This window comes from Algoriphagus sp. PAP.12 (assembly GCF_026652115.1).
Taxonomy (GTDB): Bacteria; Bacteroidota; Bacteroidia; order Cytophagales; family Cyclobacteriaceae; genus Algoriphagus.
Genome location: NZ_JAPPSQ010000010.1, coordinates 115,343 through 197,533 on the forward strand (window position 1 = coordinate 115,343; position 82,191 = coordinate 197,533).

An 82,191-nucleotide genomic window follows, 5' to 3' on the forward strand; every position below is an offset into this window, starting at 1 on the left:
TCTCAAAATCTCCATCGGAGGTTGATTGATGATTCTTCTACCATTCAACCAACCCAGGACGATTGTCAATCCTGTGATTGCTAAGTAAAGAATCAAACCTGCCCCCCAAGCAGGACGGAATTCCATTTCAAATACAAAAGCACTAAGTAACCACGTCGCCAAGAATGACAACAAGATTCCAGAAAGTGATGCCAAGCTTCCCAGGAAGAAATATTCCAAGGTATTGATCTTGCTGACAGTTCCAGAATCCGCACCCAATGTTCTCAGCAAAATGCTTTCTCGCATCCTTTGGTATTTACTGATGATCAAAGAACTGATCAGAACCAAAATACCCGTAGCAATACTGAAGAAAGCCATAAACTGGATCACAAAGCTGATTTTTCCCAGAATATCTTCTAGGGTTTCCACGATGGTTCCTAAATTGATCACCGAGATATTTGGAAAAGCTCTCACCACTTCCGCCTGCACATCTGCTGCTTCCCGGTCATTTTTTGTCTTGGTAATCAGCACATGAAATTTCGGTGCCTGATCCAGCACTCCTCCGGGGAACAACACCAGAAAATTGGTAGAAACCTGATTAAATTTCACATCTCTCAAGCTACCGATGTAGGTTTTGATAGGCCGGCCTTGGACGTTGAATTCTACTTCATCTCCGATCTTTAAGCCATTTCCTTCCGCAAAGCCTTTTTCGAAGCTAACGAAAATGGAATCTCCTTTTGCACCGACAGGAATCAACTCTCCATCAGTCAAGGTCTCAGAAGAGATCAAGGTATCTCTATAGGTCACCCGGAACTCCCGATTATACAACCATCTCGAGTAATCTTCCTCTTCTGGCAATTCATCATTTTCCTTTTTATCTATCCCGTTGATTTCATTCAATTGCATGGTTACAATCGGAACTTCCTGCATGATTCTGAGATTTCTGTCCAACAACTTTCCTTTCACATCATCCAATTGGGCAGTCTGAATATCAAACATCAACATATTGGGCTGATCCTCTTTATCCGCAAATTTTGCCTCTGCCAGCAGCTGATTTTGAAGGAAAAATAAGGTCGAAATCATCGCCGTCCCCAATCCAATTGTCGCAATTAATGAGATGGTCTGGTTGTTTGGTCTATACAAATTTGCTAAAGCCTGTCTGACGGAATACCGTAGCGAAATAGGTAAAAACTTCCGTACAGCCCACATGATCAGCTGCCCTACTCCCCAGAGAATACCAAATGCAAAAACCACAAAGGCCGCAAAGCCCAAAGCCATCATCATGGAGCCTAAAAGGTAAAAACTGAAGCCCCAAACGAAGAGTAGAATCGCAACAATCACTAACCATCTCAATGGATCTTTGAGCAGAGTGGAATCTGCCGTTTCAGGCCTCAATGTGGCCATAGGAGAGACATTCCTAACCTTTAATAATGGCAGAAGGGCAAATAAAACTGAAACAAAAAGGCCTGTTAACACACCAAATCCGACAGACAACCAGGAAATCCCGACCGTCACCTCAACAGGCAAAAAATCTGCAAAAACAGCAGGTAGAATAAACTGAAGCAGGGTTCCCAAAGCTGCGCCCAAAATCGCCCCGACCAACCCCATGATTTTGATCTCTGTCAGATAGATAAACAGTACATCTCTTGAAGAAACACCCAAACATCTCAAGACTGCTACCGAAGCCAGTTTTTCTTTCACAAATACATTAACTGCGGAAGCCACTCCCACACAGCCCAGCAAAAGAGCGATGAAGGCTACCAAACTCAAGAAATTGGATAGGTTGCCAAAAGAGCGTCCTGTTGATCGTTTTCTATCCTCCACGGTATCGGCATCCACTCGATCGATTTCCCATTGATCTTGATAAGGCTCAATTAATTTCTCTACATCTGTACCATCTGCAAATTGGAAATAGCGATTGTATTCTACCCGGCTTCCATATTGTACCAAGCCGGTTTCTTCCAAATATGCCATAGGAATATAAACAGCTGGAGCCACAGTTGCTGTAATCCCAGTCTGTCCCGGTACTTTCTGAAGTTCACCAACAATCTCAAACTCTACCTCCCCTACCTTGATCTGATCTCCAACTTGAGCATTGAATTGAGCCATTAAGGTCTTTTCGACCAAGGCTTTCTTCCCTCCAGTTCTGAAATCAGATTCTCCATCCACAGGGATTGTCTCTAAAATCCCATAAAAAGGAAAGGCTCCTTCTAAAGCCCTTACCTGAGTCAATCTGCTTGCTCCTGTTTTTGGAAAAGCTACCATGCTGGCAAAATTGACTTCAGCAGCAGTTTGAGTAGCCAGAGAATCAATTGGCTGATCACCTATGGGGTTTCGATTTTCCAACACCAAATCCGCTCCCAAAAGCTCCTTTGCCTGATTGTCTATGTCTTTGGTCAAATTTTCACCAAAAGAACTGATCGCCACCAAAGCCGCGATTCCAACCACAATCGAGGAAACAAAAAGTAAGAGACGGGAGATGTTTTTCCGGAAATCCCGGAAAGCCATCTTTATAATCCAGTTAAAATCAGGCATGAGCTTCCTCCTGTATTTTTCCTCCTTTGATATGGATGATTCGCTGGGTTTTTGCAGCCAACTCCAAGTCATGAGTCACCAAAACCAAAGTTGTCCCTTCTTCTTTATTTAGGTCAAAAATCAATTTCTCAATCATTTCGCCTGTTTCAGTGTCCAAGTTTCCAGTTGGCTCGTCAGCAAAAAGAATTTTTGGCTCATTGGCAAAAGCTCTGGCAATAGAAACCCGCTGCTGCTCTCCACCAGAAAGCTGGGTTGGATAGTGGGTCGCACGGTCACCTAGCCCAACTTTCTCCAACAATTCCTGAGCTTTTTTCCGGGCATCCTTTCGCTTTTTCAATTCTAAAGGAACCATCACATTTTCCAAAGCAGTCAAAGTCGGCAGCAGCTGGAAATTCTGAAAAATAAAGCCAACATGCTGATTTCTGACCCTTGCTCTTTGGTCCTCATTGAGGTTTTGTAGGTTTTCACCGTTCAAAGTAACTGAACCTGTACTGGCAGAATCCAGTCCGGCACAAAGTCCCAACAGGGTAGTTTTTCCACTTCCTGATGGCCCAACAATTGAAATGGTTTCTCCTGAAGAAATATCAAAATTCACGGAATCAAGCACCGTTAATTTGCGACTTCCACTTTGATAGGTTTTACTGAGGTTTTGTATAGAAAGTATATTCATCTTTAAATTTTAGGCAAATAATATCCCTTTCAAACGAATTGGATCTGACAGGGTTAGAAGTCGAATTCAATTAGTTAAAATTGAAACAATTGAACCGAAAATAGGACGAAATCTTCATTTCCCCTTGCCCACTGATAAAAATTCAATTAATAGCATGATTTTGGGATTCAGCTCCTTTCCTTTGATTTCTGAAAGAATTCGAACTTTTTTACTTGAAATCCATTAAACTAGGAATAGAAATTTGAACTATGAATATTTCCAGACTTATACTTTCCATCGGCATCATATCATTGGGAATTGTTTCCTTTTCCTGTTCAGAACCCAAAAAGACAGAAGCAGAAAAAGCCGTTGAAATTGCACAAAATCAATCACCTCAACTAGAAAAAAAGACCATTCTCTTTTTCGGTAACAGTCTTACCGCCGGATATGGGATTGACCAAGATGATTCATTTTCCGGACTGGTTCAGGACAAAATTGATAGCCTTGGATTAAACTATCGAGTAATAAATGGTGGACTGAGTGGTGAAACTACAGCCGGAGGATTGAGTCGATTGGATTGGTTTCTGGAAGATCAACCGGAAGTCTTTGTTCTGGAATTAGGCGGAAATGATGGACTTCGAGGTATCCAATTGAGTGAAACCAAAAGCAATCTGGAGAAAATCATAGACAAAGTTCGAGCTAAATTTCCTGACACTAAAATCATCTTGGCGGGTATGCAAATCCCACCGAATATGGGGCAGGAATACACCGACGAGTTTAAAGAAATTTATCCTGTGGTGGCTCAAGAAAAAGACGTGACTTTAATTCCATTTCTATTGGAAGGAGTGGCTGGAGATCCCGAATTGAATCTGCCAGATGGTATACACCCCACAGAAGAAGGACATAAAATTGTCTATAAAACTGTTTGGCCTTTTATAGAGCAAAGTCTCTAAAAACAAGGGCCCAAGAAATTAAAAATGGGGATTTGATAAGGCAAAAGTCTTATTAAATCCCTTTTTCCCTTAGTTGCTAATTTTTAATCATTTTAAATTAGCTCTCCATGCTTCCCCACATCATCATTTTTTCCCTTTTGGCATAATTCGAATTTCAATACAGGTTTTTTTTATCTTAAATTTTCGACTTCATTAAAAATTTTTGGAAATGAGTTTTCAGATAAAAGAAACTCCTGACTCCTATGATGTCATCATCGTAGGTTCCGGAGCAGGCGGAGGGATGGCCTCCAAAATCCTTTCCGAAGCGGGCCTTTCTGTAGCTGTTGTTGAGGCGGGCGGAGACTTCGACCCAGCTAAGGACGAGGACAGAACGCAATTGAGACCACCATGGGAATCTCCTCGAAGAGGTGCCGGTACCAGAATCAGACCTTTCGGGGATTTTGATCAGGCGATCGGTGGCTGGGATATCGAAGGAGAACCATATACGCATAAAGACGGAACCAAATTTGACTGGTTCAGATCCAGAATGGTCGGTGGACGTACCAATCACTGGGGAAGAATTTCCCTTCGATTTGGACCAAATGACTTCAAAAGAGCAAGTATTGATGGTTTGGGTACTGATTGGCCTATTGGCTATGATGACCTAAAGCCATACTATGACAAAGTAGATAAGTTGATCGGGGTATTCGGTTCCAAAGAAGGAATCTACAATGAGCCGGACGGATTTTTCCTTCCTCCTCCAAAGCCTCGTCTGCACGAACTTTTCTTGAAAAAAGGAGCCGACAAAGCAGGTATGCCTATGATCCCTGGTCGTCTTTCTATGTTGACCAGACCGATCAACAATGAACGAGGAACTTGTTTCTTCTGTGCTCAATGTAACAGAGCCTGTCAGGCATATGCCGATTTCTCAGCGGGTACCTGCTTGGTTCACCCAGCGATGAAAAAGGGTAAAGTGGATCTTTACACTTATTCTATGGTGAGAAAAGTAATTACCGACGAGAAAGGTTTGGCTACTGGAGTTTCTTTTGTTTCCAAAATGGATATGAAAGAGTACAAATTGAGATCTAGAGTTGTGGTTTTGGGAGCTTCCGCTTGTGAGTCTGCCCGTATCATGATGAACTCTAAGTCTAAAACCCATCCAAATGGAATCGGTGGTGACTCAGGAGCTCTTGGTAGATACCTTCATGATTCTACTGGCGCTGACCGTATGGGTATCTTGCCTGATCTTTTCGAAAGAGAAAGATACAACGAGGATGGTGTAGGTGGTATGCACATGTACACTCCTTGGTGGTTGGACAATAAGAAATTGGATTTTGCCCGAGGATACCACATCGAATATTGGGGTGGTATGGGTCAGCCTTCTTATGGTGCCGGCGGAGGCATGGATACCATGAGAAAATATCTGAAAGATGAATTTGGCAACCCAAGTCCAAACGGAGGATATGGCGAAGGCTTGAAAAAAGACATCAAACGCGTTTACGGATCTACCCTAGGAATGTCTGGTAGAGGGGAAAGTGTTCCTCGCTACGAAAACTACTGTGAAATCGATCCAAACGGAACTGTAGATAAATATGGTATTCCTGTATTGAGATTCAACTACAATTGGACCGATCAGGAATTGAAGCAGGCGAAGCACATGCATGATACGTTTGAGGAGATCTTGACCAATGCTGGTGCAATCCTATTAGGTTCTAAGCCAGGACCTGAATCAGATTATGGTTTGCATGCACCGGGTAGAATCATTCACGAAGTAGGTACAACTCGTATGGGTAGCAGTCCAAAAGGATCCGTTTTGAACTCCAACTGTCAGGCTCATGACTGTAAGAACCTATTTGTTGTAGATGCTGGTTCTTTCGTTTCCCAAGCGGATAAAAACCCTACTTGGACGATCTTGGCCTTGTCCTGGAGAACTTCGGATTACATTGTGGAGCAATTGAAACAAAAAAACATCTAAGCCATGAACAGAAGAGAAAACCTCAAATTACTCTTTACAGGCTCAATTGGAGCGGGCTTGTTGATGACAGGATGTGAACCTGAGCAGACTACCTTGGCCCATGAGCCGGTACTTGCTACTGGAGGAACTCCTGGAAACAGAACTGAAGAAGAAAAAATCAGAGATGCGGAATTGCTTGCTGAGAAATTCTTCACAGAGGCAGAAAGAAAGAAACTGGATACGCTAGGGGATATTATTTGCCCGGCAGACAGTGAATCTCCAGCAGCTTCTGAACTGAAAGTAACGGACTTCATCGACTTTATGATGGTTGATCAGCCAGGAAACCAAACTCGTATGAGAGGTGGACTGATGTGGTTGGACTTTGAAGCTGATGAGAAGTTCGGCAAACTTTTCAACGACCTATCTAATGATCAGGTCATGGAAATCGTAGACTTGGTAGCATGGCCAGATAAAGCTACTCCTGAATATGAAGGAGCGGTAAAATGGTTCAACCTAGTTAGAAACATGGTTTGTTCCGGTTATTTCTCAACCCAAGCTGGATGGAAATACATCGACTACAAAGGAAACACGCCGAACGTATGGGATGGTGTTCCTCAGGAAGTTTTGGACAAGCATGGACTTTCCAATCCAGAGAAATACAAAGATTTATATCTGAAACCTGAAGATAGAGCTAATGTGGTCCAATGGGATGACGAAGGCAATATCATCGGATAAATACTAAAAACTCAGTCAAATCGGCTGAGTTTTTTTTATTGTACCAGCTTGTTTCCTATCTTTTGATAACCAACTGATATTTAACATTTAATGCGAAACTCTTTTTTTATTGCGGGCTTCCTTTCTTTAGTATTGTTTTCCTGCGGCACTTCCGAACAAAAAACTGAAACAAAGCCAGAGCTTTTATTGAATCTGGAATTAGCAGATTCCTTAGACCTTGACTTTTTAGGGTCACCAATATTGGCATCTTCAAATCCTGAGGGGAGCCGATTGGCATTCTTTGACTATCCCTCCCAAAAAATTATTATCACAGATGGTGCTGGTGAGATTTTGGACACACTATCCAAGCAAGGTGATACTCCAGATGCTTATGGATTTATGATTGACTTACCTGTGATTTATGGGAATGACAAGGTAATCCAGATTGGTATGAATGGTATTTTCATCTATACTCAAAGCGGTGAAATGCTCAAAAAAATCAAACACCCCGAAGACATGGGAGGCGCTGTCTTTTCTTCAAGAACAGGTAAGACTTCAAAAATTATTCGCCTCAACGGCACTCCATACCTCCTTATGAACTCCATACGTACCCGAGAGACCTATGCCGGAGCACAGGAATTTTACGACACCTACAAAGCCATTGAATTAGTCGATTTGGAGACTGGAGAAAGTCTGGATTTCGGTCCTTTTGAGGAAGGAAGTCTGTTTTTGAACGGGAAGGGTTTTATCCAAAGTGATTACTATCCAGCATTTGCTGAAAACAATGGAAAACTATACCTCTCCCATGGAGGAGAACCTAAAGTATGGATCTATGACTTTTCACCCTCCGAATCAAAATTGGACACAGCTCTTTCATTGGATATTCCGGGGCTATTCCCAATCGAAGGAATCGATAGAAATGAACTTTCAGAAGGCTCCTATTCATTTCATGGCGGTACAGCCGCAATCCGAAATATCTTTATTCAAAATGGATTAATTATTATTTCCTATTACCCCGGAATGGATCCTAAACAGATGGACCAAGCTCAAAAATTATTTTCCGAAGGAAAAGAGGATGAGGGACGTGCTATTTATAATAAACTAAATAGAGAAACTTCGCCGGGCATTTTTGTTTATGATGAAACCACATTGGAATTTCTGGGAAGATTAAGCTATCCAGAAATTGCAAACACCGGTGGTCTTTTGGCAAATGATGAGTTTATCTATTTCCAGAAAAAGCCTGACCCGAATGTGGAAGAGGACTTTTTAAGGGTTTATAAATACAAATTGATTACAGAATGAAAAACTATTATTTAGGCTTTTTTTTAGCCTCCTTGATTCTAATTTCTTGTGGGGAGTCAAAAGAGGAAAAACCTGCCACACCCCTTTCAGAGCAAAATCTCAAGTTTGAAATTTATGATTCCCTTATTATAGATCATATCGGCAACTTGGTTTTGATGGACATCAGTCCAAATGGCAATAATTACCTGCTGTCAGATCAAAATTCTGGAGACATCCTAATAACTGACTCTGAAGGGAGCATTCTCCATCAATACAACCGTACTGGGGATGGCCCCAATGACTATGTAGGCAATAAAAGCGGCAGGTTTTTATTTAGAGATAATTCCTCCTATTTAGTCCCTACAACTCAAGGCTTTTCTATTTATTCACTCGATGGAGAGAAAATTGAAAACTTCAAGCCTGAATTTTCTCCATTTGCCAATCTGGTGGTTTCATTTTCAACATCTATCCAACAAGCCGGCAATCAAGTGTTTCTCAAATTACAAGGAAGGTATGCCGATAATGGGAATTTGGACTCTGCAAGAAATTTGGAAAGAATAGATATTAATACTGGAGAGTACCACCCAATCATTCCTTTTCCAAAAGGCTCTAAATATTTAGACCCTGAAGCAAATTTTCAGGGTTTTGATTATCACCCTGTCTTCACAGTAAAAGGAGATTCACTCTATTTTCTATTTAGAAATGACCCTACGTTCTATGCATTTTCTCTTGATAATCTAGAAACACCCGCAAGGTCTTTCAAACTTCCAATTGGAGCATTCGAAGAAAGAGATATGTCCAAGGAAGTGGAGCCAGGAAGCTTTGATATGAGAGATTTCTTATTGGGATCCTTCAATAGTATCGATCCAATTGAAGATGGAGAAATCCTGATTTATTATTCTTCAGGATTGACCGATGAAAAAGCAAACGAGGTCATTTCCGAAGCCGGTACAGATTTCAATCAAATCTTTACTTTGGCAGAAAAATATAACACGGTTGGTTACAGAATCCTCAAAGGAGAATCATTAAGTCCGATTATTGAAAAGGATGAGATTCTGGCGAACATGGGCAAGGCTATTTCCAATGAAGAAATATGGTTTAATTTAGACTTTTCCCAAGTTGAGAATGACTATTCTGTCATCTACAAAACTCGGATTGTCCCTGCAAATTAACCACTCTTCTTATTCCAATTCCGCTAGGCGGGCAAGTCTATCCAGATTTGCCCGCTTTTGTTTATCTTCCCTAGTCATCACATCACAACTTGAATGAAAAAATCATCTACCTACCTGATTTTGGCCTCTGCAGGATTGCTTTCTATAGGAAGCCTTCAAGCCCAAAATATTAAAGCCACCTCTGAAAAAGAGTTGATGGAGTCAGTTGAAAAACACAAACAGCTCCTAAACTCAAGCCCTTTGAAAGAATTCAATGCCAAAAACATTGGTCCAACCAACATGTCTGGAAGAATTGTTGACATTGAGGTCGCACAAAACCCCAATACATTTTACATAGCTGCCGCCTCTGGTGGCGTATGGAAAACAGAAGACAATGGTCAATCCTTTTCTCCCATTTTTGACGGTCAAAGCGCTTTGGGAATCGGAGATATGGCTCTTTCCCCTTCCGACAACAATGTACTTTGGGTAGGAACTGGAGAAAACAACTCCAGCCGCTCTACTTATGCAGGTTCTGGCGTATACAAATCCACAGATGCTGGCAAGACCTGGGAATTCATGGGCCTTCCCTATTCTCACCATATTGGTCAGATTCAGATTCACCCAACCAATCCGGATATCGTATGGGTTGGTGCTATGGGAGGACTTTATTCCAAAAACAAGGAAAGAGGCCTATTCATGACTACTGACGGAGGCAAGTCCTGGGAAAAAGTCCTTTATGTCGACAACAATACTGGAGTAATCGACATTAAAATCCATCCAGAAAATCCAGACATCTTGGTAGCTGCGACTTGGGAAAGATACCGTCAAGCTCATGATTTCATCGGCAATGGAGAAGGCTCAGCGATCTGGAGATCTGAGGATGGCGGAAAAACCTGGAAAAAAGCTATAACAGGATTCCCTCAGGATGAATTTGTAGGAAGAATCGGTTTTGATTTTGCACAAAGTAACCCCAATATAGTCTATGCGCTTCATGATAGCCAGAAGCCGAGCGAAGGATCTTCTTCCGGATTTAGAAGAAGAGGCCCAGAGGAAGAAAACCCATTGAAGTTTGAGGATTTCAAAGATCTCACTGTTGAAGATGCAATGGGACTGGAAGATGATCGCTTGAATTCATTTTTGAGAAGAAATCAGTTTGCCAGCAAATACACCGCCGCCGAAATCAAAAGACAGCTCAAAACCGGTAAAATCAACACCAAGCAAATCGCCAATTACAATGGAGATTTGGAAAATGCCAATGAGGCACTTTACAATGGATCAGTAGTGGGAGCTGAAGTCTATCGATCGGAAGATGCCGGAAAATCTTGGTCAAAGGTTTCTGAATCAGATATCAGTAGACTTTACAATACCTATGGATACTATTTTGGAGAAATCAGAGTGAATACTCAGGATGAGGATGAGATTTTCGTTTTGGGTGTCCCATTATTGGTTTCTCGTGACGGAGGAAAGAATTTCTCGAGAACTGATTCAGTAGGTCGACCTCACTCCGATCACCAATCTATGTGGATCAATCCGAAGGATGGAAAACATATCCTTTTGGGGAACGATGGAGGGCTTTATAGAAGCTATGGTGGAGGTGCTATTTGGGATCATTTGAATACCCAAATGCCGATATCCCAGTTTTACTCAATTATCACGGATAATGCCGCTCCTTACAACATCTATGGAGGGATGCAGGACAATGGAGTTTGGTTTGGAAGTTCTACAAATGCGCCGGAGGATCCATGGGAGTCTTTGATGGGAGGAGATGGAATGGTTGTGGCGGTTGACACCAGAGACAACAACATAGTCTATACAGGCTTCCAGTTTGGATCATATTTCAGGATTGACAAGACAAGCGGAGATAGAAGAAGAATCACTCCTGGTCATGATATTGGCAATACTCCAAACCGCTGGAATTGGAGAACTCCTGCTCGATTGAGTCATCACAATCAGGATATCATTTACATGGGATCTCAATACGTTTACCAGAGTTTGGATCAAGGAAGTACATGGACCACCATTTCTCCTGATTTGACCAAAAATGAAAAAAGTGGAAATGTCCCATTCGCAACCTTATCAGTGGTCGAAGAATCTCCTTTTGAATTTGGGACACTATATGCAGGATCCGATGATGGTAATGTATGGATCACTCGCAACAATGGAGGAAACTGGGAATCTTTGAATACTGGGCTTCCAGAAGATCGTTGGGTGAGTTCTATAGCTCCTTCTAAACATGTGGAAGGTGTGGTTTATATTACCCTAAATGGGTATCGATATGACGAGTTCAAGACCTATGTTTTCAAAAGCTCAGATTATGGAAAAACATGGACTTCCATCAGCGGCAATCTACCTGAGGAATCCACTAATATCATCTTGGAAGATCATACCAATCCAAACATCCTCTATTTAGGGACTGATCATGGACTATACTTGACGATCGATGGTGGAAGCAACTGGAATCTCTTCCAAGGAGAAATTCCGAATGTGGCCATTTATGACATGGTAATTCAAGAGAGAGAAAACGACCTCGTAATTGGTACCCATGGAAGAAGCGTCTATGTAGTGGAGCTGGAACAAATCCATGATTTTGCAAAACCAGAACAAAAAGTAATGAACTAATAAAAAAAGAAAGGCTGTCAAGATTGATCAGCCTTTCTCTCTTTTAAACGTTTCCATTTAGAATATTCTGAATCCAAGAGATAATACCCACTGGTTCATTCTATTGTCCGTATCATAGGAACCTACATTTTCGGTCAGTTTACTAAGGCCTCCTTCATATTTACCTTCAATGGATAAATTTCCAATATCTACACCCAGTCCGGCCTGATAGCCAAAAGTGGCTCCACTAAAGTCCGCATCACCTACGGTGTCCGGTGCTTCATCCAATTTGGAATTGATATTCACACTTGCAATCGGTCCTGCCATTAGTCTGACAACCTTCAAAAGTCGAAAACCAACCATGACCGGAACGTCCAGTCTATTGAAGGTTGCCTTATAATCTTCAGGAGCAGATCCCCCGGAGACTCCACCTGGAACATAGGCAAATTCACCTTTGGTCTGGGTAAATAATAGCTCAGGCTGCACAAAGAACCCTGCAGCACCAAAGCGTCCAAAAAGCCCTACGTGATAGCCAGTTTGAGCATCGGCAGGAACAAAGTTTTCATTTTTGAAATCAAGCTTAGAACTGCTTAAACCTGCTTTGATTCCAATCCCATTTTGGGAGAAAACAGGAATGCTCAGGCAAAGGGCGAGAATAATCAGTGAAAGTTTTTTCATGGAAATTATAGTTGGTTAGAAATAAGTAACGAAAACCTTTCCAAAAAATTGGCAAATCCCTTGCCACCAACTCAAATTTCAATTCAAAAGAGCAATTGCTTTCTTTTTAGCCAGGTCATGCAAATCCCAAAAATCCATCGGTTTCGGTACTAATGAATCAAAAGGAACTTGAGACTTTTTGCGAAAATACTCTACATCACCAGCGGTAAATCCAATGACAGGAATCCCCATTGTTTTTAGATTGGATTTCACTTTGCCCAACAACTCTACCCCATCCATTTCTGGCATCATGATATCTGTCAATATAACATGAAAACCAGGATCCTTTTCCAACTCTTGTAAAGCTTCTTTTCCATTATGGGCAACCACAACTGTATCTTCCGATTTTTCAAAAATCTTTCTCAAGATCAGCAAGTGTACCGCATCATCATCAACAACAAGTATCCTCATACAAAGAAAAATATGCCTTAATATATGGAGTTTATCCAATTTTTAATGCTTTTCATATGATTTTCATAAAAAAAGGGAATCATAAGATTCCCCTTTCATTGTATGAGTTGGTGATTTTTTGAATTATGCAGCTTGAGGAGCTCCAAATACCCCAATCATATTCAAAATCAACAAGATGATTACGATCGGGCAAACCCACTTGATAAAGAACATCCAAGCGGTTTTGTAAGGCCCTTTAAATCCAGGAGCCCCATAACTCAATTCTGTAGCATAATCGGAAATCTTCTGTGCCCAGCCTGTGTAAAGAGATAACATCAAACAGATCACGATCACCGCGAATGTTCCAAATATAAAGTCCATTGCTCCAAAGAACCCTTGAACTGGATTGCTTAGGAAAGTAAACTCAATATTTGCAAAGAAATTGCCTTCGATATTAGAAAGTGCAGAAGGAACGGATAAGATCATTGCTGCAATTCCCACTACCCAAGTAGCTTTCTTTCTGTTCCACTTTCTATCATCGATCAAGTACGATACAGGAACTTCCAACATGGAAATAGTAGAAGTCAATGCTGCTACCATCAATAAAAGGAAAAATAAGGCCCCGATAATATGACCACCTGGCATTTCAGCAAATACTTTAGGAAGTACATTGAAAACCAAGCTAGGTCCGTCTGTCAGATACTCTGGAGATAGGAGAGCAAACAAAGCCGGAAAGACCATCAAACCACCCAAAAGGGCTACCATGGTATCCATCCCTGCAATCCATCCCGCCGACTGAATAATATTAGATTCCTTAGGCAAATAGGATCCAAAAGTAATCATCAAACCCCATCCAACTGACATGGAGAAAAATGCCTGACCTAATGCTTGTAGTACTACTGTACCGTTGATTTTGGAGAAATCCGGATTCAAATAGTATTGGATTCCAGCCTCAGCACCTTCTAAGGTTACTGATCTTCCAGCGATGAAAATAATGATCAAGAAAAGAACTGGCATCAAAAATTTAGCTGCCTTTTCAATACCTCCAGATACACCTCCCAAAACGATCAAAATCGTGAACAAGATGAAAAGGAAAGTCAATGGAATCACATACAATGGAGTCTGAACAAATTCAGAGAAGTCAACAGGAATATTGATAATCTCTGTTACAATATATCCTACTGTCCATCCTGCAATCACCGAATAGTAGCTAAAAACAAAAAAGCAGACCAATACACAAAGTACGCCTGCTAACTGCCAAAATTTATTACCTCCTGTTTCTCTAACTGCACCAATTGGGTTTTTTCTTGACCTTCTACCCAAAGCAATTTCATTTAGCAAAAGTGGAAGTGCGATAAACAATACGCAAATCAAATAAACAAAAACGAAAGCTCCCCCTCCATTTTCAGCGGTCAAATAAGGAAATCTCCAAATGTTACCTAGTCCTACTGCGGAGCCTGCCGCGGCCATGATAAAACCTAGACTAGAACCGAACTGTCCTCTCTCTTCGGTGTTTGCATTTACTGCCATAAATTGATGCTAAAGTTAAATTAAAGGGTATAAACTGGTTTTCAAGAACGGGCTAAGATAATTTGTTTTGATAAAATACCAATCGCCGTTCGGAAAGTTTTCGGCTCAAATCCAAGCTCTTTTCGGGCTTTTTCGATAATAAACCCGGTTTTTAGGGGTCTTTTTGCAGGCTGAGTGAACTTAGTAGAGTCTGTTCTTTTGATCAGATCTTTATTTAGGTCAAAATAATCTGCCACCTCTAAAGCCATCTGATAGGGAGTCATCAATTCATCTCCTGAAATATGATAAATTCCGGTCGCTCCTTTTTTAGCGATGAGAATACATCCAGCAGCCAAATCCTCTGCAAGAGTTGGAGTTCTATATTGATCATCTACAACCTGAATTTCTTTTCCCGCTTCCAAACTTCCCTTGACCCACAATACAATATTGGATCGACTCAAGTCATGTGCTATTCCAAAAACCAATACTGTTCGCGCAATAGCCCATGGAGTCTTCAGGTTCATTACTAGCTTCTCTGCTTCCTCTTTTGTTTCACCATAATAATTCACTGGTGCCGGAATCGCATCTTCGGCGAGAGGACCTTCTTCACCCGAGAAAATAAAATCTGTTGAAACGAAGATAAAATGAGCATCTATCGCTTCTGCGGCCTTCGCCAAAGTTTCAGTGGCTACCACATTTGCCTGATAGCATGCGTCCTGATTCAACTCACATTGATCCACATGAGTCATCGCTGCTCCATGGATTATTATATCTGGAGAAAGTTCCTGAATCCTATCTTTTACTTCATTCGCATCTTCCAAATCCAATGAGATATACGTAAAACCACCTTCTGGCAATCTACACTCACCTCTTCCAGATGCAAAAACTTCAAATTCACCTGCCTCAACCAACTGAGAAACCAACTTTTGACCTAAGAGTCCATTGGCTCCTGTTAGGAATAACTTCTTTTTATTTCTCATTGGGATATTTGTATCCAAACTCCTTTTCTATTTTGTTCTTGGCCATTTTCTCTACAGTCACTGTCATGTAGATCGGCTGAACAGGCTTATCTCTAGGTCCTGTTTGTACTTCTGAAATTTTCTCAGCGACATCCAAACCCGAAATCACCTCACCGAATACTGTGTATTCACCATCCAAATGTGGTGTGCCTCCGATGGTCGTATAAGCTTCTTTCTCTTCATCTGAAATCTCCTTGGTCAAATTCGTTTTCAAAGCATCTTCGATTTCCACTCTTTTGGAATACATCAAGGAAGTCAAGGAGTCGTATTCACCGGCATTGTAAAGCCTGATATATTCATTTTTAAGAGCCTCCTGGCTTTTCAATTGAACATATTGCATAAAAGCTTCCTGAAGCCTTTCCATTTCTGTCACCAGCATTTCTTCAGTATATACCTCTCCCAAGACTATATAGAACTGAGAGCCACTGGATCTCTTTTCAGGATTGATCCCATTTCCTTGTCTGGCAGCTGCAATCGCACCTTTTTTATGGAAATGATTCGGAAGGATTTCGGCTGGTAATGTCGGCCATTCTTCAGCTGGCATCGCCTCTTTAGTAAATACATCCCCTCCCTGAACCATAAAATCACGGATCACACGATGGAATTCAGTACTGTCAAACCTTCCTTCCTCCGCTAACTCGATGAAATTTGATTTATGCGCAGGAGTATCATCAAAAAGGATTGCTACAATTTCTCCATAACTGGTGTCTATTCTGACAATTTGATCTTTTTGACCTGCGCAGGACACCAATAATAACATGCCCAGCATTGCTGATACCAAATTCCCTATTTTCATGGGTTCAATGTGGATTTAATCTGATCTAAAATTACTTTTCCTCCTGCACCAAAGACCTTATCAGCCAACTCTTGCCCTACAGCTTCCGGGTTAGAAGCATTTCCTTTTACCTCAATTGAAATTCTTTCGCTTCCATCCAGGGAAACGATCCCACCTCTCAAGGTAATCTCATCATTTTCCAAAGATGCCAAGGCAAAAACCGGAATGCTACAGCCTCCTTCCAAAACTCGGAGATAGGCTCTTTCTGCCCTCAACTTCAAAGAAGTCGGCAAATCATTGCAAGCAGAAATCAGCTTGTTTTTGATAGTCTGATCCAATGTGGACGATACTTCAATCGCTACCGACCCTTGTCCAACAGCCGGAGTAAACTCATCTAATGAAAGCTTTTCTACGATTTGATCATCATAGCCCATTCGATGGACTCCCGCATAGGCTAAAAGCAAAGCATCGCAAAGACCTTCCTCCATTTTGCGAATTCTGGTTTGAAGATTTCCTCTTACCTCAACCGTTCTCACATGAGGATAAAAATGCTTCAAAGTCGCTACTCTACGGGTAGAAGAAGTTCCTAAAACCAAAGGCTTAGAAGCATCAGCAATAGAAATATCGGTTTTGGATGAGAGCAAAACATCATTTTCTTTCTCTCTTTCAGTAAAGGCAATAATCTCAAAACCTTCAGGCAGATTGGACTGCATATCCTTGGCCGAATGAACAGCGATATCGATCCTTCCATCTGTCAATTGATCCTCCAACTCCTGGGTAAACACCCCTTTGCTTCCAATTTTTGAAATGGAAACATCCAATATTTGATCCCCTTTGGTATCGATAATGACGATTTCGGATTCCAAACCCGCTCTTTTCAAAAGATCTTCGACATGGTAAGCCTGCCATAAAGCCAACTTACTACCTCGGGTTCCTATTTTGATTTTTCTCATTGTTCCTTTACTCTCTTAGAAGGGCCTTTTTTTGCCTTTTCTTCGATGAATTTGATGATTTCTCCCGCAATATTTACACCTGTTGCTTTTTCGATCCCCTCTAATCCCGGAGAACTATTTACTTCCAAAATCAATGGTCCACGCTCAGACTGAAGCATATCCACCCCAGCGATATCCAAGCCAAGAGCTTTGGCTGCACCTAAAGCGGCCTGCCTCTCTGCCCGGCTGAGTTTGATTACTGTCGCTTTTCCTCCACGGTGAAGATTGGAACGAAATTCTCCTTCTGCTCCCTGCCTTTTCATGGCCCCCACAACTTTTCCATTGACTACGAAAGCTCGGATATCAGCCCCTTTCGCCTCTTTGATAAATTCCTGAACAATAATTCTGGCTTTCAAACCATGAAAAGCTTCGATTACAGATTGTCCTGCCTTTTTTGTCTCCGCCAAAACAACTCCCAAGCCTTGAGTGCCTTCCAATAGCTTGATGATCAAAGGAGCTCCTCCCACATGTTCTATTAGTTGCTTTTCACCACCTTTTGAAAAATTGGTAAATGCAGTCTTGGGCATTCCCAAACCGGCCTTGGAAAGGATCTGTAAGCTTCTCAGCTTATCTCTACTTCTGACGATAGCTTGAGAATTGACCGCAGGAAAAGCACCCATCAACTCAAATTGACGAACCACTGCTGTTCCATAAAATGTCACAGAAGCACCAATTCGGGGAATAATCGCATCCACACCGGTCACTTTCTGACCTTTATAAATAATAGAAGGGCCCTCCTGCTCTATGATCAAATCACAGATACTATGGTCCACAATCATAGCTTCATGACCGGCTTCCTGAATGGCTTGATAAAGCCTTTTTGTTGAATATAATTGAGGGTTCCTCGAAAGGATTGCAATTTTCATAACACTTATTTTCTGTAGGCTTTTGCTAGATTCATTCCAGACACATCCACTAAAAACCGTTTTCTGAGGATTTTTCTACCTAAAAGAATCGCATTTTTCATACTTGACCGATCAGACAAAGTGATTTCCGCATCAAACTTTTCACCAGCCAATTCCATTTGAGTTTCAATCAAATACCTAGATTCTCCCTGTCCAAAGGAGTTTTTCACCTTCTTTTCCCTGAACTGCTCAAACACCAACTCCTCTCCAGTATAGCTTTTATGTCCTGGCAAAAGAGCCTGAAAAACCAAAACTTCTTTTCCGTTTCTGTTTTCGGTGCGGATATTTTCAGCATGAATTGAACTGGTGTAGGCTCCCGTATCCACTTTGGCCCAAACCAATTTCAATCCCAATTCAGGGAGACTGATTTTTTCTTTTCTACCTATGACTTTCATTTCAATCTTAGTCGATTTTCGCCATCAATAGTACAACTTCCATGGAAAGATCTGTGAAAATCAATTTGGCGTTCCCATTTCTTTCCAAATGATAATGCGCCTTATTGAATAGCTCATACAGACCCGGAATGTGATCTTCCTTAAGGACATTCCCGCTGATCTTATTGATAAATTCCCGATCATCTCCTTTCGTCCTAAGCAATGAATCAACCGAAGCATTCTTTAATAAAATCTCCCTCAGTACATTCATCCCTGTCTGTAAAATGGATTTTTGAGCTTCTTTGTCAAACTTGTGGAAGGAATCCGACAGTGCAAATATATCCTTCAATTGCTTGCCATGACACAATCTGAACCAATTCCTGATCCAAGAGACTTGCTGATCTTCCACCTGATTCACCAAGCGCATGGCTTCCCGGAGATTTCCATCGGCAATCATAGAAATCTGCATGGCTGTTTGATCATCACAAAGTCCGGAAGAAACCAAATATTCATGAATTTCCTCATCAGTAAATCCCCGAACCATCACTTTTTGAGTTCTGGAAAGGATCGTAGTCAGCAATTGCTCTGGCTGAGTAGTGATCAACATGAAAATGGTTTTCTGCTGTGGCTCTTCCAAAATCTTCAACAAGGCATTTGCTGCCTGGGGATTTAAAAATTCCACGCCCCAAATCATCATGATTTTATATCCACCTTCAAATGAAACCAAAGAAAGTGTCTGAATGATCTGTCTTGCTGCTCCAACGGATATGTTCAATTGCTTTTTCTCAAAACCATTGAAGTAGATATAATCATGGACATTCCCATAAGGCTGTTCCAGCACAAACTTTCTCCAGTTTGCCAACATGTCCACTTTTTGATCATTGTCCTTATCCGTCTCCTTGGCTTTCGCAATAACAGGAAATGCAAAATTCAAATCCGGCATCACCAACTTTGCCATCCGCTGGCAAGCAGGGCAAGTTCCGCAGGAGTCTGTTTCTGTAGGATTTTGGCAATATAAATAGGTCGCCAATGCCAATGGCATCGTCAAATTTGCAGATCCTTCTGGACCATAGAAAAGAAGCGCATGTGCCAAATGGTTATTTTTAACAGCATTGAGCAAATGTGCCTTGGTCTCTGGAAGTCCTGGTATTTCAGAAAATTGCATGGTCTAAGATCAGGAGTTTTTTTCCCAAATTCGGTAGTTCTTGGACATTTCAAACAACTTCAACAGCATTTCCTCCTCAACTTCTGTCCATTCAATCTTCCTGCGGTTCATGACCGCAATAGCTGTTTCTTTGAATTTGGGAAACTGAAAGGTAGAAAATCCAGCTGCTCCACCCCAAGCAAATGAGGCAATAAAATTTCTCGGATAGCCATCTCCAAAAATATTGGCACCTACTCCTACGACCGTTCCGGTATTGAACATGGTGTTGATCCCACACTTGGAATGGTCTCCCATCATCAAGCCGCAAAACTGAAGTCCTGTATTGGTGAATCCTCCTTTCACATAGTCCCAGACTTTGACAGGAGCGTAGTTATTTTTCAAATTTGACGTATTGGTATCAGCACCTAAGTTGCACCATTCACCCAATACAGAATTCCCTAGGAATCCTTCGTGTCCTTTATTGCTGTATCCAAAAATTACGGAGTTGGAAATCTCACCACCTACTTTGGAATGTGGGCCAACCGTGTTGTCTCCACGTAGTTTGGCTCCCATATTCACAGTAGAACCTTCGCAAAGAGCAAAAGGTCCACGTATCAAAGCTCCTTCTTGGATTTCGGTATTCTTGCCGATATAAATCGGTCCATTCTCAGCACTCAAAACTGCCGCCTTAACTACCGCTCCTTCTTCAATGAAAATATTCTCAGGAGCATAAACCTGGGTATATGGATCTTTCAGTTTTTCTGATTTCCGCCCTTTGGTAATCAGTTCAAAGTCTTTTCTGATCTCCGCACCATTGAATTGGAAGATATTCCAAGTCTTGAGAAGCATATCCGGCTCAGTTTCAATCTGCACAATTTCCTTTTCAGCTGCTAAACTCAGATTTTTTTCAGTCTCACCGATGTAAGAAGCCAAAAGCGTCTTTCCGGAGTAGAGTGACTGGTTTTCCCCCAAATTTTGGAGAATTTCAATAGAATTAGAATCTGGCAACCAAGCTCCGTTTACTGCCAACAGGCCACCATCGGCTCTGGGAAATTTCTTTTGAAGGTAATCCTGAGTAAGATACGAAACGGTTTTCCCGCTGTACTTCTCCCATTTCTCAGAGATCTTTAATATCCCAATTCGGATATCTGCCACAGGTCTGGTAAAAGTAAAAGGGAGTAATGACCCACGAATCGAAGGATCATCGAACAAAAGAATATTTTCCATGTGGCAAAAATAAAAAAGTCTCCCGGAATCCATGCTCCGCGAGACTTTTTAGCTGAATACGCTTTGGAATTACTTCTTCGCGTATCTTCTGTTGAATTTCTCAACTCGACCAGCAGTATCGAGCAACATTTTCTTACCAGTGTAGAATGGGTGAGACTGAGAGCTCACTTCAATTTTGTACACAGGATATTCTTGTCCATCTTCCCAAGTGATTGTCTCTTCGGTTTCGATGGTAGATTTAGTCAAGAATTTAAACTCAGAAGAAGTGTCATAAAACACAACGTCTCTGTAGTTTGGATGAATATCAGCTTTCATATCACTAAGTATTTTTGGAGTAGCTTTTTCAAATGAGGCACAAAGTTATCCTTTTTCGCAAAAATCACCAAATCTTTCTAGAAAATTCTGTGAGTTTGGATTTCTCTCACCACTTGCCACAAAGGTAAGGTTTTCAAGAAATTAATTTTCCTTTGACTACAATATCATGGGTCATATAGGGAAATTCGGTCTGACCTGCTATTTTCAAATCAGTTTTCAATACTCCAAAGCATGAGGCAACCCTTACTTTCACTCCCAAAACTTTTCTTTTTAGTCAGCTTTTTGATTTTCACACAAAGCCTTGCCCAAGCACAAGGAAGTTATATTCCCTTTGATCGGGATTACTATCATCGTTTTGAACGCTATGAGATTCTTCAGGGAAAGAACAATCCCTTTTTCCAAACTGCCTATAAACCTCAAAGGAGAGATCTTCTAGCCAAATATTTGGATTCCTTGGCAAATGACCCTGTGATTTCTACCGCATCCGATAGGTTCAATTTAGCATATTTGGCTCAAGACAATTGGGAATTTGTATCTCAGGAAACCCCAGACTCGAATAAGCCTTTCCTCAAAAAGCTTTATCGAAAACCTGGAGACTTTGCTCATTATTATAGTGAGGATTTTGACATCCATTTGAGTCCTGTGATTTATTTGGCAGGAGGCACAGAAACAGATAATGATCAAAATCCTGCCCACCTTTCCAGAGGAATCGTTGTGAGAGGAGCCATTGATAAAAAGGTGAGTTTCTTTACTTATATGACCACCACTGAGTTATTCTTTCCTTCTTGGGTAAAAAATTATGCAGAATACAACGGCGCAGTACCAGGTGAAGGCTTTTGGAAAGAATATAATACCGATGGCTACAATTATTTCTCGGCCAGAGGTCATGTGAATTTCAATTTGACCAAAAGTATTCAAGCTCAAGTGGGACATGACCGAAACTTTATAGGAGAAGGATATCGCTCCTTTTTGCTTTCAGATTTTTCCAATCCTTACATGTTTGTCAAGCTGAACACCAAAGTCTGGAAGTTTCAATTGACCAATCTCTGGACTCAGATGACCGCCGACGTCTTTTATGACAGAGGCAGACCGACCGATGGAAGGTATCCTCAGAAATACTTTTCCATGCACCGTTTGGGATTCAACATTGGCAAAAACATCAACCTAGGTTTCTTTGAATCAGTGATGACTGACAAGGTCAATTTCAACTACTTCAATCCAATCGTATTTTTCCGCTGGGTGGAGCAGCAATTGGGAACCCCAGACAAAGTGATGTTAGGTTTTGACGGAAAGTGGAATTTTTATCCCGGGATGCAGTTTTATGGACAATTTGCTTTGGATGAGTTTGTGTTCAATGAGTTTTTCGGAATTGACGGTAAAGGCTCAAAAAGAAATAAGTTCGGGGCACAGGCCGGCTACAAATACATCAATGCATTCGGACTTTCAAATTTGGACCTCCAGCTTGAGTTCAACGCTGCAAGACCATATACTTTCCAGGAGAAATTTGATGATCAATCCTACAGCAACTGGAGAACTCCACTCACCCATCCACGAGGTGCAAACTTCAGGGAGTTCATTAGCATCATTCGTTATCAGCCAATTCCAAAGTTGAATCTGAGCCTTTTGGGAATGTATCAATTGTACGGCTCAGATCCGGATGCTGAAACCAATTACGGCGGAGATGTTTTAAAAAACCGATTGGAAGGAAGTCCGACAGGACTATTTGGAAATTACATCGGTCAAGGAATCGAAAACAAGGTTATTCAGACCAATTTGGTGGCTAGCTATATGCTCAAGCATAATTTCTTTATCGATGCAAATCACACTTTTAGAAGGAGAACTGCACAGGATCTAGATTCTCCAGAAAGAAAGCAATTCATCCAATTAGGGATCAGATGGAACTTTATTAGACCTGATTACAATTTCTAGGCATAACGCAATTTTGCGTAAAAGCCCACTGGAATTCCGATATTTGCAGCATGAAGACCTATTTGCGGATCCTTTCCTATGCCAAACCTTTTGGCAGATTCGTCCCAACATACATTATCTACACCCTCTTTTCCATCATTTTTGGCTTGGTAAATTTCACTTTACTCAAGCCTCTTTTTGATGTGATTTTTGAGCAGGTAGATCCACAAAGCCTTGAAAAATACAGAGCACTTCCTGAGTTCTCTTTGAGTATTGAATATTTTACTGGCCTTTTCAACCACTATTTTCTTCAAGTAACAGATGATTATGGTAAAGTCGGCACTCTGATTTTCGTCTGTATCATCATTGTCATTTCTGTTTTCCTTTCCAACCTTTTCACCTACTTATCCGGTGTGGTTTTGGCAAAAGTAAGAGCAGTTGTCATCAAGAAAATGAGAGCTGACATTTTCGGAAAAGTCACTCGTTTTCACATTGGTTATTTTTCCAATGAGCGAAAAGGAGACCTGATGTCAAAAATGACCAATGACGTTCAGGAGGTAGAAAACACCATTGTTCAGTCCCTGAGAGTCGTATTTAGAGAACCTGCGACTATCATTCTTTATTTCGCAGTCCTTTTCTTTATGTCGGTTAAGCTGACCCTATTCACGATCCTGATCATTCCAATTTCAGGAGCAATCATCGGTGGCATTACTAGAAGACTAAAAAAGAAAGCAGTCCAAAGCCAGGAATCTTTAGGTCGAATTGTGAATATTCTTGATGAGACTTTGGGAGGAATGCGTGTCATTAAAGCATTCAATGCCGAGAAATTTATGTTCGGGAAATTTGATCAGGAAACCGATCACTACGCTGCTGTCAATGTGAATATGGCCCGAAAAAATGAACTGGCCTCTCCTATTTCTCAATTCTTAGGAGTGAGTGTTGTCGCAGGAATCTTGGTTTATGGAGGCAGCTTGGTTTTGAGTGGGAACTCCAACTTGAGCGCTTCGGATTTCATTACTTATATCATCATTTTCACTCAGGTTTTGAACCCAGCCAAGGAAATCTCCAGAGCTGTCAGTAGTATCCAGCGTGGGATTGCATCTGCCGAGCGGGTTTTCGAAGTAGTAGATACTCCAACTCAAGTCAAAAGCCCAGAAAATCCGATTGTACCTAAAGCATTTTTAAACTCAATTGAGTTTAAAAATGTAAGCTTTGCTTACCAGGATAAAAAGGTTTTAAAGGATATCAACTTCTCTTTAGGTAGAGGAAAAACCATTGCTCTCGTCGGACCATCCGGAGGAGGAAAATCAACATTGGCTGACCTGGTACCAAGATTTTACGATCCTACAGAAGGAGAAGTTCTTTTGGATGGAAATGATCTGAGATTTTTTGAAGTTGGAAGCCTGAGAAAGCTAATGGGAATTGTAACTCAGGAATCCATTCTTTTCAATGATACAGTTTTCAATAACATCGCTTTTGGATTAGAAAATATAACAGAAGAACAGGTCATTGAGGCAGCTAAAATCGCCAATGCTCATGAGTTCATTTCCAAAATGGGTAATGGCTACCAAAGTAGCATTGGAGAAAGAGGCTCTCTGCTTTCCGGTGGACAAAGACAGCGATTGAGTATTGCAAGAGCCGTATTGAAAAACCCTCCGATTTTGATTTTGGATGAAGCTACATCCGCTTTGGATTCTGAATCAGAATTATTGGTTCAGGAAGCTTTGACCAAACTGATGGCCAACCGGACCACTCTGGTCATTGCCCATAGGTTGAGTACCATTCAGCATGCTGATGAAATCCTAGTCATTGAGCAAGGAAAAATCGTTCAAAGAGGTACTCACAAAGAACTAATCTTAACAGAAGGGCTCTATCAAAAGCTTTCCAGTATCCAGTCGGTTTAGTATATTTAAAAAAATAAGAGATTAAAATAATGAAAAAGTTTCATCAAATCATGCAGATAGTTCTACTGGTATATTTTGTCGCCTATCTGATATTTTTCATCACTTTTGACACATTGGGTAGCCTTTTTGGAATGGATGAGGTTACCTCTCAATCGATGGTGACTATTTTCTTGATAGGGCTAGGAATATTCTTGGTGGCTTGGCTGACTGGAAAGGGAGCAATCTCATCGCTAAATTCAAAAATCACCAAAATGGACAATGAGATGAATAGACTCAAAGCAAAGATTTATGACTTTGAGCATCCTCATACACCGGAGCCTACTAAACCAAGTACTCCAAAACCTGTTCCAACAAAAGCACCGGAAAGTGATAGCGGAAACATTCCACCTCGTCAAAATTATACTGATTAACCAGTAATAGACTCGAACACATCATTGAAAGGAAGCCGCTGGCTTCCTTTCTTCGTTTTTAAACGCCTCATTCTAAACCCATTCCCCACCTATAAAAATCAAATCGTGAAATAATAAGGATTGGTTTAACTTCAGTTTTCATTCCTATCCTTTTGCATCTACCAATCATGATTACAGTCAAGAATTCAAACGGACTTCTTATTATTCTTCTCTTTTTAGGTCTCTTTTCTTGTGAAAAAGCTCCCCAATCCACGATTGAAAAAGCACCAAATATCATATTAATCCTTGCAGACGATTTAGGATATTCCGATTTGGGAGCTTTTGGTGGAGAAATCGATACTCCGAATCTCAATTGGCTGGCAAGTCAAGGAATCAAATTCACGCAGTTCTTTAATACATCTAGATGCTGTCCGACCAGAGCATCTCTCTTAACTGGATTATATAATCATCAAGCGGGAATCGGTCAAATGACCACTGATACAGGCCTCGATGCTTACCGAGGACACATCACCACCTCTGCAGTTACATTGGCTGAAGTATTGAAAAACTCGGGATATCACACTGGAATGGTTGGAAAATGGCATGTTTCCAATACCGTTGTTCAAGAATCACCAGATGCCCAATTAGCTTGGCTCAATCATCAAGAAGAACACCCTCTGTTTTCTCCAATTGAGCAATATCCAACCAATAGAGGCTTTGAAAAATACTTTGGAAATATCTGGGGCGTCGTGGATTTCTTCGACCCTTTTAGTTTGGTCAATGGCACGGAACCGGTTACAGAAGTTCCCGAAAACTATTATCACACTGATGCTATCAATGATACAGCTTCGGTTTACATCCGAGAATTTGTCAAAGATGACAAGCCTTTCTTCCTTTATGTCGCACACACCGCTCCTCACTGGCCATTACACGCACTTCCGGAAGACATAGAGAAATATAAAGACACTTATAAAGTTGGTTGGGATTCTATTAGAATTCAGCGCTATAATCGACTAGTAAAACTAGGCATGATTGATCCAAATGTCGCTCCACTTTCAGAAAGATGGGATAGTGAAGTGTCATGGGAAGAAAATGAAGATAAAGATTGGGATGCTCATGCCATGGCAGTACATGCAGCTATGGTAGACCGAATGGATCAAGGAATTGGAAGGATCATCGAAACTCTCCGAGAATTGGAAGAGCTTGACAATACGCTTATAGTTTTCCTAAGTGACAATGGAGCCAGTTCTGAGAATGCTATGAGATATGGACCAGGCTTTGACCGGCCTAGCCATACGAGGTCTGGTGAAAAGATTCATTATCCTGTGGAAAAAGATGTGCTTCCGGGTCCACAGACTACTTTCACATCCATTGGGATTCGATGGGCCAATGTGGCTAACACCCCATTTCAATATTGGAAAATGGAATCATTCGAAGGAGGAATCCATACCCCGATGATTGCTTTTTGGCCAAACAGAATAAAGGAATCTGCAGGCACCATCTCCAATCAAGTTGGCCATGTGATGGATTTCATGGCAACTTTTGCCGATGTCGCAAAGGCAGAATATCCACAAAGCTGGAATGGAATCCCAATCACTCCTTTGGCAGGAAAAAGCCTTCTTCCCATCTTTGAGGGAAAGAAACGAGAAGGACATCCTATCCTCTTCAATGAACATGAAGGAGGCAGGTATGTCAGAACTTCTGAATGGAAACTGGTTACGTTGGATGCCAAACAACCTTGGCAATTATTCCGGATTAATGAGGACCAAACTGAATCTAATGATTTAGCTGACAGGTATCCGGGAATCGTTCATGAATTGGATAGCCTATGGCAAAATTGGGCTATCAAAAACAATGTACTTCCAAAACCCTAAGAACGAATTAACTTAAAAAATAATTTAAATTAACAGTTTAATCTTACTAAAAACTTATATCAAGGAAACCAACAAGGTTTCCTTTTTTACACTATGGTAGCAAAAACTTTTGGAAGCGCTGTCTCAGGCGTAGATGCAAATTTGATAACAATCGAAGTGAATGTAGGGCAAGGCACTAGCTTTTTCATGGTGGGACTTCCCGATTCGGCGGTAAAAGAATCCCAGCAGCGTGTAGAATCTGCACTCAAATATTTCAACTATAGAATGCCCCGGCAAAAAGTGGTCATCAATCTAGCTCCGGCAGATATTCGAAAAGAAGGTTCTGCTTATGATTTGCCTATTGCGATGGGGATATTACAAGCTTCAGAGCAGGTGGATTTTCCTGAATTAGGCAGGTATGTTATCATGGGAGAGCTAGCCCTGGATGGCAATCTTCGCCCTATCAAAGGAGTACTACCCATTGCCATAGAAGCTAGGAAACAAGGTCTCAAAGGTTTTATCCTTCCAAAAGAAAATGCTAAAGAAGCCTCTATCGTCAATAACTTGGATATCATCCCCGTAGAGACTCTACAGGAAGCTTCTCAGTTTCTGATGGGAGAATTGGATATCGAACCATTAGTCACTGATACCCGTGAAATTTTCTACCATTCATTAGATGACATTGAGTTTGATTTTGCGGACGTTCAGGGTCAAGAAAACATCAAACGCGCTATGGAAATCGCTGCTGCAGGTGGCCATAATGTCATAATGGTAGGTCCTCCTGGAGCAGGTAAAACGATGTTGGCAAAAAGACTTCCTTCCATCCTCCCACCTCTTTCTCTTCAAGAAGCTTTGGAGGCAACAAAAATTCATTCCGTGGCAGGAAAACTAGGAAAAAACGCCTCCTTGCTGGCAAGCCGGCCATTCAGAAGTCCACATCATACGATTTCGGATGTCGCATTAGTAGGAGGAGGAGGCAATCCTCAACCTGGGGAGATATCATTAGCACATAACGGGGTTTTATTTCTGGATGAATTACCCGAATTCAAAAGAACGGTCCTAGAAGTAATGCAGCAGCCTCTGGAGGAGCGAAAAGTCAGGATTTCGAGAGCTAAGGTTTCGGTAGACTACCCTGCCAATTTTATGTTGATTGCCAGTATGAATCCATGTCCCTGTGGATATTACAATCATCCCGAAAAAGAATGCGTTTGCGGGCCTGGAATCGTTCAGAGATATCTGAATAAAGTCAGCGGTCCACTTTTGGACCGGATAGATCTTCATGTGGAAGTCACTCCGGTGAAATTTGACGAAATGACCTCCACCCGAAAAAGCGAATCCAGTAAAGCTATCCGAGATCGAGTCATTTTAGGGAGAGACAAACAAAAGGAACGCTTCAAAGACAATCCCGAAGTCTATTGCAATGCCATGATGCCTTCTCATATGGTCAAGGAAATATGCCAAATCAATGATGGAGGTAAAATCTTATTAAAAACTGCCATGGAAAGATTAGGGCTTTCAGCTCGTGCTTACGATAGAATCCTAAAAGTCGCTCGGACCATTGCAGATATAGCCGGTTCAGATGAAATCAAAGTAGAACATCTGGCAGAAGCCATTCAATATAGAAGCCTGGATCGAGAAGATTGGGCCGGTTGAGAAGACTTGAGATTTAAACATTCACCTCTCACATCAGTTAACTTGCTGTTTTCAAATTCTTTGAAGAAATTAAGCAAAGCATAATCTTTACACCCTATGAAAAACTTTCTTACTCTTTTATTTATTGCTTTTTCCATTTCAGGGCAGGCACAGGACATGATCAAAACCGATGATGGAGATGTGAAAATCACACCGATTCTGCATGGCACCGTCGCTCTGGACTATAAAGACATAACCATTTATGTGGATCCCTATGGTGGTGCGGATGTATTCAGGGGACAAAACAGCCCTGATTTAGTATTGATCACAGACATCCATGGAGACCATCATAATCAGGAAACCTTAGACGGATTGGATCTTTCTCAGACTGTCATTGTCGCTCCAAAAGAAGTAGCTGACAAACTTCCCGCAGAAAAGTATAAAAGCATCATTGTCCTGGGAAATGGAGATGTAGAGAACATTTTAGGTTCTCGAATTGAGGCTATCCCAATGTATAATCTTCCAGAAACCGATGACAGCAGACATCCGAAAGGCCGCGGAAATGGATACATCGTAGAATTGGGAGGTAAAAGCTTTTACTTTTCTGGAGACACTGAAGACATCCCAGAAATGAGAGCCTTGGAAGGAATTGATGTAGCTTTTGTCTGCATGAATCTACCTTATACCATGGATGTGGATCAAGCTGCCTCAGCGGTATCTGAATTCAAACCAACCATCGTTTATCCTTATCACTATAGAGGTACAGAAGGATTGAGTGATGTTGAAAAATTCAAGACTTTAGTTAATGCAAGTGCACCAGGAATTGAGGTGAGATTGAAGAATTGGTATCCAAATTAAAACTCGTAGACTTGGCCCTCTTTGCACATTTCTATTTCGAAGTCAAAATCCTTTCCTTCAATATTCCGTCTTAGGATCTCATCAAGTTGCTCATCAGTATTAGTTGGCTCATGGTGGAAAATTGATAGTCTTTTCACCTGTGCCAACCTTGCAAACTGAAGCGTATCTCTCACTGCACTGTGTCCCCAACCCACTTTCTTTTCATATTCCGCAAAAGAATAAGCTCCATCGTGAAATAACACATCCGCCTTTTTCGCTATTTCAAAACCAGAAGTCCATTCAGGATTATTTGGAAAATCTGAAGACCCCAATCTCAATTCATGATCAGGCATATATGCAATCACATGCTCTCCATGCTGAATCCTATAGCCTAAAGTAGGCCCGGGATGGCAGATATATTCAGATTTGATCTTAAAATTTCCAATTTCAAACTCACTTTCATCCAATTCATGAATGACTGGGTGATTAGGCAAGTCTCCCAATCTTACCGGAAAAAGTGGTGCCGAAAAATACTTTCGGATCCGACTCAACAAAGAATCATTACTGGCTGATGGCCCCCACAAATGAACTTCTACATCCGGATGATAAAGAGGCTTGAAGAAACCCAACCCCATCGTATGATCAATATGCAAATGTGTCAAAAGGATGTGAATCACCTTTACTTCAGGCCCCATAAATCTCCCCAATCTCTGAATTCCTGAGCCAGCATCTAAAATCAGAAAAGTCTCACCATCGCTCACCTCTATGCAGGAAGTATTTCCACCGTAAACAATATTCTCCGGCCCCGGTGATGGTAACGAGCCCCTGCATCCCCAGATTTTTGCGATCATATTATTTCACTTTTCCAAAACATAGCCATTGCTCCCAAGTATCGATCGGGCTTTCCTATTATTGGGAAAGCACTTACTGAAATAGGTATTCTCTCTCCATTAAGGTTATTGATAAACATTGACCCATTAGCAGGAATCTGAGTGGTCAAAGTTTTTACCAATGGCAAATCTTCAGGTTTTAATGGATTCCCTTTTCCGTCCATCGGGGTAAAAATTGTCGCCCATTCCTCCACCCTCATACCGCCAGTTTCACCAAACCTTAACCCGAAAATTTCTTCTGCTGGCTCATTATAAAAAAGCAAATTGCCTTGGGTATCTACCAAAAAAGCAGGAATGCTCAAAGTATCCACAAACTGTCTACCTAAAATTAATTCAAGTGGCTGTGCAGGCATATTTCAGGGTCTTAAATGAAAAAACTTAAGAAATTTACAAAATATCCCTCAATAATTAAGTTTTGACCTAAAAACCATAACTAAATCTCTAAATAAAACGCAATATTATAAGCATTCTTATTCAATAGACCTGTTCGATTTTGTAGTGCTGCTTGTTGAATTCAAACTCATCTCCGGTTTTTTTGCCCTTCATCTGAATGAAAATTGGTGCTTGTGTAGAAACCCCAAAAATGGATTGATCATTTACCTCAACTTCTTCAGTTGATACAGCCACAAAAAAAGTCCTTTTATCAGTCATTACTACAGATCCTACGTCCACAACATTGTGGATCTTATTTGGATCAATACTTTCAAGTTTTGCCAATTCTGTTTTTAAAAACTCCAATTCTGACTCGTATCTAGCAAGAAGTTCTTGTTTGTCAGTGGTGCCTCCTCCATCTTGACTAGGAATGACATCATGATCATATATCTCAGACTTTAATTCTTTGATTTCCTTTTCAAAATCTTGAATCTGCATCTCTTGCTTGATCAAACAGCCTTTTAGAATTGCTTTTTTATCCATTAATTTCATAGTATCATGGGTTTTATGTCATCAATTCTACTTTAAAATTCACTAATAATTTATGACAAACGTCAGCTATTCGTTTGATTAATAACTACATTTCTAATGTAGCATAAGTCACCTACTGGCATTAGAATATTGGCTAATTTTGATCATGATGAAAAAACTGACCCTTTTCTTTCTACTAATTGGAGGCATGTATGCCTGTGGACCCAAATCAAACTCTGATCAAAGTCAAGCGACTACTGAAACACCAGCTGGAAAAGTAACTTCTCTTTCTGCGTCAGATTTTAAGGACAAGACTGACCAAAATAAAGGAATCATTTTAGATGTTCGTACCCCTCAGGAAGTCAGCCAAGGTAAGATAGCAGGTGCTGAAGTTTTGGATTTCTATCAACCAGACTTTCTTAATAAGGTTTTAGAATTGCCTAAGGATAAAGAAATTTATATCTATTGCAGCGCAGGGGTAAGAAGTGCGCAAGCAGCAGAAATGCTAATTCAAAACGGTTACACTAAGGTTTATCAACTCCAAGGAGGATTGGGGCCTTGGGTGAATCAAGGCTATCCTCTTTCTAAAGATTAAAGTACCGCAAAGGCTTGATCCAAATCTTCCAATAAGTCATCGGTATGCTCTAATCCAACGGAAACACGGATTAAGTTCGGAGGAGTTAAAGTATCAGGACCTTCTACCGCAGCTCTTCTTTCGATAATGCTCTCAACTCCTCCCAAACTGGTAGCATTCGCAAATAATTTAAGGTTTTGAATCAAAAGGTCAGCTTCAGCAGCTCCACCTTTAACCTCAAAAGAAACCACACCGCCAAATCCAGTCATTTGACTTGCAGCAATCTCATGCCCGGGATGTGATTTCAACCCTGGATAGTGAACCTTTCCTACCTTAGGGTGTGCAGAAAGATATTCGGCCAAAATCATAGCATGCTCAGCATGCCCCTTCATTCTGTAGGCCAAAGTTCTCATGCTTCGAGTCAACCAATAACAGTCCATTGCAGAAGGAACAGCCCCTCCTACTTTCTGCACAAGTTTGACTTTTTCCCAAAAATCATTTTTCTTTTTGGTCACTAAAGCTCCTCCCAAAATATCGCTATGTCCACCAAAATATTTTGTTGAACTATGCATTACAATATCAGCTCCCAAAAGCAAAGGGTATTGAAACACAGGCGTTGCAAAAGTATTATCACAAACTAGTATTGCATTGACCTTCCTTGCTATTTCAGCCACTTTTCGGACATCAGTCACTTTCAAGAGAGGATTACTCGGAGTTTCGACCCAAATTAATTTTGTATTGGGCTTGATCGCAGTTTTCACCTTTTCCAAATCACTCATATCCACAAAAGTCACTTCATGAATTCTTTTGAATAACATGGTCATTGAGTTATGCAGTCCATGGTACATATCATTGGGAGCAATGATGTGGGAACCTGCTTCCAAAGCTTGAAAAACAGCAGTTCCTGCTGCATTTCCGGACGAGAAAGCCGCGGCATCTTCTCCCCTCTCCAAAACTGCGATCAATTCTTCCAAAGAAGTACGATTGGGATTGGCAGCCCGTGTATAGAGAGCACCAGTTTCATTCCCATGAATAAAAGTTGTACTCAATGTGATGGGCTGGACAACCGGCTGATTTTGATCCGTGACCTGATTTCCTTTGTGAATTGCTAGCGTTTCGAATTTCATAGCTTTCAAGATTTTTGGGAAATTAAGAAAGTAAAAGCAAAGTGAGAAAGAGAAAGATCACTTAAACTTTTTAAAAAAATTCGCATGTCCATTCCAACCTTTTTAGCTTGAGCTGACTCTTTATACAAGAAAGACAATTACATGAACCAAATCCAACTAGACAGTGAATTGATAGAGCAGGTCATTGCTCAGGATCGAAAAGCCCAGTTTCAGCTTTTCGAATTGACCAAGCGAATGGTTTATTCACTGGCTTTTCGAATGTTGGATGATGAAGACATGGCCCATGATGTACTGCAGGACACTTATGTGCAGGTCTTTCAACAGATCCGAAACTTGAAGCACCCGGAAGCTTTGACATCTTGGATGCGGACGATTGCAGCTCGGAATGCTATTAAAAAGGGTAAAAGACAATTTCAATTTGAAAAACTGGATCAAATCCAAGAAGCCAGTGAAGATCAATTTGAAGCATGGTTTGACGGAGAACTTTTGGATCAGGCAATCAGAAGTCTTCCCCCTGGCGCAAGGGCGGTATTCATGTTGGTGGCTGTGGAAGGCTACCCACATCAAGAAGCAGCCAAACTATTGGGAGTAAGCGAAAGCACTTCAAAGTCTCAGCTGAACTACGCAAAGAAATTACTGAAAACAAGAATCAAAACTCTGCTTCAGGCATGAAAAATCTTCCTCAACATACCCCAAAAAGCACTAGCTGGGAAAAGATTTTGCAGCAGCAAGACTTCGAGGCTCAATTAGAAAAAGTAAGTCTGGATTTACCAAACTATGCTCCGAAAGCAAATGCCTGGGAAGGAATAGCCTCACAGCTGGATACGGAAAAACCAATTTTCTCAATTTGGCAAAAACTGGCAGCAGCAATGGTTTTTCTGGTAGTTTCATTATTTACTTGGGTCCTATTAAATCAAAACACGGAATCCGCACCTGAGCCTAATTTGATAACTCAAACTCAAGAGATTTCCATCCCTATAAGCATTGAAAAACCAATTTCGGAGGGAAAAGAAAGCTCTAAAGAGAATGTCAAACCAACCATTCTTGAAAAAGAAAACAAACGAACAAAACTGAACAAGACATTGACAGAGGTAGAAACTCCATTCATTGCTTTACCAACGATCGTAACACCTCAAAAGAATATTGATCCAACTTATAATCCGAAACAATTTACAGCCTCATCAGAAAACAAAAGTCTTCATGAAGTGGATATTTCCTGGGGAAAAGGCCGCTCAAAAGTAAAAGTTAAAACTGCTTTTGGGAAACCTGTCGAGGAATTACAACCCAATCAAAAGTCCCAAATGGCTTCTTCCAAAGCCATTCAAATCAGATTTAAAAACTAATTACATCACATTTTAAATATTATAAGAATGAAAAGATATTTTCTTCTCACAGGAATTGCTATGCTCTTTTCTATCACACTTTTCGCACAGGAGGTAGAAAATCAACTAGGCAAATTCAATCAGAACTTAATTAATGAGAAATCGCCCATTACTGATACTTTGGTATTCAATCTCCCTAATGAGGGGACTTTCCTACTCTATTTCAACAATCAGGAACACAGTGTGGAATCGATACAAGAGGAATTTCAGCCAATTTTAGAGAATGCTACCAAATTCCCGGAGTTTGAAACGAAAGGCTATCGAATTGCTGAAAGTTTTTCAACCACCAAACTAGAGGCTGTAAAATATGAAGTCGAGAATAAATACGTTCAGCACTTAGACAGCCTGGAATTCACTTTTCCTGTCGGTTTGGATTATACAGGAGGTGATTTCACTCCGGTAGCTGGCTTCCGAACTCATTTAAATCTCCGAAATTTCAGTTTTGGAGGATCAATCACCAATCATATTTATTTCCCACCGAGGGTTGAGAAAAACATTAAGGTAAATAGCAGCTGGTTTGTCAATGCAGAATTCTCTTGGGAAAAATACTCTAGAGAAAACAAGAAAAACACAGTTGGAATAGGACTCCTGATGAATGACACCAAAAGTGATTTATTTTCAGGGACAACCGTTAGAGCCTTCTACAAGCATCAACTCAATAAAAATATTGCTATCGAAGTGGGAGTCGTAGGAACTGAAAACCTCAAGACTTTTTATCCGACAATCGGAGTAAGATTCTGGTAAAAAAAAGCCCTCAAGCGAATTGGATCACTTGAGGGCTTACTTATTTTTTATGCTTTTCTTATCTGATTCTATCTACGGATCTTACCAAAGCTTCATCTTTTTTGATAAATCTATTGGCTAGCATATTACAAACCATAGCTACCAGAATCGTCCAAAAACCCAATTGATAGGCTCCAGACTCTGTCGCTCCAATTTCTGTATTGATACCATTTGTAGTTAAGAAAACAGCGACAACTGTTCCTACCATCACCAAGCTATTCACCATATTCAACATCATCTGCTTTGCTCGATTTCTATATTGAAAGATGGAGATTAAGGCCAAAAGACCTGCAAATGAAGCCAAGGCTGCAATATACCATTTGGAAGAAGATTGAACCACTTCCCCTGAGGCATCCAGATTACTCATCATAAAAGCTGACAACTCCCAAGAATCCCCTGCCTGAGTTGGACCTTGAACCCAAAGTGTGGTTCCGATGGTTACTCCCATACAGATTACGACTAATAGGAGAAATATTGTTTGTACTCGCTGAATCATTTTTCCTTAAATTTTGTGCAAAGAAACGCCCATTTGACGGCTTTCACAAGGAAAGACAAAAACTCTCGAAAGGAATCAGTAGGGAATTGTATCTTTGCGCGATATGAGCGGATTTCAGCGATATTTTATGGAGTTGAGCTATGAGGGAAGTGCCTTCCACGGATGGCAGATCCAAAACAACTCACACACGGTTCAAGAATCCATAGAATCTGCACTTTCTACTTATTTCAAATCACCCATTTCTATCATGGGAAGTGGACGTACCGATACCGGAGTTCATGCTTCCATGCAGGTTTGTCATTTTGATTATCTTGAAGAGTTTGATAGCGAAAAACTACTCCGAGGATTAAATGGGATTTTACCCAAGCAGATAGCCATTCATTCCATCAGAAAGGTAGTACCTGATGCTCATGCAAGATTTGATGCAGAGGAAAGATCCTACGTTTATCGGATGTTGTTCAGAAAAAATCCATTTATCGACCATTTGGCATGGACCAGTTATGTCAGGCCAGATATTGATTTAATGAACCAAGCTGCCTCTGCATTGTTAAGACATGAGGATTTTGAAAGTTTCAGCAAAGTAAAAACCGAAGTCAATAATTTCCGATGTCAAATAAAAAAGGCCGGGTGGGAACAAAATGGAGAAGAATTACTATTTCATATAACCGCCAACCGTTTTTTACGTGGAATGGTACGGGCGATTGTTGGTACTTTGGTGGAAATCGGAATGGAAAGAAGACCTGTGGAGGACATGGACTCGATCATTGAATCAAGAGACCGAAAAAAAGCAGGGAAATCTGCACCTGCCCAAGGTTTGTTTCTATCGAAAATCGTTTATCCGGAAAAAATTTATCTAGATTAGTAGACTTTGAGTTTAGCAAAAGAAAAAGAATCATCTGGCGAAATCGTCGACACCAAGGTTCTGAAGCAATTGTATCGCTATGTCCAGCCTTATAAGTTTCAGTTCTATTTCTTGGTCTTTCTGACCATTTCTTTAGCCATTTTAGCGCCTACTCGACCGTATTTTATTCAGGTCGCCATAGATGACTATGTTTCTGTAGGAGACAGTCAAGGGCTGCTGAAGATGGTCTATATCCTAGTTGGATTGATGATCTTACAGGCAATAGTTCAATGGGCGCATACCTTTTATTCTGGTTGGATCGGCCAAGTAATCATCCGTGACCTTCGAATCAAACTCTTTGATCACCTTCTCAAATTGAAACTGAAATTCTTTGACAATACCCCGATTGGAAGATTGGTGACCCGAAACGTTTCAGATATTGAGACTCTGGCTGATGTATTTAGCGAAGGCCTTGCCGCCATCATAGGTGATTTGCTTCAGTTGGTGACCATTCTGGGAGTCATGTTCTACATAGATTGGAAATTGACCCTAGTCAGTTTATGTACGCTGCCTTTGATGATTATTTCTACCTACATCTTCAAGGAAAAAATCAAAGTCACCTTCAATGATGTTCGTAATGCGGTATCCAACCTAAATGCATTTCTTCAGGAACACATTACAGGGATGAATATTGTCCAAATTTTCAATCGTGAAGATCGGGAGTTTGATAAATTCAAAGAGATTAACAGAGAACACAGAACGGCCCATATCAAATCTGTTCTCTATTACTCTATCTATTTCCCGGTTGCAGAAATCATTCAGGCCATAGGGATTGGTTTAGTAGTATGGTACGGCGCTGTAGGTGTTTTAGGGATGGATATTCAGGTAGGTGTATTGATTTCATTCATCATGTATCTGCAGCTTTTCTTCCGCCCTATCCGAATGATCGCTGATAGATTCAATACCCTTCAAATGGGTGTGGTCAGCTCGTCCAGAATTTTCAAATTATTGGATAGCACAGAGCACATAGCCAACGAAGGCGATTTCAAACCGGAAAAAGTGAATGGTCATATCGAGGTCAAAGACCTCTGGTTTGCTTATGTCGATGAGGATTATGTTCTCAAAAACATCAATTTCGAAGTAAAACCAGGCCAAACAGTAGCATTGGTAGGAGCTACTGGGGCTGGAAAATCCTCTACGATCAACCTGCTTTCTAGATTTTATGAAATCAATAAAGGATCTATTTCCATTGATGGAACAGACATCCGTGATTTCGAACTAAGTACTCTTAGAAAACATATCGGAGTGGTACTTCAGGATGTATTTCTTTTCTCCAATTCCATCTATTACAATATCACCCTTGGAAACCCTAACATAAGCCGGGAGCAGGTACTAGAAGCTGCTGAAATGGTTGGGGCCAGAAAATTCATCGAAAGACTTCCTGGAGGGCTGGACTATAATGTGATGGAAAGAGGTGCAACTCTCTCTGTTGGTCAGAGGCAGTTGATTTCATTTGTCAGAGCGATGGTTTACAACCCTGAAATTATCATCTTGGATGAAGCAACCTCATCTGTCGACACCGAAACCGAAGAATTGATCCAGGAATCCATCGAGAAAATGATGAAAGGAAGAACCTCCATTGTTATTGCTCACAGATTATCTACCATTCAAAAGGCAGATCAAATTATTGTCCTTCACAAAGGGGAAATAGTGGAAACAGGAACCCATGAGACTCTTTTGGAAATGGGAGGATATTACACTCAATTGCATCAAATGCAACTCAAGACTATGGCAATCTAGCCTAGATTTTGCTTGATCATATTAAAAAACAATTTATCGTGAAATACAGATTACTAGTACTTCTATTGGCATTTCCATTCTTTTCAATGGCCCAGGAAAGAGGAGTTGGAGTTCGAATTGGTGAGCCTTTTTCTATTACCTATAAAGATTTCTTCGACGATTACTTTTCCTATGAATTGATGGTAGGAACAGGCAGTCCAAATGGTGGTACTTATTATCAAAAGGACTTTGACAACAACCCTCCAAGCTCCAACTCATTTTATGTCAATCATAATACGCAAAAAGGCATATCTCTTCATGGCCGAGTTGCCCTTCATGATGACTTCACAGATATGTTTGATATCACGGAAGGCTATTTATTGGGCTATTTAGGAGCAGGAGTGCAATTGAGAACAACCAATGTGACATATACCTATACGGAAGGCCAGGTAGGGGGATCAGTTCCTCTGACTGAAAAACGAAACAATATTGATTTTGGACCTGAGGCATTTGGTGGCGGAGAATACTATTTTGACGAGATTCCAATTTCGGTATTTGCAGAAGTCGGTATTTTCCTTGAATTATTGGACCGTGTCGGCCACATAAAAGGACAAGGAGGAATTGGAGTCAGATACTTGTTCTAAATCATGAATAATAAACTAGGCATTGCTATGTTAGTCGCAGTGGTGATCATCACTGGTAGCTACATCCTTTTCAATAAACTTGGGGGAGATAACCCGGTAGAAATTTCTTTAATAAAAAAAAATCCTGAATCCTTAACTGGGATCTATTACATCGGAACGCCTCAGGATGAAAAATTAAAAAAGGCTTTCGAAGAAGTTGAAACACAGAAAAGCCTCCATCCTGGCACATATCTTCATACTATATATGAAGTAGAGCCAGCGGGAAAATTGGATACAATGAGAGTATTTATAGGCTTGAATCAGGCGCTTTCGGGAGAAAATTTCGAATCTAGAATTTTCCAGGAAAAGCAATATTTATTAGCAAAAATCCAATCCAGTAGTTGGGTGATGCCTGGACCAGAAAAAGTAAAAGAGCAGTTATTGAGCTTTGCAGATTCTGCCAAGTTAACTTTATCCGGAGTCTTTATCGACAAGATAATCACTGACAATGAGGTACATGTCATTGCTCCAGTAAAGGATTAAAATCCAATTTAGATTTTTTAACCAACCCTTAAAGTCTTTTTAACGTGTAAGAAATTACTCATTCACCAAATATTATTTTATGAAAAGATTTACCGCAATACTTAGTCTGATTGCATTATTGGCATTTCAGGCATGTGAAGGACCTGTAGGTCCCCAAGGACCAATGGGGCCTCAAGGTGAGGATGGATTATATGTAGTTGGCCAGACATTTGAAGTTGAAATCACTTTCAATGAAGGTAATGATTACGGGGAAGTATTTGAATTCACAAACGAACCTCTTGTTGACGGAGATGCATTATTAGTGTATATGTTGGAGGCATCTCCATTGGATAATACACAGTTTGCATGGAGGTTATTACCGCAGACGTTCTATCTTGATCAGGGAATCCTAGTATATAACTTTGACTACACAGTCAATGATTTTAGCATTTTCTTGGACAATTCTCCTATTGACTTCGCTACTCTGGATCCATATTACACAGACAATGTGCTATTCCGCGTAGTTGTAGTTCCATCCGATTTAACATCAAGAATTGACTATACAAACTATGACGCTGTTACCGAAATGCTGGGAATTACAGATGATGACTTCGTCAGAATACCCGCTAAGTCCGGTAAATAAGATATACTAAACCAACTTCTACTACGACAGGATTGAGGCTTTGCAGCGGTCCTGTTTTTTTATGTCTAAATTTTTCGAGGCCAAATATTATTTGCTTCCTATCTTTGCATCATGCAAATCCAAAACGATCTGCTGCTTAGAGCAGCCAAAGGCGAAAAAGTTGAAAGAACACCAGTATGGTTGATGCGTCAAGCTGGACGAATTCTCCCTGAATATAGGGCAGTAAGAGAATCTGTTTCAGGGTTTATTGAATTGGCACAAACACCAGAGCTAGCGTCTGAAGTAACAATTCAGCCTGTTGACCTTTTGGGTGTGGATGCAGCGATTATCTTCTCAGATATTCTGGTAATCCCAGAAGCGATGGGGCTACCATACGAAATGGTAGAGAAAAGGGGGCCTTGGTTTCCTGAAACTGTCAGCTCTGAATCCGATTTGAAAAAGCTGAAAATCGCAGATGGTGCCAATGACCTGAGCTATGTGATTAAAGCCATTGAAATTACCAAAAAAGAATTAGCGGGTAGAGTTCCTTTGATCGGATTTGCTGGAGCGCCTTGGACCATTTTTGCATACATGGTAGAGGGAAGCGGAAGCAAAACCTTCTCCAAAGCGAGGGCTATGTTGTATACTGAGCCGAAGCTTTCTCACCAGCTTTTGCAGATGATCACCGATAGTACGATCAACTATCTAAAAGCTCAGATTGTGGCAGGTGCCGATTTAATTCAGCTATTTGACAGCTGGGCAGGGATATTGGGACCTGATCAATACGAAGAATACTCTCTCAAATACATTTCCCAGATCTGTGATGCAATCAATGAAGTACCAAAAACGGTTTTTGCAAAAGGAGCATTTTTCGCAAGAGAAGCCATGAGCCAATTGAATTGTGAAACTATCGGTTTGGACTGGAATATGGGAATCGCAGAATCCAGAAAAATGATTGGGGATGGCAAAACACTTCAAGGGAATTTGGATCCTGCCGCTTTATATGGCACTCCAGAACAAGTTGCTGCTGCTACCAAAAAAATGATGGATCAATTCAAAGGCGGAAGACATATCGCCAACTTGGGACATGGGGTTTATCCGGACATTGATCCAGAAAAGGTTAAAGTCTTTATTGAAACCGTGAAAAACTACAAATAAAATAAGGAGCCTAGCGCTCCTTTTTTAATGTATTGTGACTTTATCCCCCACCTTCACCTCACCTAAATTCAATGCTACGACATTTTGTCCAAAGAGAATTTTATGTCCCTGCTGGCGATAGGTTGCCAGTGTTTTTAGTGGCTCTTTCCCTTTTTCGCCAGACTCCTGATCAATCGTTGTCATCACACAGCGAGCACAAAGCTTGACCCCCTGAAAATCAACTTCCCCTACTTTCATTTTCACAAATTGGTCTTCCTGATATGGTTTCATCCCAGAAAACACCAGGTTTGGACGAAATCGATTCATCGGAATAGGCTCCGACAATCTGGAATTCAAATCGTCCAAAGAAGCCTGACTTATCAATAAATAAGGCATTCCATCTGCGAAACTGACCGACTCGGAATTGACTGCATATTTTGGATCTACTTTTCTTTTTGTGGATTCAGGCATTTTCACCAATCTCACCGAAAAGCCTAAGAAATCAGAAAACCATTTGTCTGCCTCTTTCGATACTGATCTAGCTGTCATTTCATCATCCCAAACCCTTACTACAAGTTCATCTGAGCCTTCAGTATCAAAAGGGATTTCTAATTGATTTCGGAGTTGTTTGCTATCAAAAACTAATATCGCATCCTCTCTAAGCTCTACTTTGAGAAAAGCTAAACGTGGATATTTTCTCTGAGATAAAAATTGTCCATTTTCATCTGTCAGCATCCACCTTCTGTCATATTTGAAACCCTTTTCCTCCACCACCCAAGAATCTAGACGGATGCCTCCCAAGGATTTGATGGGATAAATAAAAATATCCTGCAATTTGATTTCTTGACTCATTGGGGTTTTTCGTTTTTTTGAAAAGAGGAGTCAAAATACTGAGTTAAGCGATTAAATATGTCAGATTTGGAATAAAAGCTTTGAAAACCGACCAAAAAGATGGGATAAATTCAAATTGCTGATCACCCAAAATCAGTAATTCTCCGACGAGTAGTACAAAAAGCCATCTGAGCTTCTCCTTTTTGTTTCCATGAAAAAATAACCCTTTCATACCTATTAGATGACTGAAAAGGCAGAAAGGTTGCAATGCCTTTGAAATTTTAACAAATATGTCAGGAATTCAGCCCAATTACAGAGCTATTGTGTCAAAAAAAGAAAAGTTTAAGAAAACAGAAAGGCTCATTCTGACAATGTGACACAAAAACTCTCAAAAATAGAGATGGCATAAGCCTTGAAGAATGGGAGTAGTATCAATTAAGCAACTAATTTAAAATTTATAATCATGGGAAAAATTATAGGCATTGACTTAGGAACCACCAACTCCTGCGTAGCCGTAATGGAGGGGAATGAGCCTGTGGTCATCCAAAATAGTGAAGGTAGAAGAACTACTCCTTCTATCGTTGCATTTCTGGACAATGGAAACGGAGAGCGCAAAGTAGGTGATCCTGCAAAACGTCAGGCAATCACTAACCCTGCCAATACTATTTCTTCTGTCAAAAGATTTATGGGTAAGAAATTCTCTGAGGTTTCTGCAGAGAAAAAACATGCTTCCTATAAAGTAGAACAAGGACCAAATGACACCGTAGCTATCAAAATCGGTGACAGATCTTATACACCTCAAGAGATTTCTGCAATGATTCTTCAGAAAATGAAGAGCACTGCTGAGGATTTCCTGGGACAAGAAGTAACTGAAGCTGTAATCACAGTTCCTGCATACTTCAACGATGCTGAGCGTCAAGCTACCAAAGAGGCTGGTCAAATTGCCGGTTTGGAAGTGAAGCGTATCATCAACGAGCCTACCGCAGCTGCTTTGGCTTACGGTATGGACAAGAAAAACCAAGACATGAAAATCGCTGTGTATGACCTTGGTGGTGGTACATTCGATATCTCGATCCTAGAACTAGGTGATGGTGTATTTGAAGTAAAATCTACCAATGGTGACGTACACTTAGGTGGTGACGACTTTGACCAAGTGATCATCAACTGGCTTGCTGAGGAATTCCAAGCTGAAGAGCAAATTGACTTGAGACAAGATCCAATGGCTCTTCAAAGATTGAAAGAAGCGGCTGAGAAGGCAAAAATTGAATTGTCAAGCTCCTCTTCTACCGAAATCAACTTGCCATACATCACTGCAACTCAGACAGGTCCTAAGCACTTGGTGAGAAACTTGAGCAGATCCAAATTCGAGCAACTTTCTGAAGATTTGGTAAGAAGATCTATGGAGCCTTGCAAGAAGGCTTTGGCAGATGCAGGAATGAATGCTTCTGAAATCGATGAAGTTATCTTGGTGGGTGGTTCTACTAGAATCCCTAAAATCCAGGAAGAGGTGGAGAAATTCTTTGGTAAGAAACCTTCCAAAGGTGTAAACCCTGATGAAGTGGTAGCGATCGGTGCTGCTATCCAAGGAGGTGTATTGACAGGTGAGGTGAAAGACGTTCTTTTGCTAGACGTAACTCCACTTTCTTTGGGTATCGAAACAATGGGCGGCGTATTCACCAAATTGATTGAATCCAACACGACCATTCCTACTAAGAAATCTGAAGTATTCTCTACTGCTGCTGACAACCAGCCTGCTGTTGATATCCATGTTCTCCAAGGCGAAAGATCCATGGCCAAAGACAACAAGACTATCGGTAGATTCCAACTTTCAGACATTCCTCCTGCACAGAGAGGTGTACCTCAAATCGAAGTAACATTTGACATCGATGCGAATGGTATCTTAAATGTTTCTGCAAAGGATAAAGGAACAGGTAAAGAGCAAAAGATTAAGATTGAAGCTTCCTCTGGACTTTCTCAAGAAGAAATCGACAGAATGAAGAAAGAAGCAGAGGCAAACGCAGCTGCTGATAAGGCTGAAAAAGAGAAAATCGAGAAATTGAACCAAGCTGACAGCTTAGTATTCCAGACTGAAAAGCAGTTGAAAGAATACGGCGACAAGCTATCTGACGGCAACAAAACTGCTATCAGCAGTGCTCTTGAAACTTTGAAAGCTGCTCATCAAGCTCAGGATATTGCTGGTGTGGAAGCAGGAATGGAAAGCTTGAACAAGGCGTGGGAAGCTGCTTCTCAAGAAATGTACAATGCAACTCAGGGCGCAGGTGCTCAGCCAGGTGCTGAAGCTGGTCCAGAGGCAGGAGCTGATGCTTCAGGAGACGGTGTATCTGATGTAGATTACGAAGAAGTCAACGAAGACAAAAAATAAGTTATATCAGTATTTCAAAATGGCATCTGAAATTAATCAGATGCCATTTTATTCTAAAGCCAAGAATCAAGATACCAATCTAGAATCTTGGCTTTTGTTTCTTGATTCAATTTTCAAAAAACATGCAACTAACTTCAGACAATAAGTTGAAAAATTTAATCGTAGTGGGAGACCGCGTATTGATTAGATTGAAAAAGCCAAACGAACGTACCAGCACAGGCCTCTACCTTCCTCCAGGTGTACAGGAAAAGGAAAAAGTTCAGCAAGGCTATATTATTAAGATTGGCCCAGGCTATCCAATCCCAGTTGCTAGTGAAGACCATGAGCCCTGGATGGACCAGGAAGAAAAAGTAAAATATATCCCCCTACAAGCGAGAGAAGGTGACTTAGCTATTTTCTTACTCTCTGGAGCACATGAAGTTATCTACGAAGGCGAAAAACTTTACATTGTTTCTCAAAGCGCCATTTTAATGCTTGAAAGAGAACAAGAACTTTAAAACACACAAGAGAAAACCTATCGCAGATTCTGATATTTAATTAAGGATAAAAAGAAAGGCTCGAAAAATATTTCGAGCCTTTTTACATGAATATAAATCTGGGCTTAATGCCACCAGAACTTTCTTTTCTTCAAGGTTTTTGGAACTACATAGGAAGCATTTGAATTCACTTTCAAAGTACTTTCTTCCCAAACCTTACGATTTTTAGCTTCCAACCCTTTAGGATTATTAATCTCTCTTCGGGTCTGAATTCTAAGCTTCGAAGATTCTGAATTCCATGTTTTAAATTGCTTTGCATCAGCTCCTGAGATAGTCTCAGGGTTACTTTGATACATCACTGGAAGGGTTTTCTTATTACTGTTCCAGACTTTTGCATTTTTGGCTTTAGGCCCTTTTGGAAGGTCCTGCGCTTCAGTTATTCCCAGCACTAAAAAGGCTGAAAGGACTAGAAGTGACTTTTTCATATCTCTATACTTGGGTTATACAAAGATATACAGATACAAGAGCAAAAGGTTTTGAAAATCAGACTTTAATGATTGTTTTTTGACATTTGGTAAAATATAAATTTATCAAACCCAAATATGTATTCATTTTATTCGGATTGAAAAGCATCGTGTTTTCACAAAAATCAGCTTAAAAGCACTTAGATTCGGTTCGATTTAAAATGGAAATTTGGCTAAAAAACAAAAAAATAAAAAAACCGAGGTGAAAATCACCCCGGCTTTCCTACAACAATAGACCCTGTTTATTTTCTTTAGAAGGCAAAAACTGCTGCCAATAAAAATGATGAAAGGTTTTTGGTTGCCGCCAAATCCTTATTCATAAAGTAGTCATTCCCCATAGTATCTAATCTAATTTCGGGAATTAATGTCAAATTATTACCAATTTTCGCATTTCCGGATAGTGTTAGAGCAAATACATTTCCATCACCATCCCCATCAAGCCCTACAACTCCATCTAATCCGCCGTTGAAGACATTAAAATACTCACCTCTTAAACCTAATGCAAATGTTTCAGAAGTAGAAGCCTGTAAATATCCTGCAAATCCGTAAAACCCATATCCATCTCCCTCCACATCCTGAACGTCAGATCCGCTAAACATCTCACCAGAAGAAGTAGTGTTATAGGTTGTATTTACTCCCAAATAAAGAGCATCTGTCAAATTGAATCCTGTTGTCAAATCAACTTGAAAAGTATTCCCGCCTGACATTTGTCCTGGAGTCAAAGTTCCATCATCAGAAAGTTTCCCATCCTGATCACCATATACAAAGTTCAAATACGTGCTTCCTGCATCAGTAGAATACCCCAATTGAGCCCCCAAGGTATAGGTACCATTCAGGTTGAATTCAGTCATATCCGTTGGGTTCATCACAGCTGCCATGAAAGAGAACTTATCAGAAAGTGCGATATCAGCCTTCAAACCAGTATGTGAGAACGGACCATAAGAGAACATATAAGAAGTTGAGTAATTGAAATTCCCTGTTGGAGAAATCACTTCATAGCCAAGGAAAGTATTGAAGTTACCCATCGTAAATGTCACTTTATCACTGGCATTCCAATACACATACAACTGGTTGACGATTTGGGAACTTCCTGCCATTCCACCAGCATATAGTGGGGAGCCAAATACAGCATCTTCTCCTCTTGGTCCAAATACCAAATCAACTACAGCCCCCACCTTTTGACCTTCATAAGTTGCGATAATATTGGCCATACCAAGAGAGAACCCCGGCAAATTCCCAAAAGAGGTAGCTGGTGCCATAGCATTTTCACCTTTATTTGGACCATTCAAGTTTGTTCTAAAATAAGCATCAACAGATCCTGAAAGTGTTAATGCGGATGTTTTTTCCTCCTCTTCCTGTGCAAATCCTTTATTGATAAATACCACAGATAGACATATGATTAGTAGATATATTTTCTTCATCTTATTTTTGAGTGTTGGTTTTGTAAATTTTTGCCAATAGAATCCTAGCCCCCTTGAATTAGAGTCGCGTTTATTTCATTATGGGGCTAGGATCAATTTTTTGTTATTCGTCGTAGACGATGGTATACCCACGGATTCCGTGTTCGTGAGAATCAAGTCCGGTACGTTCGTGCTCTTCAGAAACTCTAATACCTACAGTTGATTTCAGAACAAAGAAGATTACGAAAGCTGACACAAAGGCGGTAGCACCGCAGATGGCCACACCAATTAGTTGCGTAAAGAAGGAATGATCAGGGTTAGTAGAAAAAATCCCCACAGCTAGAGTTCCCCAAACTCCACAAGTCAAGTGTACAGAAACCGCACCCACAACATCATCGAGCTTTAATTTATCTAATAAGATGGCTGAGATCACTACAAGGATACCTCCAATGAAACCTACTAAAATCGCTGCAGCAGGATTTATCACATCTGCACCAGCCGTGATAGACACCAAGCCTGCCAAAATACCATTTAGAACCATCCCCAAGTCCAATCTCTTGAAGGCAAAATAAGCTGCCAAGAAACCTCCCAATCCTCCAGCGCATGCTGCCAAGGAAGTAGTCACTAGAACAAAAGAAACCAAACCTGGATCAGCAGAAAGCACTGAGCCACCATTAAATCCGAACCATCCTAACCAAAGAAGGAACACACCGATAACTGCCAAAGGCACACTTGAACCTGGTTTTTCAACTGTTTTACCATTTACATACTTACCAATTCTAGGGCCTACTAGGATAACTCCAGCTAAAGCACCCCATCCACCTACAGAATGAACAAGCGTACTACCAGCAAAATCATAGAATCCCATATCATCTAGAGCTCCTCCACCCCATTTCCAGCTACCAATTAATGGATAAACAATTCCTACAAAGAACAATGTAAAGATCAGATAGGCACCTAGTTTAACACGTTCTGCGATTGCTCCAGAAACAATAGTTGCTGCCGTTGCGGCAAACATGGCTTGGAAAAGAAAGTCGGTCCAATAAGTATAGCCCCCATCAGCATACCCAAATGTTACATCTGCATCACCAGGAGAAAACCAGAACATACTCCAGCCAGCCCCATCGAAACCAAACCATCCAGGGACATCAAATCCTGGATACATTAAAAAGAAACCGATCACAGCATAGGACATAATCCCAATGATTGGTGTAATGGTATTCTTGAATAGAATATTCACGGTGTTCTTTGCCTGGCCAAAGCCAGCCTCTACCCCCGCAAATCCCAAGTGCATGATAAACACTAAGGCGGTAGACAACATCATCCAGACATTATTTGCCGTGAGGAGGTTGTTTGAGATCTCAACCGAGAGATCCGTTGCGGCCATTTGATTGACCAACAGGGCGTCAAAATACTTCATAGGTTTTTGTTTAAAATTTGAACTTTTTTCAAAATTTTGTGTAGGTCTGAAAGAAAATTTCTTAAAGCAATGTAGTTCAAAAGAAAGTTAAAAAACAAATCAGATTTTTAACAAAAACCATTTCTACCACTCTTTTTAGCTGTTTTACAATCCATTTTTTACATTATTTTCAAAATATTGGGCAAATCAGGGTGTTTTTAAACCATTATATTAAAAAGAATATTATTTGGAAATGTTATATGATATTTTCCGAAACCGTTTTCGAAATAATTGAATCAGAACAAAAGGAATAAAAATCAATGTTCATTAAAATAATATTCCAAAAAACTGATTTTTTTTGAATTTTATACCGATGGACTAAAATTACGAAAAATATAAAAATTCAATTTTGGTCATTTTTTTTTCACCTAACTTCAGCATTATGTACACAATTCTTTAATGAACAGGGTAAAATTTAGCCCTACTAAACAAAAAAAGCTCGAATTTCTTCGAGCTTATACATAAAATAAAGACCTCTTTTATGATTTTAGAATCGCAAACTCTTTTGCAAAGTATGTCAGAATAATCTTTGCTCCAGATCGCTTAATACTAGTCAGCATTTCAACCATTGCTCGATCATTTTCTAACCATCCTTTTTGAGCCGAAGCTTTCAACATTGAATACTCTCCCGACACATTGTAAGCTGCAATTGGCAAGGGGTAATTATCATGCAAGAGCTTAATGATATCAAGATAAGCCAATGCTGGTTTCACCATTAAAAAGTCAGCACCTTCTTCCATATCCAAATCCGCCTCAATCAACGCCTCTTGAACATTAGCGGGATTCATCTGATAGGTCTTTTTGTCTCCAAACTTTGGAGCCGAATCCAAGGCATCTCTAAATGGGCCATAAAAAGCACTTGCATATTTGGCAGTATAGGACATAATAGAGGTGTCAGTAAATCCATACTCGTCCAATGCTTCACGGATAAAACCTACCCTCCCATCCATCATGTCTGATGGACCTATAATATCAACTCCGGCATCAGCCTGGGCTAGAGACATTCTACTCAAAACCTCGAGAGTTTCATCATTCAAAATCTTACCGTCTTTTACGATTCCGTCATGACCATCACTACTATAAGGATCCATGGCCACATCAGACATCAAACAGAGCTCAGGAAAATTCTTTTTTATCTCTCTCAATCCCTTTAAGTAAAAAGTTTCTGAGTTATAAGATTCTGAAGCCATCGCATCCTTAAGACTTTCTGGATAAGCTGGAAAAACATCAAAAGACATAACCCCAAGCTTCATACAGGATTCAATTTCCGAAAGCATGGTATCTATTGAAAAACGATAAATCCCCGGCATAGAGTCAACCTCTATTTTTTTACCCTGTCCTTCCACCAGAAACATTGGGAAAATTAAATCATTCACAGATAGAGAGGTCTCCTCTATTAAATTTCGAACAGCCTCTGATTTTCTATTTCTTCTTGGTCGTCTAAGCATCGTTTAAGAATTTACCCAGACAAAGGTACGAACGAGAATTTCCCCCTTAAAGCAATTGGACACTAAACCTCTCCAAAGATGGAAAATTGAGTTACCATTTTTTATCTTAGAGAAATGACTTTTTCAATGAATCAAAAAAAATACATTCATCGCATTTTTGAATTTCTAGATCAATATCATTGCATTGATGTCAGAGCTAGGGAGAAGCAAACCAGCAGCCCCATCCCTTTTGCATCTCAAATCCACCTTCTAAATGAAAGTGAATTAAACCAACTTAAAAGAAGAGGTTTCTCTAATGAATTAGGAAAATCATTGATGGATAAAATTGAAATTCATTCAAATGAAATCCTATCCACAAAACCTACTTTAATATTTGACGATTCTCCTGAAATTATAGCAAAGGCAATTTGGCAACACTACAGGCCTAAAACGGATCTTTATATTTATTCTGGAGGACTGAAATCTCTTCTTGAAGAAGCAAATCAAATCTTCAAGAAACCATATAAACTCTTCACACTATATGGAGAAACAGGAGTAGGAAAAACGGATTTATTAATACTACTAACTAACGAAGGCCAACAAACCCTGAACCTTGAGGAAATAGCCAATCACAATGGTTCCACATTTGGAAACCTCCAAAACAATACCCAGCCTAGCCAAGAAACTTTCACAATCAGATTAGCCGAAACTTTAGCAAGATTTTCAGTAGATAAGCCAGTTTTTGTGGAATCAGAAAAAGTAGGACTTGGAAAAAACATGATCCCGCTTTTACTATCTGAGGCTCTTGATACTTCAAAGAAAATTCGGATTTCTCTCTCTAAAGAAGAAAGAATAGAACGACTAGTAAAAGAATATGCCAATATCAACGATTTGAAGCTCAAGGAGGGAATAGAAAAACTCAAATTTAGAATTGGCCAACATGAAGCAAATGAAATTTTAAAGCTTCTTGAAAAAAAAGATTATCACAAAGTTGCCAGGCATCTGATAGAATACTTTGACCGCTCGGAATCTTATCAATCGATTGATGGAAATGAATTTGAGCTCACTACCGATAACAGCTCCCCTCGCGACTGCGCCAATCAAATCCTTGAAAATTTGACATAAAAAAAACGTCTCCCGTAGAAGACGCCACTGTGCCTACAGAGTGCCAATGCATTGCTCTTCGCTTTTGCTTTTATCTAGTTCCAATTTCCAGTTTGTCTCTCTTGCTTGCTCAGATTCCTAACACCGAAGTGCATTTATCTTAAATATTATTATGTCATTTTTGATATCTTAATTTAGGTATTTACTCCTTATTTTCCAACACTAAATCAAATCTCAAACCACTACTTCCTTCACCTCTTCCTGTTCGTTTTCTTCGGCCATACCAAGAAACAATTTTACCGTTATACCACCGGGTACGCTGGTAAGTCCCTGTCAATTTTGCGCCCGCTCTTGGAATCTCTTCTTCATTAATATAAAGTGGTGTTAATTGATTATCCAATTCATTGATCCCCTCACGGAGCAGTTGGGTTCTTGGTCTAACTGCATGAGGTTCGAATAATTCATTGATTCTTGGCATAGATGCTCTCTGAAAATGAATTTCCCGATTGGAGCCATTTTGATGGACCGCAATGAATGGAATCCAATTTTCACCCACTGTATTTCCTAATTGATATTTCAGCTGTGGTTTGTACGTATTGGCTTTATTTTCCTGCGAATTCAAATTCACCTCAGGAAGTACCAACTCCTCCGGGACTTCATCTTCCTGAATCATTCTTTCAAATTCCGCTTTTAGATTATTTGCAGCTTCATACCCATCCATTCCGCCACCAAGACCATCTGGGATTCTGGATTCTATTCCCCATACCATATTGGCCATTTCATCTCTAATGAATTTGATTTCTTCAATTGATTCGCTTTCTAAAGTCTTAGCAGAAGATGCAGGAAGAAGAATCCTCTTATCAAATTCAGGTATTTTAAATTCACCGGTATCTACCGACAAAGAATACATATTCCATTCATTCCAGCTCTCTCCATCTTTGTGTGCAGCCTCTACCAAATAATTTTGTCCGAAAGTATCCCTCACTAAAACGCCTTCCACTTCAACAAAACTTCCTGTCGCTATTTCATAAGGTATCGCCAACCAGTCATTGCTATATTGTAGTGCATATTGAGTCACCAAAATCTTGGCAATATCCGTATCGGAAGCCTTCAAATTTCCTAAGTCAATAGAGCCGTCTTCCATTTCCCACCATCGGGAATTAGGCATTCCGGCAAAACTCGCCTCGGAAGGAATCACTGTCAACACCTCTCTTTTCCGAATAGTATCATCGAATACTTTCACACCGCCATTCATCTGCTTAGACACATCAAAGGAGTACCAGTCCAAATGGCCTTGAAAATATTCATCTGATTTCAAATCAGTTTCACTTCCATTCCCCTCATCTACACTTGTTTTAAAACTGTATTCCAATCTCTCTTTAAACCAAGAGTCATCCTCATCATCTTTTGGAAGATTTAATTCCTCTTTTACAAAAGCGATCCATTTTTTGGCAGCTTCCTGAAAAATTGTTTGATGCTTTGAATTAATGAATTTGGGGCCTGACGGAAGCTGATTGGAAGGTAAAACCCAGGCATTCACTCCTGTGAAAACACCTCCCAATTCAATCCAAAGCCCACGACCATTGATAGCTCGTCCTGCCATCGCCCTTAAAAAAGAAGAGGCTTGTTGAAGACTCAATGTTCTTGCTTTTGCAGCAGCTTCCTGCGCAGTATCACTTTCATTTATCACAGGGACTTCAAATGGAAATCTTTTATTTAAAAGATCTTTATACATTCCAGAGGAATATCCAGCTGACGCAGGTGCACTACCTCCTTCTATTTCTAAAAAGGCATAAAATTTCTTACCCAACTTCGCAGCTAACTTCAAGTCGATATCCGGAATCAATCTTTCCACTTGAGTTTCCAATGGAATCACTTCTGAATAGGGGACCTTTTGACCATTTCCGCCGGTAAATGAAGTCATTCGAACAGTGTTGATTGCTGCTTTTGCAAAAATGGCAGAACCAGCATCCTCTCCCTTCAGTTCTCCAAACTGAAACTGCCTAGCAAGCATCCAAAGAGGATCATTGATTTTGGCTGCCAAAGCATCATCTAACTCTTCTTCTCTCGGTCTTCCTTCTATTCTATTATAGGCCCGAAAGGGTTCGCATGGGTTATATAAATCTATGGCCATGATTAAAGATTTTCAGGTTCATATCCTTCATTTACACTAGTATAATCGATGAAATAGCCAAGACTTTCTTCATCTTCAGGCTGAGGATCATTCTCAGGAATATCATCAACCGAAGCTAATTCTTGAGCAAACTTGTCATCTCCAAAAGACAAGGTTGCCGTCGCAGGTAGAAGTTGTGCAAACATCGATTCATCGATCTGGTCAGGTTCTACAGATCTCAATTTTGCCAAATTGAAAGCCTCCTCGACACAAAGTCCCAATTCCTCAAAATCCCAAAGGCCAGTTTTCTCAGGAGTCACTGCCAACAATAAATTTTGTGGGGCTCTAGAATCTGGTTGATTAAAATGGAAGGCAATACCGGTGGTTTCTTTTTCATCTGGAATCACCTCCATCCATTCATCAAGCATTAAGGCACAACTGGTCTCTTGAAGATTTTCTGTTCCAAAAAGTAACAAAGACAACCTATCTCCATCAGGCTTATAGGTGTCCGGATATGCTGCCCCTAACCAAAAATCTCGCTCAGCAACAGGAGGCAGGGCATTCATATCAAACGGTAACTGAGCTGGTTTGAAACTTATTGTATCCTCATTTAAAACTTCTCCCAATATAGAAATCGTCTCTAGGTAATTAAGTCTATTTCTGACGAGAGAAATTCCAGACCACCAGTCTTGAGGATAACCTTCAGGATGATGTCTTAATGGACTTTCTGTTAATGCCATATTCAGTTGTGAATTGAGATCGGTTTCATTGGAGATGGTGACTTTTGGAATCATTTTAAATCCGCTTCCAAAAAATTTGGAACAAAATTCACCTAAGAAACCGACCCATTTACCTTGATCGACCTCCAACTCCAATTCCGCTAATTTTGCCTGAGCAAATGCGATATTTTCAGCCATTTTGCTTTTCGCAGAAATAATTCTTTGAGCCAAGGACAACACGTCCTCATTTTTATCACTTGGATAAAAACCAGGGAAACCGAATACCGTCAGGGATTTCAATGATTCGATCGCTAATTCATGTTGAGGTTGAGTATAGCTGGTTTTTGATGCTTCAAATGGAACTAAAGAATCAAACAAGTCTGAATATTCTGTAAAAGCTGCTTTCATTCTAGTCATTAGATCATCGGTATCAATTCCCGGTGCCACTGGCCCAAAATTGGAATCATCCTCAGCAATCCTATAGTCTCTGGCATCAGCTCCTCTGGAAGCTCCAACCACCTTACCTAGATGCTGAATCAGGGAAATTATTTCCCCAAAGCTCAACTTATCAGAGGCTGAGGCCTCATTGAATTTGATCTCAATATCATCATCCTCGCTTGCCCCATTTTGCAATACAAAATCGACACATCTGGCTTTCAACTCATTTTGACTTTCTTCCCCTCCTGTAGTGATTAGCATCACCAAATCAATAGGTTGCATTCCAAGATCAAGCAAATTCATAGAGGATTCAGTTTCTCCAAAAATTAAATTCCAAGAAACCCGTTCAGGATCACCAATTTTTCCTGCAATCCAATTATTCAATGATGGATCCGCTTTACTTCTTGGACTTACGGAAACTCCAACCCAAGGAGAATTTGTATTCCCTATTACTGGAATTTGTAGAATCGCTCTCTGAGTAACCATCACTCCCTCTCTCATACTTCTGATAATTTCAGGATCCAAAGGCACTCTTCCTTCTGATATAGAATTTAGAACTGCACTTGCCCGGGTATGATTTCCTCGAACTAATTGATAGACTCCTTCAGCTGTCACCAGATCACCCAATGAGTCTATTGCGTCCGCCATATTATCCAATTCATGAATAATCGCTCGCATCTTCTTTCTTTCCAGATCACTAGTCAAAGTCGGCAACTGGCTACCCAAACCCCACGGATACCCCTTAAAACTGATTGGAGTAGCCCCTGAGTTGATCAAATTATCTACAAAAGTCTTGTTACCATCCCACTTGCCTTGGTCTTCCATATTTTTTTCAATGTGATCCAAAAGCGCCAAACCATCTAGGACATTTGCTGCTTTTATCGATTCAGACTGACTGGTGTCTGTCGGATCAACTGAAGAATCTGAATAAGTAGGAAACTTCCTTCTTAGACGATAGATGTAGACGTCCATCTCCAATGGATTATTGGCACCGTCCTTATATTTTTCATGTAAAGCTCTTTCAAACATATAGCCTAAAAGGGCTCCTGTTTCCTGTCCATTGCCAACCCCTTCCAATAAATTCAAAGCCATTCTGACTCTTTTGGAGGTCAAATTGATCGCCAAAGCATTATTGTTATCACCTTTTGCTTTGATGGAGTTATAACCTGCCCTTAAGACTGCCGCCGTAACAGCATGATTTTGACTTGGACCATGAATGAATCCTTGACTATCTGGCAATATTTTTACAGACTGACCATTTGAGGATTCTAATCCCTTTGGCAAATTGGGGGCTACGACTTGTGGACCTGGTGTTTTTTTCAAATCATGCACAAATCCATAAGCGCCTAAATAAGTTCCGGTAGAATTGGCTTTGCGAAGCTCACGAAGTCTATAATCTGACAAACCAGTCAACCAGGCATCCAATCGATAACTCACCAAATCGATGTGAGATGAAGTCAATCTTTCCAGTGTTTTCACATCCAAGTCCTTCAATTTCTCAACCGCTCTCCTGGCATAGCTGGATCGATCATAGATCCAGGCCCCTCGAAGCATCGCCATCAACACCGTATATTGGACTTTATTTTCTCCATCAATTTCAGCTTTTGGGAAATCAGAAAGCTTCATTTGGATCAACTCCGCCAAGTTATTCTTACTCAAAAGCCATTCAATATAGTTCATGCCTTTATCAGTGACGGCAAGACTTTCTGAACCCAATTCTGGGTCTTGGACTAGATTTCCTAAGACAAAGTTTCCTTCAGTAAATCTGTTTTTGTAAATATTAGCCTTTGAAATAGCTTTTTCTTGAGTCCCTTTGGTGGTGTGCCCTAAGCCTTTCAGCAGCAAATTGTAATTATCCGCCACTTTGAAAGGAGCGTAGGTATCTGTCACATGATCCCAATTGACATTGAAACCAGAACCTTCCTCATCAGGCTCTTGCCATCTGTTTGCAGCATTAACTCCAAACCTGAAAAAGAATTCCTTGGACAAAGGCTCCAAACCTAAAATTTTCAAAAACTCAGCTTGAGGATCAGCCCCATATTGAGCACTATTAATATTTAACGGATTCGAGTTGAAAGCATCAAATGCAGCTTTGGTCTGTTTTAAAAACAAAGTCAGATTCTTAATATAATTTGCCTCTGTCCCCTTTTGGGTAGTCCCTTGGGCTTTGAATAATTTCACCGGGCTTATTGGCAATACCCCATAGGGTTGATTATCTGCTCTGAAGATTGGCAAGGTGCCCAAAGCGGAAACGTGATGGAGCATAAACAGCATGGTTTGATTGATATCAAAATCCTCCAACAGATTATTTGCCATCACTCTGAAAAAGTATTTCAAAGTCGAATTAAATAAAGCTCTGTTCATGGCTTTCCCATCACAGATATCTCTTTTTCCGTGATTTCGAATGAAATCTGCAATCTCATTCGGAAGCCCCAGAGCCTCTTTAAAATATTGACCATCAGTTACATCTAGCTCGTTATCATCATCATAGCTATTGACATATTGCGGGGATTCTTCAGCAAAAAACAAATCAAAAGCTCCATCAAAATCATTATCCAAAGCCCTATAAGGTGATTTTACATCTTCGGTATTGTTCGTGGCTGTTCCTGTTGGTAAGTATTCCAGACCACCATCACTAAACAAGTGATTTGTAAAAAGCTTATCTATTTGATCCTGACTTTCTTGGGCACTTTTATCCTGCACTCCATAGGCCATCACCAATTCAAAACCATTGTCCCAATCATCTTTATCCAATGGAATTTTGACTCCCATCCCTGCATCTACTGCAGCATCAAAATCAAACATCCAGCTAAGCTCTTCTGGAACTTCTAAATCTCCATTAGGAAGATGCTTGAATCTCTCTGCCTGATCTCCACTTGGATCCAAGCTTACCGGCAATGGTTTTTGGACAGTTTTACCTGTAACGATATGCTGATACTGACCTCCACGTTTAGTGACAATAACAAAACGATCCGGTAAAGCTTCTGTAAAACCTGCTCTATCCCAACTTTTGGTCTTTTTTTCAACTTCTGAAAAAGTCAAAGTGGGTTTAAATGGCTCATTTAATTCTACCAAATGCTCTTTGTAATAGGAATAGACAATTTTCCCACATTCATTGATCAAAGATGCCAATTCTTCAATTTGAGCTTTCTGTTCGGCAGAGGTTCTGTTGGTAACCCAACTACCCAACAAATCAATTAGCTGTCTGAAGTAATTAATCGCTAAATCCAAAGAAGACTTAGTCTCCAAACATGGGGTGAATTTCTTTTCTGAAAGAAGTTTCTTTAGTTGAGTTGGAGCGGTTTTAAAACCTGCCAAGAGCTTTTCAATCCTTGCCTCATTCTTGGTCCTTACAATCCTTTTTCTTTCATAACCCAAATTCCTAATTAAATAGGCTTCAATTGAGTCTTCAATCTGAGGAACCTTCCCGGTTTTTGCCTCTTTCGGTTCTACTGCTCTGATAGCATAAGCAGCTCTTCTTACGCCAAGACTAGCTGCAGCTGCCCTCCAAGCACCTAGTTTAGCTGCTTGCCTTTCACTTTCCGGCTTACTGAATATTTCCTTGTAGTAATCCTGAGCAATTTGTTCTTCTTGATCCGTTAATCTTTCATCATGATTATCTATTGCTATGTCATCCGGAAAAATCCTTACCCACAATTCTTGAACAACTACTGTTTCCACTCTAAAAATCACCTTATCCCTATAGGCTTCATAGAAACGGTCCCTTGGATCATTAATATCAACCAATTGATCTAAAAGTTGATTCTCAATGGAGACTAGCATCTTATCTGTTTCGACCCTCGTATCATTGGCTTCTGGAAGCGGGTTGGCGTCCAACACATTATTCACTTGATCTTTGAGACTGAAATAGGCGCTCTTCAATTGGTTATAATCTCCTCTAGGAAGTAAAATTGTACTTGAAGCAGTTGCCTTTATTTTCTTTTGAAGATCAGAAAGTTGAGTTTTTAAAATCGCAAGATTTTGCTGAGGAGTCTTGATGGTACTACTAACCCTGATAGTTTCCCTTGCATTCAAAATACTAGTCCGAGAAGCAACAGATGAAAGAGTACTCGTTTTGATTTTGTTTTCTGCAAGGATTTGATTTTCCACTTTTTTGAAACCAGGCTCCAGCTCCTGCAAATCCTTCATAAACGTAGTCAACTGGGTATTTAACCTTGTAATCGCAGCTTTTTCAATCCTAGTTTTTGGAGTTACTTTTTGGGATACCCTCTGAAAAATTAGAAGTTGCCTTTTCAGGTTAGCATAGTTCGTCTTTAACTGCTTGATATCGTTCAAATCACCATCTAATGGCAATAGCGCATTTTTCTGAATGGATTTTAGCTGGGTTGTGAGTTCCTTGTAAACAACAGATAAGGTTCTGAAATCTTTTATCCCAACTCTATTTTTTGCAGCTAAAAAGAAGTTTGCTTTTACAATCTGAGCATTGAGCTGCTTGATTGGGAAAGTTTTGATGGTCTCTCTAAACCGAACTACAGGTACTGTTTCTTTATCAATCTTTTCCTTCAGAGCATTGATCTTCTTTCGAAGCTCATACTCCTCCTTTTTCAAGTCTTTTTGTCCGGTATACCCGATTTTAAAATTGGTCAAGCGAACATTCCCGCTTTTATGCTGTCTCTTGATGTAAGATATCTTACTTTGGATCTTTTGGATCATATCCTCTGTAGCCCGGAAATCCGGAGAATCCGCAATTTCATCCATCTGTGCCAGCTGAGTTTCTATATTCTTCAACTCTTTATCCAAACTGGCAGCATTGATTTTATTTGAAACGAAAATAGAATCGATGCTTTTCTCCAACTTCACTAGAGCATCTAAGTAAAGCTTCCCCTTTTCGTAAATAATCTTGGATGGAGTTTTAATTCGTTCCACCGCATTGATCAATTCACCGACCTCCTTATTTAATTCTACTTTAGATTTGGAAATGGAAGAAGCTACACTAATGGATTGCATCAAAGACATCAAGTCCCCGGCGGCATCACGAAGCACCACTTTGTCCACCCTTGGAGTTTCTTCAATTTTGTTGACGCTTGCAGCAATTTTTTCTACTTCACTCTTAAAAACAGAAAGTTTCCTTCCAATCTCAGGGGCTTTTGTTTTTTCCTCTTCCACTTTTTGGAAGTAAACCTGGATATCATAAATCAGCTTATAAGTACTCTGAACGGCGATATTGGTAATGCCTTTTGAAGGGCTCACGGGTTTCACCACCCTCGAGTACTCCATAAACTTGGTCTCCAGTCGTACCGGAAGCAATAAAACAGGAAAATCATCACTTCTCTGATTAAAAGAAGTTTTGATTTGATGAAAAATCGGATCGTTATATTTTCCTACTAATTGAGGGATAGACATAGCGCTTAATCGGTTAGCATGGTTGAAGCATGACGTGCAAAAAGAATTGGGGATTGATAAAGAATATAGGCCATATCACTGCTGCTTCCACCCCATTGGGCAGCACGCGGGCCTGTTCCGCCAGGGCTCAGATTGATCGTCACCCCATTGATTTTCAAATACGGTGGAGTCGTTGTCGGATCTCCTGTGATATTCGACCAAGTGACTTGATTCCAATTATCTGGAGTGGTATCCAATTGACCTTCTCCCAAATCATCCAATCCAAAACTGACTTGACCCGGTCTTTCTCTCAAGACAAAAAACCAACCCGGATTATTCGTGCGATTTCCATTAGCTTCCTCTTGAGACAGCTCAAATCCAAAGAAATAAACATCAGGTTCAATAGTCCCAGTAATTACAGGCCACATAACGTTACCTGGAGTATCATAATCAGTCAACTCTCGCTGTAATGCAGGATTTCCGTTTTTATATTTTGCCTTTTGGGCATAAACCAATGTATTTGGGTATTTTCTTAGCAAATCCCCTTTAATCAACAATACCAAATCAGGACCTGGTTTCTCCTCATTTTGCCCCAAAGGTTTATTCCATTTATGAATCTCCTTGATGTCAGCTCTAGCATTTTGATTGGCAAGCATTGCATCCACGTAGGCATCATAGTCTTCTCCTAATTCAACATCATTCATTGGGTCATTGTCGTATTCCCAGAAGTGGCGGAAGTAGCTCCCCCGCATATCTGTTGGGAATTCTCTCCAAAGCAATTCTCTGGAGAACTCATGATTCATTCCCATCATGAATGATTCAATAAACTCTCTATTGGTTTCCATCAAAGTGATGGTATTGGGTTCTATTTCTGAAATATTAGGAATGATATAATCTGGAGATATCTCTTTCAAATAATCATAAACCGGAATCGGGAATCTCGGATATGCCATGATTGGCTTATTATTATTGGCATATCGGGCCATGAAAAAGGAAGACAATTTCCGATCAAAATTGAATACTGGGTTCAGTTTGACCTTGATCTGATCTAAAAAATTAACTGCTAAAACTGGCTTGACAGGCTTTTTGAAAACCTTAACCAAATTCACATTATTTACCTTGGATATGAACTTGGTCTGAAAGCTTGAAAGATAGTCTTGTCTGCTTTTGACGATTTCGCTATGAACGAATTGAAGTGGTTCAGGGACAGGAGGTGAATCTTTGATAAACCATACTTGATCGGAAGGCCCATAAAGCCCTTGCTGAAAATTCTCGCTTATTCTTTCATCAAAGACTTTAGGATCAACTTTAAGCATCCTATTAATCCCATCCATGCTTTTTTGCTTGATTCCATTCAATATAGCTGTAGCTCTTTCAACCTCATCCGCTTCAAAGTCTCCCGGAAGATGAGGCAATACTTGGATTGTGGTAAAAGCGACATTTGGGAATTTTAGAATTGCATTGGCAAGATGCTCCATAAATGAAACGGGAGGATCTAACACCACACTATTGATCGCCTCAAAAGCATTCAAAGTAGGCAAAACAATTTTCGGCTCTGATTTACTTGGAGCTGCTGATATCTTGCCCGCATTACCCTCTTTTACGTTCAGTTTTTGAAAGAAAGTAGGATTCAGGATTTCCAGAGCACCATCTACACCATTGTTCATTAATGCTGTAGGCGTAAAATTATTGGCAACTTTTAGAAAGGTCCCTGACCTAATAGCAGTCGGAACAGTTGATTTTTTGATCTCCTTTTTAATAGTTGCATTAGCATCAAACTTCATCATTTCAAATGCCTTTCCTGCGGCATTGATCAGATCCATACTTTGAAGTTTGAACACTTTTTTTGCAGCTAAAGCCTTGGTGGCTCTTTTCATCAACTCACTCTCGCGAATCTTCTGATTGGCCTCATTGATTTCACCAATCTGTTCCCAAGCCATTTCCATAAATTTGTCCTGATGTTTTTGGACTACCTGAACTCCTAAACCTGCCGCAGATCTGTAACTCGGATGGAGGTTAATTTTATGAATCCAATCATTACTATTTGCTTGAAGCTTCAGGATTCCTTTGTGCATTTTCCCGTAAATCGGCGGAGTGATAATCGGGTCCTCTTCAACAATCGGAGAATAAAAAAATGAAGGATTCACCAATGGGACTGTGTCTTGAAGATCCATCGAGAGATTCAAAACATCCAGCAATTGCTTTTTCAAATCCATATTACTCAATGGCCATGGAGCCGTCTGGTAATTGGGATGTCTCATAGCACCTTCCACAAATCCTAAAGCATCATCTCCAATAGGTTTGATTCCAAATCCCAACTCCTTCATCTCCATTTCTCGCTTGCCAATGTTTTCTGGAAGCTCACGAGCCTCAAGTAGCTCAGCAAGGCTTTCAAAATCCCCTCCTTCATCCACTTTAAAAGACCAAGTGAAATAATAAGGATAACTGGATGGATTTGTTCCTCCTGAAATCGCGGATCTTGTCCAAGAAGTTTTTTGTGCAGGAATCCCTTCAGTGTCCAAACCCAAACCTGCCAATCTGCCCGTTTCAAAAGCCGGAATTAAAAAAGCATGGTACACATTGGGATCAAAGTCCAAACTTGGATTGGGACCTGTATACTCCAGCTTTCTCGGACACAGCACCCTAGAAAGTGCCAAATCAGGATTTTTGGCCAGTTTCCCGGCTAATTGACTTGCCGCATTTGCAGGATTATCTCCTAAATCTTCCAATACATGCACATGTGCCAAAGCAAAAGTGTCTTTTTCATTACAAAAGGCTTTTGACAAAGCATCGTTGGTAATATTTATAAAAGGTGTCGGAGTTCCTCCAGTGCTTTTCTCAAATTCATTTTCCTTCAAAACGATCAAAGCCAACCAAGGCCTAAGCTTATTGCCAACAGCCTTAGCCGGTGTAAATCTCCAAGGAAGATCTTCCTCGTAGAACTCAACATAACAAAGGTTGTTGGTTTCAAAATTGGCCACCCCTCTTTTGGGATGAACCCGAATTATCGATTTGGAATTTACTCCCAAAACATCTCCTGGGCCTTGAACTTTGACCACTTTTTGGACTGGTGCAGGTATATGCTCCAGCTCACCTTTTGTGGCTTTCAAGTTGACCGAAACAGTAATTTCAGGTCTCTCCACAGCGGCATTGTTGGGAATAGCATTTCCCAAAAAATCGGCTTCAATGATTTCATTTCCTAAGCCTTTGCGCACCCATGGCAAAAAAGAATAACTAGCTAAAACAGAATCTGGCATAATTTATAAGGCTAAAACATCACTTGCTACTACTTGTACACTCTGAGTTCCGGAACTCGACTTTTTGGCGATTTGAACGGCTTCCATGTAGGACAATTTTTGAGCTCCTTGGACAACTTTCAAATCATCGGTTCCCACTACTGCAAAACCTGGTTTTTTAAGTTCAACTTTTTTCGAATTGACCACTCTGGATTGATAGGCTGAAAGAGCAGACCTGCCTACAGCCCCTGTTCTACTGAAGAAAGTGGTCTCTTGCTTACTGAATCCAGTTAGGGCCGAAAGTCTATTTACAGCAAACAGGTTATTTTCTTCATCCATAATCAGCTGCTCATATTCTACATCTCTATCCAAAACAGCTCCCGTCTTGAGCGTATCCGTTGATTTGAGTTTGACTCCTGAGTTTTGATCTTGGAAGGATGGCAAAGCAAGCTTTTCATTATCCTTGATATCCAAGAAATTCGCAGGTGCAAATGATTCAGTGATATAGGTAGGGTTTGAGTCCGTAGAAGAACCAATCTGAATACTTACCACCTCGAATTGGGTATAATCCGACGGCTTAAATTGACCAAACTTGGATATTTCTACTTCTAGAGGTACTACTTTCTGACTGATCTCTATTGATCCATTTGGAGTCAAAATCAACTCTTCTTCTGAAGCCAATCCTTTCATGCGCAATCCGGCAGAGTTTGGATTGGAAAGTATGCTTCTCCAGTTTTGGATATCATCCATTGCTTCGAGCAACAGAGGCAATACCTCGATATCAGGTAATGTGGTATCTTTTTTATCTCCCCAGGTAACGTCAAACTTAACTTTGACAGAGAAGAACAATATTTTGAATTTGGCGGTACCTTTTGCTCTCCATGGAGTCGGTCCTTCCAAAGTAAATTCGAGAGAGAGGCTGAGCAAAGTGGCGCTTCCGGCTTTGACAGCCAATCTTGCCCTTGCATCAGCAATAAATCTGAATGGAGAGAATTGGAACAAAACATCGAAACCGAACTCACCAACGACTTTGAAGCCTGCAACACCGAAATAAAAGTCTATTCCCGCTCCAAATTGAACTGTATTGGAAGTAACTGCGAAATAGCATGTTAGAGTCAATCGAGGATTTCCAGAAAGAATCTTCAAAGTCAACCTCTTCATTGGTGGGATACCCAAGTGGGTTGGTGGAGTAAATCTCGGGTGGAAACCACCTACTGAAAGGACAAAGTCAGGTTTTTCTCCCCAACCAATTCTAAGAACCATATCTCCTTCCAATCCAAAAGTCAAAACCTTCGAATCAAAAAGACTGGCATCAAAGCTCAACATGCCTTTTTCGAAATCAATCATCCCCAAGAAGGCAACTTGGATTTTGATTAATGCGGCATTTTCATCAGGAAGTATTACTCTCAGTACACCTAGGATTCCGAATTTGGTTGGACTCGCAAACTCAATTACAACTCCCAAATCCACTCTGAGGATGGTCGGTACACCCCAAGTGATCGCGGCCATCGGGCCAATCACAAACTGATCTCTTTTGACAGGGAAGACTTCTTTGATATCAGTAAGAATCTTATTGATATTGGCAATGATGTTTTTAGGGAAGAGAATATTCTGGATGGTTCCAGTTCTTACCCCATCACGTAACCTTTCTACTTGTATAGTCCTGTGAATTCCCAGAATCCCTCCCAATCCAGAAAGGAAGAACCCAAAGCCAAGGGCAATTCCAGTTCCGAATTCTACAGAGACAATAAATAAAACTGAGGTCCCTGGCTTGCCATCTGGCATTTTACTATTGATGATCCCGATTGCAGAAACCGCAAAAAGATTCATAAAGGAAAGCTCTACAGCTCCGGCATACTCGCCTTTATCTTTATCGAAGAATAAATAACCTCCTCCAGAGAAAACAGGGGTATCCAAGGAAACACCCAATCCTGTTGGTGGCTTAAATCGAATATCAATATTGACAATACCAAAATTGGAATCTCCCTGTGGTGAACCATTGGCAAAAGTCGCTTTTGTAAGTGTCGCTTCTATTCCCAACCCTTCGACAGATGCCGCTACCGGGCCTAATGTGATGCTTGCTCCAGAGAAAGCCACTCCCAGATCCACTCCTGCTCCTCCATTATCTTTGTAGGTAATCTTGATGGCGTCCAGGCTTACGGCATTTCCAAACTTCCCATTAACAGGAATCAAGGCTTCACTTTGTGCTCCTCCAAATGAAACACTCAAGCCAGATGGCCAACGAATGTCTAAGTCTATATCAAAGGAATTCCCAAATTGAAGATCTTTTAAATTGATCTCACTTGGAAGAAGGTTATCCATTCCAGGAATGACAATTTGATTTTGGATCAATCCACCCAAAATAAAATCCCACTCGTTTGCGGCCGTTCTGCTTAATCCAATTTTGTTCAGATAAATCCTGACCACACTAGGAATATCCAGTACTTTAAGTGCATTTGTACTTGGAGTTACTTCTCCCAACACATGGAATGCACCCTGATTATCAATTTCTATATCAACAGCAATAGTGGTTGATTCTCCTCCCAATCCACTGAATCCTTCCAATTCAAGTTGACCTTTCAAAGAGACTGTTATTTCATCTCCATTTTTGACTACAGAAATCTCTGTCACTGTAATCTTTACCGAACCAATATTGAATACTGCAGAACTGCCAATGGAAGCAGAGAAATTACCAGCTGAAGGCACATTGAACGTAACCTCAATTTTTGCCGGTTGATCCGAATCATCTTTTAAGCCCGGAATTTCCAATTCTCCTACAAAAGAGAAAGGATACTCAAGGCTATCTGGAGTAAAGGTGAGTTCAAGCTCTTTTAAAGTGAATGCAAATCCGCCGATTTTGATTTTCTGATCTTGGGAAAGAGAAATCCCATATTCGTTATCCTCTTTATCGTAGCTGAAGCCAATTCCGATTTCGGCAGGTCCAGAGCCATCCTCTTGCTCAAAACCTGAGAATCCTAAACCTGCTTCAGCAGAAATGCTTTCCAAGTCTCCATTCAGGATTCTTAAATCAAACTCATCTATAAAAAGGCTGACATCTCCAAGCTTCAGCTCAGTTCTACCTCCTCCAGGATTTGCTTGAATTGTGTAATCATTGCCATTTGTTACTTCAAAATTAAATCCGAGTTTATCATTAGGTGCGTCGCAAGCAGGAATGGTCAATTCTCCTGCAAAAACAGCATCAGTCAGGTTTCCATTTTGGATCGAGAATCCAAATTCAGAAAAATCAAATGTCAGCCCTCCAATTGAAAAAGATGGCAGAGGACTAGCAGAAAAACTTAGCTTATTTTGAGGTGAATCATAGGCAATCGAAACGTCCACAAAATCATCTCCACCGGGCAATTTGAATTTGGAGGATCCCGAAATAGACTGCATTGAGCCATTGTTCACCACCAATTCCAAATCAATATCTTTTACTTCTAGACCATTCCCCTCTAGAGTTCCGGTCGATGTGATCTCAATGGTATAGCTATTTCCTCCATTGCTTACTTCAAAAGTGAAATTCAGTCCTCCTCCATTGGTAAAAAATGGCATGGTCATCGAACCTGTCAGATCTCCTGATTCGAAGGAGCCGTTTCTGATCAAGAAGGCGAGAGAAGCGATATTTAAAGTGAAAATCGCTAAATCGGCAGGAGGTAGATTCGTCGCATTTAATGAAAAATCCTCATTGCCATTCTTAGAATAATTGACATCAACTGTAAATGGAGTATCTGGCTGCGTCAATTCAGGAATATGGAACCCTGCCGAACCACTTGCATTTTGGACAGCACCATTATCGACCTGAATACTAAAAGCCACATTACTCAAAACAAACATCCCGAAATTGGCAGTCTGTCCAGTTCCGTCAATAGCAATGGTGTAATTGTTTGTCCTTGCAATTGCGATATCGAAAGCAATCGGACTACCATCAAATACTGGCAGTGTAATATCCCCGTTGACTGCAGCTGAAAACTGCTGACTTTCCTGACTTTCAATTCTAATTTGATCAAAATGCAGGTTGAAGCTTTCCAAATCCGCTGTGACATCAGTCAATTCGATAATATAGATTGGATCTGCACCGGAAGTATCAACCGAAATATTAAAGTTGAAAGGTTGGCTCAATCCAGGAAGTTGCAACGCTCCTGCCCCAGTCACGGATTGCAGATTTCCATTTTGAACAGTTAGGCTAAAGCTTTGAAAATGAAGAACAACAGGACCAAACTCCACAGTATTTTGATCAGGAGTCCCAGTCAATTCTATAGTATAGTCATTCCCGGTATTGCCGATTGTCAGTTCAAATTGGATCCCTGCGCCACCCGTTGAATCTGGGAGGTTAAAAGTTCCGGATGCTAAGCCACTAAAGAAGCTTCCATTTCTTATTTCAAAATCCAGAGAATCCATATGAAGTGATCCTCCAAAGAGATCCAAATCGACTGGATTATCCAATTCAATCAAATATCTGTCTTGAATTTGGATGAATTCCAAGGAAACCGCACTCTCTGAATTGAATCCTGGAATCTGCAATCCAGCACTTCCACTGAAGTCCTGAATCACCCCAGTTTGAACATTCAATTCAATCTGAACTTGGTTAAGTTTGAAATCTCCAAATTCCACAAATTGAGTTCCGCTGTTTACAGCTATGTGATAATTATTATCTCTATCAAATGAAACAGCAAAATCCAATGCTCCTCCATCTTCAAAAACCGGCAAAGTCAAACTTCCCACAGCGCTAGCAGAGAATTGCTGACCTCCTTGACTGGATAAATTTATCTGGGTAAAGCTTAGATTAAACCCTCCAATCTCAGCAGCGATGTCATTGATTTGAATTGCATAAGTGGTAGTTGGACCATTGATCGTCACATCAAAAGTAAATGCAAATGCCTGGCTTAATCCCGGCAATTGCATAGAACCAGCCCCATTTACACTTTGAACCAAAGAATTGACAACCTCCAATTCAAAAGAACTTACCTCCAATTGAACAGGCCCGAAATTCAAGACGCTGTCCTGAGGGCTTCCAGTTAATTGAATTGTATAGTCATTGCCTTGATTGGCTATTTCCAAATCAAATAGAATCCCTGCCCCATCTGTTACATCAGGTAATTTGAGATGACCATTGATTGCACTACTTGAAAAGGCTCCATTTAGGAAAACGAATTGAATCTGAGCAAAATCAATTTGGCAACCAGCTATTTCTGGGGTTCCGAAATTAGTCGCTGCTATCTCAAGTCTATTTGTTGCTTTTGTAAAGGATAATTCAACCTGAATGGGAGTTCCGGAGGTAATTTCAGGGATTGTTAATTCTCCTTCTCCGGAAACATCTTGAAGCTCACCATTTTCGAATAACATTTGATAGGTCTGCAGATCCAATACAAACCCTCCATGCTGAATGGGCTGGCCACCAGAGATCTCGATTTTCAGACGATCAGTCTGAGCATCCTCAAATTGAATGTTAAAATCCAGTTGACCATTTGAAAATAATGGAAGTTCGAGATCACCTTCCCAAGTACTCTGAACAAGATTTCCATCTTTGTGAATTCTTAGAAAAACAGTTTCGAAAGTTGCAGTTCCAAATCCTAATGGGATTGGGGTGAAATTAGTCCCTGTAAACTCAAAATGAGGGTCAGCATAGGAGAAATCAAAATTGGTCTTGGCCGGCTCTTGAGTACTTGAATCTTCCACTCCCGGAAGTTCCGCCCATCCATTTATTGCCACATCGGCAGCAGCTGCCGGATGGGTTGTTATTTCTATATGCTCAAAGAAAATCGAAACACTACCTTTCTTCAGTTCTTGCCCCTCTGGATTTTGAGCCTGATACCTGACATCTCCATTATTAAGGAGCTCTACTTCAAAATCTATTTTTCCAGGACCATTTTGTCCATCATCCAAAAAATCAAAAACCAGCTCTCCGCTAATCTGAGTTCCAGCTTGAAATTCACCATTTTGAATGACAAGTGTTAGCTCATCTATTGTCGCCCGAAAACCTTGAAGTCTCGCTGCAGGAACATTGGCTGCAGTACCTGTGAAGATTCCCGTTCCAAACTCAATACTCAAAGTTACTTGGTGTGGACCGGAGCCATCTTCATTTTGAATTCCTGGTAAAAATGCCTCAATAGATAGCTCCAGAGCAGTCAATGTGGAAGAGGTAAAAGCCAAAGAGGAAGAAATAACATTGACTTCAACTCCTTGTATTTTTGCCTCAATCGGCCCTGTCTGATTGATGAAAAATTCATTAGTTCCACCTGCATCCCTAATCTCTATGCTGTAGGGAATTTTCGATAGCTCATCAGTCACACGATCCCTGAGTGATTGCAACTGAGTCTCCCCTTGCATCAAAATCTCATCTACTTGAGTTGCTGCATCATTCAGTTTGATTCTGAATTGCTTTAAAACAGACTCCAACTCATGAAGGAAAAACTCTTGATTATTGGCTATTAAATCTTCGGCGGCCTCGATGATATATTGATCAGCAGGCTTTGAAATGACAACCGGTAAATTGATTGGAGAATCTACCTGATCTTTCAAATGCTCAAACACCATTTCTGCAGTATCCGAGGGGTTTGCAATCAATTGATCCAATTGATCTTTAAGTTGTCCCAGACCGATATCAGTGAGTAAAGACTCAAAAGGCAAATTAACAGTAGCCATAAAAAATTGATTTCTAAAAATTAAACAAAATCACAATCTGCTGAATTTAACCAGTTTGCGGGAGAAATAAAAAAATATACTCCTCTATTATTCTAAAAAATTATATTTCAACCCAAGCCTATTAAAGCAAAAATAATATCGTACAATTTCATAAATGCAAAATTCAAAAAATCTTGTTTTAGTTATAAAATATTTTTAATCCACCTAAATTGTGTTTCTTACAAGATCTTGAAAGCCAGTCCCAAGCAATAAAAAAAGAGCAAGTTTTAAAGCTTGCTCTTTTGAATCCTATTTTTCTTAAAATTCGAATTTTACAAAAGTTGAATTTTTAAATTGCAAGTAAGCTCTTGACTTTATCCTGTGTAATCTCTCTATAGTCATTGATATAAAAATGACTTTCTGGTAGCTCGGCCTTTGTATGTGAGGATAAAACCGCAACTACTTTCATTCCAGCATTGAGTCCGGCTGTAATTCCCGAAAATGAATCCTCAAACACCAAACAGTTTTCTGGATCTACCTGAAGGTTTGCTGCAGATTTCAAATAAACTTCCGGATCAGGCTTATGTTTAGTGACATTTTCACTAGCCAAAGCAGAACCAAAATGAGGGAACAAATCTAGTTTACCCGCAATCAAATCAAGATTTGCTTGTGGGGCTGAAGTTGCTACACCAGTTTTAAACCCATTCTCTTTCAAGCCATGGAAAAACTCCAAAAAACCAGTGATTGGATCAACGTGATGCTGGTAAATTTCACGAAACAGGCTTTCCTTTTCATCTTCCAAATCCAACAATTCCTGACCTTCGATTTTTCTCCCAAAAAAATGGCTCATTATATAAGAGTTACTTTTCCCATACATATGAGAAGCAAACTCCTCTTCTGTTGGATGCAAATCTCGCTTTGCAAAAAACTCCTTGAATGCTAATGAATGAAATGGATTGGTATGACAAATCACACCATCCATATCGAATATTACTGCTTGACTCATACTATTTATAAATAAAAAGATCGCTTTCCGCACACAACAGAAAGCGACCTAAAATCAGTTCAATAGATTTTACTTTTTATCAAACTCCGCAATCACTTTCTCAATGATATCACAGCATTCATGAATTTGCTCTTCAGTCATTACCAAAGGTGGAGCAAAGCGGATAATGTTTCCATGAGTTGGCTTCGCCAAAAGACCGTAATCTGCAAGTCTCACACAAATATCCCAAGCAGTCGAGCTATCTTCAGAATCATTAATCACTACCGCATTCAATAATCCTTTTCCTCTCACCAATTTGGCTATTGGATATTTCTCTACCACTTTTTGCATGCGAGTTCTGAATATCTGACCTAAGTACTCTGCATTTTCAGCCAACTTTTCATCTTTGATCACATCCAAAGCAGCCATGGCCACCTTTGCACCTAATGGATTTCCACCAAAAGTAGATCCGTGCTGACCAGGCTTAATCACATCCATCACCTCATTATCTGCCAAAACTGCAGAAACTGGATAGAAACCTCCAGATATCGCTTTGCCCAAAATCAACATATCTGGCTTGACATTTTCATGATCTACGGCCAATAGCTTTCCTGTTCGAGCAATCCCCGTCTGAATCTCATCAGCGATAAACAAGACCTGATGATCCTTACACATTTGATTTGCCTTGCTCAAATAACCTTCATCTGGAACGTAAACCCCTGCTTCACCTTGGATAGGCTCAACTAAAAAGCCAACAACTCCCGGTTCCTTCAAAGCTTCCGCCAATGCCTCTGTATCATTATATGGTACCTTGATAAATCCATTTGTATAAGGTCCGAAATTCTTTCTTGCTACCGGATCATTGGAGAATGAAATGATCGTGGTAGTTCTACCGTGGAAATTATTTTCAGCAACGATGATTTTAGCTTCATTTTCAGCGACACCTTTTCTTTCATATCCCCATTTTCTGGCAATCTTGATCGCTGTTTCTACTCCTTCTGCTCCCGTATTCATAGGTAGCACCTTGTCAAAACCGAAATATTCAGTCACGTATTTTTCAAAAGGTCCCAATACATCATTGTAAAAAGCTCTCGAAGTCAAAGTTAAAGTGCCTGCCTGTTCAACAAGAGCATTTTTAATCCTAGGATGGCAATGGCCTTGGTTCACCGCTGAATAAGCAGATAGGAAGTCGTAATACTTTTTCCCTTCCACATCCCACAAGAACACTCCCTCTCCTCGAGTCAATACCACGGGTAGTGGGTGGTAGTTATGAGCTCCGTATTTGTCCTCGAGGGCAATTGCCTGCTTGCTAGAAGTGATGGTCTCCATGTTTTTTTGTATTTTTGGTTTCTAAAATGATTCCTTAGTCACAAATATAGTGATTGCGCTAGCGCTAAAAGAATGAAACAGGGAAAGAAGAGGCAATTACCGACTTTGGAAGCAGAAGACTATTATATGAATGAGCAAGGGCTCATGGTCTTCACTGCAAAATATCATTTAAAAAGAGGCTATTGCTGCGGAAATGGGTGTAAACACTGCCCTTATGGCAAAGAATAAAAAAGTATCTTGAATATTTTTAAATCCCTTTGTTGTTAATTCCCAAAAAGTTCCGATATTTGCAGACTCATTACAGAAACGCATTCAAATTACGATAAAGAATCATGGCAAAAGTTTGTGACATTACCGGAAAAAGACCTCGAGTAGGTAACAACGTGTCCCATGCAAACAACAAGACCAAGCGTAGATTTTACCCAAATCTTCACAAGAAGACTTTCTACGTTCCTGAAGAAGACGCATGGATCACTTTGAAAGTGTGCTCTAAAGCATTGAAGACGATCAACAAAAAAGGTATCACTGCAGTATTGAAAGATGCTCAGGATAAAGGAATGATTGTAATCAGATAATCAAAGTCACGACGATATAAACGAATAGAAAGATGGCTAAGAAAGGAAATAGAGTACAAGTGATTTTGGAATGCACAGAGCACAAGACCTCTGGCATGCCTGGTACTTCAAGATACATCACTACCAAGAACAGAAAGAATACCACTGAAAGATTGGAGTTGAAAAAATTCAACCCTATCTTGAAGAAGGTGACTGTTCATAAAGAAATTAAGTAATTTATCACGGAGTTGACTCCGATAAACTAACAAAGACATGGCTAAGAAAGTAGTAGCAACCCTTAAGAAAGAAGGTGGCATATCTTACTCCAAAGTAATTAGAGCCGTTAAGTCTGACAAGACTGGTGCATACACCTTCAAAGAAGAAATGGTTCCTTCCACTGCGGTACAGGACACCTTGAAAAAATAATTTGCCAAGAGCATCGTAATGATTTTCAGTCCCTCTGTCCATCGGTCAGCAGGGACTTTTTCATTATATTCCACTTTTAAAAAAATCTTGTATGGGAATTTTCGGTTTTTTCTCAAAAGACAAAAAGGAAAGTCTTGACCAAGGACTTCAAAAGTCTAACGAAAATATATTTTCCAAACTAAGCAAAGCTGTAGTCGGAAAATCCAAGGTAGACGAAGAAGTTCTGGATGAATTGGAAGAAATTCTGATCACTTCTGATGTAGGTGTGGATACTACTATCAAGGTGATTCAGCGAATTGAAGAAAGAGTAGCAAGGGATAAATACCTGAACACTGAAGAACTAGACATAATCCTTAAAGAGGAAATTGCAGCTCTTTTGGAAGAGAACAATTCTCAGGACCTCTTGGATTTCGATATTCCTGAAGGCAAGAAACCTTATGTCATCATGGTGGTAGGAGTTAATGGCGTAGGTAAAACAACCACCATTGGCAAGCTTGCCAACATGTTTAAGAATGCCGGCAAGAATGTAATCTTGGGAGCTGCCGATACTTTTAGAGCTGCTGCGGTTGATCAATTGATCCTGTGGGGAGACAGAGTCGGAGTACCTGTGATTTCTCATGGAATGAATACTGATCCAGCTTCGGTTGCTTTTGACGCCGTCAAGCAAGGAGTCGAGCAAAATGCAGATGTGGTTATAGTGGACACAGCTGGAAGGCTGCATACCAAAGTAAACCTGATGAATGAACTGGGAAAGATCAAGCGAGTGATGCAAAAATTCATTCCTGATGCCCCACATGAGATCATGCTTGTCTTGGATGGATCCACAGGACAGAACGCTTTTATCCAAGCAAAAGAATTTACCAAAGTTACTGAAATCACTTCTCTTGCGATCACCAAGCTGGACGGAACAGCCAAAGGCGGAGTTGTTATAGGAATCAGTGATCAATTTAAAATTCCTGTCAAATACATCGGAGTAGGCGAAAAGATGACTGATCTTCAAATATTTAACAGAAAAGAATTTGTCGACTCTTTATTTACTAAGAAGTCATAAAAGCAACATAAATCATTGTGAGCCCCGAACTATTCGGGGCTTTTTTTTGCATTTTTTTGAACCTTTGAATTTTTTTATCGTAATTCATAATGATATCATTTTAACATCATATTGAAATGGAAAAAATAACAAAACCCACATCCGGCTATGTCATGATTTTGACAATCTTAGCCGCAATAGCCATTGGAATTTTTATGATCCTAAATGTGAATCCAATCTTTGGAGCACCTTTATTGATCTTAGCTTTCTTTTGTATTCCAGGTTTCTTTATCGTCGAACCGAACAAGGCAATGGTTCTTTTGCTTTTTGGTGATTATAAAGGAACAGTAAAAGCAAACGGTTTCTTTTGGGTGAATCCCTTTATGACCAAAAAGAAGATTTCTCTCCGAGTGAGAAATTTTGAAAACAAGCCATTGAAGGTGAATGATAAGATCGGTAACCCAGTAATGGTAGGTACGATTGTAGTTTGGCAAGTCGAAGACACTTTCAAAGCAACCTTTGATGTAGATGACTATGAGAATTTTGTTCACTTGCAATCAGATGCTGCAGTTCGTAAGATGGCCGGCTCCTATCCTTATGACAATTTTGAGGATGAAGAAGCTGAAGTCACTTTGAGATCTGGGGTGGAAGAAGTGAATCATTCCTTGGAAGCTGAGATTGTCGACAGATTAAATCATGCTGGAATCAAGGTAATCGAAGCTAGAATTTCTCACTTGGCTTATGCGTCTGAAATCGCATCAGCTATGCTTCAGAGACAACAGGCTACAGCGATCGTAGCAGCTAGGCAAAAGATTGTAGAAGGGGCTGTAGGAATGGTTGAAATGGCCTTGGAGGACTTGAAAGTAAAAGACATCATTGAGTTTGATGAGGAGAAAAAAGCAACCATGGTTTCAAACCTAATGGTAGTACTTTGCTCCGATAAAAGTGCAAGTCCTGTACTTAACGTAGGAACTCTACATCAATAAAATGAGCAACCAGGTTTTTAACGAAACCCAAAACTACAGGGGAACTTGGGTCATGTATTTAATACTCATGACCGAGCTCCCCAGTTTGGTGTTAGTTACTGTTATTCTGTTTAATTCAAAATCAGAAAGTCAAGACATCATCTTTCATTTAGGACTGGTTTTCTTGATAATGGCGGCAGCCTTCTTTTTATTGATGAGTATTCAACTACAAACAAGAATTGACCATAAAGGTATTCAGTATCGTTTTAAACCATTTTTGAACAAATGGAGAGTAATCCCAATCGACACAATCAAATCTGCAGAGGTTATTTCCTATAGTCCAATTTCGGACTTTGGAGGCTGGGGAATGAAAGGCAACAAAACCACAAAGGCCTATAGTATCCTAGGCGATGAAGGAGTCTTAATTGATTTTGGAGATAAGAAAAAGGTCATGTTGGGAACCAAGAAAGCAAAGGATTTAAAAGCTTTTTTGGAAAATTGGAGGGAGGATTAAATTATGCCAAGTAAAAAAGCATTTGCACTTAGAATTGACGAAAATACCATGAAAGCCATTGAAAAATGGGCTGCTGATGAATTTCGTAGTACCAATGGACAATTGGAATGGATCATCAGAGAGGCTTTGAAAAAATCTGGAAGACTCCCAAAAAAAGGAGATTAAAAAAGGCTGAATAGGTTCAAGAAACAGCCCTGATTAACTTTTATTTATATCTCTGGATTATATAATAACTCGTCATTTTCAAAATCATACAAGGTCAAAGCTCTAAGCTCATAATATGCCAACCAAAAATCCTGTAAGGCATTGTAATAAGCTCTTTTATTAGTATCCTTTTCCCCTTGGGCAATATTCAAATCAGTAATAGTCACATTTCCTGTCTGGTATCTTCTCAACGCGATTTCATACCTTCTTTGAGCTACATCATCTGAAGTTTTCGTTACTTCAAGGCGATCTCTGATCATCAGAAAATTCTTCACTTTGGTGAAAATCTCCTGTTCAAAAGTGATCAAGTCCTGCTGAATCGTATACTCTTCCAATTGCTGATTTGCCTCAGCCAATGACATTCTGGCCTTATTCCTTCCCCAATCCAAAATTGGAACTGAAATCCCCAAATTCACAATTGCTGAAGAATTTGGATTGGTATAGATATCACCCCAAGTCAACGCGGCATTATTGTACCCATAACTCGCATTAAGCTGCATTTGCATCCGTTGTCCTTTTGCTTCAGCTACTTGTGCCTCAGCTTGTAGTTTTCTACGATCAAATTCCAATGCTTCTGATCTATTTTGAAAAGCCAACTCAATAGCTTCATCCACATTCACTTCGAAATCAGGAAGAATTTCTGGTGCCAATAAATGGATATCCGTAGAAGGGTCTAATCCAATATAGGAGTTGACCATCAGAGCAGAACTTTCCAAATCCAATTTGGCTTGAGCCAGATCTTGCTGAGCTTGTAGCACCTGCAATTCCACTTGAAGCAATTTATCTTCAAAAGTTGTCCCTAATTCATATCGCTTCTGTTCTACTTCAAAAACATCTTCGTAATTATCTAAATTCTGGGTAGCGATATCCAAATTCACCTGAGCAATGAGGTACTGAAAATAGAGTTGAGTCACATTAAATGAGACTTCTTCCATTTCTTGGACATAAACCCTTTTACTTTCTTCAAAAAGTAGAGGCTCTATTTTCTTATTCCACTTATAGGCATTGAACGCAAATATGGGTTGAGCCAATCGCACATTGACCGGAATCCCTGACCATTGAGTTTTGATATCATCTGGGCCGGCTAAATAATTATCAAATCTATTGGTGGAAGTATTTACTGAAACTGTCCCTCCAGTGCCTGAAATCACTTGTTCAAGTCCAAGTCCAAGGTTTACATTATTTTGCTGGACACCTCGGTAATCAATAGATCCATCTGGCTGCAAAACCCCAGTGATAGATCTCGTGTAACCAGGAATAGTCCCAATCAATCGCAATTGGGGATTGTAATCGGATTTGAACAAACGATATTGCCAATAGCTATTTTCTCGTCTGGTAGAGGCTCTTAATGCGGCTGGAGAACGGTCCTTTGCTTGTTGAACCATTTGATCCAGACTATATGTAACGGAGTTTTGAGAATGGGCCGTAAAAGAGATAAACACAAGACAAAAAAGAATCGAGATAAAAGTGCTGTCGATTTTCATTGAGGTTTTTATTGGTATAAAAAGGAATCGATCTAAAATAATGATAGTTAATGCAAATCCCAATGCTTAAAAATCCCTCGAGTCTTAAATTTCCTAAAATTTTCAGATTGATTTTCCCCTGCCCTTCCCAATTGGATTCCTTATCTTGCGGCCTGAAATCCCTATGAAAAAACTAATCAGTTTCGTCATCCGATACATCCCAAGGCCATTTCTTCAAAGAGTAAGTCCTTTGGCTATGAAAGTTCTGGCATTGAGTAATCAAGGTACTGGAGTCCAGTGTCCAGTATGCCAAAAGGAATACAAGAAGTTCTTACCCTATGGTAGAATTGCCAGAGAAAATGCACTTTGTCCCAATTGTCTCTCTCTTGAACGTCACCGCTTAATGTGGTTATTTCTAAAAGAGAAGACAGATTTTTTCTCAGCTCCTTTGAAAGTTTTACATGTAGCACCAGAGCACTGCTTTATCGAAAGGTTTGAAGCGTTGCCTAACTTGGAATACATCACTGCAGATATAGAGTCTCCATTGGCAAAGGTGAAAATGGATGTTCATGATATTCCATTTCCTGAAAACTCTTTTGACGTCGTTTTTTGCAACCATGTCTTGGAACATGTAGACAGTGATATCAAGGCTTGTCAGGAATTCAATCGGGTTTTGAAGCCAAACGGGTGGGGAATCCTTCAATCTCCCGTCTACAACCTCCCTGAGACATTGGAAGACAATACCATCACTGACCCAGCCGAGCGGGAAAGGATTTTTGGTCAAAGAGATCATGTGAGAAAATATGGAAATGATTATGCTAAAAGGCTAAGAAAATCAGGGATCCAAATTGAAGAAAACAAGTTTGTGAAAGAGCTTCCTCAGGAAATAGTCGCGAAATACGCATTGCCTTCTGAAGAGATTATTTTTGTCTGCAGGAAAGGAAACTAACCTTTGAAAAGCTTTACTAGAAGCTCGTAAATCAATCCCAAGCCATAACTTGACAATTGGACTACAGAGCAAACTAAGGAAAGTAGACCTACCCAAATTGATCTAGTTTGTCCAGTGGCAGATATCAAAATCATCCCTGCCCAAAAACCCAGAAGAAATCTCTGTAGAATCATCGTGTCCGGCAAGACTCCGGCAAGTGTTGCAATTAAAAACAGTAAAAAAAGACTGGGAAATAAATGGACCAACTTAATGGCTCCAGGATGGAATCGGGAAACATTCACCCTGTTTTGACCGAAGGAAAAGGCCTGCTTTGCAAAACTTCCAAGCGTATTTTTCCTTTTGTGGTAGACAAAAGCCCCCTCGACCAATTCCAGCTTATATCCTGCTTTTTTTATCCGAAGGCTCCATTCGATATCCTCTCCTCTATTTGGATCTACAAATCCTCCCAAATCCTCAAAAACAGCACGAGACACCCCCATGTTAAAACCTCTAGCTTGGTATTTACTTGGATCCTTCATCTTCCCTCTTATTCCACCAGTAGTCCAAAAGGAAGTCATCGCAAAATCCATCGCTTTTTGAAGGGAAGAAAAATCATCCTTTGCTGCATCAGGCCCGCCAAATGCATCCAGTCCCCAAGTTTGGATGGCATTTTCAAGTTTTTCCAAATAATCCGAAGGAAGAATAACATCAGAATCCAAAATCACAAAAAAGTCACCTTTGGCAAGTTTCATTCCATGATTTCTGGCAAAGCCTTGTCCGGTATTTTCTTGGAAAATATATTGGATTTCTAGGTCCTTTTGAAAAGAATCAATAATGGTGTCTGAAGGATTGCTCGAGCCATCTTCCACAACCACTACTTCAAAATTTCGGATGGTCTGCTCCCTTAAACTAGTTAATAGCTCGGTCAGCTCATCGGGTCGGTTGTAAACCGGTATGATTACCGAAAACAACATCAAAAATCAAAATTCAGCTCTTCGTCGATTTTATACTCGGTTTCTTTTGATTGATTAGATGTCATCAATTCAGCAATAAAACCAGTAACAAAAAGTTGTACTCCGATGATCAAAGCAACTAGTGCAAGGAAAAACAAAGGCTGGTCTACAATTTCTCTCACTTTCAAACCTTTGCTTAAGCCATAGACTTTTTCAAAAATCAACCAACAGGTGATCACAAATCCGGTCAAAAATGATAAAGTCCCTAAAAGACCGAAGAAGTGCATCGGCTTTTTCTTATATCGATGAACAAAGGAAACCGAAATCAGATCCAAAAACCCATTTAGAAATCTTTCGATTCCAAACTTGGAATACCCGTATTTCCTGGCTTGGTGTTGAACTACCTTTTCACCGATTTTTGGGAAACCATTCCACTTGGCCAACAATGGGATATAGCGGTGCATCTCTCCATAAATTTGGATATTCTTGACCACTTTCAATTTGTAAGCTTTCAGACCACAGTTGAAATCATGGAGTTTGATCCCGGAAATCCATCGAGTCACTGCATTAAAAAATTTGGAAGGAACAGTCTTTGTAATCGGATCGTGTCTTTCTTTTTTCCAACCGGAAACAACATCGAGGCCATCCTCGGTGACCATTTTATATAGACCAGGAATTTCATCCGGACTGTCTTGAAGGTCTGCATCCAAAGTAATTACAACCTTGCCCTGAGCCTTTTTAAAGCCTGCATCCAAGGCAGCGGACTTTCCATAGTTTCTAGTAAAATTTATGGCTTTTACATTGCCATTAGTAGATGCTAATTTTTGAATCTCGTCCCAGGAACCATCCGTACTCCCATCATTAATAAAGATAATTTCATAAGAAAAGCCGTTGTCATTCATGACACGGCTAATCCATTGAGTTAATTCTGGCAATGACTCTTCCTCGTTGAAAACGGGAATAACGGTGGAGATTTGAATCATTTTAATAATCTAGAGACTTATCTCTCTTCTTAATAATAGCTGCTACGATTAGGGAAATGATAGCGTAAATGATCAATCCAAATCCAAAGTTCTTGATTTGACCCAAAATTGTAAAGTTGTTTTGAGTGTTTTCTCTGATTTCATCCAATTGCTCAGCTGGTAGATCATCAGGGTTTGCACCAAAGTTTTCCATCATTTCTAAAGTGGTCTTCAAAGTCTCATCAGCCAAAACACCAGGTAATGCTGGGTCAACAACATGAAACAGTAAAATCTGTCCTATCAAGCTTACAAGACCAGAAATAATGATAGTAATGAAACTAAAATTGAATGCGGTGCCAAATGACATGAATCCGCCAATTTCAGTTCTGTACTGCTTACCAAAATAAATGATCAGAGCAAAGAATACGACCAAAGCAACTAAGCCAAACCACCCTGAAGCCAGGAGAGATGAATTAATAAAATATGCCAAATACGTTATTGCGACAGAAACAAGTCCGATTGTTAAACCGGGTTTAAGTGCTGCTTGAAAAGGAGATTGTTGCTCTTCCATAAAATAATTAATTAGGGTTTTTCCTTAAAATAATAGAAATAATGATGCTAAAAAAAAGACCGGGAATGATTTTCCAAATACTGTCATTCAGTGCGATATCAAATGGAACCATTGCTTTCACACTTGTGAGTGTACTTTGAAAAGATTCCTCACCTACCTGACCAATGATAGTTTCCTTACTTGAGTCCAAAACCTCCAACTTAGAAGCTTTGATACTTTCGAAGAAATCGGGGAAAACCAATAAAATAATCCAAATCCCCAATCCGGAAATCAATCCAATAATTAGATAAGTAACAAAGCCAACAGACATACCTTCCGAAAAGGAAATATACCCATTATTGGAGTAGTCTTTAAAATACTTTAATGCAAGAAATATAGAAACTGGGGTTATTACATACCCGAAGATCAAGCTGAGATTAGTAGGGTCGGTTTGCAACCATGACATCACTCCAAACGCAACTAAACTCAGGATCCCTCCAAGAGTCCCAAATTGATAGGCCGATCCAAAATACTTGCTCATAGTTGAGTCAACTTCCCTTTTTGGATAACATACTTAACCTTTCCGGTCAACTCCTGACTAAACCAGGGATGATTAGAAGCTAATGATTTATTGGATTTTCGATCATAAACCCACTTTTCAAATGGATCAAAAATTGTCCAAGATTTATTTTCTTCTAAACCTAGTACTTTCTGAGGGCCATTTGTGACTTTATCCAAAAGCAGTTCCCAGCCCAATTGTTCAATAAGTGAATTCATTGCTGGAAGGAATGTTTGCAAGCCAGCCATTCCGAAAGCTGCCAAATCAAATTCCATAAATTTAGAATCAAAGTCCTGGGGCTGATGATTGGAAACAATGGCATCAATAGTACCATCTTTCAAACCTTCAATCAAAGCATGCTTATCAGATTCACTCCTAAAAGGAGGCTTAACCTTATAATTGGAATCAAAATCTTCCAAATTAGAATCAGTAAACAACAATTGATAAATAGAAACATCCGCAGTAACGGACAAACCATCCTTTTTAGCCTGACGAATCAATTCTACTCCTTTAGCAGTACTTAAAGTTTGAAAATGAACACGCCCCCCTGCATAGCGAATCAACTCCAAATTTTTGTGAATTGCCACTTCTTCAGCAAGGCTAGGTATGCCTTTCATTCCTAAATGAGTAGAAACTTCCCCTTCATGCATTTGACCGAAAATTGCCAATAGAGGATCATAAGAATGATCAAACAAAATCCCATTGAATTTCTGAAGGTATTGAATCACTTTCAAAAAGCGATCGCTATTGGAAAGAGTAGTAGTACCCTCTCCAAATAAAGTAACACCGGATTGATAATGCATATCTAAGATCTCTGTAAGATCTTCTCCTGACACATTTTTGGTAACCGCACCTTGCACTAACAGCTCTGGTCCAAAAGTAGCCGATTTTGATTTTACAAAATCAACATCATTTTTGGATTGAATGGTAGGTTCAGTATTAGGCATTAAAACCGCCATAGAAAAACCACTTACCTGAAGAGATTCACATAAAGATTCAATTGTCTCTTTATATTCTAATCCAGGCTCACCACAAAGCGTTCTAAGATCAATCCAACCTTGACTCCCTAATAAATTGGAAGCGTCAATTTCTTGTTCAATATCTCCAGAAAAGGAAGAGGAGAAAGGTTCTAAAGAACCTTGATCAAAAATAAAATCCCCTTTTGAGAATTTTCCTGAAGTGTAAAGGTTGAGACCTTTGAAGAGTACAGCCATTATTCTTGATTTGATGCAAAACTGCAACAATATTCTAAAAATGAAAAGCAAACTACGATCTAGAATTCATTTGGAGTCAAAAAAATAACAAAGACCAAAGAGGCTATAGGTTTTGAAAA

Annotated in this window: 69 protein-coding genes (1 of these 69 running past the window's edge); 34 read left to right on the top strand and 35 right to left on the bottom strand. The window is 40.1% G+C overall.

Annotated elements, in window-relative coordinates; all coding sequences use genetic code 11:
* Together O0V13_RS13275 and O0V13_RS13280 are read right to left on the bottom strand one after the other, a co-directional pair.
* Positions 1–2,514, bottom strand: the 5' portion of a protein-coding gene (locus O0V13_RS13275; protein ID WP_268035453.1) for an ABC transporter permease. 12 nt of this gene lie to the left of the window's left edge; 2,514 of the gene's 2,526 nt are visible here — the first part of the coding sequence; its start codon is at positions 2,512–2,514; the stop codon falls past the left edge of the window.
* Positions 2,507–3,184, bottom strand: a complete 678-nt coding sequence (locus O0V13_RS13280) for an ABC transporter ATP-binding protein (protein WP_268035454.1) — start codon at positions 3,182–3,184, stop codon at positions 2,507–2,509. Before O0V13_RS13280 ends, O0V13_RS13275 begins: the two co-directional genes overlap by 8 nt.
* Before the next feature lie 248 nt (positions 3,185–3,432).
* Here O0V13_RS13280 and O0V13_RS13285 point away from each other — a divergent pair, with 248 nt between their 5' ends.
* From O0V13_RS13285 to O0V13_RS13310, 6 genes are all read left to right on the top strand, one after another.
* Entirely contained in the window at positions 3,433–4,116 is a 684-nt protein-coding gene (locus O0V13_RS13285) for an arylesterase (protein WP_268035455.1), read from the top strand.
* A 208-nt stretch (positions 4,117–4,324) separates the two neighbouring features.
* Positions 4,325–6,070, top strand: a complete 1,746-nt coding sequence (locus O0V13_RS13290) for a GMC family oxidoreductase (RefSeq protein ID WP_268035456.1) — start codon at positions 4,325–4,327, stop codon at positions 6,068–6,070.
* Between the two features lie 3 nt (positions 6,071–6,073).
* Positions 6,074–6,784, top strand: coding sequence for a gluconate 2-dehydrogenase subunit 3 family protein (locus O0V13_RS13295; RefSeq protein ID WP_268035457.1), 711 nt, complete (start codon positions 6,074–6,076; stop codon positions 6,782–6,784).
* Between the two features lie 90 nt (positions 6,785–6,874).
* The gene (locus O0V13_RS13300; RefSeq protein WP_268035458.1) at positions 6,875–8,065 is read left to right on the top strand and encodes a hypothetical protein; all 1,191 of its coding nucleotides are present in this window, start codon (positions 6,875–6,877) and stop codon (positions 8,063–8,065) included.
* The gene (locus tag O0V13_RS13305) at positions 8,062–9,216 is read left to right on the top strand and encodes a hypothetical protein (protein WP_268035459.1); all 1,155 of its coding nucleotides are present in this window, start codon (positions 8,062–8,064) and stop codon (positions 9,214–9,216) included. The genes O0V13_RS13300 and O0V13_RS13305 overlap by 4 nt, the downstream gene beginning before the upstream one ends.
* Positions 9,217–9,309: 93 nt before the next feature.
* A complete protein-coding gene (locus O0V13_RS13310; RefSeq protein WP_268035460.1) occupies positions 9,310–11,814 on the top strand; it encodes a WD40/YVTN/BNR-like repeat-containing protein in 2,505 nt (834 codons plus the stop codon).
* Positions 11,815–11,871: 57 nt separating this feature from the next.
* On the opposite strand, the gene O0V13_RS13315 is transcribed toward O0V13_RS13310, so the two are convergent.
* The 11 genes from O0V13_RS13315 to O0V13_RS13365 all read right to left on the bottom strand — a co-directional run bounded on the left by O0V13_RS13315 (position 11,872) and on the right by O0V13_RS13365 (position 21,160).
* The gene (locus O0V13_RS13315) at positions 11,872–12,471 is read right to left on the bottom strand and encodes a porin family protein (protein WP_268035461.1); all 600 of its coding nucleotides are present in this window, start codon (positions 12,469–12,471) and stop codon (positions 11,872–11,874) included.
* A gap of 78 nt (positions 12,472–12,549) precedes the next feature.
* Positions 12,550–12,921: a response regulator gene (locus tag O0V13_RS13320; protein WP_268035462.1), complete on the bottom strand. Its 372-nt coding sequence runs from the start codon at positions 12,919–12,921 to the stop codon at positions 12,550–12,552.
* Positions 12,922–13,044: 123 nt separating this feature from the next.
* A complete protein-coding gene (locus O0V13_RS13325; RefSeq protein ID WP_268035463.1) occupies positions 13,045–14,430 on the bottom strand; it encodes a sodium-dependent transporter in 1,386 nt (461 codons plus the stop codon).
* Between the two features lie 41 nt (positions 14,431–14,471).
* Positions 14,472–15,389 carry an SDR family oxidoreductase gene (locus O0V13_RS13330; RefSeq protein WP_268035464.1) on the bottom strand — a complete coding sequence of 306 codons (918 nt, stop codon included), beginning with the start codon at positions 15,387–15,389 and terminating at the stop codon, positions 14,472–14,474.
* Positions 15,379–16,224, bottom strand: coding sequence for a peptidylprolyl isomerase (locus tag O0V13_RS13335; protein ID WP_268035465.1), 846 nt, complete (start codon positions 16,222–16,224; stop codon positions 15,379–15,381). Before O0V13_RS13335 ends, O0V13_RS13330 begins: the two co-directional genes overlap by 11 nt.
* Positions 16,221–17,156 carry a hydroxymethylbilane synthase gene (gene hemC / locus O0V13_RS13340; RefSeq protein WP_268035466.1) on the bottom strand — a complete coding sequence of 312 codons (936 nt, stop codon included), beginning with the start codon at positions 17,154–17,156 and terminating at the stop codon, positions 16,221–16,223. Before hemC ends, O0V13_RS13335 begins: the two co-directional genes overlap by 4 nt.
* A complete protein-coding gene (gene rimK, locus O0V13_RS13345; RefSeq protein WP_268035467.1) occupies positions 17,153–18,061 on the bottom strand; it encodes a 30S ribosomal protein S6--L-glutamate ligase in 909 nt (302 codons plus the stop codon). Before rimK ends, hemC begins: the two co-directional genes overlap by 4 nt.
* A gap of 5 nt (positions 18,062–18,066) precedes the next feature.
* Entirely contained in the window at positions 18,067–18,495 is a 429-nt protein-coding gene (locus O0V13_RS13350) for an ATP-dependent zinc protease family protein (protein ID WP_326492730.1), read from the bottom strand.
* Positions 18,496–18,502: 7 nt separating this feature from the next.
* Positions 18,503–19,639, bottom strand: a complete 1,137-nt coding sequence (locus tag O0V13_RS13355; RefSeq protein WP_268035468.1) for a DNA polymerase III subunit — start codon at positions 19,637–19,639, stop codon at positions 18,503–18,505.
* 9 nt (positions 19,640–19,648) lie between these two features.
* Positions 19,649–20,845: a GlmU family protein gene (locus tag O0V13_RS13360; protein ID WP_268035469.1), complete on the bottom strand. Its 1,197-nt coding sequence runs from the start codon at positions 20,843–20,845 to the stop codon at positions 19,649–19,651.
* Positions 20,846–20,914: 69 nt separating this feature from the next.
* Positions 20,915–21,160, bottom strand: coding sequence for a type B 50S ribosomal protein L31 (locus O0V13_RS13365; RefSeq protein WP_073572391.1), 246 nt, complete (start codon positions 21,158–21,160; stop codon positions 20,915–20,917).
* Between the two features lie 231 nt (positions 21,161–21,391).
* Between O0V13_RS13365 and O0V13_RS13370 the strand changes: the two genes are divergently transcribed.
* From O0V13_RS13370 to O0V13_RS13395, 6 genes are all read left to right on the top strand, one after another.
* A complete protein-coding gene (locus O0V13_RS13370) occupies positions 21,392–23,089 on the top strand; it encodes a hypothetical protein (protein ID WP_268035470.1) in 1,698 nt (565 codons plus the stop codon).
* 50 nt (positions 23,090–23,139) lie between these two features.
* Positions 23,140–24,972 (top strand): ABC transporter ATP-binding protein, encoded by a 1,833-nt coding sequence (locus O0V13_RS13375; protein ID WP_268035471.1) that lies wholly within the window; start codon positions 23,140–23,142, stop codon positions 24,970–24,972.
* Between the two features lie 50 nt (positions 24,973–25,022).
* Entirely contained in the window at positions 25,023–25,382 is a 360-nt protein-coding gene (locus tag O0V13_RS13380) for a hypothetical protein (protein ID WP_268035472.1), read from the top strand.
* A 167-nt stretch (positions 25,383–25,549) separates the two neighbouring features.
* Positions 25,550–27,235, top strand: coding sequence for an arylsulfatase (locus tag O0V13_RS13385; RefSeq protein WP_268035473.1), 1,686 nt, complete (start codon positions 25,550–25,552; stop codon positions 27,233–27,235).
* Between the two features lie 93 nt (positions 27,236–27,328).
* Entirely contained in the window at positions 27,329–28,867 is a 1,539-nt protein-coding gene (locus O0V13_RS13390; RefSeq protein ID WP_268035474.1) for a YifB family Mg chelatase-like AAA ATPase, read from the top strand.
* A 96-nt stretch (positions 28,868–28,963) separates the two neighbouring features.
* Complete coding sequence (locus O0V13_RS13395; RefSeq protein WP_268035475.1) at positions 28,964–29,704, top strand: MBL fold metallo-hydrolase; 741 nt, start codon at positions 28,964–28,966, stop codon at positions 29,702–29,704.
* Here the strand turns inward: O0V13_RS13395 and O0V13_RS13400 are convergent.
* The 3 genes from O0V13_RS13400 to O0V13_RS13410 all read right to left on the bottom strand — a co-directional run bounded on the left by O0V13_RS13400 (position 29,701) and on the right by O0V13_RS13410 (position 31,497).
* A complete protein-coding gene (locus tag O0V13_RS13400; protein ID WP_268035476.1) occupies positions 29,701–30,534 on the bottom strand; it encodes an MBL fold metallo-hydrolase in 834 nt (277 codons plus the stop codon). The genes O0V13_RS13395 and O0V13_RS13400 overlap by 4 nt on opposite strands.
* Positions 30,531–30,926 carry a PAS domain-containing protein gene (locus O0V13_RS13405; protein WP_268035477.1) on the bottom strand — a complete coding sequence of 132 codons (396 nt, stop codon included), beginning with the start codon at positions 30,924–30,926 and terminating at the stop codon, positions 30,531–30,533. The genes O0V13_RS13400 and O0V13_RS13405 overlap by 4 nt, the downstream gene beginning before the upstream one ends.
* 121 nt (positions 30,927–31,047) lie before the next feature.
* Positions 31,048–31,497 carry a hypothetical protein gene (locus tag O0V13_RS13410; RefSeq protein ID WP_268035478.1) on the bottom strand — a complete coding sequence of 150 codons (450 nt, stop codon included), beginning with the start codon at positions 31,495–31,497 and terminating at the stop codon, positions 31,048–31,050.
* A 145-nt stretch (positions 31,498–31,642) separates the two neighbouring features.
* On the opposite strand from O0V13_RS13410, the gene O0V13_RS13415 reads away from it, so the two are divergent.
* Complete coding sequence (locus O0V13_RS13415) at positions 31,643–32,071, top strand: rhodanese-like domain-containing protein (RefSeq protein ID WP_268035479.1); 429 nt, start codon at positions 31,643–31,645, stop codon at positions 32,069–32,071.
* Here the strand turns inward: O0V13_RS13415 and O0V13_RS13420 are convergent.
* Entirely contained in the window at positions 32,068–33,177 is a 1,110-nt protein-coding gene (locus tag O0V13_RS13420; protein ID WP_268035480.1) for a trans-sulfuration enzyme family protein, read from the bottom strand. The genes O0V13_RS13415 and O0V13_RS13420 overlap by 4 nt on opposite strands.
* Positions 33,178–33,318: 141 nt before the next feature.
* Between O0V13_RS13420 and O0V13_RS13425 the strand changes: the two genes are divergently transcribed.
* The 3 genes from O0V13_RS13425 to O0V13_RS13435 are packed head-to-tail and all read left to right on the top strand — an operon-like array spanning position 33,319 to position 35,303.
* Positions 33,319–33,849 carry an RNA polymerase sigma factor gene (locus tag O0V13_RS13425; RefSeq protein ID WP_268035481.1) on the top strand — a complete coding sequence of 177 codons (531 nt, stop codon included), beginning with the start codon at positions 33,319–33,321 and terminating at the stop codon, positions 33,847–33,849.
* Positions 33,846–34,520: a hypothetical protein gene (locus O0V13_RS13430; RefSeq protein ID WP_268035482.1), complete on the top strand. Its 675-nt coding sequence runs from the start codon at positions 33,846–33,848 to the stop codon at positions 34,518–34,520. Before O0V13_RS13425 ends, O0V13_RS13430 begins: the two co-directional genes overlap by 4 nt.
* A 27-nt stretch (positions 34,521–34,547) precedes the next feature.
* Positions 34,548–35,303 carry a hypothetical protein gene (locus tag O0V13_RS13435; RefSeq protein WP_268035483.1) on the top strand — a complete coding sequence of 252 codons (756 nt, stop codon included), beginning with the start codon at positions 34,548–34,550 and terminating at the stop codon, positions 35,301–35,303.
* A gap of 58 nt (positions 35,304–35,361) precedes the next feature.
* Here the strand turns inward: O0V13_RS13435 and O0V13_RS13440 are convergent, their stop codons facing one another.
* Positions 35,362–35,838: a DUF4293 domain-containing protein gene (locus O0V13_RS13440; protein ID WP_268035484.1), complete on the bottom strand. Its 477-nt coding sequence runs from the start codon at positions 35,836–35,838 to the stop codon at positions 35,362–35,364.
* A gap of 103 nt (positions 35,839–35,941) precedes the next feature.
* Between O0V13_RS13440 and truA the strand changes: the two genes are divergently transcribed.
* The 6 genes from truA to hemE all read left to right on the top strand — a co-directional run bounded on the left by truA (position 35,942) and on the right by hemE (position 41,383).
* Positions 35,942–36,700 carry a tRNA pseudouridine(38-40) synthase TruA gene (gene truA, locus O0V13_RS13445; RefSeq protein ID WP_268035485.1) on the top strand — a complete coding sequence of 253 codons (759 nt, stop codon included), beginning with the start codon at positions 35,942–35,944 and terminating at the stop codon, positions 36,698–36,700.
* 6 nt (positions 36,701–36,706) lie between these two features.
* Complete coding sequence (locus tag O0V13_RS13450; RefSeq protein ID WP_268035486.1) at positions 36,707–38,479, top strand: ABC transporter ATP-binding protein; 1,773 nt, start codon at positions 36,707–36,709, stop codon at positions 38,477–38,479.
* A gap of 38 nt (positions 38,480–38,517) precedes the next feature.
* Positions 38,518–39,102: a hypothetical protein gene (locus O0V13_RS13455; RefSeq protein WP_268035487.1), complete on the top strand. Its 585-nt coding sequence runs from the start codon at positions 38,518–38,520 to the stop codon at positions 39,100–39,102.
* 3 nt (positions 39,103–39,105) lie between these two features.
* Entirely contained in the window at positions 39,106–39,624 is a 519-nt protein-coding gene (locus O0V13_RS13460) for a hypothetical protein (RefSeq protein ID WP_268035488.1), read from the top strand.
* A gap of 79 nt (positions 39,625–39,703) precedes the next feature.
* Positions 39,704–40,246 (top strand): hypothetical protein, encoded by a 543-nt coding sequence (locus O0V13_RS13465; RefSeq protein ID WP_268035489.1) that lies wholly within the window; start codon positions 39,704–39,706, stop codon positions 40,244–40,246.
* Between the two features lie 111 nt (positions 40,247–40,357).
* Positions 40,358–41,383 (top strand): uroporphyrinogen decarboxylase, encoded by a 1,026-nt coding sequence (gene hemE / locus O0V13_RS13470; RefSeq protein WP_268035490.1) that lies wholly within the window; start codon positions 40,358–40,360, stop codon positions 41,381–41,383.
* Between the two features lie 24 nt (positions 41,384–41,407).
* On the opposite strand, the gene O0V13_RS13475 is transcribed toward hemE, so the two are convergent.
* On the bottom strand, positions 41,408–42,214 hold the full coding sequence (locus tag O0V13_RS13475; RefSeq protein WP_268035491.1) for an MOSC domain-containing protein: 807 nt from the start codon (positions 42,212–42,214) through the stop codon (positions 41,408–41,410).
* 442 nt (positions 42,215–42,656) lie between these two features.
* On the opposite strand from O0V13_RS13475, the gene dnaK reads away from it, so the two are divergent.
* Together dnaK and O0V13_RS13485 are read left to right on the top strand one after the other, a co-directional pair.
* Positions 42,657–44,576, top strand: a complete 1,920-nt coding sequence (gene dnaK / locus O0V13_RS13480; protein ID WP_268035492.1) for a molecular chaperone DnaK — start codon at positions 42,657–42,659, stop codon at positions 44,574–44,576.
* Positions 44,577–44,698: 122 nt separating this feature from the next.
* Positions 44,699–45,073 carry a co-chaperone GroES gene (locus O0V13_RS13485; protein WP_268035493.1) on the top strand — a complete coding sequence of 125 codons (375 nt, stop codon included), beginning with the start codon at positions 44,699–44,701 and terminating at the stop codon, positions 45,071–45,073.
* A gap of 104 nt (positions 45,074–45,177) precedes the next feature.
* On the opposite strand, the gene O0V13_RS13490 is transcribed toward O0V13_RS13485, so the two are convergent.
* The 4 genes from O0V13_RS13490 to hemB form a co-directional block, all read right to left on the bottom strand.
* Positions 45,178–45,537, bottom strand: a complete 360-nt coding sequence (locus tag O0V13_RS13490; RefSeq protein ID WP_268035494.1) for a hypothetical protein — start codon at positions 45,535–45,537, stop codon at positions 45,178–45,180.
* A 290-nt stretch (positions 45,538–45,827) separates the two neighbouring features.
* Complete coding sequence (locus O0V13_RS13495) at positions 45,828–46,997, bottom strand: porin (protein WP_268035495.1); 1,170 nt, start codon at positions 46,995–46,997, stop codon at positions 45,828–45,830.
* 103 nt (positions 46,998–47,100) lie between these two features.
* Positions 47,101–48,396 carry an ammonium transporter gene (locus tag O0V13_RS13500; protein WP_268035496.1) on the bottom strand — a complete coding sequence of 432 codons (1,296 nt, stop codon included), beginning with the start codon at positions 48,394–48,396 and terminating at the stop codon, positions 47,101–47,103.
* Positions 48,397–48,914: 518 nt separating this feature from the next.
* Positions 48,915–49,883: a porphobilinogen synthase gene (hemB, locus tag O0V13_RS13505; protein WP_268035497.1), complete on the bottom strand. Its 969-nt coding sequence runs from the start codon at positions 49,881–49,883 to the stop codon at positions 48,915–48,917.
* Between the two features lie 126 nt (positions 49,884–50,009).
* Here hemB and O0V13_RS13510 point away from each other — a divergent pair, with 126 nt between their 5' ends.
* On the top strand, positions 50,010–50,987 hold the full coding sequence (locus tag O0V13_RS13510; protein WP_268035498.1) for a hypothetical protein: 978 nt from the start codon (positions 50,010–50,012) through the stop codon (positions 50,985–50,987).
* 181 nt (positions 50,988–51,168) lie between these two features.
* Here the strand turns inward: O0V13_RS13510 and O0V13_RS13515 are convergent, their stop codons facing one another.
* From O0V13_RS13515 to rocD, 6 genes are all read right to left on the bottom strand, one after another.
* Positions 51,169–53,100, bottom strand: coding sequence for a hypothetical protein (locus O0V13_RS13515; RefSeq protein WP_268035499.1), 1,932 nt, complete (start codon positions 53,098–53,100; stop codon positions 51,169–51,171).
* Between the two features lie 2 nt (positions 53,101–53,102).
* Complete coding sequence (locus O0V13_RS13520; RefSeq protein WP_268035500.1) at positions 53,103–59,600, bottom strand: hypothetical protein; 6,498 nt, start codon at positions 59,598–59,600, stop codon at positions 53,103–53,105.
* 5 nt (positions 59,601–59,605) lie between these two features.
* Complete coding sequence (locus tag O0V13_RS13525) at positions 59,606–62,836, bottom strand: hypothetical protein (RefSeq protein WP_268035501.1); 3,231 nt, start codon at positions 62,834–62,836, stop codon at positions 59,606–59,608.
* Positions 62,837–62,839: 3 nt separating this feature from the next.
* Positions 62,840–69,457 carry a DUF6603 domain-containing protein gene (locus tag O0V13_RS13530; protein ID WP_268035502.1) on the bottom strand — a complete coding sequence of 2,206 codons (6,618 nt, stop codon included), beginning with the start codon at positions 69,455–69,457 and terminating at the stop codon, positions 62,840–62,842.
* Positions 69,458–69,785: 328 nt separating this feature from the next.
* Positions 69,786–70,442, bottom strand: a complete 657-nt coding sequence (locus O0V13_RS13535) for an HAD family hydrolase (RefSeq protein ID WP_268035503.1) — start codon at positions 70,440–70,442, stop codon at positions 69,786–69,788.
* A gap of 69 nt (positions 70,443–70,511) precedes the next feature.
* On the bottom strand, positions 70,512–71,750 hold the full coding sequence (rocD, locus tag O0V13_RS13540) for an ornithine--oxo-acid transaminase (protein WP_268035504.1): 1,239 nt from the start codon (positions 71,748–71,750) through the stop codon (positions 70,512–70,514).
* A gap of 72 nt (positions 71,751–71,822) precedes the next feature.
* Here rocD and O0V13_RS13545 point away from each other — a divergent pair, with 72 nt between their 5' ends.
* The 8 genes from O0V13_RS13545 to O0V13_RS13580 all read left to right on the top strand — a co-directional run bounded on the left by O0V13_RS13545 (position 71,823) and on the right by O0V13_RS13580 (position 75,404).
* A complete protein-coding gene (locus O0V13_RS13545; RefSeq protein WP_268035505.1) occupies positions 71,823–71,978 on the top strand; it encodes a DUF5522 domain-containing protein in 156 nt (51 codons plus the stop codon).
* A 104-nt stretch (positions 71,979–72,082) separates the two neighbouring features.
* Positions 72,083–72,325, top strand: coding sequence for a 50S ribosomal protein L28 (gene rpmB / locus O0V13_RS13550; protein WP_026956535.1), 243 nt, complete (start codon positions 72,083–72,085; stop codon positions 72,323–72,325).
* 32 nt (positions 72,326–72,357) lie between these two features.
* Positions 72,358–72,540 (top strand): 50S ribosomal protein L33, encoded by a 183-nt coding sequence (gene rpmG / locus O0V13_RS13555; RefSeq protein WP_014020702.1) that lies wholly within the window; start codon positions 72,358–72,360, stop codon positions 72,538–72,540.
* Between the two features lie 37 nt (positions 72,541–72,577).
* Positions 72,578–72,730: a DUF4295 domain-containing protein gene (locus tag O0V13_RS13560; protein WP_073572424.1), complete on the top strand. Its 153-nt coding sequence runs from the start codon at positions 72,578–72,580 to the stop codon at positions 72,728–72,730.
* A 91-nt stretch (positions 72,731–72,821) separates the two neighbouring features.
* Positions 72,822–73,781, top strand: a complete 960-nt coding sequence (gene ftsY / locus O0V13_RS13565; protein WP_073572425.1) for a signal recognition particle-docking protein FtsY — start codon at positions 72,822–72,824, stop codon at positions 73,779–73,781.
* A gap of 110 nt (positions 73,782–73,891) precedes the next feature.
* Complete coding sequence (locus O0V13_RS13570; RefSeq protein WP_442780927.1) at positions 73,892–74,746, top strand: SPFH domain-containing protein; 855 nt, start codon at positions 73,892–73,894, stop codon at positions 74,744–74,746.
* Between the two features lies 1 nt (position 74,747).
* Positions 74,748–75,239, top strand: coding sequence for a hypothetical protein (locus O0V13_RS13575; RefSeq protein WP_268035507.1), 492 nt, complete (start codon positions 74,748–74,750; stop codon positions 75,237–75,239).
* A gap of 3 nt (positions 75,240–75,242) precedes the next feature.
* Complete coding sequence (locus tag O0V13_RS13580; protein WP_268035508.1) at positions 75,243–75,404, top strand: Arc family DNA binding domain-containing protein; 162 nt, start codon at positions 75,243–75,245, stop codon at positions 75,402–75,404.
* A 44-nt stretch (positions 75,405–75,448) separates the two neighbouring features.
* On the opposite strand, the gene O0V13_RS13585 is transcribed toward O0V13_RS13580, so the two are convergent.
* Positions 75,449–76,927 (bottom strand): TolC family protein, encoded by a 1,479-nt coding sequence (locus tag O0V13_RS13585; RefSeq protein ID WP_442780926.1) that lies wholly within the window; start codon positions 76,925–76,927, stop codon positions 75,449–75,451.
* A 163-nt stretch (positions 76,928–77,090) separates the two neighbouring features.
* Here O0V13_RS13585 and O0V13_RS13590 point away from each other — a divergent pair, with 163 nt between their 5' ends.
* Positions 77,091–77,855, top strand: a complete 765-nt coding sequence (locus O0V13_RS13590; RefSeq protein ID WP_268035510.1) for a class I SAM-dependent methyltransferase — start codon at positions 77,091–77,093, stop codon at positions 77,853–77,855.
* On the opposite strand, the gene O0V13_RS13595 is transcribed toward O0V13_RS13590, so the two are convergent.
* The 5 genes from O0V13_RS13595 to O0V13_RS13615 are packed head-to-tail and all read right to left on the bottom strand — an operon-like array spanning position 77,852 to position 82,072.
* Entirely contained in the window at positions 77,852–78,808 is a 957-nt protein-coding gene (locus tag O0V13_RS13595; protein ID WP_268035511.1) for a glycosyltransferase family 2 protein, read from the bottom strand. The genes O0V13_RS13590 and O0V13_RS13595 overlap by 4 nt on opposite strands.
* Positions 78,808–79,770: a glycosyltransferase family 2 protein gene (locus O0V13_RS13600; protein WP_268035512.1), complete on the bottom strand. Its 963-nt coding sequence runs from the start codon at positions 79,768–79,770 to the stop codon at positions 78,808–78,810. Before O0V13_RS13600 ends, O0V13_RS13595 begins: the two co-directional genes overlap by 1 nt.
* Before the next feature lies 1 nt (position 79,771).
* Positions 79,772–80,320: a DUF4199 domain-containing protein gene (locus O0V13_RS13605; protein ID WP_268035513.1), complete on the bottom strand. Its 549-nt coding sequence runs from the start codon at positions 80,318–80,320 to the stop codon at positions 79,772–79,774.
* Positions 80,321–80,327: 7 nt separating this feature from the next.
* The gene (locus O0V13_RS13610; protein WP_268035514.1) at positions 80,328–80,840 is read right to left on the bottom strand and encodes a DUF4199 domain-containing protein; all 513 of its coding nucleotides are present in this window, start codon (positions 80,838–80,840) and stop codon (positions 80,328–80,330) included.
* Positions 80,837–82,072, bottom strand: coding sequence for a dihydroorotase (locus tag O0V13_RS13615; RefSeq protein ID WP_268035515.1), 1,236 nt, complete (start codon positions 82,070–82,072; stop codon positions 80,837–80,839). The genes O0V13_RS13610 and O0V13_RS13615 overlap by 4 nt, the downstream gene beginning before the upstream one ends.
* Positions 82,073–82,191 lie beyond the last annotated feature (119 nt).

Excerpts from the sequence above, each read along its gene's own strand:
- O0V13_RS13595 (WP_268035511.1), bottom strand. The coding sequence starts at position 78,808 with ATGTTGTTTTCGGTAATCATACCGGTTTACAACCGACCCGATGAGCTG.
- truA (WP_268035485.1), top strand. The coding sequence starts at position 35,942 with ATGAGCGGATTTCAGCGATATTTTATGGAGTTGAGCTATGAGGGAAGT.
- O0V13_RS13415 (WP_268035479.1), top strand. The coding sequence starts at position 31,643 with ATGATGAAAAAACTGACCCTTTTCTTTCTACTAATTGGAGGCATGTAT.
- O0V13_RS13590 (WP_268035510.1), top strand. The coding sequence starts at position 77,091 with ATGAAAAAACTAATCAGTTTCGTCATCCGATACATCCCAAGGCCATTT.
- rimK (WP_268035467.1), bottom strand. The coding sequence starts at position 18,061 with ATGAAAATTGCAATCCTTTCGAGGAACCCTCAATTATATTCAACAAAA.
- O0V13_RS13290 (WP_268035456.1), top strand. The coding sequence starts at position 4,325 with ATGAGTTTTCAGATAAAAGAAACTCCTGACTCCTATGATGTCATCATC.
- O0V13_RS13425 (WP_268035481.1), top strand. The coding sequence starts at position 33,319 with ATGAACCAAATCCAACTAGACAGTGAATTGATAGAGCAGGTCATTGCT.
- O0V13_RS13390 (WP_268035474.1), top strand. The coding sequence starts at position 27,329 with ATGGTAGCAAAAACTTTTGGAAGCGCTGTCTCAGGCGTAGATGCAAAT.
- O0V13_RS13495 (WP_268035495.1), bottom strand. The coding sequence starts at position 46,997 with ATGAAGAAAATATATCTACTAATCATATGTCTATCTGTGGTATTTATC.
- O0V13_RS13375 (WP_268035471.1), top strand. The coding sequence starts at position 23,140 with ATGAAGACCTATTTGCGGATCCTTTCCTATGCCAAACCTTTTGGCAGA.
- O0V13_RS13520 (WP_268035500.1), bottom strand. The coding sequence starts at position 59,600 with ATGTCTATCCCTCAATTAGTAGGAAAATATAACGATCCGATTTTTCAT.
- O0V13_RS13535 (WP_268035503.1), bottom strand. The coding sequence starts at position 70,442 with ATGAGTCAAGCAGTAATATTCGATATGGATGGTGTGATTTGTCATACC.
- O0V13_RS13530 (WP_268035502.1), bottom strand. The coding sequence starts at position 69,457 with ATGGCTACTGTTAATTTGCCTTTTGAGTCTTTACTCACTGATATCGGT.
- O0V13_RS13585 (WP_442780926.1), bottom strand. The coding sequence starts at position 76,927 with ATGAAAATCGACAGCACTTTTATCTCGATTCTTTTTTGTCTTGTGTTT.
- O0V13_RS13485 (WP_268035493.1), top strand. The coding sequence starts at position 44,699 with ATGCAACTAACTTCAGACAATAAGTTGAAAAATTTAATCGTAGTGGGA.
- O0V13_RS13305 (WP_268035459.1), top strand. The coding sequence starts at position 8,062 with ATGAAAAACTATTATTTAGGCTTTTTTTTAGCCTCCTTGATTCTAATT.
- ftsY (WP_073572425.1), top strand. The coding sequence starts at position 72,822 with ATGGGAATTTTCGGTTTTTTCTCAAAAGACAAAAAGGAAAGTCTTGAC.
- O0V13_RS13350 (WP_326492730.1), bottom strand. The coding sequence starts at position 18,495 with ATGAAAGTCATAGGTAGAAAAGAAAAAATCAGTCTCCCTGAATTGGGA.
- O0V13_RS13575 (WP_268035507.1), top strand. The coding sequence starts at position 74,748 with ATGAGCAACCAGGTTTTTAACGAAACCCAAAACTACAGGGGAACTTGG.
- O0V13_RS13355 (WP_268035468.1), bottom strand. The coding sequence starts at position 19,639 with ATGCAATTTTCTGAAATACCAGGACTTCCAGAGACCAAGGCACATTTG.
- O0V13_RS13460 (WP_268035488.1), top strand. The coding sequence starts at position 39,106 with ATGAATAATAAACTAGGCATTGCTATGTTAGTCGCAGTGGTGATCATC.
- O0V13_RS13615 (WP_268035515.1), bottom strand. The coding sequence starts at position 82,072 with ATGGCTGTACTCTTCAAAGGTCTCAACCTTTACACTTCAGGAAAATTC.
- O0V13_RS13380 (WP_268035472.1), top strand. The coding sequence starts at position 25,023 with ATGCAGATAGTTCTACTGGTATATTTTGTCGCCTATCTGATATTTTTC.
- O0V13_RS13435 (WP_268035483.1), top strand. The coding sequence starts at position 34,548 with ATGAAAAGATATTTTCTTCTCACAGGAATTGCTATGCTCTTTTCTATC.
- O0V13_RS13420 (WP_268035480.1), bottom strand. The coding sequence starts at position 33,177 with ATGAAATTCGAAACGCTAGCAATTCACAAAGGAAATCAGGTCACGGAT.
- O0V13_RS13300 (WP_268035458.1), top strand. The coding sequence starts at position 6,875 with ATGCGAAACTCTTTTTTTATTGCGGGCTTCCTTTCTTTAGTATTGTTT.
- O0V13_RS13440 (WP_268035484.1), bottom strand. The coding sequence starts at position 35,838 with ATGATTCAGCGAGTACAAACAATATTTCTCCTATTAGTCGTAATCTGT.
- O0V13_RS13500 (WP_268035496.1), bottom strand. The coding sequence starts at position 48,396 with ATGAAGTATTTTGACGCCCTGTTGGTCAATCAAATGGCCGCAACGGAT.
- O0V13_RS13400 (WP_268035476.1), bottom strand. The coding sequence starts at position 30,534 with ATGATCGCAAAAATCTGGGGATGCAGGGGCTCGTTACCATCACCGGGG.
- hemE (WP_268035490.1), top strand. The coding sequence starts at position 40,358 with ATGCAAATCCAAAACGATCTGCTGCTTAGAGCAGCCAAAGGCGAAAAA.
- O0V13_RS13410 (WP_268035478.1), bottom strand. The coding sequence starts at position 31,497 with ATGAAATTAATGGATAAAAAAGCAATTCTAAAAGGCTGTTTGATCAAG.
- O0V13_RS13280 (WP_268035454.1), bottom strand. The coding sequence starts at position 3,184 with ATGAATATACTTTCTATACAAAACCTCAGTAAAACCTATCAAAGTGGA.
- O0V13_RS13315 (WP_268035461.1), bottom strand. The coding sequence starts at position 12,471 with ATGAAAAAACTTTCACTGATTATTCTCGCCCTTTGCCTGAGCATTCCT.
- O0V13_RS13370 (WP_268035470.1), top strand. The coding sequence starts at position 21,392 with ATGAGGCAACCCTTACTTTCACTCCCAAAACTTTTCTTTTTAGTCAGC.
- O0V13_RS13475 (WP_268035491.1), bottom strand. The coding sequence starts at position 42,214 with ATGAGTCAAGAAATCAAATTGCAGGATATTTTTATTTATCCCATCAAA.
- O0V13_RS13580 (WP_268035508.1), top strand. The coding sequence starts at position 75,243 with ATGCCAAGTAAAAAAGCATTTGCACTTAGAATTGACGAAAATACCATG.
- O0V13_RS13560 (WP_073572424.1), top strand. The coding sequence starts at position 72,578 with ATGGCTAAGAAAGTAGTAGCAACCCTTAAGAAAGAAGGTGGCATATCT.
- O0V13_RS13545 (WP_268035505.1), top strand. The coding sequence starts at position 71,823 with ATGAAACAGGGAAAGAAGAGGCAATTACCGACTTTGGAAGCAGAAGAC.
- rocD (WP_268035504.1), bottom strand. The coding sequence starts at position 71,750 with ATGGAGACCATCACTTCTAGCAAGCAGGCAATTGCCCTCGAGGACAAA.
- hemC (WP_268035466.1), bottom strand. The coding sequence starts at position 17,156 with ATGAGAAAAATCAAAATAGGAACCCGAGGTAGTAAGTTGGCTTTATGG.
- O0V13_RS13395 (WP_268035475.1), top strand. The coding sequence starts at position 28,964 with ATGAAAAACTTTCTTACTCTTTTATTTATTGCTTTTTCCATTTCAGGG.
- O0V13_RS13525 (WP_268035501.1), bottom strand. The coding sequence starts at position 62,836 with ATGCCAGATTCTGTTTTAGCTAGTTATTCTTTTTTGCCATGGGTGCGC.
- O0V13_RS13600 (WP_268035512.1), bottom strand. The coding sequence starts at position 79,770 with ATGATTCAAATCTCCACCGTTATTCCCGTTTTCAACGAGGAAGAGTCA.
- O0V13_RS13515 (WP_268035499.1), bottom strand. The coding sequence starts at position 53,100 with ATGGCCATAGATTTATATAACCCATGCGAACCCTTTCGGGCCTATAAT.
- O0V13_RS13360 (WP_268035469.1), bottom strand. The coding sequence starts at position 20,845 with ATGGAAAATATTCTTTTGTTCGATGATCCTTCGATTCGTGGGTCATTA.
- O0V13_RS13610 (WP_268035514.1), bottom strand. The coding sequence starts at position 80,840 with ATGAGCAAGTATTTTGGATCGGCCTATCAATTTGGGACTCTTGGAGGG.
- hemB (WP_268035497.1), bottom strand. The coding sequence starts at position 49,883 with ATGCTTAGACGACCAAGAAGAAATAGAAAATCAGAGGCTGTTCGAAAT.
- O0V13_RS13335 (WP_268035465.1), bottom strand. The coding sequence starts at position 16,224 with ATGAAAATAGGGAATTTGGTATCAGCAATGCTGGGCATGTTATTATTG.
- O0V13_RS13510 (WP_268035498.1), top strand. The coding sequence starts at position 50,010 with ATGAATCAAAAAAAATACATTCATCGCATTTTTGAATTTCTAGATCAA.
- O0V13_RS13310 (WP_268035460.1), top strand. The coding sequence starts at position 9,310 with ATGAAAAAATCATCTACCTACCTGATTTTGGCCTCTGCAGGATTGCTT.
- O0V13_RS13605 (WP_268035513.1), bottom strand. The coding sequence starts at position 80,320 with ATGGAAGAGCAACAATCTCCTTTTCAAGCAGCACTTAAACCCGGTTTA.
- O0V13_RS13365 (WP_073572391.1), bottom strand. The coding sequence starts at position 21,160 with ATGAAAGCTGATATTCATCCAAACTACAGAGACGTTGTGTTTTATGAC.
- O0V13_RS13430 (WP_268035482.1), top strand. The coding sequence starts at position 33,846 with ATGAAAAATCTTCCTCAACATACCCCAAAAAGCACTAGCTGGGAAAAG.
- O0V13_RS13295 (WP_268035457.1), top strand. The coding sequence starts at position 6,074 with ATGAACAGAAGAGAAAACCTCAAATTACTCTTTACAGGCTCAATTGGA.
- O0V13_RS13320 (WP_268035462.1), bottom strand. The coding sequence starts at position 12,921 with ATGAGGATACTTGTTGTTGATGATGATGCGGTACACTTGCTGATCTTG.
- O0V13_RS13385 (WP_268035473.1), top strand. The coding sequence starts at position 25,550 with ATGATTACAGTCAAGAATTCAAACGGACTTCTTATTATTCTTCTCTTT.
- rpmG (WP_014020702.1), top strand. The coding sequence starts at position 72,358 with ATGGCTAAGAAAGGAAATAGAGTACAAGTGATTTTGGAATGCACAGAG.
- O0V13_RS13285 (WP_268035455.1), top strand. The coding sequence starts at position 3,433 with ATGAATATTTCCAGACTTATACTTTCCATCGGCATCATATCATTGGGA.
- O0V13_RS13330 (WP_268035464.1), bottom strand. The coding sequence starts at position 15,389 with ATGAGAAATAAAAAGAAGTTATTCCTAACAGGAGCCAATGGACTCTTA.
- O0V13_RS13405 (WP_268035477.1), bottom strand. The coding sequence starts at position 30,926 with ATGCCTGCACAGCCACTTGAATTAATTTTAGGTAGACAGTTTGTGGAT.
- O0V13_RS13465 (WP_268035489.1), top strand. The coding sequence starts at position 39,704 with ATGAAAAGATTTACCGCAATACTTAGTCTGATTGCATTATTGGCATTT.
- O0V13_RS13325 (WP_268035463.1), bottom strand. The coding sequence starts at position 14,430 with ATGGCAGTAAATGCAAACACCGAAGAGAGAGGACAGTTCGGTTCTAGT.
- O0V13_RS13490 (WP_268035494.1), bottom strand. The coding sequence starts at position 45,537 with ATGAAAAAGTCACTTCTAGTCCTTTCAGCCTTTTTAGTGCTGGGAATA.
- rpmB (WP_026956535.1), top strand. The coding sequence starts at position 72,083 with ATGGCAAAAGTTTGTGACATTACCGGAAAAAGACCTCGAGTAGGTAAC.
- dnaK (WP_268035492.1), top strand. The coding sequence starts at position 42,657 with ATGGGAAAAATTATAGGCATTGACTTAGGAACCACCAACTCCTGCGTA.